Origin of the sequence: Streptomyces sp. NPDC019443 (assembly GCF_044389785.1) — a bacterium.
In the GTDB taxonomy this organism is placed as follows: Bacteria; Actinomycetota; Actinomycetes; order Streptomycetales; family Streptomycetaceae; genus Streptomyces.
The window spans coordinates 1-114,028 of record NZ_JBIRYJ010000018.1 but is presented as its reverse complement, the minus strand read 5'-3'; the positions used below and the strand labels follow the sequence as shown (position 1 = coordinate 114,028).

Here is a 114,028-nt window from a genome sequence, read left to right as displayed (position 1 = left end):
AGAACCGGCGACATGGGAACCGGCGGCACGAGAACCGGCGGCACGAGGGCCCAAGGCGCTGGAGGGCCCCGCGCCCAGCAGCCGCAGATGCTCCGCCACGAGCCCGGCGCCCGGCCCCGGCGGCCCCGACGTGTGCGTCCGCAGTCCGTCCAGCGGCCGGACCGCTCGCGTGGTGGCCGGTGACGCGGTGCCTGATGCCATGCCTGGTGCCATGCCTCTGCTCTCCCCGAAGTGGTGGGAACCCGGGAGCCCTCGCGCCCGACCAGTTCCGTGTGAGAGGCAGTCGGACAGTCGTTCCCATGGGTTCCCGGAAGGCGGCGGAAAGTGGTGCAGCGTGAGGCGTCGGTGACGGCCGGACTTCCCCCATGCCCGCCCGATGTACGGGAGTTGAGGGACGGAGTCGCCGACTTCGTACGGGACCGGGTCATGCCGCGGGAGCCCGTGCTCGACCTGGGCGGCCCGGACGCCGCCGCCGTGCTGCGCGGGCTCCGGCACGAGGCCAAGGAGCAGGGCCTGTGGGCGCTGCCCCTCCCCGCCGAACTCGGCGGCAAGGGGCTGCCCCTCCTGTCGTACGCGCATATCGCGGAGGCCGAGGGCGCCAGTGACCACGGGCCGGTGGTACTCGGCTCCGCGTCCCTGCTGGACGTGCTGATGCTGCGGCGGCACGGCAGCGCGCGCGTACGCGACCAGTATCTGAAGCGGCTGGTCGAGGGCGAGATCCGCTCCTGCTACGCCATGACCGAACCCGAAACCCCCGGCACCGACCCCTTCCTCACCGAAACCCGCGCCGAGCCCGCGGCGGACGGCACGTGGCGCGTCAGCGGCCGCAAGTGGTTCACCAGCGCTGCCACCGACGCCGACCTGGTCACCGTCCTCGCCCGCACCGACGGTGTGCCGCCGGACCGCGACGGTCTGTCGCTGCTGCTCGTCGGCACGGACTCGCCCGGCTTCCGGGTGGTGCGCGAGCTGCCCGTGCTGGGGGCTGGCGGCCAGTGGGAGATCGCCCTGGACGCGGTGCCCGTGGACGGCGATCATCTGCTCGCCGAACGCGGCAAGGCCCTGGCCATCGCCGGCGAGCGGCTCCAGCTCGGCCGCACCCTGCGCTGTCTGCGCTGGCTCGGCCAGGCAAACCGGGCATTCGACCTGATGCGCGAGCGGGCCATCACCCGCACCCGGTCGGGCCGGTCAGGCGGACCGCTCGGTGACCTGCAGCTCGTCCAGCGCCATATCTTCGAGGCGTTGCTTGCCCTGCGCACCACGCGCCCGCTGGTGTACGAGGCGGTGGCCCACCTCGACGCCGGGCGCGACGCCCATGTGGAGGTGGGCCTGGCGAAGGTCGCGGCGGCCCGCATGCTCCAGCAGGTCGCGGACGCGGCGATCCAGGTGCACGGCGCGGCGGGTCTCGGCCCCGACACGGCGCTGCCCGCGCTGTTCCGTACGGGACGGATGGCGCGGATACTCGACGGCCCGGACGAACTGCACATCACTTCCGTGGCGCGGCGGGTGCTGCGTACGTCCTAGGCGGAGTGGGCGTCGACGAGCCCCGTCAGCACGGCCAGTCCGAACGCGAGAAAGAAACTGCCCCACACCAGCTCGTGCTGTGTGGCGGTGCCACTGCCAAGGTCGTAGCAGCCGTGCCGCAGCGCGCCGTTGGCCGCCAGATGTACGCGTACGAGCTCTTCCAGCACCGCGACGGCATGCTCGCGCTGCCCGAGTTTGAGCAGGGCCACAGCCGTGATGGCGGCGGCGGAGGTGTCGAGGGGTCCGTCGGGACGCTCCTCGGCAGCGAGCGGAACACGTCGCGAAGGCGTCAACTCCCGTGCCACACCGCGAAGATCGGGCACGTCCAGGCACCGCAGTGCGTCCGCCACCGCGAGCAGCAACCAGGCGCGGCCACGGCTCCACCCGGGCGAGCCGAGTCCGAGATGCGCGCGCAGATGGGATTCGGCCGCTTTGGCGTTCACCGACGCGAGCAGTGGCACCATGCCCGGTGCGCCGTCCACGCGCGCCACGCACCGGGGGCCGCCGAAGGCCGATCCCCAAGGAACCAGCCCGAGTTCATGGTCGTACGCATTGAGGCAGGCGCGTGCCGCGCGCTCTTGCAGCGCCACGGCCCCGGGATCGTCCGCGAGGGCGGTGCCGTACCAGAGGATCAGGCCGCGGGTCGCGGTGTCGGCCCCTGCCCAGTCGGCGAGCCGCTTCGTGGTGGCCCGGGCCGCCTCCCGGTCGCGTACGTCATCGGTGTGCCGGGCGCGCAGCCACAGCAGTCCCGCCCAGAATCCGCCGGTCCACGAGCCGCGCCTGGTCGCCGTCCACCGCCCGGTCTCCTGGTCCGCGTACAGCGGGAATCGGTCGCCGACTTCGGTCCGGGTCACGGCGACCCGGTCGAGGACCCTGGCCAGGGCGGGCTCGGCCCAATGCGGCGTATTCAGCGGCGCATTCAGTGGCGTACTCACGCGCGCGCCTCGCGCCGGTCCCGTACGGCCCAGCACACCGCGACCGCACAAGCCCCCGCGAACTCACCCGCTACCAGCACCCACCCGGGCCCGTAGTGCCCTGACTCGGCCAGCAGGCCGAACAGCGGCGGCCCGACCGCGAACCCGGCGAAGAACCCCGCAGAGACCAGCGCCGAGTCCTGCCCCGCCCGCCCGGGCGCCGCCCGCTGCATGACCAGCACCATCGACACCGCGTTGGCGGCGACCGCGAAGACGCCGACGGCGACCGCCGCGACCCACGCCAGCGGGTGCACGAAGGACGCGCCCGCCAGCAGCAGCGCAGCCGCCACCGACCCCGCGGCGAGACCGCCCGGCAGCCACACGGCACGGCGGGGATGCCCGGCCACCTTCGACCAGCCCACGCGGCCCGCGACACCCGCGACACCCAGTACGGCCACGAGCGCACCGGCGGCCGTGGGGCCGAGGCCGAGCCGCTGCGTGCCGTACAGCGCCAGGTAGGTATTGACCGACGCGATCCCGCAGCCCAGCAGGAGTGAGAAGACCGCGAGCCAGGCGATCGCGCCCCGGGGCACCAGCGACGAGCGCGGTCCGGCGGAGACCGGCGGCGCATCGGCGGGCAGTCCGCGCGCCGCCCAGAGGGCCGCCCCCGCCGCCGCAGCGGCTGCCGTCCACACCGCGCCCCGCCAGCCCGCGACCCCGGCCAGCGCGGCGAGCGGCAGTCCGGCGGCGAACGCCCCGAGCTGTACGCCCGACTGCTTCATCCCGGTCACAGAGCCGCGCCGCTGGGGCGGCACCGTGGCCAGGATCGCCTTGTTGGTGGCCGGGTTGGCCAGCGCCTGCGGCAGCCCGCCGAGCGCGACCGCCGCCAGGAGCAGTCCGACGCCGGGCGCCGATCCGATCAGCGCCAGCGCCACGGCGGAGACGAAGAGCAGCGCGACCAGACAGCTGCGCGGCCCCACCCGGTCGACCACCCGGCCGCCGACCGGTGAGAGCACGGCCGCGGCGCCGAAGCCGATGGTCGTCGTCAGACCGAGCACGGTGGGCGATACATCCAGCTCGTCCACCAGCCGTGGGCCCAGCGCCCCGAGCAGGAACAGCTGCATCATCGAGAACGCCATGGCGCAGGTCAGCAGCGCCGTCGTGGCACTCGTCCGACGCCTCGTGCCCGCCGCGGCGCCCACCACTTTCTGCTCTGCCCCCACAGGCACCCTCTCCATCTGTTGCCGCCCCGGGCGGTTCCACCCGGGTGTCCGGGTCCCGCCAGCCGTGCCAGGAGTCGGCCGGACCGCCCCTCAAGTTCCCGCGGATTTCTATGGCTTGAATCACGTGCCCGAACCTCGGGCGGCGCTCGGGAAGTCCCGTATCCCCCCTTGAAGAACTCGCGGCGAATGCAAGGATGAGCCCGCCATGATTGCTGGACGGGGAGTGCGCGCGGTACGGGCTGCTGTGTTCGCGGCCGTCTGCGTGCTGCTCGCCACCATCGGCCACGTACTCATGTCGAAGGCGGGTCTTCCCTGGTGGGCGCCGGTCGCCGGAGTCACGGTGACGGGCGCGGCGGCGTGGTGTCTGGCCGGGCGGGAGTACGGCCTGCTCCCGGTTGTGGCCTTCGCCCTGGTCGCCCAGAGCGCACTGCACACCGCGTTCTCCTTGTCCCAGACGGCAGTTGAGCCCGCGCAGCCCGTGCACCACCACCATGCCGGGTCCGCAATGCAGTCCATGGCATCCATGGCACCGACCAGCCACGACATGAGCGACATGTCGTCGACCGGAATGCTCGCCGCCCATCTGCTGGCCGCGCTGCTGAGCGGCCTCTGGCTCGCGTACGGCGAGCGGGCGGCGTTCCGGATCCTGCGCGCCGTCGCCGGGTGGCTCGTCGCACCGCTGTGTCTGCCGGTCCGCGTCCCCGCGATGCCGCACCGGCCACGCGTCCGCCCGCGCCGGAACCGTGCCACGCGTACGCCCCGGCAGCGGCTGCTCGTTCACGTCCTCACTTCTCGGGGTCCGCCCGCCGGGACCGCTGTCGTCTGACAGCCGGCTTCCCGATGCCGCCATGGGGTCAGCCCCCGGCGCTCGGGCATCGGCCGCGCCCTTCGCGTGCGGCCGTACGACTCACCGGGCCCGCAGACATGCCGGTCCGGATCCCGGATTCCCGAGAAGGACACCAGGCGATGAACGCTGCCCTCACCTCGACCATGCCGCGATGTACGACCGGTCACGACGACGCGATCACCGCGTGGGCGCTCGCCGCACGCGGCGGTGACCCCCTGGCGGTTGAGCGTTTCGTGCGCGCGCTGCACCGCGACGTACGTCGGTACGTCGCCTACCTCAGCGCGGACCCGCAAGCCGCCGACGATCTGACCCAGGACACCTTCCTCAGGGCGCTGGGCAGCCTGCACCGTTTCGAAGGCCGCTCGTCGGCCCGCACCTGGCTGCTCTCCATAGCCCGCCGCGCGGTGATCGACAGCCTCCGCTACACCGCCGCGCGCCCCCGGCTCGCGGACACGGACGACTGGCAGTCGGCCGCCGAGCGCGCCCAGTCCCGGAATCTGCCGGGCTTCGACGACGGCGTCGCTCTGGCCGAACTCCTGGCGACCCTCCCGGACGAGCGACGGGAGGCGTTCGTCCTCACACAGCTGCTGGGACTGCCGTACGCCGAAGCAGCCCTGGTCAGCGGCTGTCCGGTGGGCACCGTCCGCTCCCGGGTGGCGCGGGCGCGCAGCTCCCTGATCGGACTGCTGCACGACGCCGAGCACCCCACTTGGCAGCCGCCCGCCTGAGGCGGTGTCACCCCGCCGCGTCGAGCCTTACCCGCTGGTCCGCGGTCAGCTCCAGGCTCCACCGGCCGACTGCGCTCTGTACCCGCACGGTCACACAAGCGCCGGTAATTCACCCGAATGGACGCGTCCGCGTGGTCGTGCGGGAGGCTCCCGCTCACGCTCGGAGTCATCCCGACCAAGGAGCTCTCATGGCACAGCAGGCATCGACCTCGTCCGGCACCACCCGGTCCCCCGCGCCCGCTCCCGGCCAGGCATGGGCGGCCGGCGGCACCATGTTCGCCGGAGTCCTGCTCCTCGTGGACGGCATCCTCGGCATCCTCAACGGCATCGCGGGCATAGCCGCGGACGACGTCTACAGGCGTATCGGCAGCTACGTCTTCGAGTGGGACCTGACCGCCTGGGGCTGGATCCACCTGATCATCGGCGCGATCGCGGCCGTCACCGGCGTTGGCATCCTCAGGAACGCGGGCTGGGCCCGCGCAGTGGGTGTGGCGCTGGCGGGCCTCATCATCATCATGAACTTCATCTGGCTGCCGTACCTGCCTCTCTGGGGGCTCATCGGCATCGCGATCGGCGTCTTCGTGATCTGGGCGCTGTGCGCGGACCGGCACGCGAGTTCCCCGCGCGTGGAGTAGGCACGGACCTCTGCCGGCGGGCCCCCGTCGGCAGGGGGAGGCCCGGACCGCGATGCGGTCCGGGCCTCCCCTATGAGCGTCGGTATGAGCGTCAGGCGAGCCGGCCGCCGCCGCTGCGGTGCGGCCGCCGCTCTCCGCTGCGTACGGCCTGATGCCACGACTCTGGGCCGCACCCCGCCATACGCCCAAGACTTGCTTTCTACCGCGGCCATAACCCTTGATCATGGCGGGCTCTCGGGTGCGGCCGGGCCCGGCTGGTGCCGCGCGGGCGGCGGAGGCGTCGGCGTGTGGCGGGATCTTGCGGCAGCCCGTCAGCGGATGGGACGCCGCCCGGCGCGCCGGGACCACCGCACGGCAGTGAACGCCACATCGGCCACCAGGAGCACGATGCCGATGATCAACAGATAGCCCAGGCCCTCTGCTGCCACACCGATGATTCCCAGTACGACGGCCACCAGGACGAGAAGCAGGAAGAGCACCATCACCCGAACACCTCCTCTGTGCTGAGCTGAGCTGTGCTGGTTGTACTGAGCACGGGCGGTCAGCGCCGCGCGAGTTGCCGTTCGCCGTTGGCGCCCTGCCGGTAGGGCAGGCCGTAGTGCTTGAAGATCGACTCCTCCTGCTCGGCGGGCAGTACGTCGTCCGTGCCGATCGAAGGGGCCTTCCTCACCAGCCCCTTGGCGTAGGCGACCCTGATGTAGCCGGGCCCGAGGATTGCCTCGTCGAGGGGTACGAAGACCAGACGCTGGCGGCTGAGTAGCCCGGCCCGGACGGTGGCCATGGCCGGTTCGTCGGTGGTGGTGTCCACGTAGATCGCTTCGAGCACGCCGATCTTGTGCCCCTTCGGGTCGACGACATCGTGATTGCGCCACTCGCGGATGTCGGCTGCCTGGATCATGCACTCTCCTTCCTGAGCGTGCACCGGTCGGATGTCCCTCCGAGCTTGCCCCGAAGGCGAGTACGGCGTCTGCCGTGGTGTCGGCCCGAACAACGGCCCCGGCGTATACACGCCGGGGCCGCCCTTCCGGGCGGTTGCACGTGAGAGTGCACCAACCCAGAGTCAAGCCTACTGCCCCTAGTGCATCATTTCCGTATTTGTCCTGCCGTAGCCGCTCAATCGAGGATGGCGAGATGATCGGCGTCGCCGCCGCGCCATTCGATGATGAGGATGGTCGCGTCGTCGGTGGTGATGCCGCCTCGTTCCAGTTTCAGCGCGTGGGACAGCGCGCGCACTACCGTCCGCACCGGACCGTGGTCACGGACGACGCGGTTGGTGAACTCGATGAGCTGTTCCTCACCGAACTGTTCCCCGCCGGCTTGGTGCTCCTCGACCAGGCCGTCGGTGAAGCACAGCACCCGGTCCCCGAGTTCCAGCATCCGCTCGCTGACTTGCGGCCGCTCACCGCCGAAGCCGACCGGCAACGTGGTCGGGCTCTCCAGCCGGTCCACCACGGCGCGGTCGCGGATCAGCAGTGGGGCCGGGTGGCCGGCGTTGACCCATTGCAGATGGCCCGTGGCGATGTTCAGGCACATCATCTGCGCGGTGACGAAGTGGTCCGGCCCGAACTGCTCGTTGATGGCTCTGTCCATGAACTCGTACACCTGGGACAGATCGGTGTTGGCGCGTCGGGTGTGGCGATAGGCACCGATGGCGACGGTCGCCATGGTCGCGGCGCCCAGAGAGTGGCCCATCGCGTCGATCATGGCCACGTGCAGGATGTCGCCGTTGAGGGCGTAGTCGAAGCTGTCGCCGGCCACGTCGTAGGCGGGTTCCAGAATTCCGGCCACCTCGACCTGTGGGACGGTCATCGACAGCGGGGGCAGCAGTGACCACTGGATCTCGGCGGCCACGTTCATCGGGGCGCGGCGGCGGGCCTGGAAGAACTCGTCCGTGTAGGCGTCCTTGGTGACGATCATGTCGGCGACCAGACCGGCGAGTCTGCGCAGCAGCCGCCGGTCGTCGTCGTCGACGCTGTCCAGGGTGACGACCATGACCCCGATCTGGGCACTGCCGTCCAGCAGCGGCAGATACATCCGCACATTGCCGTCCTGTGGCACCTCGACGGTTGTGCGGTTCAGGAATGCCGTGCCGGCGGGGGAGTCCTCGATCGGTTCGGGGTCACCGACCGTCAGCCGTCGGCCCGGCAGCGGCACCAGGAGCATTTGCTCGTAGTCCTGCAGGAGGATGGAGAGGTCCCGGCCACCGATCCTGGCCACCTCTTCGGCGACGAGCGGGGCGATCAGCTGTGGCGGCATCTCGTGAGCCCGGTCCAGCAGCACACCCAGCAACCGCTCACCGAATCCCTCGGATCGGTCCACCTCGATCTTGCTCGGCTCTCGCTCACCCTCCATCGTCTTTGCCTGTATCCCTTCGTCCCGCTGGTCGGGGGCCTACTGGCGGCTGTCTACAGCCTGACACCGCCAAACCGGCCCAATGCGCCCATTGCGCCAAAGGCGGCATGTCACACCCGATCAGGCACGTACTCCGGTAGAAACCGGTGCCGGAAGCCTGCCGAAATTCCTTCTTTTGCGACAGCGCACCGTCGGGCGTTTTCCGCGTGGCAGAGTCATTTTCTCTTTGCTGTCCACGGGAGTGGGGCGGCATATGTCCCAGGGGGGCCTCACGGCTAAATGCCGTTTTCGGTTCACCTGTACATCGATAAGCAGAAGATTCGGACATCTCGCGCCATCTCGCCTCACTGGGTATCCGTCGAACCGTAAATGCAGATATACCCAGCCGGGGTCGTGTCCAGGGCTTTTCCGTGAGTGTTGACCAGTAGATTCCATGCGATGGGGTTCGTCACCGACTGGCGTTCGAAACTGCACTTCAGGGGCATGTTGTGGTGACGAAGTGTGTACCCGGAAAAGACCGGACAGTAAGTTGCCGGGCGGTCCGTTGGCGTGATTGCATCTGCGGGGTGCGGAAGTCTGATTATCGGTGCCCGGTTTCGGGCGCCAGGCGACCGTTCACCCGGCCTTTGCTTTGCCGTAAACCCGGCCGGCGCCACTTCAGGAACCCCAGAGCATTGAAAGGAAGGGAAAGTCATGCGTAAGGACTTCACCCCTCAGGTCGAGACCGGCGAGATTTCCGACAGCGAGCTGGACAACATTTCCGGTGGTATCGCCAGCGCCGGTGCCGATGTTGCCGGCCGCGGCGCCTCCGTGAGCGTCGGCGACGTCGTCGGGACTGCCCAGTCCCTCGCTCCCGCCCTGCCCGTTTCGCAGCTCTCCAGCCTCGTCACGGTGCAGACCGCCGGCATCTGACAGCGGCTTTTGCGACAAGGTGTTATGGCCGGGAGTATTACTCGACCCACCGGTGCATCTAAATACCAATAGGGTTGGCCAGGACCCCGGAACCTCCAGTTCCGGGGTCCATGCATTTTCCGGAGGGGTTTTATGCGCGGATGCGAGGGGGAAGGCACGACGGGTATTGCAGAAGTGCCGGCGTGCATCGTCGGGCACGCGCGTCACCCGAACGTCTGCGAGCCCACGGCGGCGAGCAGCTCCAGGGCCTGGTGGTCGGGTGTGCCCGGCGCGGCGGTGTAGACGACCAGGCGCGGCGTCGAACCCGCGGCCTCCAGCACATCGCAGTCGAGCGTCAGCCGCCCGGCCTCGGGATGCTCAACCGTCTTGATCTGCGAGGTGCTCGCGGCGACGTCAGTGCGCGCCCACAGTTCCGCGAAACGCGGGCTGACCGAACGCAGTTCGTCGACGAGCCCGAGCAGGCACGGATCGCCGGGGAACCGTCCGACGCTCGCGCGCAGGTCGGCGACGGCGTACGTCTCGAAGGCCGCGGATTGCGTCCCTCGCGGGTGATCCGTACGCCCCCCCGGGGAAGTACCGGCGCAGGACGTCCGATTGTCCCGCGGCGCGTGTGTGCCGCCCCCGCGGTTCGCTTCACCCGGTCCTGCCGCGCGACTCGTCTCGCCTTCATCGGGGACGGCCCCGCGCCCACACGCCTCACCTGGGCGAACGGGACGGGCTGCCGCTGCCTCGTCTCAACTCGTCCACGGCGCTTTCCCGTCCGGGAGTGTGGGTGTGTCAGGCCGGCCACCTGCCGGTCGAACGCACCGAGACGGGAGACCTGGCATGCCCCGACGACCACTGAGCCGTCGCGAGCGACTGACCCTGATGGGAATCATCCTGGGCAGCCTCGTTTCCGCCATCGCGGGAGCGGCCACCAGCGAGGCCTTGAGGATGCTCCTGCCGTGAGCAGGCGAACTCGAAACGCCTTGGCACACGCCGTGACGCGCCCCCCGCTCCGGTACAGCAACGAAGGCGCGGACGACGAATGCCCTGCGCCCTTGGCAATCCGTCACCTTGTGTGTGGCGTCGGTTCCGATACGCAAGGATGCTTCGATGACCGGTCACAGGAGTAGTCCGCGGCAGGGCAGCCAGCGGTGCATCCCGCAGCCCCGGGCCGTGACCCCGGCGGCGCTGCGTGACTTGAAGGACTACGTGTACCAGCTCTATGTGGAGGCCGGGACACCGCCCGTGCAGCACATAGCGAGTGAGATCGAGAACGACGACACGTTCCGCGGCAGCCCTTCGAAGGCGACGGTCCACCGGATCATCGGCTCAGAGGAACTGCTGGCGGGACAGGAAGACGTCGTCTCCGTTGCCGTGCTGCTGGCACGCGAGGCGGGCAGGGACGCAAGCGAGGTGGAGATCCGGGTCAAGAGCATGTGGGTCGCCGCCCGGCTCGCACAGCCTCTGGGCACCCCGGTGAAGGACCTCGATCCGTTCGCCCTGGAGGTACACCGGGCCATCACCGTGCCCGGTCAGGAGTCGCTGCCCACGCTGCCCCGCTACGTCGAGCGGGATCACGATTTCGCGCTGAGCGAGGTCGTGGACCGGGCGGCAGGTGGCGAGAGCCTCCTTGTCACGTTGGTCGGGGAGTCCTCGACGGGGAAGACCCGGGCCTGCTGGGAGGCGTTACGCCGACTCCCTGAAGGATGGCGTGTGTGGCACCCCTACGATCCGACGCGCCCCGATGCCGCGCTTGTTCACATCGCGGAAGCCGGCCCACGAACCGTGATCTGGCTCAATGAAGCGCAGCACTACCTCCTCGCCCCGGACGCGAAGGCCGCCGAACGCATCACCGCTGGACTGCGCACGGCTCTCGGTGACCGACGGCGCAGCCCTCTGCTGGTCCTCGCCACCATCTGGCCGCGATTCTGGGACCCTCTGACGGTTCCCTCCGCCACGGGCTTCGACGACCGGTTCGAACAGCAGCGCAAACTCCTCACAGGGGTCGGCCGGTACATCCTGGTGCCCAAGGCGTTCACCGACAGCGACATGTGCCAGGCACGTCGGGAGGCGGGCGGCGACCCACGACTGGCAAGTGCCCTGGCCGGCGCCACCGATGGGGAGATCACACAGTTCCTCGCCGGCGTCCCGAGGCTCATGACCCGCTATCGTTGCGCGCCCCCCGGCGCGGCGGCGCTGATCCATGCGGCCATGGACTACCGACGACTCGGACATGGCCCCGCGATGCCCCATGCGCTCCTCGCCGAGGCTGCCGAGGGCTACCTCACGGACCATGAACTCGGCTGCCTCGGAGACGACTGGTTGGATGAGGCTCTGGCGTACTGCGCGACGCCGTGCCACGGGGTTCCGGGGCCGCTGACACGGATTCCCCGCAGGAGCAACGATGTCGGCGGGACGGCGTACCGGCTCGCCGACTATCTGGAACAGCAGGGCCGCGTGGAGCGTCGGCTGCTGTGCCCGGGGGCCTCCTTCTGGGAGGCAGCCGCCCGTCACTGCCACGGCAACGAGGACCGCGCCACGCTGGCGCAGGCGGCGGAGGTCCGGGGGCGGCTGCGTGCTGCCGTGGGTCTCTACGAGGTGGCTCTCGAGGACGGGAACACCGACGTGCAGCCCGACCTGGCCCGGCTCCGCGAAGGCGCGGGAGACATCGCCAAGGCAAAGGAGCTCTACGAGGCCGCCTTGAAGGCCGATCGCCAGGCGCGATGGGAGCTCGTCCGGCTGCGGGAGATCACAGGGGAGGTGGGGGAAGCCGAGGAATTGGCCAACGCGGCCGCCAACCAGGGCGACACCACCCCCCTGACGCGGCTGGCTCGGCTGCGGCAGGAGTCCGGCGACGAGGAGAGTGCGGAGCGCCTGATGCGCGCCGCCGCTGCCATAGGGGAGATCAAGACGTTCGCTGAGCTGGCCCGGTCCAGGGAAGGTGCGGGAAACCAAGAAGGAGCGGAGGAACTTGCCTTCACGGCTCTGACTCGAGCGGGCAGTACGTACGCCCTGTCGGAACTGGTGCGCATGCGGGAGAAGTCCGGCGACGGTGAGGGTGCCGAGCGCCTGGTGCAGGCTGCCGTGGCGCGGGGCAAGGTCCGCCCGGCGGTCAGGCTGGCCCGGATGAGGCAGCGGGCCGGCGACAGCGAGAGTGCGGAACGCCTTCTGGACCTCGCTGCCGGTTCAGGCAGCAGGTTCGCCCTGACCGAGCGGGCTCGCCTGCGGAGGAGGGCGGGAGACAGCAACGGGGCGGAACGACTGCTTCGTTCGGCTGTGCACCAGGGCAGCACGATTGCCCTGACCGAGCTGGCTCGCCTGCGGGAGAAGGCGGGCGACGCGGAGGGAGCGCTGCGTCTGTACCGTGCCGCGGCCGATAAGGGCAGCACCGATGCGCTGGCCGCCCTGGCTCTGCTGCGGGAGGAGGCGGGGGCCGGCGAGGAGGCTGAACGCATGGCCTGCAGCGCCGCTGATGCGGGCAGTACCTTCGCCCTGCTCGAGTTGGTGTGGCTGCGGGAGAAGACTCGTGACCGCCACGGTGCCGAGCGCCTGGCGGACACCGCTCAGCGTGCGGGCAACACAGGAGCGCTCGTACTGCTCGCCCGGTTGCGTGAAGAGGCCGGGGACAAGAAGGGCGCCGAACATCTCGTGCTCCGTGCGGCTCTTGCCGGCCACAGCCTCGCGCTCAATGAGTTCGTTCTACGTAGAGAGGCGAGCGGCGACTGTGAAGGGGCCGAACGCCTGGCCTCGGCAGGAGGCAGTCGGGTGCTGGCCGAACTGGCCCAACTACGGGAGGTGGCCGGAAGGACTCAGGACGCGGAGCGTCTGTACCGCCTCGCGGCCGACCAGGGGGAGACCCGGGTGCTGGGGGAGCTGGCCCGTCTGAAGGAAGAGGCCGAGGACCACGAGGCGGCGGACGAGTTCGCCCGGAGGGCGGCGCATGCCGGTGACGTGGAGGCGTTCTCCGCTCTCGCCCAACTGCGCGCCGGAAGAGGAAAGTTCCAGGACGCCGACCGTCTTTACCGTGCCGCTGCTGATGCGGGATACGGCGAAGCGCTGACCCGGCTGGCGGAGCTGCGCAGGCGGTGGGACCCCGATTGGGAGAACCTGTTGCGATACGGCCTCACCGCCGACGGCGACACGTCGGAGCCCTGGTGATTCACGCGCGCTCTGAGCTTGGGAATCACAGGCGACTCAACGCCGATCCGGCGCGGTTGTGGCACGTCCTCGTTCGTCAACGGCGGCCCGGCCGGGGCCGCGAACCCACGCGCCCTGGCATGGCCAGTTCGGCCCGTAGCGCGTCTTCCAGTGCTGAAAGACCATCCTCCACGCCCTGGAGCGGCCATTCGTCCGTCGTTGGGGTGCCCTCGAAGATCACGGGCTGGACCCGAAGCAGGGCACTGTGCACCTCACTCACAGCGGAACGAACCTCGTCGCCAGATATCAGGGACGCCTCGACGATCCACTTGTAAGCGGCGGACCGATTGTCGAACAGCTTCCCGTCATCCTCGTCCTTCATGATGGAGGCAAGAGAGTCATGCCAGCCGTAGAGCCTGATCAAGAGGTCCCTGTACAGGCCCTTCTTGTCATCCAGCCAGCGCACCTGTTCTGCATGTGCTCGTTGCTCTTGCTGGATACGTACCTGTCCGCGCTGAGCAAGCCATGCGCCCGCAAAGCCGGTGACAGCCCCCACCGTTGTGCCCGCAAGTCCGACGAGTGCAGCTTCCATGACTGCTTCCTAGCAGAAAACTGCCTCAGCGAGCAGAAGAAGATCAAGGTCGGTGGAGTCTCAATGACTCAAGTGACCTACCGGGCTGGGTTACTGGGGCGCCTTGACTGCACGTCAGAGCGATCTGACCACCGCCTTAGAACTTGTAACACGATCTTGCTGGCATGCAGCGGCTGGTCGGGGGCGCTGTTGAGTAAGTTGCCGCTGCCGGTGCCAAGGTCGTTCACAGGCTTCGCCGGAGTCATGCCGGGATGAAGCGCGGCCACCAGGGTGGGACGTTGCCCGGGCAGAACGGGGCGGGGTAGGAGTCCGGCATGCCGAGCCATGTGACAAGGAACCAGGTGAACCACAAGGTGAAGATGAGCCCTGCAGTCAGGGCTGTCCTGCGATGACGTCTTCCGAGGGCGCTGTGCAGGATCACCCACGGAACCGCAGCCGCGATCCATATGAGAGGCGCAAGAAACAGCAAAGTCATGCCGTTGGCAGCTGCGGTGCTACCGATGTCACAAGCAGCCCATGCCCTCCCAATCGCAGCAGTGGACACCACCGCGGTCAGCCCACCGAAGAGGACACCCCTGCCAGTACCTCTGAACCAGCGGCTCGGAGGACTCGACGGCTCTGCTCCCACGATCATCTCCCCCGCGTCGCCGTAGACGCGGAGAGTACCAATGTTCTGAAGCAGCCCGCTGGAGCTGTGACCTGCCCTGACACCGGTCAGTCGTTCCTGGGCTTCCGAAGGCGTCGCCAGCAGATGAGGCTGCAGGCGAGAGAGACGAAGGCGTCGTGGAGTTCGGTGCGGAACTCCCATCGGACGGCGAGGCGTTTGAAGTGGTGGAGCAGGGCGAAAGTCTGCTCCACCACGTAGCGGAGCTTGCCGATGCCCTTGATGTTCGGTGACCCCTTGCCGGAGATGACCGGCAGGATCCTTCGGCGAAGCAGCTCGTCGCGGTGGGCGTTGGAGTCGTAGCCCTTGTCGCCGAGCAAGGCTTCGGGCCTGCGGCGGGGTCGGCCGGGGCGGCCCGCGATCGACGGGATCCCGTCGACCAGGGCGAGGGTCTGGGTCACGTCGTTGACGTTGGCCGCGGTTGTGATGACTTTGAGCGGGGTGCCGCGTCCGTCGCAGATCAGGTGGTGTTTGCTGCCCGTTTTCCGCCGGTCGACCGGCGACGGACCGGTGTCGGCGCCCCCTTTTTCGCGCGGATGTGGGAGCCGTCCACGCACGCACGTGACCAGTCGAGTTCGCCGGCCGCGTTCAGTTCCGCGAGCAGGACCCGGTGCAGCCGGTCGAAGACTCCCGCCCTCTGCCACCGGTCCAGGCGGCGCCAGCATGTCATCGCCGTTCACCTGCGTACTCTCCGGGCTGCCGAAGCACTCGGCGAGGCGCTCTGGACGCCTGCGAACGCCCATGGCCGTGGGTGAATGAGACGGAAACTGAGACGGCTACGCTGCTCGGGCTGTGTCAGCCCGTACCGCAGGACTTCCATGTGAAGGCCTCTGCAGTCCGAGTAGCTAGCAACCCGGACCGCCACGATTCCGTGATGTCGGTCCAGTTTCGGAGCTCAGCGCTGAGGGCACCGTGCTCTGCCGCTTGGTCGTAGAACAGTCTGAACGTGTAGACCCTGCCCTGGTCAGAGACGACTTGGCCGTCTTCGTGATCGGGGCCTCCCTGCAAGAGCTCGACCATGACCGTTTCATTGGGGTCAAGCCCTTGGACCTTCAGTAGCTCCCGCAAGCGAATCCAAAGGTCATACGAACTGGTCCGTAGTAGCTCGGTGTACTGGACGACGATGCTTGACACCATGACCTCATGATCGGTCTTCCAGTCGGTGGTGGGTAGCAGCACGGCCGCAGGTCAGCAGACTTTCAACCAGTCCAGCCTTGAACGATCTTGAAAACCGTCGGGGCAGCGATGTCACCGTGGGTTCAAATCCCACACCCACCGCAGGTGAACGGCCCTTGAGCAGATAACTCAGTCGAGGGCCGTTCTCATGAGCGTTGTCCGCCAGCGACCGCCGTTCCCCGCTGTTTCCCGGCCGAACGGGCACGGGAAGGGCACAGCTACCTTCTTGATCCGTAGCTCTAGCCGGATCGGTCAGCGACGTTCATACAGATCGCTTCGAGGCCGCACAGGGACGCTACCGGGCGGGGGAGGCTGCTGCAGTTGCGGTACTGCGCTGCTGCGGCGGCGTGCTCAGTGCAGTCGCTCCGCCTGGTCGCCCTCGTAGGGCCCCGAGACTGCCCGACGATGTCGCATCCCCGTGGCTGGCACGATCCACCTGGAGGGGGCGGATGTGGACGTTGTGGAACTGATGGGGTGGCTAGCCGAGCGAGGGTGCTCGGTGGTCTTCAAGGCTGACGGTGAGAGATCACGGGGGCATCGCTGGATGGTGATCGTCTCCGGAGGTGTCTTGGGCGCGGAATCGTTCTTCAGGTCAGATGAGGCGTCCGCCGACGCATGCCTTGAGGCAATTCTCGCGCACTTGGAAATCATGGGGATTTCGCCGTTCGCCTGAGGCCTGGGCTTGGGAAGCTGCGGAACTTGAGGGCTGTTAGGCGCTGACCTGTTAGGACGGCCGAGGCGTGGCCTCATCGGGTGGAGCTGCTTTCACCGTGACTCCCCGTTCGATCTGGTGCGGTTGTGGTGCGCGCTTCGGATCGCCGCGCACGCCAGCATCTGATCAATTGACATTGATACATCAATCTGGCTTGATGTATCCTCGACATATGGGATCCCGCCCCTGGGACGCGACCGTCGCGCCGCCCGAGTTCGTCCGGCTGGCCGCGCATCCGCTGCGCTGGCGGCTGCTGGCGGAACTCGCCGACGGTGACTATCGGGTCCGTGAACTGGTGGAACGTGTCGGGGAGCCGCAGAACCTGGTCTCGTATCACCTGCGGCTGCTGCGCGACGGCGGTCTGGTCACGGCCAGGCGCAGCAGCTTCGATGGCCGGGACAGCTACTACCGCCTGGACTTGGAGCATTGCGCTGAGGCGCTGGCCGCCAGCGGTGCCGCCCTGCACCCGGCGTTGTGCCAGGACCCCTCACCGCCGCGTCGTCCGATCACCCGGCCGCGAGCCCGCCGTGTTGCGGTGCTCTTCGTCTGCACCGGCAACAGCGCCCGCTCGCCGATCGCTGAAGCCCTGCTGCGCCACCACACCGCCGGCCGCGTAACTGCGGCCAGTGCCGGCACCAGCCCCAAGCCGCAGGTGCACCCGCATGCCGTCCGGGTGCTGCGCGAGTCGTTCGGCATCGACCTCTCCGGTCGGCGTACCCAGCACGTGGACGACCTGGCCGGCCGCCGCTTCGACCACGTGATCACCTTGTGCGACAAGGCTCGCGAGGTCTGCCCGGAGTTCGGCCCGCGGCGGGTTCACTGGAGCATGGCCGACCCGGGCCTGGCCGGTGACACCGGCCAGGCCCGCTACGCGGCCTTTCAGCAAGCGGCGGCAGACATAGACACCCGTATCAGGCACCTGATGCCGGTCCTGAACACCCCCGAGACCGTTGCGAGGTTCGAGCCATGACCACTCACGACGAATACGTCAGCGTCCGCTACCTCGTCGATGACGTGCAGGCCGCCACCGACTTCTACACCACCCACCTCGGGTTCACGCTGCACTCCAGCGCCGCCCCTGCCTTCGCCGATGTGGTCCGTGGCCGGCTGCGGCTGCTGCTGTCGGGCCCTGCAAGCTCGGGCGCCCGGGCCACCCCGAAGGAGGCTGCCGTCGCGGGCGGCAATCGCATCCACCTCACCTACGACGACCTCGATGCCGAGATCGCTCGGCTGCGCAGCGCCGGTCTCTCCTTCCTCAGTGAGGTCGTCGCCGGTCCCGGAGGACGCCAGATCCTGCTGGCCGACCCGGCAGGCAACCTCATCGAACTGTTCCAACCCGCCCGCCGGCCCACCACGCCGACCAGCCCTGACGAGGCTCGACGCTGACCGCCTCCTACACCCGTAGCACCGCGGCGGGTTGCGGGCCTGCGGCCCTCGCGGTGCGCGGTGCCGCGTCGCGGGGGCCCATCAGTTCACGTGGTGGTACGACGGCGACCCCCAGGTGGTCGCTGCCTGGCTGCCCACCTAGCGCGCCCGCATCGCCACCTTCGCCACACAGCACCCGCGCTGCAAGACCGCGGTGGACGCGCTGATCGCGATCGACCGCTCCAAGCCGGTGGCCATAACCCATGGCTGTACCCGTACGGCAGGAACGAGTTCCTCCGACTGGCCCCATGAGGAAGACCGGTTCAGGAGATCGGATTACTCAATGACCAAGTTAAGCGCCGCCGCGTGTGCCCTGGAGCCCCAGTTTGGAAGATCGCGTAACCGCCCGGCTGAGCTGCGGGGACTCTGACCTGGGGCAGAACGGCTGCATCGCTCCGGTTCCCCATGGTTCCCCGCTCGGGCCCGACTGATCGGGCACGCACGGGGCACGACGGTTCAACGCTTCTGCGCTCTGTAGTGCTTGAGAAGTTCGATCAGACCGTCTCAACGCCCGGTCGGTCCGCCGCTATTGCGGCTACCTCAGACCGCTCGGGGCTGCTGCTGTTCGCTGCCGTTGATGTCAGCCATGGATGTCACCATCCCGTGATTGCGTCTCTTGCGGCACCCACGCGCCTTGGCCTTTCGCTCGACGGACTCGCGTTGATGGGGATCTGTGAAGCCGGCCAGACCTGCTCGTCGCCACACTCCTTCCGGGGTTCAAGAGACTGAGGAGCCCGAGCGAGCGCGGAGCAGGTATGGAGAGGGCAGAGCCTCTGCAACAGGCGACCTGCACTGATCCGGCCCCTTACCGTGTTCAGGCTGGGGTGGTTGGCAATTGCTTGTGCGGAGCAGTGTGGTCAGCCGGTGGTTGCCTCAGGGAGAGGATGATCAGCAGAGCGAAAGCGGTGAGGGCGGTGAGCGTGCGCAGGTTGTTGAACTGCTCCCAGCGCCGCAGGATCTCCGCATGATCGACCGGGGCGGAGGTGAGCGCCCATTCCTTGATTCGGCCGTTGATCGGCACATTACCGAGCCGGGTTATCAGGAAGGACGTGAGAGTCAGCAGACCTGCCGTACCTGCGATCAGCCGGGCGCGGCCGCGTGTCAGGGTGGCGAGAGTCAGGGAGCTCAGCGTCGACGCGGCCATTGCCGCCTGCATGGTGATGCCGTTCATCTTCATCAGTTCGGCGTGGAATGACAGCCGCATGTCGAGCGGTACGGCATTGAAGGTGGGGACGAGGTTGGCCGCGCCGTAACCGAATGCGCCGGCGAGGAGGCCGGTGGCAAGCAGGGCGAGTCCTTGGAGGAGTCGGATGCGCATGTTCGTTGGCTCCAGTTCATGGGGGCTTATGAGGCTTCGTCCGGTCGACGTCCTGAGCGGTGGCGGTGGTGCTGGAGGACCAGAGCCAGGCCTGTGGCGCATCACGGTCACCGGCAGTCGTCAGGTTTCCGCGGGGGCGCCGCCTGCACAGCAACGAAGCGATCTCTCAGTTCGCCGTGGAGGCGCCCCGGGGGGAGCTTCCGGCCGTATGCGAGCAGGAGGAGATCCTGTGCGGCGCCGGACAGGGGCGTTCCGGTCCCGAAGGACCAGCCGAGGTCGGTGGCACGGAGTTCGATGCCGCGCAGGTCGGCTCCGAAGAACTTGAGGGTCCTGGCGTTGATGCTCTCCAAGAGGATGCGCAAGCGGTCTTCGGGAACCCGGCGGTCGAGGTTCAGCGCGACCGTGATGTCCAGCCCGTGGATGACGTCGTGGCCCAAGGCAGCCTCGATTCCGCCGACCGGCGGCCTCCAGGGGTGGCTGGCGTTGTCACGAAGCAATGCGGCGAGTTCACGCGTGGAATAGGTGGCTGCGTCCTTGTGGGCGCACCGATCGGTCATCCGATGGAGGTTGCCCCGCGCTCTGACGAGTTCCCGCGCCATTTTGGGGAGCGAGTACCGGAACCCCATCGTCATGTGGGCCGCGACTTCCCGTACCCGCCAGCCCGCGCACAGGGTCGGCGCGTCCCATTCCTCGGCCGACAGGCCGTCCAGCAGGGCGGCCAGCTCCTGGCGTTCAGCCGCGATCGCGGCTCTGATGTCCGTCGCCGGCCTGCGGTGCGTCTTGTTCCCCATGGCCTCAAGGGTCTCGGCAGCCCTGCCATAAGTCCAAGACTCTGTATTTCTTGCAGCTAGAATGATCAGTTATGGACATTCGGCGGCTGCGGTACTTCGTCACTGTGGTGGAGGAAGCCAACTTCACCCGTGCGGCCGCCCGCTTGCACCTGGCGCAGCCCGGGGTGAGCGCCCAGGTCCGGCAGCTCGAAAGGGAACTCGGACAGCCGCTGTTGGACCGCTCCGGCGGATCGGTGACCCTGACGGAGGTGGGCGAGGCAGTACTGCCGTACGCGCGGGCTGCGCTCGCCGCGGTCGAATCGGTACGTCAGACCGTGGAGGAGTTCACCGGGCTGCTCCGTGGCCATGTCAACATCGGCTTCGTCTCGGGCGCCGTCGCCCACGAATTCGACTTGGCTTCCCTTCTGGCGAGCTTCCACGATGACCACCCCCAGGTGGAAATCGGCCTGACCGAGGACACATCGGAGCGGATGCTCGCCGCACTGAATCGCGGGGAGCTCGACATCGCCCTAATCGGACTCACGGCTGAAGAACCCCCACCGGGCATCTCGCTCCAGGTCGTGATCGACGAACCCCTTGTCGTCGCCGTCGCCCCGGGCGACCCTGTGCTCACGCACGTCGGTCGCACGAGCATTCCGTTGGCCGAGCTCCGTGACCGCCCGCTGATCAGCCTGCCACGTGGCACAGGTCTGCGCGCGGTACTCGACCGTGCTTGTGCACAGGCCGGGTTCCAGCCCCGCATTGCTTTCGAGGCAGCTGCACCGCAGTTCCTCGCACAGCTCGCCGTCCGCGGTCTCGGCGTGGCGGTCGTTCCGCCCCTGCCGACCGACGTGGCGTCAGCCCTCGGGCTGCGGACCCTGGAGATCACGGGGCCGCAGCTGCGGGGCCGCATCGCTCTGGCCTGGCGGACGGACGGTCCCTCCAGCCCCGCAGCCACAGCCTTCTTGGACCTGCTTCGTGTAGCCCTCACCGTGCCAGGAAGCGACTGACCATTTGAGCCGAACGGCGGGCAACAACAGGCGCGTTCTCCGCTCGGCCAGTACGTGGCGGCCACCTCGGCGGACCTGGCGAGGCCAACTGGTCAGCACCAGCGGCCAGGCGTCAAGCTCCGAGCCGCCCAGCGCGGTGGTGTTCGTGGGACAGCGCCCCGGGCGGCCCGCTCTGGGAAGTGGCCGACTCTTGGGCTGCCCCCTCCACACTGGATCTGCCCGAAGCCCAGGCGCTGTTCTGATGGGGAGACCCACTGAGCAGGTCTGGGGGCCACCCCGAGTACAGGGGGGCCGTTTTCAGGGAGCGCCATCAGCGTCTGCGCGTGCCGATAGCGTGCAGCCATTCCGGGGACTAGGTGTATTGACCTGGAGCGTTGTTCACGCGGGTGATCGGTGGCTGGCCTGCGAGTGCGGTGTGGCTGCGGTGGTGGTTGTAGGTGTGCAGGAAGTCTGCCAGGGCTTCGGTGCGTTCGGCGTGTGGTGTAGGGCCGGACGTAGGCCCATTCGTCGAGCAGGGTGCGGTTGAAGCGTTCGACCTTGCCGTTCGTTTGTGGCCGGTAGGGGCTGGTGAGTTTGCCGGTCGCGCCGAGGTCGGCAAGGGCTTGTTGCCAGGCGAAGCTCTTGCGGTAGGGCCAGGCGTTGTCGGTCAGGACCCGCTCGACGCGGTCGATGCCCGCGGTGGAGAAGAAGTGTGCGGCCCTGCGGAGGAAGGCCGCGCAGGTGGCGGCCTTCTCGTCCGCGTGGATCTGGCTGTAGGCGAGGCGGCTGTGGTCGTCGACGGCGGAGTGGATGGAGTCGAAGCCGGTGGTCCGGACAACGACGAAGGGCCCCACCGCGAACGGTGGGGCCCTTCGACATCGTGCCCGGTGAGGCACTGGCGGAGGATACGAGATTCGAACTCGTGAGGGGTTGCCCCCAACACGCTTTCCAAGCGTGCGCCCTAGGCCACTAGGCGAATCCTCCGCGGCAAACAATACAAGACGCTGAGGAGTGCTAGCGAACTCGTTCCCACCCCCTGCCATCAGGTACCCTGTGCGGAGCCCCTCACGTGGCGCTATCTGACTGAACTCCCCCAGGGCCGGAAGGCAGCAAGGGTAGGTCGGCTCTGGCGGGTGCGTGAGGGGCGCTTGCGTTTGCGGACGGCGGCGCTGCCGGCGGACGCTGCAGGGCCCGGTCGGACACCGGCCCGGCCCCGCTCGGCAGGGGCAGACATCGGCGGGCGGCGTCGCTTGTCAGTAGGCCCCGATAACCTCGTAGGCGTGTCGTCCCTTGCGCTGTACCGCCGCTATCGCCCCGAGTCGTTCGCCGAGGTCATCGGGCAGGAGCATGTCACTGACCCGCTGCAGCAGGCCCTGCGGAACAACCGGGTCAATCACGCGTACCTGTTCAGCGGGCCGCGCGGATGCGGAAAGACGACCAGCGCGCGCATCCTCGCCCGCTGTCTGAACTGCGAGCAGGGGCCCACGCCGACGCCGTGCGGCGAGTGCCAGTCCTGCCGCGACCTCGCCAGGAACGGGCCGGGGTCGATCGACGTCATCGAGATCGACGCTGCTTCGCACGGTGGCGTGGACGATGCGCGTGATCTTCGGGAGAAGGCCTTCTTCGGGCCGGCGAGCAGCCGGTACAAGATCTACATCATCGACGAGGCGCACATGGTCACCCCGCAGGGCTTCAACGCTCTGCTGAAGGTGGTCGAGGAGCCGCCGGAGCACCTCAAGTTCATCTTCGCGACGACCGAGCCGGAGAAGGTCATCGGCACGATCCGGTCGCGTACGCACCACTATCCGTTCCGGCTGGTGCCCCCCGGGACGCTGCGTGAGTACCTGGGCGAGGTGTGCGGCAAGGAGAACATCCCGGTCGCGGACGGCGTGCTGCCGCTCGTCGTACGGGCGGGCGCGGGGTCCGTGCGTGACTCCATGTCCGTCATGGACCAGCTGCTGGCCGGCGCGACCGAGGAAGGTGTGACGTACGCCATGGCCACCGCCCTCCTCGGGTACACGGACGGCTCGTTGCTCGACTCGGTCGTGGACGCCTTCGCGGCGGGCGACGGGGCCGCGGCCTTCGAGGTCGTGGACCGGGTGATCGAGGGCGGCAACGACCCGCGGCGCTTCGTCGCCGACCTGCTGGAGCGGCTGCGGGACCTGGTGATCCTGGCCGCCGTGCCGGACGCGGCGGACAAGGGACTCATCGACGCCCCGGCCGACGTGGTCGAGCGGATGCAGGCGCAGGCGTCCGTCCTCGGGGCCGCGGAGCTGAGCCGGGCCGCGGACCTGGTCAATACCGGGCTGACGGAAATGCGTGGCGCCACCTCGCCGAGGCTGCAGCTGGAGCTGATCTGCGCGCGGGTACTGCTGCCCGCCGCCTTCGACGACGAGAGGTCGGTACAGGCGAGGCTGGACCGGCTGGAGCGAGGGGCGACGTTCTCGACCGGGGGTCCGGGGCCAGCGATGGGGTACGTCCCCGGGCCCGAGGCCCAGGCCCACGCGCCCGTGCCGCACGCACCGTCCGTACCAACCGCACCGCCCGCACCGTCCGCGCCGCAGGGCGGCGGGCCGGCCGTCGCACGTTCGGCTGCCCAGGCACCCGCGCCCGCCTCCACGCCTACGCCCGCGCCGGCGCAGGCCCCCGCACCCGAGCCCGTCGCTCCCCCAGCAGAGCAGCCGCCCGCCGGACAGCGCCCCGGAGCATGGCCCGCCGCGGCCGCAACGGGTTCCGAGGCCGGGCGGCGTCCCGGCGGCTGGCCCACGGCGTCGAGCCCTGGTCAGGGCGGCGGCCGCCCCTCCGCGGCCCAGCCCGCTCCTCCCGCCCCGACCGCCTCAGCCCCAGCACCGGCACCCGCCCCCACCCCCGCCGCGCCCAGTGCGGGCCCGGCCCAGGGCACCGTACAGGTGCGGAACATGTGGCCGGACATCCTGGAGGCCGTGAAGAACCGCCGCCGCTTCACCTGGATCCTGCTCAGTCAGAACGCGCAGGTTGCAGGCTTCGACGGAACCACCCTCCAGCTCGGCTTCATCAATGCCGGCGCCCGCGACAACTTCACGAGCAGCGGCAGCGAGGAAGTGCTGAAGCAGGCACTCGCCGAGCAGTTCAACGTGCAGTGGAAGGTCGAGGCGATCATCGATCCCTCGGGCGGCGTGGGCGGCCCCGGCGGCGGCACGCAGCCCCCGTCCGGCGGCGGTGGCTACGGCGGTGGTGGCGGAGGCGGCTACGGCGGAGGCCGGCCCTCGTCGGCCCCGGCCCCGCAGGCCCCAGCACCAGCGCCCCGCCCCGCCCCGGCAGCCCCCCAGGCACCTCAAAGCTCACAGTCCTCCCCGGCGTCCTCGTCCGCTCCGGCCCCACAGGCCTCCGTCCCCGAGCCCTCGCGCGCCGACCCCGCGCGCACCCCGCACACTCCCCACACCCCGCCCCCGGTCGCCCCCGAGGACGACGTGCCGGAAGAGGACGACCCCGACCTCGTCGACTCCGCACTCTCCGGCCACGACCTGATCGTGCGCGAGCTCGGCGCCACGGTCGTGGAGGAATATACGAACGAGTAGGGGAGGCCGCCTCGGAGGCCCGTACAGGTCAGCCACTCCCGGGCGGTTAGGCTGGCTGCCGTGAAGGTCCTCGTCATCGGCGGCGGCGCCCGCGAACACGCCCTGTGCCGCTCTCTCTCCCTCGACCCCGACGTCACCGCTCTGCACTGCGCGCCCGGAAACGCCGGCATCGGCGAGGTCGCCCAGCTGCACCCGGTCGACGCGCTGGACGGCGCGGCCGTGGCGCGGCTCGCCACCGAGCTGGCGGCCGAACTCGTCGTCGTCGGCCCCGAGGCGCCGCTCGTCGCCGGGGTCGCCGACGCCGTACGGGCCGCGGGCATCCCCTGCTTCGGCCCCTCCCGCGAGGCTGCCGAGCTGGAAGGCTCCAAGGCCTTCGCCAAGGAAGTGATGGCGGCGGCCGAAGTGCCCACCGCCCGCAGCTATGTCTGTACGACGCCCGAGGAGATCGACGAGGCCCTCGACGCCTTCGGCGCTCCGTACGTCGTCAAGGACGACGGCCTCGCCGCCGGCAAGGGCGTCGTCGTCACCGACGACCTCGCCGCCGCCCGCGAGCACGCGCTGGCCTGCGAACGCGTGGTCATCGAGGAGTTCCTCGACGGCCCCGAGGTCTCCCTCTTCGCCATCACCGACGGCCAGACCGTCCTCCCCCTTACGCCCGCCCAGGACTTCAAGCGCGCACTCGACGGCGACGCGGGCCCCAACACCGGCGGCATGGGCGCGTACTCCCCCCTCCCGTGGGCCGACCCCAAGATGGTCGACGAGGTCATGGCGACCGTCCTCCAGCCCACCGTCGACGAACTGCACCGCCGCGGCACGCCCTTCTCCGGGCTGCTGTACGCGGGCCTCGCGATCACAAGTCGCGGCGTACGGGTCATCGAGTTCAACGCCCGTTTCGGCGACCCGGAGACCCAGGTGGTCCTGGCCCGTCTGCAGACCCCGCTCGCGGGCCTGCTGCTCCACGCCGCCCAGGGCACCCTCGACCTCGAGCCGCCGCTGCGGTGGCGTGATGACGCCGCCGTGACCGTGGTCATCGCCTCGCACAACTACCCGGACACCCCGCGCACCGGCGACCCGATCGAGGGCCTGGACGAGGTCGCGGCCAAGGATGCGCCCCATGCGTACGTCCTGCATGCCGGGACAAGGCGGGACGGCGACGCGATTTTGAGCACCGGCGGGCGGGTACTCTCGGTCACCGCGACCGGAAGAGACCTGACGCAGGCGCGTGAGCGCGCGTACAAGGCCGTGGCCCGGATCCGGCTGGACGGTTCCCAGCACCGTACGGACATCGCGCGCAAGGCCGCCGGGGAGTGAACCCCTAGCGCCTGAGAACCGTCATCACCTTTGACCAAAGCCATTCCATCGAGTGACGGCTGAGCCATCCGGATGACGCCCGTCGGAGCCCCAACTAGGGTGCGGCGCAGGCGTTCCGGCACTTGGCCCACCGGCATTGCGATGTCAGTGACGGGTGCCACAGTGGGGGAGTGAGCAACACCGTCGCAGGGCAGAGGGGGTGAGGTCCGGCCGTGTCCGGTACCGGTATCGGTGAGTCGATGGGCGCGCAGGCAGCGCGCTCCCGAGCTCTCGCCGTGCTGCGCATCCGCAGTAGGGCAGTGGCCGTGGCGCTGCTGCCCGCGGCCGTGGCCGTCGTGCTCCTCGTCGGCGGTGCCACGGGGCGTATGGAGGGCCGGAGTTGGGACGCCGCGCGCTTGGCCGTGACGGTCTTCGCGGTGGTCGTGCTGCTGCTCGCCGCGGCGGTCGCGGCCGTGATCGTACGAGCGAGCCCGGCGCTCAGCCCGACCGTCGGGCTCTCGGAGCGGGCGGCCCCCGATCTGTACCGGCTGGTGCGGGATCTGGCCGAGCGCCTCGAGGTGCCCGCGCCGTCGGCGCTGGCGCTCACCCCGGACTGCGACAGCTGGCTCGAGGACCGTTCCCACCCGGCCCATGCGATACGAAGCGGGCGCCGGCGTCGGACCGCCGAGGCGCCCGTGCTGGTGATCGGCTCGCCCTTCCTGTGGTGGATGCGGGTCGCCGAGCTGCGGGCGGTGCTGGCGCCGGTCGTCGCCGGGACCTCTCCCTCCGCGCACCCCGACATAGCCGCGGCCCGCCGTTTCGTACGAGGCCTGGACGCGGCGGTCGCCGTCGCGGCCGACCCCGGTCTGGGGCCGATAGGCAAGGTGGCGCTCGGCTTCGTCGGCCGGATAACCCGACTGCTGCTGCGCAGCTGCCAAGTGCAGGCAGCCGAGATGGAGCGGGGTGTCGCGGCCGCCGCGTCCGAGCGTGCACAGGCTGTGGATTACGGCCTGCGGATCGTCGCCCAGGAGCAGGTCGGCCTCGCCTACGCAGGCTGGGACCGGCTGCTGACCCGGGTCGCGCTGCCCGCCTGGCGCATGGGCCGCTGGCCGTCCCGGCTCGACGCGGGCGTCGTCTCCGCGCTGACCGAACTCTCCCGCCGCGACCGACTGGCCGAGGGCTTCGCCTCCCGGCTGGGCGAGCGGCCCGCCTGTGACCTGCTGGAAGAGCCAGGCGCGGTCGACGAGGCCGCGTCCCTGCTGGCCGCCCGCCTCTTCCACGGCGGCCCGGCCGAGGCGGGCCCCGACTGGTCCCCGGTCGACTGGCAGCAGTACCCGGAAGAGGTTGTCGACCGGAAGTGGCGTACGGAAGCGGCCCGTCTCCACCGGGTGCTCGACGACCTGGGCGTGCCGCCGTCGGCCGGCCCGAACGGCCCGACGCTCGCCCGGGTGATGGACCATCTGTCCGGCCGGGGCACCCAGACCGCCCACAGTGGTGAGGCCGCCAAGACCGCCCACACCGCCGACACAGGCGACACCGGCGGCACCGCCCACACCGCCGAGGCCGGCGACACCCTGGCGGCCGGGATCAGCGCGGAGGTCGCCCGCGAGGAGGCCGTGCGCGAGGAGGAAGCGGCGGCTCCGCCGGTGCCCAAGAGCCCGGCCGACGCCCTGAACGGCTGGGGCGCGGACCCGCTTCCCCTCTTCCCCTTGCAGCCGCCCCGTACCGGCCGCGAGCTGCTCGCCGACCATGTCACCGCGATGGTCTGCTGCGCCGCCGTCGACACGGCGGGCGCGGCCCCCGGCCTCGACTGGCTCGACGGTCCGGCCCTGCTGATCAACGGCGAACGCCGCGCGGATCTGGCCGCCCGGGTCCTGAGCCTGACCGAGGACGGTGACGCGGCGCCGCTCCGCACCTGGCTCTCCGCCCTCGGCGTCCGCCCGGAAAAGCCGGTCCGCCTGGTCTGACCCCGCCACCCCGGGGCGCCTCCAAGGCCACCCCACCCCTGGAACCCTGCGTTCCGTTCACGCCAATTCGCGACGAACGGTGACGGAGTGAGTGCGTTATGTGATGTGCTGGAGACCGGCGCTGAACAGTCGGCGCATCGCAGTTGTCCCAGGGCATCGAGGGAGGGCGCAGCATGGGGGCAGATCAGATCCGGCGATGGGAATCGGGCGCCCTCGCCCACGCCGTCACAGACCCTTTCGGTCAGGGCCCCCTGCCCTGGCTCCGCGGCAGCGAGCACTACTTCGACGACACCGGCCAGGTCGTCCCCTGGTACGTCGATCCCACACTGGCCGGCGGCCGCTCCGGCGGGCCGCGTACCGCCGATGACGTACGCCGTCAGATCAAGGGCTTCACAGCCACCGGCGCCGTCGCCCCCGGCGAGGCGATCGACTTCCACATCACCGTGGACCCGCCCCAGCAGTTCTCGGTCGACATCTACCGCATCGGCCACTACGCGGGCGACGGCGCTGCCAAGATCACTACCAGCCCCCGCCTGTCCGGCATCGTCCAGCCGGCCCCGCTCACCGCCCAGCGCACGGTCTCCTGCCACCACTGGTGGCTCTCCTGGCGGCTGCAGATTCCTTCCTACTGGTCCATCGGCGCCTACGTCGCCGTGCTCACCACCGCCGACGGCTACCGCTCCCACATCCCCTTCACCGTCCGCGACGACCACCCCGCCGACCTCCTCCTGCTCCTCCCGGACATCACCTGGCAGGCGTACAACCTCTACCCGGAGGACGGCCACACCGGCGCCAGCCTCTACCACGCCTGGGACGAGACGGGCCGGCTGCTCGGCGAGGAGGACGCCGCGATGACGGTGTCCTTCGACCGCCCGTACGCCGGCGCGGGCCTGCCTCTCCACGTCGGCCACGCCTACGACTTCATCCGCTGGGCCGAGCGGTACGGCTACGACCTCGCCTACGCCGACACCCGCGACCTCCACGCCGGCCGCGTCGACCCCACCCGCTACCGCGGACTGGTCTTCCCCGGCCACGACGAGTACTGGTCGGCCCCCATGCGCCGCACCGCCGAACTCGCCCGCGACCACGGCACCTCGCTCGTCTTCCTCTCCGCCAACACCATGTACTGGCAGGTCGAGCTCGGCCCGTCCCCCTCCGGCGTCGACGACCGCCTTCTCACCTGCCGCAAGCGCCGCAGCCCGGGAAAGTCCGCCCTGTGGCGCGAGATCGACCGGGCCGAGCAGCAACTGCTCGGCATCCAGTACGCGGGGAGGGTCCCCGAGCCGCACCCTCTTGTCGTACGGAACGCCGACCACTGGCTCTGGGAGGCGACGGGCGCAGCCGAGGGCGACGAACTCCCCGGCCTGGTCGCGGGCGAGGCCGACCGTTACTTCCCGCGCACCGCGCTCCCCGAGCACCGGGGACGGATCCTGTTGGCCCACTCCCCGTACCAGGACAGCGACGGCGCCGTGCGCCACCAGGAGACATCGCTGTACCGCGCACCCTCCGGCGCCCTGGTCTTCGCGTCCGGCACTTTCGCCTGGTCCCCGGCGCTGGACCGGCCCGGTCATGTCGAGACCCGCGTCCAGCGGGCGACGGCCAACCTCCTCGACCGCATCTGCAAACGCGATTAGGACCGACAGGCGCGAACACGACCGACAGGACCCCCTGACGGGGCCCGCCCTCCCCGCATACGGGAGAATCGAGGCGATTGGCCCGCCCGTCTCCCACCACCGCCTTACTTGTGCCCCTTCGGGGCGCCCCTTTTGTTCAACCACGGGGAGGAACCGTGTCCGGATTCGTCGAAAAGCCCGAGCCGCTTCAGGTGCCGGGCCTGGTACATCTGCACACCGGCAAGGTGCGCGACCTGTACCAGAACGAGGCGGGCGACCTCGTGATGGTCGCCAGCGACCGCATCTCCGCCTACGACTGGGTGCTGCCCACCGAGATCCCCGACAAGGGCCGGGTCCTCACCCAGCTGTCGCTGTGGTGGTTCGAGCGCCTCGAGGACCTCGTCCCCAACCATGTGATCTCCACCGAGCTGCCCGCCGGCGCCCCCGCCGACTGGGCCGGCCGCACCCTCGTCTGCAAGTCCCTGCGCATGGTCCCGGTCGAGTGCGTCGCCCGTGGCTACCTCACCGGCTCGGGCCTCGCCGAGTACAACGAGACCCGTACCGTCTGCGGGCTCGCGCTGCCCGAGGGCCTCTCCGACGGCTCCGAGCTCCCCGCCCCGATCTTCACGCCCGCCACCAAGGCGGCCGTCGGAGACCACGACGAGAACGTCAGTTACGAGGAGGTGGTCCGCCAGGCCGGCGCCGAGACCGCCGCCCAGCTGCGCCAGACCACCCTCGCCGTCTACAGCCGGGCCCGCGACATCGCCCGCGACCGCGGCATCATCCTGGCGGACACCAAGTTCGAGTTCGGCTTCGACGGCGACGACCTCGTGATCGCCGATGAGGTGCTGACCCCGGACTCGTCCCGCTTCTGGCCCGCCGCCTCCTGGCAGCCCGGCCGAGCCCAGCCCTCGTACGACAAGCAGTACGTCCGCGACTGGCTGACCTCGCCCGCCTCCGGCTGGGACCGCAGGAGCGAACAGCCGCCGCCGGCCCTCCCGCAGGAGATCGTCGACGCGACCCGCGCCAAGTACATCGACGCGTACGAGCTGCTGACCGGCACGAGCTGGTCGTAGCCACGAAGGCCGGTCGTAGCCACGAAGGCTGGTCGTAGACACGAAGAAGGCCCCGGTCGTGGTGACCGGGGCCTTCAATCTGAGCGGACGACCAGGTTCGAACTGGCGACCTCAACCTTGGCAAGGTTGCGCTCTACCAACTGAGCTACGTCCGCATGCGCCTTGCGCGGAGACCACTATACCCAACCTCGCTCACGTGCGAGACGCACCGCCGCGTGCCGATTCTCGGCCCCCAGCTTGGAGGCGGCCGATGACAGGTAGTTCCGCACGGTCCCCTGGGACAGCGAGGCCCGCTCCGCGATCTCCGCGATCGGTGCCCCGTCCGCCGCCAGTTCCAGCACTTCCGCTTCGCGGGCGGTCAGCGGCGAGTCCCCCGCGGAGATCGCGTCCGCCGCCAACTCCGGGTCCACATAACGGTTTCCGGCGTGCACGGTACGGATGATCTCCGCCAGCCGCTGGGCGCTGACCGTCTTCGGGACAAAGCCCCGCACGCCCGCAGCCAGCGCTCTCTTCAGGTGCCCGGGCCGCCCGTGACTGGTCACGATCATCGTCCGGCATTCCGGCAGCTCGGCCCGCAGGGATGTGGCCACGCTCACACCGTCCGGGGCGGGCATCCGAAGATCGAGGACTGCGACGTCGGGCCGGTGCGCCCGCGCCATGGCAAGGGCCTCGGTGCCCGAGGCCGCCTCGGCGACCACCACGAGATCGTCCTCGAGCGCGAGCAGCGCGGCCAGTGCGCCGCGGATCAGATGCTCGTCATCGGCGAGCAGTACCCGTACGGTCACACCGCCTCCTCCCTGTCCTGTCCGGTCTGCTGTCCCAGCGGAACGCGGGCCGTCAGACGGAACCGCCCGCCCCCCGCCGGTCCCGCCTCCAGCGTGCCGTCCACGGCGGACAGTCGCTCGCGCAGGCCGGCCAGGCCCGAGCCCGGGGTGCCGGCGGCCGCCTCGGCCGCCCCGTCGTTCTCGACGACCAGCACCACCGTGTCGTCCGCGGTGCGCAGCGATATCGTGCAGCGCCGCGCGTCCCCGTGCCGCAGCACGTTCGTCGTGGCCTCCCGGACCACCCAGCCGAGCGCCGACTGGACGCCGACCGGCAGCTCCGCGTCCCCGGACCGGACCGTGCAGGCGATCCCGGCCGCCGCCAAGACGCCCCACGCACCCTCCAGTTCCACGCTCAGGTCCGCCTCCCGGTAGCCGCGCACCACGTCCCGTACCTCTCGCTGCGACTCCTGGGCGATGCGCTGGACCTCGGTCATCTGGTCGACCGCAGGCCGCCCGCGCCGCGCCAGCTGTACCGCGAGCTCGCTCTTCAGCGCGATCACGGCGAGATTCCGGCCCATCACGTCGTGCAGATCGCGGCCGAAGCGCAGCCGTTCCTCGGCGACGGCGAGCCGCGCCTTTACGTCGCGCGCCTCGCGCAGCTCCCACATCACCGCCAGTACCCACATGGACCACCGGGCCGTGAACGCCATCCAGCCGGTCACGAAGCCGGTCGTCACGACGGCGAACAGCGCCTGAGCGGCGGTGCTGCCGGTCAGCGCAACCAGCCCGCCCACCACGGCCAGCACCGCCAGTTGGATCAGGGCCGTGGTCCGGTTGCGTACGAGCAGACAGTGGACGGTCAGGAACGGCGCCAGCCCTGCCGCCAGCATCGTCGGCAGCAGACCTGTCAGATCGACCGTCGCCGCCAGCGCCACCACGGCGGCCGTCGTCGCGGCCGTCACCCCCGCCGCCCGCGAGACCAGGCTCCGGGGCACCTGCCCCTGCCCCAGATAGGCGTCCATCGCGTGCCGGCCGAGCCGTCCGCAGAGCACCCCCTCCGCGACGGCGAGCAGCGAGGCGCTCATGACCAGCATCAGCTGCCCGTCCTCGTGGACCGGCCGGGCCTGCAGCAGCAAGGTCAGCCCGAGGACCCCCGCCCACACGATCAGATAGACCGTGCCGCGGGTATACAGGTCCACCTTCGCCAGTCCGCTGCGGCCGCTCCAGCCCTTCACCCGCACAGAAACTCCCGAAGTCAGCGGCGGGGCTCCCAGCGGAACCACCGCTGCACAGCAAACACCGAGAGCGCGGTCCAGGCCAGAGCCGTCACCACGGCCCCGACCACGTCATGGGCGTCGGCCCCGCCCAGCCATCCGGCCCGTACGAGCGTCATCACCCCGGTCAGGGGCAGCAGTTCGCAGATCGACGCGAGCTTCTCCGGCATCACCTCCAGGGGTACGAAGGGACCGGAGCCCGCCATCGAGATCACGAACATCGGCATGGTGGTGATCTGTGCGCTCTCCACGGTCTGGGTCACCGCGGACGTCACCGCCGCCAGTGCGGTCAGCAGCACTATCCCCAACACCACACCCAGCACGAGCAGTCCGGGCCGCTCCGGCGCCCCCAGGCGCAGGAGCGCGACCCCCGCCACCACCAGCAGGACGCACTGCGCGAGGGCGAGACCGGCCGCGGGCAGTGCCGTCCCGACGAGGATCTCGCGGTCCGGCACCTCGCCTGTACGCAGCCGCTTGAGCACCAGCTCCTCGCGCCGGGCCACATAGGCCGAGACGAGGTTGAGATGGACGACCAGGATCAGCACCATGCCGATCGCTCCGGTCATCGCCGCCTCGGCGGCGCTCATCCCGGCCTGGTCGGGATCGATCTGGTCCAGCGACGACTTCACCCCCACCACCATCGCCCCGGGCATCAGCAGCGCCACGCAGAGAGCGGTCCGGTTGCGCAGGAGAAGAGTCAGTTCGGCCCGCCCGAGAGCGGTCAGCCGTCCGGCCGTCGCAGTCATGTCACACACCCGCCGTCTGAGTCTGCGCGATATCGAGGAAGGCCTCTTCGAGCGAGGCCGAACGGGCGTCGAGCTCTTCCAGGCGTACGTCCGACTCCTTTGCCCACAGCAGCAGTTCACCGAGGGACTGCTGCAGGTGGTGCGTACGGATCTCGATCCGCCGGCCGGCCGCCGCGGCCCGCAGCGAGAGCGGCAGCCGCTCCGCCGCCACCCACTCGGGCAGTACGAAACGGATGCGGGCAGGCCGCGCCGCCGTCACCTCGGACGGAGTTCCCGTGGTCACGATCCGCCCCCGGTGCATGATCGCCAGCCGGTCGGCGAGCGACTCGGCTTCCTCCAGATAGTGCGTGGTCAGCAGCACGGTGGTGCCTCCGTCCCGCAGCGCACGCACCAACTCCCAGGTGTCGCGGCGCCCCTCCGCGTCAAGACCGGCCGTCGGCTCGTCGAGGAAGAGCACCTCGGGCCGCCCGAGCAGCGCCAGCGCCAGATCCAGCCGCCGCCGCTCACCGCCGGACAGCTGCTTGGCCCGTACACCGGAGCGCTCCGCGAGCCCCACCAGCTTCAGCGCCTCCCCGGTGGGGCGTGCCCCGCTGGTGCACCCCGCCCACATCCGGGTGGTCTCGGCGACCGTCAGGTCGGAGGGAAAGCCGCCCTCCTGGAGCATCACGCCGATCCGGGGCCGGACGGCGGCGCGCTCGCGGAAGGGATCGTGGCCGAGCACCCGAACCCGTCCGTCGTCGGGGGCGGCGAGGCCCTCCAGCAGCTCGACCGTGGAGGTCTTGCCCGCGCCGTTGGTCCCGAGCAGGGCGAAGATCTCGCCGCGCGCCACGGAGAAGGAGATCCCGGTCACTGCCTCGAAGCCACCGGCGTAGGTCCGCCGCAGCCCTTCCGCCTCGATCACGTACTCGTCGCTGGTCATGGCTCAAGGCTTCCGCCGACCAGGAGCGACGGGCAGTGCGTGCTGTCACCGGCCCCGATGACAAATGTCATCGGGGTTCGCACCCGTCCAGCGCATACGACGAAGGCCCCGGTCGAATCGACCAGGGCCTTCTTCTCTGAGCGGACGACGAGATTCGAACTCGCGACCCTCACCTTGGCAAGGTGATGCTCTACCAACTGAGCCACGTCCGCATTGCTGCCGCTCAGCTCTCACTGTGCGGTGCTTCCACCACTCTACCTGATCCACATCAGTGGCCGGTAAAGCGATGCAGAGCGGGTGACAGGAATTGCACACTGCGCCTTCCCCCTGGAAGGGGGATGTTCTACTACTGAACTACACCCGCACGCTGCGTGAGACGGAGCCTTGCGGCCTCGCCCTTCGGCGTGCTCCAGACTCTAGCCGACCGCCAGGGGTGCAGCGCAACTCGGATCCGCTCGTGCCCCTCAACTGGCTTGGCGGAAGGCCTCGTAGACCCGCTTGGGGATTCGGCCGCGGGCCGGCACGTCCATCTTGTTGGACTGCGCCCAGGCCCGAACGGCCGCCGGGGCGGGCTCGAGCGAGGTGTGCCGGTAGGTGACGCGGGACTTGTCACGCTTCCCGGCGTATGTCCGCTTCCGGCCGGCCGCCATGTACGGGGCCAGGGCCTTGCGCAGTTTCTTTGCATTGGAGGGATTGAGGTCGATCTCGTACGACTTCCCGTCCACGGCGAACGCGACCGTTTCCGCCGCTTCTCCGCCGTCGATGTCGTCGGAGAGCGTGACCACTACTCGCTGAGCCACGGATATCGGTCCTTTCCTGCGGTATCACCGGTTTGACATGCTGTTGTGACATGCGGCGATACCGACTTTGCGGATGCTGAGGGGCAATGCTGCTTTCCTCTGTATTCCTTTGTACAGCGACAGGCGACGCATTGTGAAGCCCAGCCAATTACATGCGCGTGTCCGGGGCAATGGGTGGCGGGATATTTTCCCGGGATTTTGGTTGCGCGTTCTCCGGATATCTACCCGCGTAGATTTTTCGGGCGGGTACGCTGAGGGAACCGCCTTCGCAACACACCACCGGGAGTGCCCGTGGCACGCGTCGTAGTCGACGTCATGCTCAAGCCCGAGATCCTCGACCCCCAGGGACAGGCAGTACAGCGTGCACTGCCCCGTCTCGGATTCGACGGAATCGCGGACGTACGTCAGGGAAAGCGCTTCGAGCTGGAGGTGGAGGGGCCGGTCGACGACGCCGCCCTCGCCCGCATCCATGAGATGGCCGAAACGTTCCTCGCCAACACCGTCATCGAGGACTTCGTCGTGAAGGTGGAGTCGTGACCTCTCGTATCGGAGTCGTCACATTCCCCGGCACGCTCGACGACCGGGACAGCCTGCGCGCCGTACGTCTCGCGGGCGCCGAGCCGGTCTCGCTCTGGCACCGCGACAAGGACCTCAAGCAGGTCGACGCCGTGGTTCTCGCCGGGGGTTTCTCCTACGGCGACTATCTGCGGGCCGGAGCCATCTCCCGGTTCTCGCCGGTGATGGAAACGATCATCGACCAGGCGAAGGCCGGTATGCCGGTTCTCGGGATCTGCAACGGCTTCCAGATCCTCACCGAGTCGCATCTGCTGCCGGGCGCCATGCTCCAGAACAACCACCTGCACTTCATCTGCCGTGAGCAGAAGCTGCGGGTGGAGACGAGCGAGACGGCCTGGACCGCGGACTACACCGCCGGCCAGGAGATCTCGGTCCCGCTCAAGAACATGGACGGGCGGTACGTCGCCGACGAGCGCACTCTCGACGAGCTGGAGGCCGAGGGCCGGGTCGCCTTCCGCTATCTGGACTTCAACCCGAACGGTTCGCTGCGCGACATCGCAGGCATCACCAACGCCGCGGGCAATGTCGTCGGCCTGATGCCGCACCCGGAGCACGCCGTCGAGCCCCTGATCGGCACGGGCCGCACCGACGGCCTCGGTTTCTTCACCTCGATCCTCAAGAAGCTGGTCTCCCTGTGAGCGACGCACGCGTGGCCGCCGGGCAGACGAAGAAGCAAGCCGCACCTCTGCGCCGCGTGGGCGGAGATGGGGGCACCACCCAGGCGTCAGCTCTGGGGGAGAACGAAAGGGCCGCAGCATGAGCCTGGATACGGTCAAGCACGCGACCGAGACCCCGGACGTCGAGCAGCCCTGGGCCGAACTCGGTCTCAAGCAGGACGAGTACGAGCGCATCCGCGGGATCCTCGGCCGCCGTCCCACCGGTGCCGAGCTCGCCATGTACTCCGTGATGTGGTCCGAGCACTGCTCGTACAAGAGCAGCAAGGTCCACCTCAGGCAGTTCGGCGAGAAGGTCCCGGAGAACGACGCGATGCTCGTCGGCATCGGCGAGAACGCGGGCGTCGTGGACGTCGGCCAGGGGTACGCGGTCACCTTCAAGGTCGAGTCGCACAACCACCCGTCGTACATCGAGCCCTACCAGGGCGCGGCCACCGGCGTCGGCGGCATCGTCCGCGACATCCTCGCCATGGGCGCCCGCCCGGTCGCGGTCGTCGACCCGCTGCGCTTCGGAGCTGCCGACCACCCCGACACCAAGCGCGTCCTGCCGGGCGTCGTCGCGGGCATCGGCGGCTACGGCAACTGCCTCGGCCTGCCGAACATCGGCGGCGAGGTCGTCTTCGACTCCTGCTACCAGGGCAACCCGCTGGTCAACGCGGGCTGCATCGGCGTGATGAAGCACGAGGACATCCACCTCGCGCAGGCCTCGGGCCCCGGCAACAAGGTCATCCTGTACGGCGCCCGCACGGGCGGCGACGGCATCGGCGGCGTCTCGGTCCTGGCGAGTGAGACGTTCGATTCGACGGGTCCCGCCAAGCGCCCCGCCGTCCAGGTCGGCGACCCCTTCCAGGAGAAGCTCCTCATCGAGTGCACGCTCGAGATCTTCAAGGAGAAGCTGGTCGCGGGCATCCAGGACCTCGGCGGCGCGGGCCTGTCCTGCGCGACGAGCGAGCTGGCGAGCGCCGGCTCCGGCGGTATGCGCGTCGAGCTCGACACCGTCCCGCTGCGTGACGCGAGCCTCTCGCCCGAGGAAATCCTCATGAGCGAGTCGCAGGAGCGCATGTGCGCGATCGTCGAGCCCGACAAGGTCGGGCGCTTCCTGGAGATCTGCGAGAAGTGGGACGTCATCGCCACCGTCATCGGTGAGGTGACCGAGGGCGAGCGTCTGGAGATCTTCTGGCACGGCGAGCAGATCGTCGACGTCCCGCCGCGGACCGTTGCCCACGAGGGCCCGGTGTACGAGCGTCCCTACGCCCGTCCCGAGTGGCAGGACGCGCTCCAGGCCGACGACGCGAACAAGCTTCCCCGGCCTGCGAGCTCCGACGAGCTGCGTGAGCAGGTCCTCGCCCTGGTCTCCTCGCCGAACCAGGCCTCGAAGTCCTGGATCACCGACCAGTACGACCGTTTCGTGCAGGGCAACACCGTGCTTGCCCAGCCCGAGGACGCGGGCATGGTCCGGATCGACGAGGAGTCGAACCTGGGCGTGGCCATGGCGACCGACGGCAATGGCCGGTACGCGAAGCTCGACCCGTACACGGGCGCGCAGCTCGCGCTGGCGGAGGCGTACCGCAATGTCGCCGCGTCCGGAGCCAAGCCGCTCGCCATCTCGGACTGCCTGAACTTCGGCTCGCCCGAGGACCCGGCCGTCATGTGGCAGTTCGCGGAGGCCACGCGCGGTCTCGCGGACGGCTGCCTCCAGCTGGGCACCCCGGTCACGGGCGGCAATGTCTCGCTCTACAACCAGACCGGCGAGACCGCAATCCACCCGACGCCGGTCGTGGCGGTGCTCGGTGTGATCGACGACGTCAACCGCCGTACGCCGATCGCCTTCAAGGAAGAGGGCCAGCTCCTCTACCTGCTGGGCGACACGCGTGAGGAGTTCGGCGGCTCGGCCTGGTCGCAGGTGATCCACGACCACCTCGGCGGACTGCCGCCGGCCGTGGACCTGGACCGCGAGAAGCTGCTCGGCGAGATCCTGATCTCCGCGTCCCGCGACGGCATGATCGACGCGGCGCACGACCTGTCGGACGGCGGTCTGATCCAGGCTGTCGTCGAGTCGTGCCTGCGCGGCGGGACGGGCGCGCGGCTGATCGTGCCCGACGGGCTGGACGCGTTCACGTTCCTGTTCAGCGAGTCGGCGGGGCGCGCGGTCGTCTCGGTGCCGCGCAGCGAGGAGCTCCGCTTCAACGACATGTGCGGGGCGCGGGGGCTGCCGGTGACGCGGATCGGCGTCGTGGACGGCGAAGAGGTCGAGATCCAGGGCGAGTTCAGCATCCCGCTGGGGGAGCTGCGTACGGCGCACGAGGAGACCATTCCCGGTCTGCTGGTCTGACGTCTGCTGCTCAGGCCGTCTGCTGGATCGGCGCACTGCCGGCCGAGCCCCTGCCCCTCTCGGGGTGGGGGCTCAGTCGTTTCCCTCTTGCGCGAGATTACGTAACTACGTAGCTTTAAAACATGGGTCTGGAGGAGCGCGTCGCCGAGCTGGAGCGCCGGTTCGCGGCGCTGGAGAGCGCGGCGCCGGCCGAGACACCGGAGCTGGGCGCCGGCGACTTCTGGGCACTGGAAGGCCTCAAACAGCAGCTCGCCGTGGCCGAAGCGCCGGACGGAGGTGTGCTGTTCACCGGGTCCGTACGACTGCCCACGCAGGAGCGGTACGACTGGCAGTACGGCGCGCTCACGCACGGCCTGCTCGCCGCCGACTGGGAGCAGACCGCGGAGTCCTTCGCGGCGCTCGGCAATGCCGTGCGGCTGCGGCTCCTGCGGGAGATCCTCGGCGGCCGGCGTACGGCTGCCGAACTGACCGAGCTCGAAGGGCTCGGCACGACAGGCCAGATCTATCACCATCTGCGCCAGCTGACCGGTGCGGGCTGGCTGCACACGCCGAGCCGCGGCCGCTACGAGGTGCCGGGCACCCGGGTGGTGCCGCTGCTCGTGGTGCTGACCGCCGCCCGCCCGCACTGACGTCACCGCCAAGGGGGAACGAGTATGTCCGTCCGTAAGCTGTTCATGATCGCCTACCGCTGCTGCATCGTGGCCTTCATCGCCCTGGTCGTCGTCGCGGTTCTCACCGATCTGCCCCTGGCATGGGTCTGGGTGCCGGCGGCACTGGCGATTGCCATCGCCCTCGGGATGAGCCGCAAGGCCCGCGCTGAACAGGCTGGGCGGCCGCCCGCCGTCGAGGTGGACGCGCCGGTGACCGGCCGCTGGTCGGCGCTGAACAGCCCCGCGGACAAGGTCCCGAGCCATGGCACGCACGGCTACGGACAGACGTACGCGATCGACATCGTGGCCGAACCGGAAGGGCCCCCGGAGGCGAAGGACGACTCCCGTCCCACCTCCCGTCCCGCCTTTCGCTGGCTGTGGCCCGTCGTCCGCCGCAGCCGTGACTTCCCGGCCTTCGGGGCCCCGCTGCTCGCGGTGGCCGACGCCACCGTCGTCCGCGCGACCGACGGTCAGCGCGACCATCTGAGCCGCAACTCCCTTCCTGCGCTGGTCTATCTGATGCTCATCGAGGCAGCCGTACGGGAGATGAGCGGCGCCACGCGTGTCACGGGCAACCACATCGTGCTGGACCTCGGGGACGGTACGTACGCGATGTACGCGCACCTCCAGCGCGGCTCGCTCGCCGTCCGCGAAGGCGACCGGGTGCGGGCCGGACAGCAGCTCGCCCGTTGCGGGAACTCCGGCAACTCCACCGAGCCGCATGTCCACTTCCAGTTGATGGACGGGCTGGACCTGGACACGGCGCGGGGCATCCCGTTCCGGTGGCGGGGCATCGGAGTCCCGAGGAACGGCGAGCCGTTCACCGCCGGGGAGCCGGTGCTGCCCGCCTGATGACTTCGGCGGCCGGGCCGACACCGGCTCGTCGTAGGGGGAGTCCATGAATCACTCGCACATACCGCGCTGGCCCGACGATCCGGGCACGCACGTCGCCTTTCCGGACCGCGCCCCGCGGCTGTTCCCGGACCGCGGGAGCCGTCTGCGCAATACGGTCGACCGGCTGCTGTGCGCGGTGGCGGTGGCGGGGATCGGCGGGGCCTGCTGGGGTTTCTGGCTGGAGTACGACGAGAACAGGGACTGGGCGGCAAGCGAGAAGGCGATCGCGGAGGCCTGTGGGGACGTGGTCGATCCGGCCGCGGGCCTGCCGGCGCTCAGCCCGTCCGCCACCGCGCGGGCCGCGCGGGAGAGCGGCGAGGAGGCCGACGACGGGCTCCACGGTCCCGACCCGTGGTGGGCCGCCCTGGACTCCTGGTTCGGGGACGAGGCGAAAATCGTGTACGCGGAGGCCGGCTACAAGTCCCAGCGCCACCTCGCACCCGGCACCGCCGGCGGCTATCCGCGGGCGAACGCCTGGTGGGCCTCGGCCGTCTGCCGGGGCGTACCGGCCGTGCACACGCTGACCGTGGCCGACCACTACGAGAAGGCTGTCCGCAAGCAGTTGGGCGCGCTGCTGCGTGCGTACGTCGACGACGTCACCGAGCGCCGCGGCTGCACGGATGTGAAGTTCCCCAAGCCCGCGGACTTGGCCACGAAGTGACCACGGCCGCTGTCGTACCCAACCCTTAATGTCGGTCCCATGCCACCGGCCAAGAAGCGCACCCGCAGCTACGACCACGCCACCATCCGCGCCGCTGTGCTCGCCCAGTTCGGGCATGTACGGCACGCGGTAAACACCCTCACACCAGAGCAGTTCGCGCTGCCCACACGCCTGGGGGACTGGACCGTGCGCGAACTGACCGCGCACATCGCCCTGGTCGCCGGCCTCGTAGCCCGCTACCTCACCCTGCCCGAGCCGGAGAAGGCGGACGTCGCCCTGCTGGACTGGCCGTTCGCGACGGTCACGGCCGCCGGGCAGGTCGACGAGGACACCAGGGCCTTCGCGGCGGCCTCCGAGCCCGGCGAGCTGTTCGCGCGTACGGCGGCCCGGCTCGAAGAGCTGCTGCCGGCCGCTTCCGAGAACCGGCTGGTGCCGATGCGGTTCGGCGGGATGCGGCTCGGGGACTTCCTGGTCACCCGGACCGTCGAGCTGATCGTCCACACCGACGATCTGAACGCGGCGACCGGGCTGGACATCCCGTACGACCGCAATGCGCTCGCGGCCTGCACGCGCCTGCTCGCCGACGCCCTCGCGGTGAAGGCGCCCGGCGGGTCGGTCGAGGTGCGGGTGCCGCCGTTCGCCGTCGTCCAGTGCGTCGAGGGACCGCGGCACACCCGTGGCACCCCGCCCAATGTCGTCGAGACCGACCCGCTGACCTGGATCCGTCTCGCCACCGGGCGTACAGGATGGGCCGAGGCCGTCGACGCGGCGAAGGCCAGCGCGAGCGGCGAGCGCGCCGACCTTTCGGGCCTGCTCCCGATCCTGGGCTGACGGCGGAGTTCCGGCCGCGGCAACCGGGGGAACGGGGGAACCAGAGCTTCGCCACCCCCGTCCCATCGGTATGCGTAACCAGTTGAGCATTCCTGTCACCGCCCTGGCCCTCCTCGCCCTCGCCGCCTGCGGCACGGAATCGGGTTCCGGATCCGGTGCCGGCGGCGACGGAGACGGATCGGTCACGACCGATCTGCCCCTCACCGGCGTCCACTGGTCCGTCGACAGCGTGACCGTCGACGGCAAGAAGTCCGCGGCCCCGGCCGGCGCGCATGTCGAGATCACCAGCAAGGGCCGCGCCCAGGGCAACTACGGCTGCAATCACTTCGGTGCGGACGTCAAGGTCGCCGGTGACACGATTACCGTGGGCCCGGGTGAGATGACCGAGATGGCCTGCGCCAAGGACATCCAGGGCTTCGAGGACGCGCTGCGGGCGGCCTTCTCCGGCAAGCTCAAGGCCAAGATCGCCGATGAGAAGCTCACGCTGACCACCGCGAAGGGTGACTCCGTCGCCCTCACCTCCGAGCCCCCGGCGCCGCTGGTCGGCACCAAGTGGACCGTGAACTCGCTCCTCTCCGGCGAGACCGCCTCCTCGCTGCCTCCCGGCACGGAGAAGAACGCGCATCTGACCTTCGGCAAGGACGGTTCGGTACGCGGCAGCCTCGGCTGCAACACCTTCACCAGCACCGCGAAGATCTCCGGCTCCACGATCACCTTCGACCGCCTGGCCACGACACGGAAGGTGTGCACGGGTACGGCGATGACGCTGGAGAGCCACCTGCTCAAGGTCCTCGACGGCAAGGTGACGTACAAACTGCACCACCGCGGCCTGTCCCTCACCGCGGCGGACGGCAAGGGACTGGCCGCGACGGCGGCGCCGGCGAAGTGATCAGACGGGGTAAGTGATCAGACGGGGTGATCAGACGGGGTCAGCCCGTCTCAGGGGCGCGTACCTGTCAACGATCGTCCCGCAGTGTGGACGCCCGTCCGGACGCCCCTCCGGGCGCTGACCCGCAGGCCCAGCCCCGATCGAGCCCCCACGGACACCCCCACCCCCACCCCCGTCGACCCCTCCCCCGCATCCCCAATTCGGACCAGTGGTCGATCTCGCCTACACTCGGTGCCGTGCCACGTGGTGACGGACGACTCAACCACGACCTGCTCCCCGGTGAGAAAGGCCCCCAGGACGCTTGCGGCGTCTTCGGTGTCTGGGCTCCGGGCGAAGAGGTCGCGAAGCTCACTTACTTTGGGCTCTACGCCCTCCAACATCGAGGCCAGGAATCCGCGGGAATCGCGGTGAGCAACGGCTCCCAGATCCTCGTATTCAAGGACATGGGCCTGGTTTCCCAGGTCTTCGACGAAACTTCTCTCGGCTCGCTCCAGGGCCACATCGCGGTCGGTCACGCCCGCTACTCGACCACGGGCGCCTCCGTGTGGGAGAACGCACAGCCGACCTTCCGGGCCACCGCCCACGGCTCCATCGCGCTCGGCCACAACGGAAACCTGGTCAACACGGCCCAGCTCGCCGAGATGGTCGCCGCCCTCCCCAAGGAGAACGGCCGGGCCACCCGGGTCGCCGCCACCAACGACACCGATCTGGTCACCGCGCTCCTCGCGGGCCAGGTCGACGACGACGGCAAGCCGCTCACCATAGAAGCGGCCGCGGCCAAGGTGCTCCCGGACGTCAAGGGCGCGTTCTCCCTCGTCTTCATGGACGAGGGCACCCTGTACGCCGCCCGCGACCCGCAGGGCATCCGCCCCCTCGTCCTCGGCCGCCTCGAACGCGGCTGGGTCGTCGCGAGCGAGTCCGCCGCGCTCGACATCTGCGGCGCCAGCTTCGTCCGCGAGATCGAGCCGGGCGAGCTCATCGCCATCGACGAGAACGGCATCCGCACCTCCCGCTTCGCGGAAGCGAAGCCCAAGGGCTGTGTCTTCGAGTACGTCTACCTCGCTCGCCCCGACACCGACATCGCCGGCCGGAACGTCTATCTCTCCCGTGTCGAGATGGGCCGCAGGCTCGCCAAGGAAGCCCCGGTCGACGCGGATCTGGTGATAGCGACGCCGGAGTCCGGCACCCCCGCCGCCATCGGCTACGCCGAAGCCAGCGGAATCCCCTACGGCTCCGGTCTGGTGAAGAACGCCTACGTCGGCCGCACCTTCATCCAGCCCTCCCAGACCATCCGCCAGCTCGGCATCCGCCTCAAGCTGAACCCCCTCAAGGAAGTCATCCGGGGCAAGCGCCTGGTCGTCGTCGACGACTCGATCGTCCGCGGCAACACCCAGCGCGCCCTGGTCAAGATGCTCCGCGAGGCCGGCGCCGCCGAGGTCCACATCCGGATCTCGTCCCCGCCGGTGAAGTGGCCCTGCTTCTTCGGCATCGACTTCGCGACCCGCGCCGAGCTGATCGCCAACGGCATGACGATCGAGGAGATCGGCACCTCGCTGGGCGCCGACTCCCTCTCGTACATCTCTCTCGACGGCATGATCGAGGCGACCACCATCGCCAAGCCGAATCTCTGCCGCGCCTGCTTCGACGGCGAGTACCCGATGGATCTGCCCGATCCCGAGCTGCTCGGCAAGCAGCTTCTGGAGACCGAGCTGGCGGGCGGCGCCGATGCCGCCGACGCGCTCCGTCGCCCGTAACGCCCCCGTTTTACGACACGAAAGTTCTTGGCTATGTCTGCTGAGTCCACCGGTGCCAGCTACGCGTCCGCAGGTGTCGACATCGAGGCGGGTGACCGCGCGGTCGAGCTGATGAAGGAGTGGGTCAAGAAGACGCAGCGCCCCGAGGTCCTCGGCGGCCTCGGCGGCTTCGCCGGTCTCTTCGACGCCTCCGCCCTCAAGCGTTACGAGCGCCCGCTGCTCGCCTCGGCCACGGACGGCGTCGGCACGAAGGTCGACCTCGCCCGCCGGATGGGCGTGTACGACACGATCGGCCACGACCTCGTCGGCATGGTCGTCGACGACCTTGTCGTCTGCGGCGCCGAGCCGCTCTTCATGACCGACTACATCTGCGTCGGCAAGGTCCACCCTGAGCGCGTCGCCGCCATCGTCAAGGGCATCGCCGAGGGCTGTGTGCTGGCCGGCTGCGCGCTGGTCGGCGGCGAGACCGCCGAGCACCCCGGACTGCTCGGTGAGGACGACTTCGACGTCGCCGGCGCCGGTACGGGCGTGGTCGAGGCCGACCGGCTGCTGGGCGCGGATCGTATCCGTACGGGTGACGCGGTCATCGCCATGGCGTCCTCCGGGCTTCACTCCAACGGGTACTCGCTCGTACGGCACGTGCTCTTCGACCGCGCGAACATGGCGCTGGACCAGGAGGTGGAGGAGTTCGGGCGCACCCTCGGCGAGGAACTGCTCGAGCCCACCAAGATCTACTCGCTCGACTGCCTGGCGCTCACCCGGACCACCAAGGTGCACGCTTTCAGCCATATCACCGGCGGCGGTCTTGCCAACAACCTCGCCCGGGTCATTCCGGACAATCTGCATGCGGTCGTCGACCGTTCGACCTGGACCCCCGGCGCGGTCTTCGACCTCGTCGGCAAGGCCGGCCAGGTCGAGCGCCTCGAGCTTGAGAAGACCCTCAACATGGGAGTGGGCATGATCGCCGTCGTCCCCGAGGAGTCGGTGGACGCGGCGCTGACCACGCTCGCGGACCGCGGCGTCGATGCCTGGGTCGCGGGAGAGATCACGGAGCGTGGCGACCGCGCCACGGGCGCGACCCTCACGGGCACGTATTCACATTAGGCACAGTCGCAAGCTGAACAGCACAGAACCCGGTCCGTGGGTGAGCCCCGGACCGGGTCGGTGTGTGCCTAGTGCAACGGTCTAGTGCAACGTCAAGCGCCGCGGCGCTGCGACGACGGACCGGACTCGTCGTCCTCGTCCTCGTCGTCGTTGTACAGATCCGCGTACTGTGCGTACGGGTCGTCTTCCTCGTCGTCGTCCTCGAACGGCTCGCCGTTCGGAGGCTGACTCGAAGTCGAAGCGCCCAGCTCGTTGGCCAGACGCGACAGGTCAGTCCCGCCGCTGTTGTACTTCAGCTGGCGGGCGACCTTTGTCTGCTTGGCCTTGGCCCGGCCGCGCCCCATGGCTCGACCCCCTCGGTGACGGGGCTCGACGGCCCCAGAGTCTTGACACGCGTTCATGATTCGGAACGGGCTCTCCGTGGAGAGACCGGTCCGTAGGGCTTCAACGGTACCTGCTTCCGCGGCCATACGGTACGCCGCCCGCATGACGCGCCACTTCACAGGACCCGCGAGGAGCCCTGTCCTCGCTGGTCAACTGCGATTTTAACCTCTTCTCGGCAGTCGACCCGCCGACCGGGGTGAGTCTTGTCTCCCAGTCGGCGGGCGAGGGCCTGCCAGGTCAATGGCCGCGGGCCTCCGCCATCCGCTGCTCGGCGATCCGGTCCGCCGCCGCGGCCGGCGGAATCCCGTCTTCCTTCGCACGTGCGAATATTGCCAGCGTGGTGTCGAAGATCTTCGCCGCCTTCGCCTTGCAGCGGTCGAAGTCGAAGCCGTGCAGTTCGTCGGCGACCTGGATGACTCCGCCGGCGTTCACCACATAGTCGGGGGCGTAGAGGATCCCGTGGTCCGCGATGTCCTTCTCGACGCCCGGGTGCGCGAGCTGGTTGTTGGCAGCGCCGCACACCACCTTCGCAGTGAGGACGGACACGGAGTCGTCGTTCAGCGCGCCGCCGAGCGCGCACGGGGCGTAGACGTCCAGGCCCTCCGTACGGATCAGGGCGCCCGTGTCCGCCACCGCTGTGACCTGCGGGTGCTTGTCGAGAATCCGGCGTACGGATTCCTCGCGCACATCCGTGATCACGATCTCGGCGCCGTCCTGCAGCAGGTGCTCGACCAGGTGGTGCCCGACCTTGCCGACGCCCGCGATGCCGACCTTGCGGCCGCGCAGCGTCGGGTCGCCCCACAGGTGCTGGGCCGAGGCCCGCATGCCCTGGAAGACGCCGTAGGCCGTGAGGACCGACGAGTCGCCGGCGCCGCCGTTCTCGGGGGAGCGGCCGGTGGCCCAGCGCGTCTCGCGGGCCACGACGTCCATGTCCGCGACGTACGTGCCGACGTCGCAGGCCGTCACATAGCGGCCACCGAGGGAGTCCACGAAGCGGCCGTAGGCGAGCAGCAGCTCTGTTCTCTGACTGGCTTCGATCTTCTCCGAGTCACCGATGATCACGGCCTTGCCGCCGCCGTGGTCAAGACCGGCCATGGCGTTCTTGTACGACATCCCCCGGGACAGGTTCAGCGCGTCCGCGACGGCCTCTTCCTCGGTGGCGTACGGGTAGAAGCGGGTGCCGCCGAGGGCCGGGCCCAGGGCGGTGGAGTGGATGGCGATGACGGCCTTCAGGCCAGAGGCGCGGTCCTGGCACAGCACGACTTGCTCGTGGCCTCCCTGGTCCGATCGGAACAGGGTGTGCAGGACGCCGTCGGTCACATCGGTCACGGTGGTGACTCCCAAGTACGAAGCGGCGGTGGAAGGGCTTCCTTGGGGTCTCCCCGTCGCTTGTGGCAGGGGAAGGGTGGGGAAGCCTTAAGTTTCGGCACGAGAGTAAGTCCTACGCGTGCGTAGATCCGACGCAGTGCTGAGGATCACCCCCTGGCGGAGTACTGGCGTGGAAGGATTCGCGGCATGCCAGCGCTGTCCTCGGTCCTCGTCCCGTACGCGGCCTACCTGCGGGTGTACGAGCCGCTGGCGGCCTTTCCCGAGCCGGAGCGGGGCCACTGGGCCCGCTATGCCCGCCGGGAGCACACCCCCACCGCACAGGACGAACTGCGGCGTTCGCTGGCCGACTTGCTGCCCACCCCGCCGGTCCCGGTGCCGGTCCACGAGAGCGGCGACGCCTTTGTCACGGAGGTGGACGGCGTGGTGTGCGTCTGCCCGTGGCGCACCAGGCTGCGCGGCTGGCTGGCGCTGGAGGAGCTGACGGAGCTGTTGCCCACCGCGCTCCTCGACGCGGTGCTGCCGCCGGTGGTGCGCGGGCAGGCGGCCGCGGACTACGAGCAGTGGCGCGAGCGCAACCCGGACGCGCGGCCCTGGATCCGTACGTCGGTCTGGCAGGTGCCGGTGCGCTGGTTCGCGCTCTTCTCGGACGAAGAGCGCGAGTACGAGCCGGCGGGGCCCGCGGCGCCCGTGCTGCGCTACCGGACGCCGATGGTGCAGGCCAGGCGGCGGGTGGCCCGCGCGTTGAAGACGCTGCGAGAGACGATCGACGGGGGACAGCTGACCGAAGGCCTGGTGGACGTGGGGCGGTGGCTGGAGGAGTTCCATCCGCGCTCCCTGGTCGAGCTCGACTACGGCGGCCTGGTGCACGCTCTTGCGGGACCCCAGCTCGCAGAGGACCGCTCGGCGGCGGATCTGGCCGCGGGGATCGAGGCGCTGCGGGCCGGAGACGGCGAGGCGGCGGGCGAGGCGTACGCCCGTCTGGTGGAGCGCTGGCGGGCTGTGAGGGACCTTCAGTTCGCGAACTGAGCGTTTCTGATGGGCATTGAGGATCACCGAGGCCATCGGTCCAGGACGTAGGTTCCGATCCGGGCCTTTGTCTCAAGCGTGACGGACGGCACTTACTGGGCCCTTGCGCCTATCACCTACCCTCGTGTCAAAATAGGACAAGGAGTCCGGGGAGGACTCCTTCCGTCCAACTAAGGGCGGAAAACTCGGCATTGCACTCTATGGGGGGTCTGGCGACTCCTGATAGCTCTGTGACTGATCGTCACTGCGACGTAACTGTCCGTTATGGCATGGTCCATCGGACTTCCGCCGCTGATGAACACCTCAGAGGGCAATTCCGTCGGTTTGGCCGACGTGGCTGGACGGATGGTGTAGTTGTAGTGCCGAGGACAAGCCGTTCGTCCTATAACCGACTCGACCCGCATCCGCCATTTCGGGCAACGCGGGTCAAGGTGCAGAATTTAGAGGAAAGAACCGAGAAGGTTCGGTTCTCCCGAGGAGGCCGCTCATGACCGCTCGCACCCCTGATGCCGAGCCGCTGCTGACCCCGGCTGAGGTTGCCACGATGTTCCGCGTGGACCCGAAGACGGTCACCCGCTGGGCCAAGGCAGGCAAGCTCACGTCCATCCGCACGCTCGGTGGGCATCGTCGGTATCGCGAGGCAGAGGTCCGCGCACTGCTTGCGGGTATTCCGCAGCAGCGTAGCGAGGCCTGAACACCCCATTGATCGGGCATTTCCGGGACCCCCATCCCGGTAAGCCCACCTATAGCTCCACATGACGGGCGTCTGCCCCAACGGACTTCGTCATCGATCGCGCTGGACTCCGCCGGGTCTAGCGCGATCTTTTTTGTGCCTGGGGAAGGGTGGGGCGCGGCCGGCCCGGGGGGTGGGTGGAGGTGCGCGGAGGTGCTCAGGGGGTGGTGCAATTGCACATATTAAATTGGCTGGTTGTAGGGAGGGGGTAAGTTCACCGGTTCGGGAAACCCGTTCGGTGACTCCCGTCACATTGCACAACCCTTGCCAAAGCCGAGTCTGTCACTCGGTGATGGGGCTTTCGTCCTCGGCGGAGCCGGGTGGGGAAGGTTCCATGGCGAGCCGCTGGAGGCGATGGCATATGGGGCAGTGACGGGTGAGATGCCGGTAGCCGGACGCTGCGGCCTTCAGATGGGCGCGCAACAGCGCCCTGGTCTCGTGCTGCCTCGCTGCGGACGCCGCCATGCACGTCACCTCCGGTGTGTGCCGTCCCCTTAGTGATTGGGTACCGGCGGCAGATGACGCCGTCAAGACGCCCGGATGGGGAAGGCCGGCGCGTGGGAGGGGTGCGGGCACGGCGAAGGCCCGCGTCCTTGACGGATGCGGGCGTTGTGTGGGGCGGGCGGTCCTGACGGGATTTGCTGTGTCTGATTGCGGCTCCGCCGCGGGCGCGGCCTTGGGGGCCGTGTCCACGTACGGCGAAGGCCCGCGTCCTTGACGGATGCGGGCCTTCGTATCACTGCGGTCCTGACGGGATTTGAACCCGCGGCCTCCACCTTGACAGGGTGGCGAGCACTCCAAACTGCTCCACAGGACCAGATTTCGCCGCGCTTCTTGCCGTGCGCTGCGAAGCAAAACTGTACAGCAGCTCAGAGGGTCCGGTCGAACTCACTCAAGGCGACGGACGCATTACGGCGCCGCCGCGTCGATCGCCTTCACGATGCGCTTGTCCGAGACCGGGTACGCCGTCCCCAGCGCGTGCGCGAAGTAGCTCACTCGCAGCTCCTCGATCATCCAGCGGATGTCCAGGACCTCCCGCGGGACCGGGCGGCCCTGTGGCATCTGCTCCAGCAGCCAGGCGTACTCGTCCTGCATCTCGTGGACCTTCTCCATGCGCGTCGTGTCGCGCTGGACGTTCGTCGGCATCTGCTGGAGGCGGCGGTCCACCGCGACCAGATAGCGCATGAGGTCCGGCAGCCGCCTCAGGCCGGTCCTGGTGACGAAGCCGGGCGGCATGAGGGCCGCCAGCTGCTTGCGGACGTCCTGGACACTGGCGACCAGGGCCAGGCTGTTCGTCGCCTTCAGGCGGCGCTCGCAGGCCTGCCAGGCGGCCAGGATCTGCTGGACCTGGTCCACCGTCCGTACCGTCGCGTCGACGAGATCCGCGCGGACCTTGTCGTACAGCTTGCGGAACGACTCCTCGTCCCACGCCGGGCCGCCGTGGTCGGCGATCAGCTTGTCCGCCGCGGCCGAGGCGCAGTCGTCGAAGAGCGCCTGGATCGAGCCGTGCGGATTACGGGACAGGGCCAGCTTCTGCTGGTTGGTGAGCTTGTCCGAGGCGAACTTGGCGGGGTTCACCGGGATGTTGAGCAGGATCAGCTTGCGCGTGCCCTGCCACATCGCCTGCTGCTGCTCGGCCTCGGTGTCGAAGAGGCGTACGGACACGCTCTCACCGGCGTCGACGAGCGCCGGGTACGCCTTGACCGGCTGGCCGGCCCTGCGCGTCTCGAAGACGCGGGACAGCGTGCCGATCGTCCAGTCCGTGAGGCCGGTGCGCTCCAGGGACTGGCCGGCAGGCCCGGACGTGGCGGCCGCGGCGGCCTTCGAGAGTGCCTGGCGCGCCTCCGGCTTGAGCTGGAGCTTCAGGGCCTCCAGGTCCTTGGCCTCCGCGAGCTTCTTGCGCCGCTCGTCGACGATCCGGAACGTGATCTTGAGGTGGTCGGGGACCCGGGACAGATCGAAGTCGTCCGCCGTGACCGGGACGCCGACCATGCGCTGCAGCTCGCGCGCGAGGGTGACGGGCATCGGCTCCTGGAGCGGCACAGCCCGCTCCAGGAAGGCCTTCGCATAGTTCGGGGCGGGGACGTAGTGCCGGCGGATCGGCTTGGGGAGGGAGCGGATCAGCTCCATCACCACCTCCTCGCGCAGCCCCGGGATCTGCCAGTCGAAGCCCTCGCTCGTGACCTGGTTCAGCACCTGGAGCGGGATGTGGACGGTCACACCGTCCGCGTCCGCGCCCGGCTCGAACTGGTAGGTCACCCGGAATTTCAGCCCGCCCTGCCGCCAGGAGTCCGGATAGTCGTCCTTGGTGACCTGCCCGGCCTTCTCGTTGATGAGCATCTCGCGCTCGAAATCGAGGAGTTCGGGCTCGTCCCGGCGCTTGTGCTTCCACCAGGAGTCGAAGTGTGCGCCCGAGACCACGTGTTCGGGCACGCGCTGGTCGTAGAAGTCGAAGAGCGTCTCGTCGTCCACGAGGATGTCGCGGCGCCGCGCCCGGTGCTCCAACTCCTCTACCTCGGTGAGGAGTTTGCGGTTGTCGGCGAAGAACTTGTGGTGTGTACGCCAGTCGCCCTCGACCAGCGCGTTACGGATGAACAGATCGCGGGAGGTCTCGGGGTCGATGCGCCCGTAGTTCACCTTGCGCTGGGCGACGATCGGCACGCCGTACAGCGTGACCCGCTCGTACGCCATCACGGCGGCCGCGTCCTTCTCCCAGTGCGGCTCGCTGTAGGTGCGCTTGATCAGATGCTGCGCGAGCGGCTCGATCCACTCGGGCTCCACCTTGGCGTTGACGCGGGCCCACAGCCGGGACGTCTCGACGAGCTCCGCCGACATGATGAAGCGCGGGGGCTTCTTGAAGAGCGCCGAGCCGGGGAAGACGGCGAACTTGGCGCTGCGGGCGCCCAGATACTCGTTCTTGTCGGTGTCCTTGAGGCCGATGTGCGAGAGCAGGCCCGCCAGCAGCGAGGTGTGGACGGACTGCTCGGGAGCGACCGTGTCCGCCGAGGGCTCCTCGAGATGTAGGCCCATCTGCTTGGCGACCGTACGCAGCTGCGCATAGATGTCCTGCCACTCGCGGATGCGCAGGAAGTTCAGATACTCCTGCTTGCACATGCGGCGGAAGCTGGAGGAACCGCGCTCCTTCTGCTGCTCGCGGATGTAGCGCCAGAGGTTGAGGTACGCGAGGAAGTCGGAGGTCTCGTCCTTGAACCGGGCGTGCTGCTGGTCGGCCTGCGTCTGCTTGTCGGAGGGCCGCTCGCGCGGGTCCTGGATGGAGAGCGCGGCAGCGATCACCATGACTTCGCGTACGCAGCCGTTCTTGTCGGCCTCGATGACCATACGGGCCAGGCGCGGGTCTACCGGGAGCTGGGAGAGCTTGCGGCCGAGCTGCGTGAGCTTCTTCTTGGGATCTTTCTGGGCCGGGTCGAACGCGCCCAGTTCCTGGAGGAGTTGGACGCCGTCGCGGATATTGCGGTGGTCCGGCGGGTCGATGAAGGGGAACTTCTCGATGTCGCCGAGCCCGGCGGCGGTCATCTGGAGGATGACGGAGGCGAGGTTCGTACGCAGGATCTCGGCGTCCGTGAACTCGGGACGGGAGTCGAAGTCGTCCTCGGAGTACAGACGGATGCAGATGCCGTCGGACGTACGGCCGCAGCGGCCCTTCCGCTGGTTGGCGCTGGCCTGGCTGATCCGCTCGATGGGGAGGCGCTGGACCTTGGTGCGGTGGCTGTAGCGGGAGATACGGGCGGTGCCCGGGTCGATCACGTACTTGATGCCGGGGACGGTCAGCGAGGTCTCGGCGACGTTCGTGGCGAGGACGATGCGGCGGCCGGTGTGCGCCTGGAAGACGCGGTGCTGCTCGGCGTGCGAGAGCCGTGCGTAGAGGGGGAGTACCTCTGTGAAGCGGTACTGCTTCTTGTTGAGCGCGTCCGCGGTGTCGCGGATCTCGCGCTCGCCGGAGAGGAAGACGAGGATGTCGCCCTTGCCCTCGCCCTGGAGCTCCTCGACGGCGTCGCAGACGGCGGTGATCTGGTCGCGGTCGCTGTCCTCGCTGTCGTCCTCGAGGAGGGGGCGGTAGCGCACCTCTACGGGGTACGTACGGCCGCTGACCTCGACGATCGGGGCGTCGCCGAAGTGGCGGGAGAAGCGCTCCGGGTCGATCGTGGCGGAGGTGATGATCACCTTGAGGTCGGGGCGTCTGGGCAGCAGCTGGGCGAGATAGCCGAGCAGGAAGTCGATGTTGAGGGAACGCTCGTGGGCCTCGTCGATGATGATCGTGTCGTACGCGCGCAGCTCGCGGTCCGTCTGGATCTCGGCGAGGAGGATGCCGTCCGTCATCAGCTTGACGAAGGTGTCGCCGCCGACCTGGTCCGTGAACCGGACTTTCCAGCCGACAGCCTCGCCGAGGGGCGTGCGGAGCTCTTCCGCGACACGTTCGGCGACGGTGCGGGCGGCGATCCTTCGCGGCTGCGTATGGCCGATCATGCCGCGTACGCCGCGGCCCAGCTCGAGGCAGATCTTCGGGATCTGGGTGGTCTTGCCCGAGCCGGTCTCGCCCGCGACGATCACGACCTGGTGGTCCCGTATCGCCTCGAGGATCTCGTCCCTCCGCTGGCTGACCGGCAGCTGCTCGGGGTACGTGACCCCGGGCACCCGGTCGGCCCGCCGGGCCGTGCGGGCCGCGGACTGCTCGGCCTCGGCGGCGATCTCATTGAGCACCGCCTGCCGCGCCTCGGGCTTACGGATACGGCGGGCGCCTTCGAGACGGCGGCCGAGCCGGTGGGCGTCGCGCAGGGACGCCCCGGCCAGCAGGGTCTGAAGGTCGGCGAAGGAAGTAGACATACGGATCCCAGGATCGCACCCCCGGGAAAGCGCTGGCGAACACATTTCCACCAGCCCTGGACCGGACGGGCCACGCTGGGCGTCGGCGACCTGGGGGTATGGCGAAAGCCCCGATCCGTGGGGGCCGGGGCTTTCGGGTTGTGGCTGGGGCCGGGGTCGAACCGGCGACCTATCGCTTTTCAGGCGATCGCTCGTACCAACTGAGCTACCCAGCCACGCGGCCTTCGACAGCCGCAGCGGTCCTGACGGGATTTGAACCCGCGGCCTCCACCTTGACAGGGTGGCGAGCACTCCAAACTGCTCCACAGGACCAAGCAATGTGCGAGCACAAGTCTCGCACACGGTGATGCGTGCCCCCAACGGGATTCGAACCCGTGCTACCGCCTTGAAAGGGCGGCGTCCTGGGCCACTAGACGATGAGGGCTAAGGGCCCACCTGGGCGCTTCGCAGCGCGTCGGGGACGTGAGAAGCATATGGGATGCGGGGAGCTATCGCCAAAACGGTTTACCGGCGCTGGGAGGGGGTGCCGGAGGGAGCGCTCGGGGACGGGGTCGCCCCGGGGGCGTTCTCGTCCGGGAGGTGGCGGCTGACCTCGGCCGTCGTCAAGCCCAGGCCGCCCAGCGTGATCTCGTCCCACGCCTGCAGCCGTCTGGTCGTACGGTCCAGATAGAGGACCGACGCCCGAACCTTCTCCGGCTTCTTGTTCTGCAGCGCGCGCAGGCCCCCGCCGCCCGTCGAGCCCTCGACCTTCAGGCGCGTGCCCTGTCCGAGTACCTCCGTTTCGCGGTGGTGGACATGGCCCGCCAGGACCAGCGGGACCTCGCCGTCCGTCTCGCGGGCCGCGACCGGGTTGTGGGCGATCGCGATGTCGACGGGCGTGCCCGCGCGGGTCTGGTCGCGCAGGGCGGAGGCGAGGCGGATGCCCGCCATGCGTTCGGCCGGGTCGCCCTGGGCGACGACCGAGCGGTCGGGGGTGAACTGGGGGTCGCCGATGCCCGCGATGCGCAGGCCGGCGACGGTGACGGCCCGGCCGTCGTCCAGGACGTGCACGTTCTTGAGGCGGGAGAGATACGCCTGGGTGGTGCCGGAGTCGTGGTTGCCGCGGACCCAGACGTAGGGCGCGCCGAGGTCGGGGATCGGGTCGAGGAAGCCGTTCTCGGCGGCGGTGCCGTGGTCCATCGTGTCGCCGGAGTCAATGATCACGTCGATTCCGTACTGCTCGACGAGCGAGCCGATGATGTGCCACGACGCCGGGTTGAGGTGGATGTCGGAGACGTGCAGCACCCGCATCGTGCGGGGGTCCGGCTGGTAGGTGGGGAGGGTCGAGGTCGCCTCGTACAGCTTGGTGACATTGGTGACCAGGCGCGCCAACTCCTGCTGGTAGACGTCGAATTCGGTGACGATGGAGCGCGCGTTGCCGACGACCGAGGGGGCGCTGGAGAGCAGTCCGGAGAACTTCGGCTCCAGGACGGACTTCGGGTTCCACGTCGCGTACGCGGAGATGCCGGAGGCGGTCAGGAGGGCCAGCGCGAGGCCGCCCGCGGCGAGTGCCCGGCGTGGGCGGCGGTAGACGGCGAGGCCTAGGGCGGTCGCGCCGGAGACGACGGCGACGCAGGAGCGTACGGCCAGCTCGGTGGTCCCGTCCGTCACGTCGTGGGCGACCTCGTCCTGGAGGCCGGAGAGGCGTTCGGGGTGCTCGACCAGGGCCTGGGAGCGGACCGGGTCGAGCTGGTCGACGTCGACGTCGAGTCGGATGGGTGCGACATGGGAGTCGAGCTCCAGGGCGCCCAGCGGCGAGACGTTGATCTTTGTGCCGCCGGACAGGGACGGGCGCAGGGTCATGCTCGTGTCCATCGGGCCGACCGGCGTACGGACGCTGCCGACGATCAGCAGGCCGAGCCAGGCGCCGAGGAGGACCACGGAAGCAAGGCCCAGCGCGCGGGCCCAGGGGTGCGGGGTGTGGACGAGGGTGCTGGTCGGGCCGGTGTTGCGTGAGCGGTAGTGGTGCTGGAGCCGGGTGAGCGCGGCTCGGATCCGTTCCGGGGCTTCGCGGGCCATTGGTCCCGTATGCCCAGCCCGGCGGGCGGCCATGCCGGGGCGACCGGTCGCACGGCGTACGTGACAATGGCCAGGTGCTGGAGATGACGCGCGAGGAGTTCGAGGAACTGGTCGCCGAAGCCCTGGACAGGATTCCGCCGGAGCTGACGCGGCTTATGGACAACGTCGCGGTGTTCGTCGAGGACGAGCCCACCGCCGACGATCCCGAGCTGCTCGGGCTCTACGAGGGGACTCCGCTCACCGATCGCGGCGAGTGGTACGCGGGCGTGCTGCCGGACCGGATCACCATCTACCGCGGGCCGACGCTGCGGATGTGTGAGACCCGCGAGGACGTGGTCGCGGAGACCGAGATCACCGTGGTGCACGAGATCGCCCATCACTTCGGGATCGACGACGAGCGGCTGCATGCGCTGGGGTACGGGTGACAAGTCCGGGACCGCCGCCGCCGGAGGCGATCGATCCGGATGTCGATCTGCATGTGCCCGCGCAGCGCGCCGAGACCGCGGGCAGCCACAAGTGGCCGGTGCTCGCGGCGATCTCGACGGGCGGCGCGGTGGGGGCGACGGCGCGGTACGCCGCCTTGGTGCTGTGGCCCGCGGCACCGGGCGCGTTCCCATGGGCGACCTTCTGGGTCAATGTGCTGGGCTGCGCGCTGATCGGGGTGCTGATGGTGCTGGTCAGCGAGGGCGGCCGGAGCGCGCATCCGCTCGTGCGGCCGTTCCTCGGAGTCGGGGTGCTCGGCGGGTTCACGACCTTCTCGACATACGCGCTCGACTTCTCCGAGCTCCTCGAGCGTGAGGAGGCGGACACCGCGCTGGCGTATGCGGCCGGGACCGTCGTGGGCGCGATGGCCGCGGTGTGGCTGGCCGCCTCGGCGACCAGGGCGGTCCTGACCAGAGGGGCCGCGCGGTGAACTGGCTGATGGTGGTGGTGGGCGCTGCGGTCGGCGCGCCCCTGCGGTATCTGACGGACCGTGCGGTGCAGGCGCGCCACGACTCGGTGTTCCCGTGGGGGACCTTCGTCGTCAACGCGGCCGGGAGCCTGGTGCTGGGCGCGCTCTCGGGGGCGGCGGTGACCTCGGGGACGTACGCCCTCCTCGGTACGGGTCTGTGCGGGGCGCTCACCACGTACTCGACGTTTTCGTACGAGACGCTGCGGCTGGCCGAGCGCGGGTGGATATTCCTGGCGGCGGCGAATGTGGGCGCGTCGCTGCTGGTGGGGCTCGGATCGGTCTTCATGGGCGCGGAGTTGGCGCGGGGGCTCGTGCCGTAGGGGGAGTACAAGGGCGCGTTCCTTGTGGGGCGCGGGGGCGTGTCCCTTGTGGGGCACAGGGAGTTGGGCAGTGAAACCCGCGTCCTGTGCCCTGGAGGTGCCGCCCGTGCGCCAGCTGTCCGCACCCGGCCGTTTGGCTGTCGCGATCGCCGCTTCGCTGGCGATCGCGGCCTCGGCAGGCTGTATGAGCGTGAGCGACGACGAGGGTGGGAAACCGCCACCCCGTACGGCCACGGACCGGCGTGGGGCGGTGGCAGAGCCGGACGGCGGGCGGGCGGCGCCGGGCGGGCACCGGGCGCGCGGCGAGCACGGCGAGCCGGACAAGGCCGGCAAGGGGGGTGCGGTCGGCAAGGGCGCGTCACCGAGCCCGAGCGGTACCGCGAAGCCCGCGGCGAAGCCCGCGCGGGGCGGGCAGAAGCCGCAGCCGCCGCGGGATCCCCAGCCGACCGGAGGTGGAGCGTCCCCGTCCGAACAGCCGCCGCAGCCGACGCCGTCCGAGCCGCCACCGGTGAGTCCAACGCCACAGCCGAGCGAGCCGTCCGATCCGCCGCCGCCGTCGTCCGCTCCTGAGGTGCACGCGGGGGCAATACAAGGGGCCGACGGGCAGGGGATGTATACGGAACCTGCGGCGTCGCCGCAGGTGGGACCCATGTAACGGGGGTCACTTGGGCCGGGTTTGCCTTTAGTGGGGGAGGGTGCGTATGGTGGTAGATCGTTTGATCCCATTGCCCGGCGCCGACACAGAAGAGCGCCGCGTGGCGCGTACTCTCCCTAGCCGTGGCTGACCGCATTGAGGCGGTCGAATTGCGAATCACGGAGTTTGGGCGCGTGCCGAGACTCCGGAAGGTTTCGCATTTCGCATGTCCACTTTCAGTACTGATCACGCCGTCATGCCCGAGAACGACGAGGCCGTGGCGGCTTCCGCTGCCGAGGCCCTCGACGCCGTCGAGGCTGTCGAGTCCGACGAGGTCCCTGACACCGAGGCCGCTGAGCCGACTGTCACCTTCGCCGACCTTGGCCTGCCCGAGGGCGTCGTCCGCAAGCTCGCGCAGAACGGCGTCACCACGCCCTTCCCGATCCAGGCCGCGACCATCCCGGACGCCCTGGCCGGCAAGGACATCCTGGGCCGCGGCCGCACCGGCTCCGGCAAGACCCTCTCCTTCGGCCTCCCGCTGCTCGCCACCCTGGCCGGCGGCCACACCGACAAGAAGAAGCCCCGCGGCATCATCCTCACCCCGACCCGTGAGCTGGCGATGCAGGTCGCGGACGCTCTCCAGCCGTACGGCGATGTGCTCGGCCTGAAGATGAAGGTCGTCTGTGGCGGTACGTCCATGGGCAACCAGATCTACGCGCTCGAGCGCGGCGTCGACGTACTCGTCGCCACCCCGGGCCGACTGCGCGACATCATCAACCGCGGCGCCTGCTCGCTCGAGAACGTCCAGGTCGCGATCCTCGACGAGGCCGACCAGATGTCCGACCTGGGCTTCCTGCCCGAGGTCACCGAGCTGTTCGACCAGATCCCGGCCGGCGGCCAGCGGATGCTCTTCTCCGCCACCATGGAGAACGAGATCGGGACGCTCGTCCGCCGCTACCTGGTCAACCCGGTCAGCCACGAGGTCGACAGCGCCCAGGGCAACGTCACGACCATGACGCACCACGTGCTCGTCGTGAAGCCGAAGGACAAGGCGCCGGTCACCGCGGCGATCGCCGCCCGCAAGGGCCGCACCATCATCTTCGTACGCACCCAGCTGGGCGCTGACCGCATCGCGGAGCAGCTGTGCGACTCGGGCGTGAAGGCCGACGCGCTGCACGGCGGCATGACGCAGGGTGCCCGTACCCGCGTCCTCGAGGACTTCAAGAAGGGCTACGTCAACGCGCTCGTCGCGACTGACGTCGCCGCCCGCGGTATCCACGTCGACGGCATCGACCTGGTCCTGAACGTGGACCCGGCCGGCGACCACAAGGACTACCTGCACCGTTCGGGCCGTACGGCTCGCGCCGGCCGGTCCGGTGTTGTCGTCTCCCTCTCGCTGCCGCACCAGCGCCGCCAGATCTTCCGTCTGATGGAGGACGCGGGCGTCGACGCCTCGCGCCACATCGTGGCCGGAGCGGGCGCGTTCGACCCGGAGGTCGCCGAGATCACCGGGGCGCGTTCGCTGACCGAGGTCCAGGCCGACTCCGCGAACAACGCCGCCAAGCAGGCGGAGCGCGAGGTCGTCGACCTGACCAAGCAGCTCGAGCGCGTGCAGCGCCGTGCGGCCGAACTCCGCGAGGAGGCCGACCGCCTGGTGGCGCGCGCGGCGCGCGAGCGCGGCGACGACCCGGAGACCGCGGTTGCCGAGGCGACGGCTGTCGCCGAGGCCGAGGTGGAGGCCGCCGCTGCCGCGGCGTCCGTGCCGGAGCAGGCGTCGGAGCGTCGCGAGGAGCGTCGTGACGACCGGGGCAACTTCGAGCGCCGGGGTGGCGACCGGGGTGACCGCGGTGGCTTCCGTCGTGACAACGACCGTCCGTCGGGCGGTTTCCGCCGTGACAATGACCGTCGTGACGGCGACCGTGGTGGCCGTTCGTTCGAGCGTCGTGACGACCGCGGCGGCTTCCGTCGTGACAACGACCGTCCGTCGTCGGGTGGCTTCCGCCGTGACAATGACCGTCGTGACGGCGACCGTGGTGGCCGTTCGTTCGAGCGTCGTGACGACCGCGGCGGCTTCCGTCGTGACAACGACCGTCCGTCGTCCGGTGGCTTCCGCCGCGACGACCGCCCCACGGGTGGCTTCAACCGTGACCGTGACGACCGTGGTGGCCGTTCCTTCGAGCGCCGTGACGACCGCCCCGCGGGCGGCTTCCGCCGCGACGACCGCCCGACCGGCGGCCACCGTGGCAGCGACCGTCCGTTCAACCGCGACCGCCGCGACGACCGCCCCGCGGGCGGCTTCCGCTCCGGTGGCAGCGACCGTCCGTACGGCCGCCGCGACGACCACCGCGGAGGTACCGGTACCGGCACGAACACGGGTTCCTTCGGGCGCCGTGACGACAAGCCGCGCTGGAAGCGCAACGGCTGATCAGATCCGGTCTGACCAGACGGTCTGATCCGACGGTCTGACTGACAGGGCCCGTACGACACTTCGGTGTCGTACGGGCCCTGTTTGCGTCTGTGAGGCGGCTGTTGCTGCTGTTACGATCCGTCCACTCGCGTGGGGGTTCTGCCGGGGGGCAGCTCAACAAGATTCCGGTGCCGGACAGGTGCTTGGCCCTCCCACGCCGTCTTCGCCATCTTCTTGTCCTGGGGAGGGACTGAGTGGCCCATCGTGCCCTCATGCGCGGCGCCGTAGCCGCGACCATTTCGCTTTCTCTCGCAGCCGGGCTCGGTTCTGCGGCCGCGCAAGCCGAGGCCGGCGTTGTCTCCGTAACGCCGGAGGACGCCGTGGAGATCCCGGCCACCTTCACGACACAGAAAGGATCGATGCACCTGGTGGAAACCGGTAACCCGCTCTACGCGGACGGGGCGGGCCGGCTCGGGTTCTTCCACCGCGACAGCGGCACCGGCCACTACTTCTGGACGCGCTACTCGGACGGGCAGTCGTTCTCCGCGAATCCGACCGGAACCGGCTGGGGATCCGCTCGAGGCACCGGCACGGACACCATCGTGTACTTCGGGAACAGGTCGATCCAGCTGCGCGACATGGCTGCCGGGACGACCCGGTTCATAACCGTGCCGCAAGGTTTCGTCTTCGGCGGGGCGTACGGCAACACCATCCTCGCCGTGAAGACCGTGACCGAGGAGTCCGGCGGTACGACCACCACCAAGGCCGTGGAGCCCCAGCTGCTGGACGTGGCCGAGGATGGTGTCGTACGCAGCCGGCCGGTCGAAGGGCTGCCTGAGGGCGCCGAGATGATCTGGCCCGGTGCGTCGGCGGGCGGTGACTCGCAGTCCATCCTGCTCCGGCTGAAGGTGGATGGGATCCCACGGCTGGCGAACATCGATGTCGCGACCGCCCGGATGACCGGCCACACCCAGCTGCTCGACCGGCCCGCCGTACTGCTGTCGCCCCGTCATGTCGCCTGGTACACGGTCGGGACCGGGCAGAGCGAGATCAGGGTGGTTCCCAGGTCCGATCTCGGCGCAGAGCCGACGGTGCTCCCGGCCCCCCTTGGGGCGGACCGCTACAGCTACGAGATCGCCATCGTCGGTGACTGGGTGATCCACTTCAAGGGCCCCGGCCAGCCGGTCATGGCGACGCCCATGAACGGTGGCGAACCGCGCCGGCTGTTGAAGGACAGCGCACTGCGCCTCGCCTCGGCGGAGGACGGCTCCGCCACGATCGTGGGCGGTGCAACGGGCACCGCGGACTGGGGCGCGTACCGCATCACCGAGGGCGCGGACGGCTCGCCCGTCGTGACCCGGGTGGTGGACCTGTCGCCGGTGCCGGCCACGGTCCAGGGCCTGGCAGCGGGCGGGGGCACCCTTTTCCTCGGCGACAACAGCAGCGGCAAGCGCCACGCCTACACACGGGAACTCCGTGTGCAGGGGACGCCCGAATACGGTCAGCGCGGCCCGGTCATGCCACTCGGCGGAGACTGCCTGCCGTCCGCCCCCGACTGCCACCAGCTGTACTCCGACGGCGGGGACATGGTCAGCCTCACCCACAGGGCGGACGGAGATGACCAGATCACGACGCGCTACGGCGGCGTCGTGCCCACTGGCCTGTCCGGCGGGACCATCACGGACGCGGCCGACCACTATGTCGTCTACACCCACAAGGGCACGAACCAGCAGATCGTCTACAACACCCGGGGCGGCACCGAGAAGAAGGTTCTGACGCGCACTCCGGTGGCCTCCGCCCTGTGGGCCGACACGCTGTGGAGTGCGACGGGGGGCTCCGGCACTGGCTCCGGCACCGTGACCGCGTACGACCTGGCGGCCAAGAAGCCCGCAGGCGAGATCGACACCGGCTCGGGCTGCACCCACGAGGAGCTTCAGGCACTCGGCCGCTGGCTGTACTGGTCCTGCGGCACCCGAGCCGGTGTGTACGACCGTACGGCGAAGAAGTCCGTCCCCGTACCGGCCGATGAGGCACTGCTGGGCGACGGCTATCTCGTACGGCACAACAAGTCCGACGGCAAGCTCGAGCTGACCGACTTCTCCTCCGGAACGGCAGTCGACCGCCCGCTGGCCGACTTTCCCGCCACTCAGAGGCCGCAGCGCCGGGTGACCTGGACGGTCGACAAGTCCGGCGGTCATGTCGCGTACGCGGATTCCGCTCAGCGCGTGCATGTGGTGCCGATGGGGGTCGCCACCCAGCCACTCAGCGGGTGGCGCACCTTGTACCGGCACACGGGTTCCGGCCCGTGGGACAGCCACAACCCGTCGGACCTGACCGACACGGGGCTGTTCTCGGTGCGCCTCTCCAAGCCGGTTCGCGACTGGGCCGTGACCCTCGAGGACCCCCGTACCGGGAAGATCGTCAGCACACAGACGGGCGGCGAGGCCCGGCACACCCTCCGCGCCGAATGGAGCGGGCTCTCGGACAGCGGCACCCGGCTGGCGAACGGCCGCTACATCTGGACCGTGACCGCGCGGCCCGCCGACGGCCATGGCGCCTCAGGAGTCTGGAGCGGGACCTTCCAGCAGATGTACGGAACGCCGGCGTGGCGGGACCTCGATGGGCGAGACGCGATCGGCGATCTGATCACCCTCAGCAGGGGCAACCCGGTCATGTCCATCAGGCCGGGCCGGAGCAACGGAACGATCGGCGGATACGAGGGCGGACCCGCCCTCGACGACAGGGCGAAGATCGTCCCGATGGGCGACCTGAACGGGGACCGGTGCAACGACTTCCTGGTCCGCCGGTGGCCGGGACGGCTCTACCTGATGGACGGCGGCTGCACCAGGCATCTGTGGGGAGACGTCCCGGACAAGCTGGTCGGCAGCAGCGGCTGGAACCAGTTCGACGTGATGGTGTCCCCGGGTGACCTCACCGGCGACGGCCGCCCCGACATGCTGGCCCGTCAGACGACCACGGGTGACCTCTTCCTGTACGCGGCCAACGCCTCGGGCGGCGGAGTGCGCGCGGGCGTCCTTATCGGCAAGGGCTGGAAGGGCCTCATGACCGTGGGCGCAGGCGATCTGAACGGTGACGGCAAGGGAGATGTTCTGACGCGCGACGCCTCCGGGGCACTGTGGCGGTACAACGGCACCGGTGGTGGCACCCTCACGAACCGTGTCAAGGTCGGCAGCGGCTGGCAGATCTACAACGCGGTCGTCGGCATCGGTGACCTCAGCGGCGACGGCAGGGCCGATCTGGTGGCTCGTGACACCGTCGGCGTTCTGTGGCGTTACAACGGCACGGGACAGGGCACCTTCACGGCCAGGGTGAAGATCGGGACCGGCTGGCAGAAGTACGCCGAGCTGTTCTGACCGTTCCCGGCGCCTTTACGCCAACGAATGTGCCGACGTGGTGCCTTGGAACGATCGAGTCCTGCCGTGAGCGACTGACACAGGGCCCGTACGGCAGTCGGATGCCGTACGGGCCCTGTCTGCTGCTGTGAGGCGACAGTTGTGCCCCGTCCGCTGCATGCGGCTTGCCCCTCCCACCTGCGGCGGGAGATGCGGAAGCTGTCTTCTGTGCCTGACGGTGCAGCTGTTACGCTCCGGTCACTGGCATGGGGGGTAGCGCCCGGGGGGCTCAACACTTCGTGAGGTCGACCGCGGCACATCGTGCCGCGTCCTCTCCATGCGCCGAATCGCCGTATGGAGACACCCGTGACTCGACACGCTCAGCTCCGGCGGGCCACCGTCCGCCGGATACTCGGCACCGCACTCGTCCCTGTCCTCGGGCTCGGCATCGCCGCTACCGGCGCCCCGGCCGCTTTCGCCGCCCCGGCCTCGGTGGCGGTCACCGCCGTGGCCGCGCTCGACCCCTGGTCCGCCTCCGTCCCGCTGACGGACGGCACGACCATCCAGAGCGTCATCGACCTCAAGACGGCCAAGGACGGAGCCCTCGTCGCCCTCTGGAACCGTCTGCCGGCCGATCGCAGCAAGCGCGAACTCGTCGTGGCGGTGCGCCCGGCCGGCGCTACCGTCTGGGGTGCGCCGCAGGTCCTGGCCACTACCCCCACCGAACGGGGCGACGCGCAACTCGTCACCTCGCCCGACGGCGCCGTCACCGCTGCCTGGCTGGAGCACCCCAACGACGTCCCGCCCGACAGCGCGAGGCCCGGCGGCGTCTTCCGGATGTCCGTGCTCGCGGCGGGTGCCACCGCGTGGTCCGACCCCGCCGAGATCGCGGCCTCCGAAAACATTCGGGGGGCGCGGCTCGCCGGCTCCCCCTCCGGGAGGCTCGTCGCGGTCTGGCGGGAGATCATCACGGGACAGACGGATTGGGGAATCCACACCTCCGTCCGCTCCGCGCCCGGCGCCGCATGGTCGCAGCCGGCCCCGCTGGACCAGGCCCCGGGCAACTCCGCCTACGATCCGCAACTCGTGTACGCGAATGACGGTACGGCGACCGTGGCATTCGGGATGTCGGTCTACGGCGGCTTCGCCGTCAAGGCCGCCGACCTGGTCGCCAACGGCGAAGGCTGGACCAAGCCGGTCACGATCGCCGATCCGGAACACGGGGGCGGCTCGGACCGTGCCCAGCTGAGGCTGGGCCAGGACGGCCGGGCGGTGCTCGTCTGGACGTCGAGCAGCTCCGCGACGGTCGCGCAGCGGCCGGCCGGCAGCCTGACCTGGGGAGCCTCGGAGCCGATGACTGGGGTCGGGCTCAGGGACGTACCCAACGTGACCGTCGGCCCCGAGGGCGACATCACCGTGCTCTGGCCCCACTACGGCGAACTCACCGGATTCCAGGCCCGTACCACCACCCGGTCCGCGGCCACGGGCACATGGTCCGCCGTGAAGACGCTTTCCACCGCGTACGGGCAGGACTACTTGTTCGACCTGACGGTGGGCGCGGACGGAACGCCGCACGCCGTCTGGACGCAGGAGTACCACGGCGACACCCGTCGGCAGGAGCTGCACACCGCCTCCCGCGTGAACGGCGTCTGGACCGCGCCCGTGAAGCTGAGCACCCAGATCGAGGGCAACTCCCTGGGCCAGATCACCGTCGACGCCGGCAACCGCCCCGTCGCGGTGTGGCATCAGGCCACCGGCGAGCCCACCTCCCAGGTGCGCGCCGCCACCACTGCTCCCGCACCTCCCGCGCCCCTGCCCAAGTGGCGCGACTTCAGCGGCGACGGCAGGGGCGACCTGCTCGCTCTCACATCCGGCGGGACGCTGGCCGTGCGCACCGGGACGGGCACCGGAGGACTCGCGACTGGCGTGTCGGCGACCGGCTGGCCGTCGTCTTCGCTCGTCGTCCCGTTCGGCGATCTGTCCGGGGACAAGTGCAACGACCTCCTCGTACGGAGCTCGTCGGGCGCGCTGACGCGGTACGACGGCAGTTGCGGCAAGGCGTTCTCGCCGAGTGGCCCGAAGCTGGCGCTAGGCACCGGCTGGAGCATCTACAACACGCTGACCTCGCCCGGCGATCTGACGGGCGACGGTCGGGCCGACCTGCTGGCGCGTGCACCGGGCGGTGAGCTGTACCTGTACGCGGACAGTGGAGCGGGCAAGCTGAAGGCCCGGGTGAAGATCGGCACGGGCTGGCAGATCTACAACTCGGTCGTGGGCGCCGGAGATCTGAACGGAGACACGTTCGGTGACCTGCTGGCCCGGGACAGCGCCGGAGTGCTGTGGCGCTACAACGGCACGGGCAAGGGCACGCTGAGCGCGCGAGTGAAGGTCGGCTCCGGCTGGCAGATCTACAACTCGGTTTCCGGTGTCGGCGACATCACCGGCGACGGCAAGGCGGATCTGGTTTCCCGGGACGCCGCGGGTGTGCTGTGGCGCTACAACGGCACGGGTACGGGCACCTTCGCCGCCCGCGTGAAGATCGGGCCCGGCTGGCAGACGTACAAGGCGCTGTCCTAGCCTCCCGGGCGAGGGCACTGCGCCTGGCGTGCCCCATCTTGTGACCGGCGACGGGCCGGTGATCCGATACCCGATCGGCTCACCGGTTCCGTCCGGCTATGCTCGGGGGTGTTGTGCCGAGGGCCGTTAGCTCAATTGGCAGAGCAGCGGACTTTTAATCCGTTGGTTGTGGGTTCGAGTCCCACACGGCCTACCTGCGGCAGGGAGGGGTTAACCCCTCTGACCTGCTACTTAGCGCCTCGACTGGCTTCGGCCGGTCGGGGCGCTTCGTCGTTTCCGGCCTCATGCGTGAGCGATGCGTGAGCGGACGGCCCGGCAGCAGCCGCTACGGAGGCGGCGTTACGGGCACGAGGTACCAGCTGGGCGGCGGCTTCTGCTGCGGCTTTGTCGACCTCAGGCAGCAGGCTCGTGTACGTGTCCGACGTCAGGGTGATCGTGGAGTGCCGCAGCGTCTCCTTGATCGTGTGGAGGTCACCACCGCCGTGGGTCAGGGTCGCGGAGACGTGCCGCAGGTCGCGGAGGGTGATGGGCGGAAGATCGGTGCGCGCGAGGATGCGGCGGAAGGTCTCCGAGACCGTCTCCGGATGGAGCCACGAACCGTTCTCCTGCGTGAACACCTTGCCGGTGTCCTGCCAGGCCGTGCCCCACTTTTCCTTTTCCTTGAGCTGGCGCTCGCGGTGTTCGCGGAGGACGGCCACGTTCAGGCTGTCGAGGGCGATGGTGCTGGCGCTGCCGTGGGTCTTTGGCGCGACTCGTATGGATCCCACCACCACGATCTTTTTGGCGGGTGTGATCAGCCCAGCGTTCAGGGCCGCTCGTGTCGGTCTCCCTCGGGATCATCCCGTTCACCGCCCAGCGCACCGTCTGGCCGCTGGAGGTGTTCTACCTCTACGCCCATCACCGGGGCGTCGTGGAAACCCTCACCGCCGAGGTCAACGTCACCCAGCCACGCGAACTCCCCGACTACGGCAAGGCGTTCGGAGAGCTGTCGAAAATGGCCGTCCACGGCGAGCCCGCTCGGGCCCTCATAGCCTCCGCCGTCGACCCTCCGGTGAATCTGCGCAACTCCTCGCAACTTCGTTGAGGTACGCCGCCGCGCTGGAAGACGGACGGGCCCGCGACATCGTCAACGACACTATCCGCCACGCCTGCGCCCTGGCCTAGGGCTCCGGAGGAGACCCGGCCGCCATGCTCCGGCTCCTGTCCAAAGCCGTAACTTTCCTGCTCTGGTACACACAGGCAACGCCCCGGTGAGCTGCCATGCCACGCCAAAGCCGCCGATGAATATGCCGGGCGTAGGTATGGCCCTGTCCCTGCTCAGTGGCGAAGCGCTTCGGCGGGCTGGACACGGGATGCTCGCCAGGCCGGGTACAGGCCCGCGAGGACACCGGTCGCCAGGCCGATCGCTGGGGCAGTGGCCACTGTCCCTGGGTGGACGACAGGTGTCCAGTCTCGTGCCACGGCCACGGCCACGACCACGACAGTACCCAGGCTCGTACCGATCAGACCGCCGAGAGTGCCCAGCGCCCCGGACTCGGCCAGGAACTGAGCCGTGATATGCCGACTCCGAGCCCCCAGGGCACGCCGGAGACCGATCTCACCCGTGCGTTCCAGAACGGCGACGAGAGTGGTGTTGGCGATGCCGACCGCACCGATGACCAGACAGATCGCAGCCAGTAGCAGGAAGAGCTGATTGAGGTCAGAGGTGACGTTCGAGCGCAAGGTCTTGGGGTCGGGCGGCGGGACGGAATTGAGGTACTCGGGGTGGTCGGGGCGCAGTGCGGTGGGGGCGAGCCGGGCAACCTGCTGGGCGGCGCCGATCTCGGTGGAGACGAGCATTTTGGCGCCCGCCGACGGTGGGCCCCAGATCCGCTCGGCCGTGGTGCGCGGGACGATCACGGACAGCAGGAGACCGGGCTCGCGCTCGACGTCGTCGATGATGCCGGTGACGGTGAATGGTTCGTCCCCGATGAAGACCGCCGGGTGCGTCGCCAGCGTGGTGATGCCGAGACGGGCGGCGACGCTGGCGCCGATGACGGCCACGGGCTGCGCCGAATCCGACAGATAGCTGTCGTAGAGGCGTCCCTGCTTCAGATGCGGCACCGCGGCCCGGAGGGCTCCAGGGGAGGCGGCGACGACATCGGCCTCACCCGCGGCGTCGTCGCCGACCGGAGAGGAGCGCACGATGGTGCCACTGCCCAGCCGTACGGTCCAGTAGACACCGGCGTGCTTGACGCCGTTCAGCCTCCCGACCCGCTCGTCGGCGTCGGCGGGGAAGCTCATCCCCGCGAATTCGTTCTGCTGGGCAGCCTTGTCCTCGATGGTCACCTCTGTCGCGGTGAGCAGATTGAAGCGCGAATCGATCTGCGAGGATGCGGTTGCGGTGAGGCCGAGGATCGCCACAAACGTGCCGACGCCCAAGACCGTGCCGAGGGCGGTCAGCGCGGAGCGGGCAAGTCGCTGCAGGATCCCGGCGAGGGATTCGGACAGCAGGTCACGTGGGGCGAAGACGGACGGCTGGATGGCACGGTGGCTACGGCGCCACAGGCGCGGCCTCACGCGGCCACCCTCTCTCGCAGCACCCCGTCATGGATACCAACCATCCGGGAGCCGCGGGCAGCGACCGCGGGATCATGTGTGATCACCAGAACCGTCATACCGGACTCATGCAGCTCCTCCAGCAGCGCCAGGACTGACTCGGCGTTGGCGGAGTCGAGATTCCCGGTGGGCTCATCACACAGCAACAGGGACGGTCGGGCGACCAGTGAGCGAGCGATGGCGACGCGCTGTCGCTCGCCACCGGAGAGCCGCGTGGGCAGCGCGTCGATGCGGTGTCCGAGGCCCACCTGTGTCAGCGCTTCGTGGGCCCGGGGCTTGCGCTCGGCCCTCGGTGTTCCGCTGTAGACCAGGGCGAGCAGAACGTTCTCCAGCGCACTGCGATGCGGCAGCAGATGGAAGGACTGGAAGACGAAGCCGATCCGCCGGCCGCGCAGCGCTGTCCGGTCACCGTCCTTCAGGGCGCCAGTGTCGATCCCGTCGAGGAGGTACGTGCCGGAGGTGGGGGCGTCCAGCAGCCCGGCGATGTTGAGGAACGTCGACTTTCCCGAGCCGGACGGGCCGACGACGGTCACGAACTCGCCTTTGGCGACCGTGAGGTCACACGGCTTGAACGCCTCCACCGGCGGCGGGCCCGGATAGGTCAGCCCCACCTGCCGGAACTCGATCACTGGGGGGTCAGTCACGGGAGTGTCAGTCACCGCGGCCTCGATCACCGGCTTTACGGGGTGGCCGTCGGTGCCCGGCCGGTCCGCGACCGACGGAGCTCCAAGGGCCTTGGGTGCGCATTCCGTCACTGCGCGGTCCGATCTTGTGTACCGGGGTTGACCCCGGTCACCACGTTGTCGCCCTCGGCCAGCTCCCCGTCGGCCACCGGAGTCACCTCCACGAATCCGTCACCCGTGGTCCCCGGCCGCACCTGCACCCGCCGCTGCTTGCCGGTTCCCGACACGACCGTGACGACCGTCTTGCCGTCCGCGCCCGCCGAGATGGCGGTCACGGGTACGACCAATGCCTTCCCGTCCGTCGACGCCGCCTCAATGGTCAACCGCACATCCTGTCCGGCCAGTTCGGTACTCAGCGGCTTGTCCGGCTCGACAATCATGAGGTGGCCGCGCGCGCCACCGGACGAGGCGCCACCCGCGTCGTCCTCCCCGCGGCTCTGACCGTCCTGCTGCGACGACTGCCCGCCGGGCCCACTGTCGACGCTGTCGGCGACGGACAGCACCTTCCCGGACGCTGTGATCCCGCTGGCTTCGGAGAGGATCTCCACTTTTTGGCCGGGCCTCACCATGCCCTTCTGGTGCTCCTGCAAATACCCGTGCACCACGAGCGCACCGGCGGACACGGTCATGACCGACCCGGACACCTCCGTGCCTACGCGAGCCTGCACCGCGTCGACCCTGGCCGGGAAGCCCTCCAGGAACACGACCTCCGAGGAGGGGAGCATCGGCCCGTCCGCGGCCCGCGTTTCGGCGAGGTCTTCGCGCGCCTTGGCGAGGTCCTCCTCGGCACGTTCCACAGCCTTTTGCGCATCGGCTCCACCGCCACCCGCGCTGCGGCCGCCCGTACCGCCGTCGGCGTCGGCGGCTTTCCCGTCCGCGCCTTGAGTTTCCGTGTCGACCGCCGCTTCGGAGCCGGTTGCGGTGTCCAGCGCGTCCCTGGTGTCCTCCAACGCCCGCTCGGCGCTGCTCACGGCCTCCTCCGCGGCGGTAACCGCCGCGCCGCCGTCCGCCTGGGCCGGCAGCGGATCGTACCCAAGAGACGCGTAGAACGCCTTCAGCGCCTTCTTCGTCCCGGGCCCGAACATGCCCGCCGCATCGGATCCCGACCCGTGTCCCATACTTCGGAGTGCCTGCTGCAACTGTTTGACGTCGTTACCCGTCGCGCCAGGCTTGAGGTCCCGGTACACCGGTAGATCGCCTTTCAGGGCGAACACCGGCCGACCGGACACCTCCAGCAACGCCTGTCCCTTCTTGACCGTGTCCCCGACCTTCACCGACATCTTGGTGACGACCGACTTCGCCGCCCCCTCCCTGCCGCCGCCGGTGGGATTGACCTGTACGGACTGACCGGCCGTGACTGCCCCGCGCAGGACCACGGTCTCTTGGAGGACCCGTCGTTCCACTGTGGCGATCAGCACGTCCTCCGGCGGCGGGCCCGCTTCCGCCGCAGCCTGCGCGGGCGACTTGATGACGGAAGACGCGGCCACCCCGGCGCCCGCCAGCACGACCGCACTCGCGGCGACAACGGCCACCCACTTGCGGCGACGGGACAGGCCGGATCGGGTGTCGGGCCGGGTGCCAGAGCCCGAGTCTGGTCGATGGGACGTTGTATCGAGTTCAGGCGCCTCGCCCGGCGGTCGCTGCGACACTGTCCCCAACTCGTCTTTCCCGCGGGACAGAATCTGCGTCTCGTCGTCTGACACGGGTCAGATCTCCAGTTGTTTCAGGTGTAGTAAACGATCTTCAGCAGGCAGTGATCGGAGGGCGGCACGGAGCATGCCTCATCGGTCGGGCCGCGTCCCCTAACCGTCCGCGTGCTCTACACACACCACCGATGCGTGTTTGAAGGCCGGGTCACTCTTCATTTCCCTAGTGAACTCGACCTCTCCGGTCTCCGGGTCGGGATCCGGATAGTCCTTCACGCCCTGCTCGCGCATGCAGTCCGCCATGCGCTGCGCGTCTCGCTTGGCTGCCGCCTCCCTCTCCTCGCGAGCAGGCAGCAGATCGGCGCACTGCTCCTGCGCCTTCTTCTCTGCCTTGGCGTCGTAGTTGTCCTTGTCCACCCGGAGCCGCCCGCCCTCCTTGTCCAGCACCACCCCATGCTTCTCCAGGCAGAGGTAGTACTCCTTCTCCTGCGGGTCCATCGGGGTGGGCGTCTCCGAGGGTGCCTGCCCTGCGCCGGGTCCCTTGGCCGAGTCGGAGGTCGTCCCGGCGCAGCCGACAAGGAAGAGCGAAGCGGCCAACAGCGGTGCTGCGGCGAGCCGTATGTGTTGTGTGGTCATGTCGCATCACTTTCTGTGGATCCCCGGCTTCGTGACCCACGGATCACCCGGGCAGCACCTGACTGCGGGTGAAGCCACACGCCATCGAGGGATTGGGCGGGGCTTCGGCTCAGGAGCGCCGCTCTCACGACTGGGCGCTCAAGCGGCACCATGAAATGGCCGCTCCCGCCATGCTAAGCACGGCAGGCAGTTCACCACACCTGTCCCGAGGGACAGTAGACGCGCAGGCTTTTGACTGTGTTTGATCGTTGTCGATCATCAGCCACCGACAGTCGAAACAGTTTCGAAAGAGAGGCTAGCCAAGACATGCGTCAAAGCACTCACACCATATTTCGTCGCGCTGCCGTCACGGGCCTGTCACTAGTGGCCCTGGGCAGCGCGTCCCTCGCCACGGCCGGCTCCGCGTCCGCCGCCACCCATGACAACGGGGTCATGGAACAGGGCGAGTTCGGGATGTACTACAACTCGTACCAGGGCGGCTGCGTCTTCGACCTTTTCAATGCGGACGGAAACTTCAGCGGCAACTACTTCAAGACCGGCCCTTACAGATCATCCTGCGGTGGAATGGGGGAGAGCACCAACGACAACACCGCCTCGTTCCACAACTGGGATAACTACACATGGCACGTGTTCACTGACTCCTCCGGCGGAGGCGTCCATGGGTGGCTCGACAGCGGCATAAAGGGCAACTTCTCGACGAACTTCAAGAACGAGGTTTCGTCGGCGTACTGGTACAACCCGTACTCCTGACCAGCCTCGTGAGCCTGCCCTTCGGCCACGGGGCGGGTTCGCTCAAACCCTGAGCACACAAGACCGCCGTTCTGCCCGAAAGCGCCGGGCAGAACGGCGGTCACCGCATGGTACCGCGTCCAAAACGGAGTCACGTTGCCCAGCCCCCGCCCCACTTCTCCTCCCGCCGCCGTGATCGCGGGAAGTACCGCCCTACTCGTCACCGCACTCGCACTAGTCGGCTGCTCCGGCTCTGTAGTCAGCAGCGACAACAGCGCCGAACCCGCCGTCACGGCGACGCCCACCATGCTGGACACGGCAGGACTCCGCCTTCCCCTGGAGAGCTACCAACCCACAGCGGAACAACGCGAGAAGCTGCAACGGGCCCAGGACAACCTGATCGACCAGTGCATGCGGCGTTACGGATTCCGCTACCCGGGCCGGCCAGCGGAATTCCTGGGCGGTGGCACCGGGAATGCCCGGCGCTACGGAGTCTCCAGTCCCTCCCAGGCAGCCAAGTATGGCTACGCCAATAGCGTTCGCGCGGCTCCGGAGAGGCCGCCGATGGACGACATGGGCCCCAACGAGAAGCTCGTCCTGCACGGGCGCGATGACCAGGACGCGGCGAAGTGGCCCAATAGTCAGGAAGAAGCCGAGAAGTCGGACGAAGGAACGACCGTGGCCGACGGTCGCAAGGTACCGGCCGGCGGCTGTGTACGCGAGTCAGCCTTGAAACTCTTCACTCCGACCAAGGACACCGTCGACTACATGTTCATTCAGAACCTGACATTCGACGCGTATGGCCGTTCACAGCAGGACTCCCGTGTCGTCAAAGCCATGCGGTCATGGTCCGACTGCATGGCCGACCACGGCTACCGGACCGACGAACCCGTCGGCCCCATGAACGACCTTGGCTTCAAGGAGAGTGAGCATTCGAGCCCCGAGGCCATCACCGCGGCCAAGCAGGACGTCGCCTGCAAGAAGGAGGTGAACCTCGTCGGCATCTGGTCCGCCGTCGAGACCTCCTACCAGAACCGACTGATTGACCAGAACGCCGAGACCCTGAAGAAGGCCGATGAGCAGCTTGATGACCGGCTGCGGCTCGCCGACTCACTCATCAGGTGATACGACCAGCCCAGCCGCGGGATCCTGCCGCTATGATCCATCCGCCCCCCAGGTACAGGCCATCGATCGGCGTGCGATCGTCACCATCCCCGGGGGGAAATATGTCCAGAATCTGCCTGGCCTGCCTTGCTGTCGACATCGACCACGCCGACCCCATGGCTTCCGTCCTGAGAGCGTTCCCCCATCTCGAAGCACTGACCGAGCGTGAGTGCGAGATACTGACCGGCATGGCTGGAGGCGCGTCCGACCGAGACGTAGCCGAGCGGATGCAAATCACTGTCCGTACCGCGAAATGGCACCTCGCCAACATCCGGAAGAAGCTCGGCGGGCTCAACAGGCTGCAGCTCTGCCTTCTTGCTGCCGTCTTTCACCTGCACCGACTCGCCAGCTCGGGCGATGGGCGAAGACCCAGACCGCAGAGCCACGCGTGTGAACGTGTCATCCCGGGCGCTGATGACCAGGAACTTGTCCCATTAACCGGCAACTGGTCGGGTGGCCTGATCAACCCTCTGCAGCAGTCTGGACTGCTGACCTCAAGCCGAAACGGACCCTTGTCAGCTATGGCCGAGAAGGCGTTACTGGCTGCCGGAACTCGGCCGCCGTGGTCTCATCCAGGGGCGTCCGGCCGGTCCATCGCTCTGGCCGACACTGGCTCCGCCGCAAGTCAGGACGCCCCAGCGCATCCCCGAACCCCCGTACGAACATTTGGAAAGCGTGTTAGGGGCAACCTCTCACGAGTCCGAATCTCGTACCCTCCGCCAGTGCCTCACCGGGCATGATGTCGAGGGGCCCCACCGTTCGCGATGGGGCCCCTCGACGTTCTCCGTCTCAGTTGTGGCCTGCAGCCCTAGCCGCCGGGCCGTACCGGGTTCGCTGTCCAGGGCACCTCTCAGGCCGCTTCCAACCTGCTTCGCGCCCCCTTCGGCATCGGGTCGTTCACAGCTCGTCCGGCAGGCCGACGATCCTCCGCCTCGTCCGGGACTTCCCGGGCTGACCTGCACGCGCTGCAGCACCCGGCGCACTTACGCCCCAGGTCTTACCGCAGCCGTGGCGGCACTTCGGCCAGAGGCGACTCTTCCGGGTGCGGATGCGCCCGACTTCCCAAGTCCACATCCTCTGCGAGCCGTTTCCAGCCAGTCAGCGGCTGTCACTCCGCAGGATGCGAGCGGCGCGGGCGTCGAGTTCGGTCCGGAACCGTACGGCGCGTTCGGCTGTTCCAGGCGGTAATGGTGATCGAGGCGGTTCATGCGGTCGGCGGTTTCCAGCTTGATGCGGTGGCAACTGGACATCGTGTTCCATGCTTTGCCAGGACGGGCATGGCGTCCACCATGAGTAGCAGGGCGTGCAGCACGAGGGCCACGAAGCCGGCATACAAGTCCGACCCGGCGACGGCACCCAGATCATGGGCCTGGGTGAGGATGCCGTCGTCGTCGAGGTCGGCCGAGCGTTGTTGGGTCCTGGCGTCGATGCGCCGCTGGAGGGGCGGTCTGATAGCTGTCACCGTGTCTCCTTGGCCGCCAGGTTGTGACCCTTTTCGGCGAGGGCCGCCAGCTCACCCTCGTACTTCTTGAACTTGCCGGTCGTGAGGTAGGACGAGGAGTCCGCGCGGGCGCGCTCGCAGGTCTCGCTCACGTCGGCAATGCAGTTCCACCAGATCCACTTGTCCCGGGCGCACCCGCGCTGTTCGGTGGCCATCTTGGTGTTCAGGGTCTTGTTGATCCGGTCGACCTGGGTCTGGACTGCCTTGGTGCGCGCGGTGTTGCTCTTGATCTGGCCCTTCGGCGTGGCCGGGGAGCCGGGCACCTTCAGCTGGTAGCAGCCGCATTCGGGGCGGCCGGTGGTCTTCTTGCCGTCCGGCGGGTTGCCGGAGACGAGCATTCCCCGGTAGCCGGCCACCTTTCCCTCGTTGCCCACCGCGATCTCCTGGCGGATCTCCTTGTCGAAGATCTTGAAGAGGAGCGGCTCGGCGATGAAGAGGCCGAGGAGTACGGAGAGGACGAGGCGGGGCAGCAGGATCCGCAGCGGGCTCTGGGTCGGTATGCCATGGGTGCTGGACACCAGCCAGCTGTCCAGGGTGAGTACCACCCAGAACCAGACCACGGCGACCAGGATCACGGCCACAGGGGGAGAGTTCATCGCGGAACGTGGCCAGCGCCAGGGCCATCGAAGCGCCGCCGAGCAGGGCGGTGTTGACATCGGCCCCACGTGGACGGAGGAGGGCCGCCGTGGCGGGCTGGCGAACACATGAGCGCCAGCCACCTCTCGGCGGAGGTCGCTCGCCGAGCGTTGGGCAAGTGAGCACGCTGATCCCCGCACTCATCCACCCCGCAAGGGAACTGCCGGAGACCGCGAGGCTAGCGGTACGATTCGGCAGCAGGTACCTTGTTGCGCATGGTACTGCCGGGTGGAGCACGTTCTGGAGTGAGTCAACTCCGGCGGGGAGTCCTGCAATTCTGCGTCTTGGCGCTGCTGCGTGACGGCGAAAGGTATGCCTTTGAACTGGTGCGGGAACTGTGTGATGCCCACGGACTCGCGACCAGTGAGGGCACCATCTATCCGCTGCTCTCAAGGCTTCGGAGGGAAGGGTGGGTCAACACGGTCTGGAAGGAGTCCGACTCAGGGCCTCCACGCCGCTACTACACCCTCACCGCGACGGGGCGACAGGCCCTGGCTGAATTCGCCGATGAGTGGGGACCTTTCAAAACCGCCGTTGACAACCTCTTGGACAGTGAGGAGAGCCACGAGTGACCTCAAGTCAAAGTCAGCTCATAGACGAGTACTTGCGCCGCTTCGACAACGCTGCTGTGTTCCTCGCAACTGATCGACGCAAAGAGCTCAGGCAGGAGATCGTCGAACACATCGATGCTGGCATGGAAGAAGCAGACGCCCTACACGCCGAAGCAGTCCGAGCCGTCCTGGAACGGCTCGGACCCCCCGCGGATATCGTGGCTGCTGAGCTGGGCGGCCCGAGGTCGACTGGCTCCACTCCGGTGGTCAAACCAACTGCCCCTGCCGCCGATGCGGCGCATAAGCAGGAGATCGATCGCGAAGGCCAGCTGCCGCAGGCGCGGGACGACGGTGCGGCGCCCCTTGCTTCATCGCCGCCTTCGCGCAGAAGGATGATGCTTCTGATTGGGACAGCAGCGACAGCATTGGTCGCCAGCGTGCTGGCCTTCGGCATCAGCACACGTTACGACGATCCCGGGCGGCCGCCTGCCCTCGAGAAACCGGCCATCACTCCGTCCAACAGCGAAGGACCCGGCAGTACGTCGACAAGCGGGTTGCCAACGGCTGATCGTGCGGAGCCCACCGCGTCGCCCTCCGACGGGCCTTCCGAGGCCCCGGACGATCCCACGGCCTCACCTTCATGACGATCAGCATCCGACGGCAGCCTTGGGTGTCTTCGCCAAGCTGTCGGTCCAGGCCTCCCTTGCGGTCACGCGCCTGATTATGCCCCTCGAACGGGCTATTGCCTGTTCTGGAGCCACAGGGCACGGACTTCGGATCATCCGCCCCCGAGGTCGCCGATGAGATCGACGCCAACGAGATCGACCAGTTCCGCAAGTCGCCGACCCTGCCGACCAAGGTCATCGACGCCGTGCTCGACATCCCGGGGTCATGGAGAAGATGGCCAACCGCGTCGTCGGCGACACCGATCTTGTTGACCTCCTCGCCCAGGCCGCCTACTTGCCGCGCAAGATCGACCAGGACCAGGACCAGGACCAGGACCAGGGCGACGGGGCGAAAAGTCCGACGCCTGACGAACAGACGGAGGTGGCGAAGCGGAAGCGAGAGGGCCGAAGCCCGTGGGCGTGAACGGTCTCGGAGACCGAAAGCGCTGGCTTCGCGAGGCGCTGGACCGCTGCTCGGAGGCATGGCGGGTCAGGGAAGCAGGTGGGAAAGTGCCTCCGGGGTCTTGTCGCATAATGGGCATTCAAACCGCCGGATGCCACGTCGACTCCACTGGTCAGCGTGCCTTCCTGCGTGAGCGATGCGCGAGCGGATGGGGAAGCACACGCCGGTCCTGGACTGGGCCGCAAAAGCGCACGCCTCTGACCAGGCAAGAGTGGACAGCGAAGGATGACCCGGAACCGCCCAGCAGGAGGAAGCGGGGGACTTTTAATCCGTTGGTTGTGGGTTCGAGCCCCACGCGGCCTACCGCTCAGCCCCAGGTCAGAGCGCATCTGATCTGGGACTGGACGCGTTTCAGGGGACATACCGGACGCCTGCTCAGCCGATGCTCAGCCGAAGCGTCAACGATCATGTCTTTGAGGGCGGTCGGACCAGACATCCGGCCCGCCGCCCCGCCACTCGATCAGCTCCGGATCATCGACCACCGTGTCCGTCTCGGGCAGGCCCGCGCGGCGCAGGAACTCCAGCACGTCGAGCAGGTGATACGCGACGCCCACGCGCTCACCGCGGACCGTCACCACCCTGCCGCCATCAGACGACACAGCGTGGATGACCACAGGCGCCTCTTCAGCCATACACCCAGCGTCCATCCGGACCGATCCGCACGCATCCGGACGCCCGCCGCGGGAACATGAAGAAGCCCCCGGCCCGTCCGCGACGGGGGACGCGGACAGACCGGGGCGGTGAGGGGAGCGGGTGCTATCCGCGGGCGCGGACGAGGAGCGTGCCGACCTTCCGACGGCCAGGCGGAGCGGGCAGGACGCGAGCCGACGCCGCGGTGAAGCCGTGGTCGGCCAGAATCTCCATCCACCGCTCGGGCTCGTAGTCCCAGCGCTTCACGACGAGCGGGTCCTCGTCCTCCGACCGGTTGATGTATGACGCCTGGCAGCCGTAGCAGCCCTCAATGGGCGGCCGCTGGGAGAAAGCGAGGACGCCGCCGGGGCGCAGCCGCTTACGGATGACGGGCAACAGCTCGTCCGGGTCGGTGAACCAGAGGGCGCCGAATACGGAGTAGACCGCGTCGAAGTCCTCGGCGGTGTCGGCGAGGAGCTGCACGGCGTCGCCGCGGCGCAGGACCATACCGTCGATGTCAGCCCAGCGCGCCTCCGCGGCCCTCAGCTGCGCGAGGGACACGTCGATGCCGACCGCGCGGGCGCCGAGCGTGGCGCAGTGGGCGAGGTTGCCGCCCTTGCCGCAGCCGAGATCCAGCACAGCGGCGCCCGGGCCGATACCGAGGACCTCCGCGCCCGGTCCGTGGTCGGGGTACTGGGTCCAGTTGAACCAGGTCGTCTCGCCGGCCGCGTTCGTGGGGTGCCGTTCCGGCTTCTGCTGCGAGTAGGTGTCCCACGCCTTGGTGTCCGTCACTGCTGCTCCGTTCGTGGGGCCAGCCGCCCGGCACTCGGGCCGGGCGGCCAGCGTGAAGCTGCTGCTAATTCTTGCCGCCGTTGGGGCTGTCGGTGCACCCCGCGTAGCACTGGTTGCAGTCGCCCATCTTCGCCGCCGCGGGCCACAAATCGGCGTCGATCGCGAATCCTGCCTCGGAGATGGCCGCGAGGGTACGCTCACGCGCCGCCGCGGGGCCGCCCTCGACCTGCTCGCCGTCCACGGTCGGGACGTGGTGGATGAACCGCCCGGCGACCCGCTCGCAGAACACGGCGTAGTCGACGGTGTGGAGGATCCAGGTGTGCCAGCCGATGTCTACGAGCTTGCTCGGGGACAGTTCCAGGTCGGGGCGCTGGGCGCCTGCGGCGAGGAACGCGGCGGTCTGCGCGATGATGCGCTGCGCGGTGGTGTGGTCGATCTCGGGGTGGTCCTTGACGATGCGGGCGCTGAGGCGCTCCGTCATCTCGGGGCCGACGAGCTCGGCCGCGTCGGTGGTGCCCACGGGACGGTCTAACGCGATGGTCATGCTTCCTCCTGTGTGGACGTTGCCCTCGGGTGAGGGGCAGCCCCGTCCGCACCGGGTCAGGGGTGCACCGGTGCGGACGGGAGTCAGTGGGCCGCTCTGAAGGGCGGCCGCGGGCACTTCCTATGGACGTGCATCGTCGGCCCGGCACCAGAGGTGGCGAACTTGTCGATCACCTCGTAGTCCTCGCCGGGCATGATGGTCCGGTGGTACCGGGCGCAGGTCACGAGGCGCTCCCCTCGGGGTGGCGCTTGCAGGCGCGGGGGAACCAGCGGGTGACCCAGTCGCCTCGGCGTAGCCGTTGCGGGCCGAGGTCGACGACTGAGCCTGCGACGAGGGTGATGCCGCAGAACACGCAGTCCATACCGCGCTGCTGGCGCTGAGTCAGCGTCCCGATTGCCGGGAGGGCCGGCGTCATGCCGAGCTCCTCGCCGTCGCGGCTTCCCGCTCGGCGGGCAGGCGTGTGTCGAGCGCCTTCACGCGGCGGGTGTCGGCGCAGGACGAGTGCGCGCGGCGGGCCCAGCCGCCGCCGCTCTTGCTGTGGACGATCGCCACCAGGCGGTCAGCGCCGGGCAGCCCGCAGTAGGTGCAGTTCATCGACAGCGCCCCTCGGTCGCAGTGACTGGCCTGTCACCGACCGTAGGAACGCTGCCGAGAAAGCCCGAGGAAATTGCTCAGGATTTCTCCAACTGCCGGACGGATTACGTCCTATGGGGCTGGTGCGTCCATCGCTGCGTGCAGCAGCTGGCGTGCATCGGCGTCGTACCGCGCCATGGTGGCGAGCCGATCGAAGACGGCTCGGTACAGGGCCAGCTCCTCAGGCTGCGTGAGACGCATCTCCGCGGCGAACGTCTCGACCATGACGATCCGGTCGTCGAAGAGCCAGAACCCGTGCAGCGGGCTGACGGGCAGACGCACCCCGAACGGGACGATGCCCAGCCGGACCGAGGGGAGTGATGTGGCGCTCATCAGGCGGTCGATCTGGCCAGCCATGTCGCCGCGCGGTGCCGTGCCGTACCGCAACACCGCCTCGGTGATGACGAAGTGGAAGCGGCGGCCTGGCTGGTACAGGGCGTTCTGTCGCTCCATGCGGGCCTGCACGCCGGCGTCGATGTCGTTGACGATGCCGTACAGGTCGACGACCTCGGCGAGGCGGCAGCGCGCGTACTCGGGTGTTTGCAGCAGGCCGGGCACCCACGTGTTCTCGAAGGCGCGGATGGTGCGGGTGGTGGCGTCGACCTCGGCGAGGGCCTGCTGGCGCAGCTTCGTGCCGTCCCGCAACTGGCGTCGCCATTCCGCGTACTGGGTCTCGAGGTTGCGCAGCGCCGCGGTCAGCGCGAGGGCCGCGTCCGGAGCGCCGCAGGCGCGGGCCCATACGGAGATGTCCACCTCGGACGGCGTCTGCTTGCCGAGCTCAATCTTGCTGACCTTGCTGGCTGGCCAGCCCAACGCCTCCGCGAGCTCTTTGCCGTTGAGTGATGCGTCACGGCGGAGTTCACGGAGGCGCTGACCGAGCGCTTCACGCGCTTCGTGGATCTTTGTCACCGGGTGATGGTCCGCCCGGCGACGTAGGCGGCATACGGGATGGCGTGGTGCCAGGCCGTGTCACGCAGGTAGCTGTGCCTGACCACCCCGGCAGGGTCCTCGATCATCTCGGTACCGAGGGGGACGCCATCCTCAGTGAAGTGCATACGGCCCAGCCGACGGGAATCGAAGAGCCAGTAGTCATAGCCCGGTAGGCCGAGCTTGTCCGCCTGGTCCTGCGACAGGTACCGGATGTCCTCGCCGACCTGGACGTTGAACTGGCACAGCCACAGCTCGAACTCGAGGTAGTCGGTCAGGACGTCCGGGACGACCCGGACGCGCTCGATCCGCTTGCCTTGCTCGATGCCACGACGCATGGTGTCGAGCCACGGCTGGAACCAGTCGGTGCCGGGGTTCTCGCCGCGCCGGTGGCGGGCGAAAGGCTCCAGCTCCTCCTCGACGGTGTAGAGCGTGCGGGTCTCCAGCCGCCACGCGGTGTGCTCGAAGTCCTCGAAGAGGCGGCCGAACGCCTCGCCCGTGATCAGGTCGGGCACGTCACTCCTTGGTGCGAATCGGGTGAGGAGTTCGCGGGGGATCTCGACGAACGTCTCGCCGTCGAGGACGTCCCGCAGTTGGCCGAGGGCCTCCTCGTCGGTGACCTTGTAGCCCTGGACGACGATGGTGCCGCGGTCGGTCTCGTACAGCGTCGGGCAGTTGCCGCCGCCCGAGGTGGTGCCGATAAAGCGTAGCTTCATGGCGCTTCCCCTCTCACTGACATTTCTCGAAATTGCAGCACCGGCAACAGGAAGTACTCGAGTACCCCCTGAAGTTCTCGGACGCGGCGATCAACTGGGAGCACGCGTACTACGAACGGTTGTGCGGGGCGTACTCGACATCGACTTTCCGCGCATGGATTTCCTCGTCTGCGAGCTCTTCGATGAGGGCTCGCACTTTCACATGGCCTATCACTCGGCCCCAGGTCAGAGACTCTCTGGCTTGGGGTGATCTTGTTTCCGGGGGTGCCGGGGTCGACTGCTTGCCCGATCGGCAAACGATCAAGACATGAAAAGCGCCCCGGCCTGTCCGCGACGGGGGACGCAGACAGGCCGGGGCAGTTGGAGAGGGCTAGGCGGTGGCTGGCGCGCTACCGGAGAGGCGGCCCTTCGGCGTGGCTCCCCCCGCAGTTCTCGCAAGAGACGACGACCAGGCTCTGATAGATCAGCGGGACCGCCTGCCGACTCCGGCACTCCCGGCACGGGTGTGGCGGAACTGCTCGATGCACCTTTGTGCCTGAACCACCTGGCTCGCGTCCATGGTCAGACAGCCGCGGCGATCTCCAGAGCGGCCGCCAGCTCCTCCTCGCTCGCCCGGAGGTGGTCGAATTCGCCCGCGAGCACTCCGTCGAAGAACTTGCTGATCTCCACACGGCTCATGAACAGGACCGGACCGTCCGTGTCCTTGTCGTCGGAGATGGCCACCATGCGGGTGCCGTCCGGGATGCGGTCGTGCGGATGGTCCTTGGCGTCCGGCGCAGCGGCCAGAATCACGCAGTCCTTCACGATCGGGTCGAGGTCGGTCCGCCCTGCCTTGTGCCAGTCCAGCCCGGGGGCGTTCGCATTCTCGAAAGCGACCGTTCCGCGGCCATTGCTGAGTGTGCCCATGAGTGGTGTCCTCTCTCGTGGATGTGCGCTGTCCGTGCAACCCGCCCCGGCCGGGGTTTCCTGGCCGGAGTCATCCGGTCGGGGCGGGCGTCAGTGGGGTGTACGCAGCCGGCCGCGCGCATTCTCAGCGGGCTCGTCGCTCTCACCTTCGGCGGTCTCGCAGTGCCCGCCGGCCTGCCCGATGCGGCGGCGCATGACGGCACTGTGTGAGGCGTCACGGGAGAGGTGGTCCCAGTCGTCGACGAGGCACACGATGGGTCCAGTGGCCGCGTCTGCCGGAGACCCTGCCGTAGTACTTGACGTTGGGCTGGTGGGCGAACGGAGTGACGGTCAGCGTCGAGGTTCCCGTCGACGTATACCGGGGTGCCGTAGACCAACTCCGGCTGGTGTTACGGCGCTTCCGGGCGCCCCTCGCGAAGTCCCTCGGGGATCTGCTGCTCGAACCAGACGACCTTGCCGGTGCTCAGCCTCCTCGCTCCCCAGCGCCGCGCGAGCTGATCGACCAGGAACAGGCCGCGGCCGCCCTCGTCACCCGGCTCCGCGTGCCGCATCCTGGGCACTTGCGGCGAGTCGTCGGCCACCTCGCAGCGGAGCACGTCGGTGCGCAGCAGCCGCAGCGCGACGGGCCGGGAGGCGAAGCGTACGGCGTTCGTCACGACCTCGCTGACCAGGAGTTCCGTCGAATCGAGCATGGAGTCCAGGCCCCAGCGGTGCAGTGCCCTGCGGGTCAGCCGGCGTGCCCGCCCCGCGGTCAGCGGATGAGGTTCCAGGAACCAGTACGCGACGCTGTCCGGAGGGAAGCCGTCGAACCGGGCGGTGAGCAGTGCGATGTCGTCGTCCCGGTCGCCCGGGCCCAAGGTGTCCAGCACCTGGTCGCACAACAGTTCCAGTGGTGCGGATACGAGCTTTTGGGCTGCGGCTTGGAGGCGGGCGCGCAGCGACTCAATCCCTGTCCACACGTCTGTGCCGCGGGACTCGACGAGGCCGTCCGTGTAGAGCAACAGGGTCGCTCCGGTGGGCGCGGGCATCTCCACGGATTCGAACGCGACGCCGCCGACACCGATCGGCGCGCCCGGCGGGACGCGCAGCACCTCCCCGCGACCGTCCGGGTGCAGGAGCACCGCGGGCGGATGGCCGGCGTTGGCCACCAGCAGTCGGTGCGATATCGGGTCGTAGACCGCGTAGAGGCAGGTCGCTATGTGCTCGCTGCCGAGGCGCTGGGCCTGCTCGTCGAGGTGGTGCAGGACCTCGTCCGGGGGCAGGTCGAGCCCGGCGAGGGTCTGCACGATGGTGCGCAGCTGGCCCATGATCGCGGCCGATGTCATGGAATGGCCCATGACGTCGCCGACGATCAGCGCGACGCGATTGCCGGGGAGGGGTATCGCGTCGTACCAGTCGCCGCCGACCTGGGCGGTCTCCGAGGCGGGCAGGTACCTGCTGGCCAGCCGGACGCCGGTGGGCTCGGGCAGCGACGACGGAAGCATGGTGCGTTGCAGCGTGTCCGTGACGGAGGCCTCGTGTCCGTACATCACTGCCTTCTGGACGCCGAGAGCGGTGTGCGTCGCGAGCTGGGAGGCGACGAGCAGGTCGTCACCGGTGAAGGCGGGCCGGTCGGGCCGGCGCAGGAGGACGACGGTGCCCAGGACGCGGTGGCGGCCGTGCAACGGGGCGATAATCAGCCTCCGGCCCGGCGGCAGCGTCCCCGGGTCACTCGCTGTCGGCCCCAGCAACTGGGCCACCGCGGGCGCGAGCTCCGGCTTGTCGCCGAACGCCGGCCGCCCGGCCCACAGCAGCTGCGTGAGCTCGGCGACATCCGGGCAGGTGAGAAGGCTGCCCAGCAGGGGCATCCGGGACCAGTCGGCGTCCCGGGCCTCCGGCGCGACGTCGATGCTGTGCAGCTTCAGCGCGACGGGCGTGGCCGACTTCTCGTCCCCGACCGGCAGCGGATCGTGCAGATGGATGACTATTGCGTCGGCGAACGCGGGGACGGCTGCCCGGCGCAGTTCCAGGAGCGTCTCGTCCAGGTCCATCCCGCGGGCGATCTGCCGGGTCGCCACGTCGAGGTATCGAAGCCGGTCCGTCTGTGGCCCGGCATCGTGTATCGCCGCGTCCCGGGAATGTTCCACTTCGGGACTTTCGGCGCGCGACGCGGTTCGCCCCGTGTCGCGGGCCGGGGCGAGCGGCCCCCACTCCGGCCGCCCGGACGCGTCCCCGGCGCGGCCACGGCGCGGCGGGGGCGGCCCGGGTGTCCGGGTGACCCGCGGGTCCATGGGCGCGGTACCCCCCACCTGACCCAGGGGACCGCCCGGCCGGGCGGCCTCGGCGGACGGCCCGGCTGGGCCTTCATCGGGGATACAGTGCTCCGTCACGCGTTTCGTCCCGTTCGGAGGGTCGGCGCCGCGGACCGCGGCAGAGGGATGGCGCGTCTCAGCCGCGTCGCCTGCAGCAGAGGAAGAGCTGCTCCTCGGGCGGCACGTCGGTGATCGCCGGGGCGTAGGTGTAGGAGGACTCCTTGATGATCTCGAAGCCGCCCTCCCCCATGACCCTGTGCAGGTCCTCACGTAGGTAGCCGGACACCCGGATGGTGTTTCCGAGGAAGGGGATCGAGAAGTCGTCCACATCGGCCTCCACCATCGACATGATGAACAGCCCGCCGGGAACCAGCAGCTCGTGGACAGTCCGCAGCGCGAGGGGGATCTCGGCGCGCGGGAGCATCAGCAGGGAGAAGAAGGCCGCGACCGCGTCGAAGCGGCCCAGGTCCGCCGGGCCACCGGGCCGCAGGTCTGCGATGTCCAGCTGGTGGAATGTCGCGCCGGGGACGTACTGCCGGGCGAGTGTCACCATCCCGTCGGACAGGTCGACGCCCACAACCTCGAACCCCGCGTCCGCCATCTGGCGCGCGGTCGGGACGCCGGTGCCGCAGCCCAAGTCCAGCACCCGGGATCCGGTAGGCAGGGACGCGGCCAGCCATTCACCGGCGGAGAGCTGGCCCTCCTTGTGCGGGAAGGCCTCGTCGTAGCGGTCGCCTATGGCGTCGAAGGCCTCGGCCTGGCCCCTGCGGTCGAGCCGAATGCTCTCGTAGCCGGTCCCGCTGTCCCCATTGATCACGAAAGTACCCTTCCGTAAGTCATTTTGAAGTATCCCATAATCGCATTGCCCGTCCACGGCCGTCGATCACGAACAAGCACGAACAGGCACGATCAGGCTCGTGTACGTGTACGTGTCCGAGGCGAGCGTGAGCGTGATCGCGGAGTGGAGCAGGGTCTCGTTGATCGTGTGGAGATCACCACCGCCGCCGTGGGGCAAGGGGCGAGGGCCCCGGCGACGTGCCGCCGGAACTCCCGCGCCCGCCGCCGCCGTGCAACCCCTGACCGCAACTGAGAAAACGGCAACGCCTTGGCGTCCCGTCGACCATGCCGTGCGAGATGCAGCGCCTGCGCGGGCGGGCCCCATGACGCCAACCAGGAGCGCCGCCATGGCCTCGGGGGTTCTGGTGCGCATGATCCGCCAGGATGTTGCGTCATGAGGGGGACATCAACGGGCACACGCCGTGGACAAGTCCTTCGGTTGTGCTGCCCCATGACCCTGGGTATGCAGCCGACGACTGATGTTCGAGCCGGGGAGGGGCATGGCTGTCTGGGACGCCATTCAAGCAGTGAGCGGCGCATTGAGCGCCGTGGTCGTGATTGTTGCCTGCATGTACGCCGCCGGGCAGGTGCGTGAAGCGAAGCACACACGCGCGATTCATTCGCTGGTGACCATTCATCAGGAATACCAAGCGCCGCCGCTGAGGAAGGTGCGAAGGCGTATCCGTATGGGGGAGTTAGAGGTCTCCGCCCTGGGCGATGAGGACAGGGAGGCTCTTGAGGATCTCTTGCAGAAGCTGGAGCTTGTGTCGTTTCTGGTGAGCCGGGGGCTGGTTGAGTTAGAGGACGTAGTCGCTCTGTTTCCCAGTATTCCGGCGATCGTGTCGAAGGTTCGGCCGTACATCGACCAGCGCAGGCTCACCGAGGCCGCCTATGCCGGGAACGCGATGGACTTGGCGGCCAGGTATCCCTGACACGGCGAAGGCCCCATGCCCATCGCCGAGTTGGAGGTGGCGAATGGGGTTCCCCCCGTTGGGCGTCATTGCCAGGGGCCGCTGTGTGTGAGTGATGCGTGAGCCTCATGCACGAGCGTCTCATGCATATGCCTCCATATGCCTCCATATGCCTCAAGCGAGCCTCACGCGTGTGCGGACGGCCCCGGTCACGAGCGGGCCGAGTTGGCGCCGGTGTCGATGAGGATCTGTTCGGCCTCGGTGGTGTTGTGTGCCTCGACCGCTCTGGCCATCGCGGCGCGCGCCGCATCGGGTGTTGCCTGCGGCGGCACCACCAGCAGTGAGAAGTGATCCCCGTCGCCTCGGGTGATGAGGACGGTGTCGTCACCCACGGGGAACGAGTCGATGTGCACGACCCGGTCGTCGATGGTCAGGCGCGTCGGGAGTCCCTCCCAGGCGCTCGCATCCAGTCCGACGCGGGTGACGGGGCCGAGGTGTTCGGTCAACGCGGAGACAAGGCTGGGCAGCTCGGCGTCGATCCTGCGGGAATGCGGCCACCACGCGCCGTCCAGCGTCCCCTCCCGGGCCCGGGTCGTTTCCAGCCGCAAGAGAGCTGTGCCGGGTTTCACGGCGTGGTAAATGGCGTCCGGCAGGAGCTTGCCAAGGTCGGGGGTGTCGGAGTCGCCCATTGCGTGTCCGCCCGTCCGAGACTCCTGTGTCTGCCGGTCGTCAGATGGGATGGCGGTGTCGGCGTGGCTGCGCGCCAGGGAAGTCTCCTTGGCTCAACCGTACCCCCGGGGAGCGGGCGCAGCCTCTGGCCCGAGCCCCGGCGCGGTGCTGAGAATCCGGAGGAAATGCCTGGTCGCACGCATGTTTGTGGCCCCTGGACCGGAGTACATTGAAGAGACCGGGGGTATTTCGCGCATCTGCTCCCATGCGGGTGCCGTTCTCGGCGAGCAGAAACACCGGGCCGTTTTGCGACGGCCCGGGGGCGGGTCCGCATCATGACCGTGACCATCGACCGCACGACAGTCTCCGGGCGGGTTTCCTCGCCGGAGGCCCGCTTGTCCCTGACGTCGGCGGGCTCGGTTCCGGGTCTGCTGGACGGCGCCTGGTGGCCTCGCTCCCGCGACCTCTCCCGCGAACTCCCTGCCCTGACGGACGCGCTGGACGGACTCTGGGGCAGGATCACGCGCGTCACGGTGAATCCGACCTATTGGCCCGTGGTCCCGCGCAAGGTGCCGGTCACCGGGCGCATGCTGCACGTGGGGTGGTTCAGGGACGAGCAGGACCCGCACCAATTGATTCTGCTTTCCTACACCGTCGGCCGCTGGGACCTGTTGGTGATTCCACCGGAAACCGATGCGGCTTCCGCCGCGCGGCTCATGGCCGCCGCAGCCACCCCCGGGAGTTTCCGCACAGCCAGCCGTCTGATGGCCGACGAGGCCATTGCTCGCGGCGCGACGGATGCCCGGAGCCGGGAAGAGGAATGGGAGACCGACGGCGGGGCCGGGTCCGGCGGGGCCGGGTCCTCACCGCTCGGGGTCCCGAGCGGCCTCCAGCGCTGCGCCCAAGGGATGTGAGCAATATGGAGACCATCATCACCGTGGCAGTGGTTCTCGCCGTGATCGCCATGGGAATCTTTCTGATCCATCAGCTGAATGCGCAGCACGACGCACGCATCGCCTCGTTCCACTACGGCGAAGCCATGCAGGGACTGGGCCGCCGCCGGAGGCCGAGGCGCCGTCGGCCGGCCACAGGGCCCGCCGGACCGCCCGAGGCCGGTACCCACGGCGACCAGCACGATGGAGGCCGCGGATGAGCTCCGCGGAAGGAGTGCCTGCCGCCGGGCGCGCCGAAGTCCAGATCGTCGCCGCGTCCCCCGGGGCCGCCCGACAGGTCGCAGAGGTTCTGCGGCGCTGCTTCGCCTCCACCGAACAGCGCAGCTACCCCGCCGGCCGTGACGGTGGCACCAGACTCCACCTCACCGTGGACACCACGCATGCCGCCGAGCCCGCGCAGTCGTGGCTTGCGGCCAGCCGGTCAGCGGGCGACGACCCTGCGCAGGCGGACGACACCTGACGCAGCAGGACTCCTGCACCCACGCCGAGCACGAGAGGACGGCAGGCAGTCATGGCAACACTGCGCGAGCGGAAGACCTATCGGGAGCAGGTGATGAAGGCCCTGTACGAAGCCACCGAGGGCAACCGTCTTCTGGGTGTCACCGGGGCGAAGTTGCGCGACGACCTCGGTGTCCATGAGGAGGACCTGGCTGCGGCGTGCACGTATCTGGTGGGCGAAGGGCTGATCGCCGTCGACTGGGCGACGGGAAATACGCCCTCGATGGTCACGCTGACACATCAAGGAATCCGCGTCATGGAGGCTGAAGAGGAGGAGCAGGGCTGAGGTGACGCCCGCGGACCTGATACGCGGCGCCCCGACAGGGCTCCACCGGTCGGGGCGCCGCGCCGGGCAGGGCCTGCTCCCCGATCAGCCCCGCATGCTCCCGGCGAGTGGTTCCGGCGAGTGGTTCGGACAAGTGGTTCCGAAAAATTCTCGGCGCGATGTCGAGAATCCGTCATCGGCTGCGACGTCCCCTGTGAGAGTTGCCCACCAAGGGTGGCTACGCATCCGAAGGAGCGACGACATGAAGTATCTGGTGATGGTCCAGGGCTCGCAGGCCGACTACGAAGCGATGCGCGGCACGGCGTCCGCCCACAGCCCGGCCTGGAGCGAGAAGGATCTGCAGGCGATGTTCGCCTTCATGGGCGAGGTCAACAACGACCTCTCCGAGTCCGGCGAGCTCGTGGACGGGCAGGGACTGGCCGAGCCGGCCCTGACCCGCCATGTCACCGTGGACAAGGACGGACGGCCTGTGATCACCGACGGTCCGTACGGAGAGACCAAGGAGCTGCTCGCCGGGTACTGGGTGCTCGACTGCGAGAGCCTGGAGCGGGTCACCGAGATTGCCGCGCGCGTCGCGCAGTGCCCCGTTCCCGAAGGAGCCACCGACTACCCCGTGGTCATCCGGCCCATCCAAGACGGCGGAGGCGGTTGTTGAGACGTACGACCGAGGTCGAGGACCTGCTGCGCCTGCACGCGCCGCAGGTCCTCGGTGCGCTGGTACGGCGGTACGGACACTTCGGCCCGGCCGAGGACTCCGTACAGGAGGCGCTGCTCGCCGCCGCGCAGCAGTGGCCTGAGCAGGGACTGCCCGACAATCCGCGCGGCTGGCTGATCAAGGTCGCGTCCCGTCGTCTGACGGAGCAGCTGCGCAGCGAAGAGGCCCGGCGCAGACGCGAGGAGACGGTCGCGGCGCTGACCCCCCGGGACGCGTTCACGGCGCCCGCGCCCGGTGAGAGCCGCGCCCCCTCCGAGGACGACACGCTCACTCTGCTCTTTCTGTGCAGCCACCCCGAACTCACCCCGGCCGCGCAGGTCGCGCTCACGCTGCGGGCCGTCGGCGGTCTGACCACGGCCGAGATCGCCCGCGCGCATATGGTGCCCGAGGCGACTATGGCCCAGCGGATCAGCCGTGCCAAGCAGAAGATCAAGGGCGTGCCCTTTCGGCAGCCGGGGCCCGAAGATCGCGATCGGCGGCTCGCCGTGGTGCTCCAGGTGCTCTACCTGATCTTCAACGAGGGCTACACGGCCACGTCCGGCAGCGATCTGCACCGTGCCGACCTGGCCGGCGAAGCGATCCGGCTGACCCGGGCCGTACGCCGGCTGCTGCCCAAGGAGGGTGCGGTGGCGGGGCTGCTGGCGCTGATGCTGCTCACCGACGCCCGCAGCGCGGCGCGCACCGGCCCGCACGGCGAGCTGATCCCGCTCGACGAGCAGGACCGCACCCGCTGGGACCAGGAGTCGATCGCGGAGGGCACATCCCTGGTGGAGGAGGCCCTGTCCGAGGGGCCGGCCGGGGCCTACCAGCTGCAGGCGGCGATCGCGGCGCTGCACGACGAGGCGGCGCGCGCCGATGACACGGACTGGCCGCAGATCCTCGGCCTGTACGACCTTCTCGTACGCCTCGCTCCCGAGCCGATGGCCGAACTCGGCCGGGCCGTGGCCGTCGCCATGGTGCACGGGCCCGAGGCCGGGCTCGCCGAAGTCGCCAAGCTGGAGGACCGGTTGGCGGGCCACCACCGGCTCGACGCCGTACGCGCGCACCTGCTGGAGAGGGCGGGAGACGTCGAAGGCGCACGCGCCGCCTACCAGTTGGCCGCCCGGCGCACCCTCAGCGTCCCGGAGACGCGCTACCTCCAGATGCGGGCGGCTCGTCTGCTGCCCTGACGCGGTCGGCGCAGCTCGCAGCCGGACCGGCCAACCCCCCCGGCCAGCGGCGGGTTTTGGCACGGCGGGCGCTGTTGCGAAGTGGTGACGGTACGGGGATTGTCCGGCCGATCTTGAGCGGTGAAGATGAGCACATCGCCGCAAGCCGGGACCGCAAAGCACCGAACGGGCCCGAAGAGGCCCTGGAGGGACCCAGAGGGACCCAGAGGGACCCAGGGCCTGCGAGGGACCCAGAGGCCTGCGAGGGACCCAGAGGGACCGAAGAGGACCGGACGGACGGCGATCTCTCATCTCGGTTGACCGCCTGTCGCGGCGCTCTGCCGCGCTGCTCTTTCCTACGGCCAACTGTCGCCCATCCAGCGGTAGTTCGGCCCCTAGTCGATTCCTTGGGGGGAGTCCACCATGTCCGTTCGCCTTGCCGCCGCAGCCGCGATCACCGTCGCCGCCACCGCCGGCGCCACCCTTGTCCCGCTCACCGCCGCCGCCTACGCCACCCCGGTGGCCTCCGGCAAGCCGCTCACCATCGAGCTGGGCGCCCCGGCGCCGGGCGGGCCGCTGACCCGTGGCGGCGCGAGCGAGACCTTCTCCTTCACGGTGAAGAACTCCGCGGACAAGCCGGTGGACTTCCAGCCGTGGCTGGTCGGTGAGACGGACGGCGCGAGCCCCTTCGCGGCCTCGCACCTCGTCTTCGACGTGCAGCCGGTGAACGCCCCGGCGACCGACGAGTTCGTCGGGCAGCAGGGCATCGGCGCGCAGGGCTACTTCCACCCGGCCCAGCAGGGCAGGCACGCCCCCTTCTCCGTGCCGGCCAAGGGCGAGCTGAGCTGGAAGGTGTCCATCGGCCTCGGCAAGAACTACCCGTCCAACAACGGCAACCTGAGGCTCGTCGCCGCAGACCTGGCCGGGAACGCGCAGTACGAGAAGGACGACGGCGTCGCCTTCGAGACCAGCCCGAAGATCAACGCCGCACCCGCCTCCATGTGGCTCAGAACCGACGAGAACGAGCCCATCAAGCCCGGCCTGTGGGGCAACGTCGACCTGTTCCACCAGCTCAAGGGCGAGGGAACCTTCGACACCGATCTGGCGACCACCCTGGAGATCGCTCCGGAGCCCGACGCCGACGGAGAGGTTCCGGAGCTGGTGATCGAGGAGTGGCTCGGCGACGGCAAGCTGGTCAGGGCCCCGAAGGTGCCAGGCCTGGACAGGTGGCAGCTGGCCGACCTCCCCAAGAGTTACTTCACCGAGAAGGGGAAGCTGCACCGCTACATCCTTCGCGTGCGCGTCATCGACTTCAAGGGCATCCAGAAGCCGGTCAAGCTCACGCTGCGGGCGACGACATCGCTGACCGAGGGCAACACGAGGCCGTTCCTGGAGGCCGAGGCCAAGATCACGGTCGCCCCCGAGCGCGGCACCGCCCCGAGCGGCGAGCCGACCACGAACCCCTCCCCGACCGCGTCTGCCTCGCCCTCCCCGACTCCGTCCGCGACTCCGTCCGGGACCCCGTCCGCTTCCGCCACGACCTCGGCGGCGGCCGCAGCGAACGACGCCGTCACCACCACCGGCGCCCTCGCCAGTACTGGCTCTTCCAGCTCCACCCGGTACGCGGCGATCGCCGCCGCGGTCCTGATCGCCGCCGGCGGCGCGCTCACGGCACTCCGCCTGCGCCGCCGCTGAAAAAACAGCGCGCCTTGCCGCTTCGCAGCCGGGCGACACATCCCTCCGGAGGGGCTCCTGAGCCGCTCCGGAGGGCTCGGGAGCGGCTTCAAAGCGGCTTCAATGCGGCTTCAGAGCAGGCGTGCTCGTAAAATGGAGTTGATCTTGCTCCGGATGGCGTAAGGTTGTGTTCACCGACGCGGGGTGGAGCAGCTCGGTAGCTCGCTGGGCTCATAACCCAGAGGTCGCAGGTTCAAATCCTGTCCCCGCTACTGAAGACAGTGGCCCGGCACTCGATGAGAGTGCCGGGCCACTGTCGTATCCCCTCACTCACGCCTTTCGCGCTCACACTCGCGTCGCCCGGTTGGCCGATGGTGAGTCGCCGCCCGGCGCGGCTACGGCCAGCCTGGGAAGGGCGCGGTACCGTCCGCAGCCAGGCGGACGGGCAGGAGATCACAGGTGGCGCACCGACAGCAGGCCGGCGGCTACAGCGCTCCTCGTATCGTCCGTGTGCTGCCCACGCTGATGATCGTCGGCGGTCTTGTCTTCGACTACTTCACCCCGCCCAGATTCACTGCCGTGCCGTTCTTCACGGCCGCCCCGCTGATCGCCGCGCCCTTCTCCTCCTGGATCGCCACGCTGCTGACCGGCATCGCGGCGACCCTGTCCGTGCTCGGTCTGCGCTACTACAACGAGACCGTGTCCGAGGTCACGTCGTTCACCGAGCTGTTCACCGTTCTCACCGTCGCCGGGCTCGCCCTGCTCATCAACCGCCTCGTACGGCTCAGCCGTGAGCGCCTCGCCTCCGCCAGGGTGATCGCCGAGGCCGCCCAGCGCGCCGTGCTGCCCGCCCCCGCTGCCCGGATCGCCGGGCTGCACATCGCCGCGCGGTACGAGGCGGCGGAGGCCGACGCCTTCATCGGCGGCGACCTCTTCGCCGTACAGGACACGCCCTTCGGGGTGCGGCTGGTGGTCGGAGACGTACGGGGCAAGGGGCTGGAGGCGGTCGAAACGGTGGCCGTGATCCTCGGGGCCTTCCGGGAGGCTGCCGAGCAGGAGAGTTCGCTCGAAGGGGTCGCCGCGCGTCTTGAGCGGGCACTGGCGCGCGAGGGCACGCGGCAGGACGAACTGGACGCCGTCGAGGGGTTCACCACCGCCGTGCTCGCCGAGATCCCGCGCGGCGAGGGCGTGGTGCGGGTGGTGAACCGGGGCCACCCGGAACCGCTGGTGCTGTACGCCGACGGGGACGTGGACATCCTGGAGCCGACCCAGGCCGCGCTGCCGCTGGGAATGGGCGAACTGGGGGCGTGGCCGGACCGGTCGGATGCGCATCCGCTGCCCCCCGGGGCCACACTGCTCCTCTACACGGACGGTCTCTCCGAGGCGCGTGATGCGGGCGGCGTCTTCTACGACCCCGGCGAGCGGCTCGCGGGTCGGCTCTTTCCCGGGCCCGAGGAGCTGCTGGACGCGCTCGTCGACGACGTACGACGGCATACGCGCGGCGCGGCCACGGACGACATGGCGCTGCTGGCGGTCGGCCGCCCCGCTCAGGGGCAGCCGGACCGCCGCAGGACCGTGCCGGTCGTCAGAGCCCTTGCAGGATCGGAGCGCCGGAGCGAGTGAAGGCCCATCGCGCGGCCATGGGCCCGACGAAGGACGCGGCCACGGACCCGACGCGTCCGACGCAGGACCCGGCACCGTGCGTAGTCGAAGCGCACCCCTCCGCATAACATTTGAAGCACTGTCAGACGAGGGCTCCGGCCCGAGAGTAGATCAAGTCGCCCGACTCCGGCCGCTTGTGTCCTGGTTGGTCCCCGTCAAAGTCGTTAATGATCAGTCGGAACAGCTTGGAATACGACCCCGGAGTCTATTAACGTTCGATAACGCAGCGCGGTCGTCCCAGTCGTCGCTAGAGACGGCACCGTGCGCACGCGCCGAATCCCGCAAGGGAACCGGGGAACCACCAATTGGGGTGAATCGGGCACCTTTGCCGCTCTTTCCGCGGTCGAGGCGCCCGTAGGAGACCTTCCTGCTCCGAACCCGTCAGCTAACCCGGTAGGCGAGAAGGAAGGAAAGGAGCACGCCTCCGTGGCGTCCAACAAGCCTGCCCCCGAAGCACCCTTCGGAACCCTGGAAACTGACTTCTTCGGCGACGAACCGGCGGAGCGGGCATGGGAGGAATGGAACCCCACCGAGGACTCCGTCCGTCCGGTGCGCGGCCGGCACCGTGTCATGAAGCAGCGCGGCGGGCTCGCCCGCAGCTCCACGGTGCTCGGCGTCGGCGTGATCGCCGCGGTAGGCGCGGGCGGCATGGCAACCGCGCAGAGCAAGCCGCCGGTCTCCATATCGCTCCCCGACTCGATCGCGGACAACCTGCCCGACGCCAAGTCCCTGCCGGGCGTGGGCTCCCTGATGGACGACGCGTCGGACGCCGACGCGGGGAACGTGAACGCGGCCCCGCTCACGGCGATGAGCCTCGCCACGGACTCCGGCGCCGAGGCCGGAACGGACAGCGCGGCCGGCGCCGGTGAGGCGCTGCGCGCCCGCATTCTCCAGCAGGCCGAGCAGCAGCAGGCCGAGGCGGACGCCGAGGCGAAGGCGGCCGCGGAGAAGCTCGCGGCCGAGAAGGCCGCGGCGGAGGCCGCGAAGCAGCAGACCGCGGCGGAGGCCAAGGCCGAGGCCGAGAAGCTCGCGGCCGAGAAGGCTGCGGCGGCCAAGGCGGAGGCCGAGCGGCTGGCCCAGCTCGCAAAGAGCTACGCCCTGCCCACCTCCTCGTACACGATCACCTCCACGTTCGGCGAGTCCGGCTCCATGTGGTCCTCGGGCTACCACACCGGCCTGGACTTCGCGGCCCCGACGGGCACGCCGATCAAGGCGGTGCACAGCGGCACCGTCAAGTCGGCGGGCTGGTCCGGTTCTTACGGCTACCGCACGGTGCTGGAGCTCGAAGACGGCACGGAGGTCTGGTACGCCCACCAGTCCTCGATCTCGGTCAGCGCCGGCCAGAAGGTGACGACGGGCGAGACGATCGGCCGCGTCGGCGCGACGGGCAATGTGACGGGCCCGCACCTGCACCTGGAGGTCCACACGCCTGGCGGGTCGGGGCTCGACCCGATGGCGTGGCTGCGCGGCAAGGGCCTCAGCGTCTGATCGTGCGCCACAGTCCCCGGCAGCTCTGGCGCACACCCCCCGACGCCGGAGCTGCCGGTACAGCGCGTAGACCCGGACAGCGCGTAGAGGTACAGCGCGCAGAACGGAACAGCGCGTAGATCGGAATAGCGCGCGCCACCACGGTCGTTGATCAGCCCATGACTTCTCTCCGGACCCTCGGCTCGTCCGACATCGCCGTCTCCCCGCTCGCCCTCGGCGGCAATGTCTTCGGCTGGACCGCCGACCAGGCGCAGTCCTTCGCCGTGCTCGACGCGTACGCCGCCGTCGGCGGCAACTTCGTCGACACTGCCGACGCCTACTCCTCCTGGGCGCCGGGCCACGTGGGCGGCGAGTCCGAGACCGTCATCGGCAACTGGCTCGCCGCGCGCGGCAACCGTTCCGACGTCGTCGTCGCGACCAAGGTCGGCGCGCACCCCCAGTACCGGGGGCTCTCCGCCACGACTGTCAGGGCCGCGGCCGAGGAATCCCTGAAGCGGCTGCGTACCGACTACATCGACCTGTACTACACGCACTTCGACGACCCGAGCGTCCCCGTCGAGGAGATCATCACCGCCCTCGACCAGCTGGTGCACGACGGCAAGGTCCGTGCCATCGCCGCCTCCAACCTCAGCGCCGAGCGGCTCCAGGCGTCCCTGGACTTCTCGGAGCGCGAGGGGGTTGCCCGTTATGTCGCGCTGCAACCGCAATACAACCTGGTCTCCCGCGACACATACGAGGGCGAGCTGCGGGACACCGCCGCCCGTGCCGGGCTCGCCGCCGTCCCCTACTCCGCGCTCGCCTCCGGCTTCCTCACCGGCAAGTACCGTCCGGGTGTGGCGGTGGACAGCGCACGGGCAGCGGGCGCCGGCAAGCACCTGGAGACCGGGCGGGGCCTGACGGTCCTTGCCGCGCTCGACAAGGTCGCCCGGGCCCGTGGCGCGCAGGTCGCGACCGTCGCGCTCGCCTGGCTGGCCGCGCAGCCGACCGTCGTCGCGCCGATCGCCTCGGCCCGCACGGTCGATCAGCTGCCCGCGCTGACCGCGGTCGCCGAGCTGGAGCTGACGGCCGAGGAACTGGCCGAGCTGACCGCGGCGTCGGACAGCTAGGGCGTGTTTTAGAAGTCCCTCCCCAGAGCTTTGCCTGGGAGGTGCCCCCAGCCCCGCGACGCCTGGCACGCACTCCCCCGGCTACCGCCGGGAGGTGCCCCCACGCGATGTTGTCTCAGTCGCCCAAGTACGTCCAGTACGAGGGTGATCTCTCCCCGACTTCGTCCGGGGGTGCCCCCACCGATACGAGAGACCCACCTGTCAATAACGACCGTCAGTAGACCTAGCCGCGGTACGGGTTGTAGCCGCCGTAGTCGCGGTACGGCGGCGGCGTCCACACCCGGCCCGTCGCCCGTGCGGCGTACGTCAGCGCGGGACCGGCGACGTCCTTGCGCTGCCACAGGTGGTGCAGCAGCTCCTGCTCGCGCTCCGCGAAGTCCGGGCCCGCCGCGCCGCGGTGGGCCCGGTGGCGCAGAAAGGCCAGGGACGTCGCGAACCGCTGGTACTCCGAGACGGCGTGCGCGGCGGCCGGTCCGTGCGCGCGCCGGGCGACGTCGCGGGCCATCGTGCGCGCCCGCATCGAGGAGAGCGCGCGCGGCTCGGCGGCGGTCAGCCAGCCGGCCGCGGCGTACGCGGGCAGCTCGGTGGATATCGTGCGCAGTTCGCGCTGCCGGGTCCAGACCGTCAGCCAGGTCAGCAGCCCGAAGACGGGGACCATGAACGCCCCGTACACGGCGTAGAAGCCCCACGGGCCGAAGAGCGACGACGAGCCGTTCCACAGGGCGTGCATGCCCATGGCGAGGGCGAGGCCGAGCAGCGGCAGCGCGATCCGGCGGATGCGCTGGCGCTGGGCGGCGAGCGCGGCGATCCCGAAGCCGATGCCGGTCAGCACGGTGAAGAGCGGGTGCGCGAACGGCGACATGACGACGCGTACGAAGAAAGTCGCCGCGGTCACCGAGGCGAACCCCGATGTGCCTATCTCCTGGTCCTCGCCGAAGGCGCTGCCCAGGTAGAGGATGTTCTCGGTGAAGGCGAAGCCGGTCGCGGTGAAGCCGGCCACGACCACGCCGTCGACGATCCCGGTGAAGTCCCGTCTGCGGAAGATGAAGATCAGCAGGATCGCCGTGGCCTTCGCGCTCTCCTCGACGATCGGGGCGATCACCGTCGCGCCGAGCGTGTCCGCACTCGCCGGGTCGGCGGTGGCGGTGGCTATCCAGCGGGTCGCGAAGGTGTTCGCGATGATCGCGACGAGGGCGGCGGCGAACGCGCCCCAGGCGAAGGCGAAGAGAAGGTTCTTCCAGGGGCCCGGCTCGACCCGGTCCAGCCAGCGGAAGGCCGCGGCGAGGAGCGGGACGGGAAGGGTCGCGAGGCCGAGACCGACCAGGAAGCCCTGGGTGCCGGTCTGTTCGCGTACGAGCGCGAGAATGACGAGGCCGGAGAGGGCGAGGAGGGTGATCAGCGCTCCCGCCCGTACCGCCCTGCTGCGCCAGAGCTGGGAGGCGCGGCGCGGTTTGTAGCGCCAGCGGGCACGCTCCGGCACGGCGGCGAGCAGCTCGGCGAGGTGCTGCTGCTCGAACGCCGGGACCGCCGGATGCGGTGCGGGGTCCTGCGGGGGCGACTCGGACACCCAATGACCCTAACGAGGGTCACTGACAACTGGCGACGGTGTCTGGGGTGCTACTCACGGTTACGCGGGCCCCAACGGGCGGCGGAACAGCAGGTCGTGAACCTTGTGCCCCTTGTCCAGGCCCTGTCCTTCGAACCGGGTGAGCGGGCGGAAGGCGGGGCGCGGGGCGTAGCCGCCGTCCTCCTGGGTGTTCTCGAAGTCCGCGTGCGCGGAGAGCACCTCGAGCATCTGCTCGGCGTACGGCTCCCAGTCGGTCGCGCAGTGCAGGATCGCGCCGGGCTTCATGCAGGTGGCGGCGAGGGAGAGGAACTCGGGCTGGATCAGCCGTCGCTTGTGGTGCCGCTTCTTGGGCCAGGGGTCGGGGAAGAAGACGCGCAGCCCGTCGAGCGAGCGGGGCGGGAGCATCTCCCGCAGGAGGATGATCGCGTCGCCGTTGGCCACCCGGATGTTGGACAGTCCGTTCCGCTCCGCGAGACCGAGGAGGTTGCCCTGGCCGGGAGTGTGGACGTCGACGGCGAGAATCCCGGTGCCGGGGTCCGCGCCGGCCATCTGTGCGGTGGCCTCGCCCATCCCGAACCCGATCTCCAGGATTACGGGCAGTCCGCCGAACATCTCCTCGAGGTCGAGGACGCGATGCCCGTCGATGTCGAGGCCCCAGACGGGCCACAGCCGCTGAAGCGCATCGCCCTGCCCGGCGGTCACCCGGCTCCGCCGCGGCTGGAAGCTGCGGATACGCCGCTCATGGTGCGACCCGGCGGGATCGGCGACGGGCCCGCCGGGGAAGCGGGGCTCGCGGTTGGCGTGGATGGGGGCCGGGGGGCCGTCGGGGGTGTGGTTTCGGAGCTCAGACACAGTGGGTTAATTCTACGGGGGCGTGGAGGTGGGGTCGGGGCCCGCCGGCGGTCGGCTTTGTCCGCAAACGCCGGACGGCATGCAGACGCCGGACGGCATGAAATCAAGCGTCAAATCAAGCGTCGAGCGACAAGGCCCGCACGGGCTAGCGGCGCGACTGGGCCAGGTTGCCGCCCGTCAGCGCGGTCAGGGCCCTGCGCGCCACCTCGCGGCCGATCGGCAGCGACGCCGTCGCCGCAGGGGACGGCGCGTTCAGCACATGCACCGTCCGGGGGGCCTCGCGGATCAGGAAGTCGTCCACCAGCGTCCCGTCCCGCAGCACCGCCTGCGCCCGCACCCCCGCAGGGGCCGGGCGCAGATCGTCCTCAGTCACCGCCGGGAGCAGCCTCCGCACCGCCGTCGCGAACGCCCGCCTCGACAGCGAGCGGTGCAGCTCCCCCGCTCCGTACCGCCAGTGCCTGCGGGCGATCCGCCACGAACCCGGCCAGGCCAGCGTCTGTGCCATGTCCCGGAGGCGGACCGCCGACCAGCTGTAGCCCTCGCGGGCCAGCGCCGGGACCGCGTTCGGTCCGACGTGGACGCCGCCGTCGATGCCGCGGGTGAGGTGGACCCCGAGGAACGGGAAGGCCGGGTCCGGGACGGGGTAGACCAGGCCCCGGACCAGCTCGGGCCGCGTCAGCTCGTAGTACTCACCCCGGAAGGGGACGATTCGCATCCCCGGATCGTCGCCCGCCAGCAGTGCGACCCGGTCGCACTGCAGCCCCGCGCAGTTGACCAGCACCCGCGCCCTGATCACCGCCCCCGATGCCGTACGCACCGCGACGCCCCAGCTGCGGCGGTCGATCGCGGCGACTTCCTCGCCGTACCGGATGTCCGCGTCGGACGCGGCCCCCAGCTGCGCCGCCACCGCCCCGAAGTCGCACACCCCCGTGGTGCCGACCCGGATCGCCGCGAGGCCCCGCACCTGCGGCTCGTACTCCATGATCTGGGCGGGGCCCAGCTCCCGCACCGGAATGCCGTTCTCCCGGCCGCGCTGGACCAGTGCGTGCAGCCGCGGCAGCTCGTCGCGGCCGGTGGCCACGATCAGCTTTCCGGTGACCTCGTGCTCGATGCCGTACTCCGCGCAGAACTTGACCATCTCGGCCGCCCCGCGCACCGCGAACCGCGCCTTGAGCGACCCCGGCCGGTAATAGATCCCGCTGTGGATCACTCCGCTGTTCCGGCCGGTCTGGTGCCGCGCGGGCCCGGGCTCCTTCTCCAGGACCGTCACCCGGGTGCCGGGAGCCGCGCGCGTGAGCGCATACGCAGTCGACAGGCCGACGATCCCGCCGCCGATCACCAGCACGTCACAGTCGAAACCATGCCCATGGCCATGCCCGTGGCCATGCGCGAAGTCCTGCCCGGACGCCGTCACCGCGTCACCTCCCACCCCGATAGTGCACTGGCCCACTGACAATGCCCTTAAACCAGGTGAGCCGGGTTGCGCGCCATCGGCCAGTAGTCCTACGCCGGAGCCACCAGCAGCGGCCGGGCCCGCTCCCGCAGCTCCACCACCCGCGGCTCGTCGCCGTACGGCTCCAGCCGGTGCAGCAGATCCCGTACGTACTCCGTGGTCCGCGCCGAGGAGATCCGCCCCGCGACCTCCACGGCGCGGGTGCCCGCCGCGCACGCCGCGTCCAGGTTTCCCGACTCCAGTTCGGCGACGGCCGACACCACGAGCCGCAGCCCGTGCGAGCGCACGAACTCCTCCGTGGGCCGCGACAGCGCCTGCTCGGTGAAGCGCCGCACCTGGCGCGGCGCCTTCAGATCGCGGTAGCACTCGGCGGCGTCCGCGGCGAACCTGTCGTACGAGTAGAAGCCCAGCCAGGACGGGTCCGCGTCGCCCTCCCGCGAGCGCTCCAGCCAGCCCTCCGCCGCCTTCAGCGCGGCCCCCGACGCCGGCGCGTCGCTCGCCTTCGCATGCGCCCGCGCCTCCACCAGCCGGAAGAAGCTCATGGTGCGGGCGGTGGCGAGGCCGCGGTTGCGCTCCAGTGCCGCCTGCGCCAGGTCCACGCCCTCGTCCGCGAAGCCGCGGTACGTCGCCTGCAGCGACATCGAGGCCAGGACGTAGCCCCCCAACGGCACGTCGGCCGCCGCGCGGGCCAGCCGCAACGCCTGGATGTAGTACCGCTGCGCCGCCTCCTGCTGACCCGTGTCGAAGGCCATCCACCCGGCCAGCCGGGTCAGTTCGGCGGCTGCGCCGAACAACGCGCGCCCCACTTCGTCCGAATACGACCCGAGGAGCAGCGGCGCCGCGTCCACCCGCAGACACTCCGGCACCATCGACGAACGCCAGTCCCCACCGCCGTACTTGGAGTCCCAGCGCCGCGCGTCCTCCGCCGCCTCCCTGAGCTTGGCCACGTCGCTGTGACCCACGCGGGCGGGGGTGTCCTCCGCCGCGTCCACCGACCGCTCGACCGAGGAGTCGGCGGGGGTTATCAGCCATCGGGACGCGGGCGTCGCGTAAGCGCTCACTGCGAAGGAACCGGCCAGCGACTGCCAGATGCCGCCGCTGCCCGCCCGCCGCCCCGCCAGATCCAGGCGGTACAGCTCGGTGGCCGATTTCACCGCCTCGCCGACATCGCGGGGGAAGGCGAGCCCGACCTCGGGGGCCGGGTCGGCGTCCGCCAGACCGATCTCGTGCAGCGGCACCGGACGGCCCAGTTTGGCGCCGATCGCGGCGGCGATGAGATGAGGCGCGGCGCCCTGCGGCACCATGCCCTTGGACACCCATCTCGCTACGGAGGTCTTGTCGTATCGAAGGGTCAGACCGCGCTGCGCGCCGAGGTCGTTGACCCGCCGGGCGAGGCCGGCGTTGCTGATTCCCGCGAGGGCGAGAACGGTTCCGAGTTTTTCGTTCGGCCCGCGTTGCTCCCTGGACATGAGCCACCCCTCGACACACAGACGGCCGCCGCGTCGCTGCCTGGGCGCACGGCATTCGTGCTGTGTCCTCCGCTGGTGAACAGCTCCGAGCAGCTCTGGGAGTCCCGGCTGCAAAAGCACCTGGCCGAGCCCCTCGGAATATGCACCCGTGCGGAGAACATCAGTAAACCCAGCGTAGTTCGCCGCATCCCGACCGTTAAGAGGCGGTGTTCCGTATGGCGAGATTGTTGTGTGTTGGAGGAGACGGCGGGTGGAGGGCGGGTTGTCGTCGTGCTCCCTGGCGTGCTCCGGGCGTGTGGCCGTGCGCCCGTCCGTGCGCTCTGGCCGGGCCGGTGGGCGAGCGCTTCGATGAGTCCTGCGTGGGTCGGCCCACTGCGTACTGGAACCAGTGGGCTGGGGGACACCGCTGCCTCAATCCCCGCGGGTGGCGGACCGGTCCGGGAGGCGAACAGCGCCTCCCGGACTGCGTGTGCACCGGTGATGGACGGGTCAGCGGCCCGGAGAATGTCCGCAGAATGGCTGAATGCTGACCGTCCTTCGCGTCCCTTTTGCGCCTTTGTGGGCGTCGGCCGTCCTTACGTCGTGTCCTGGATGTGTCCTGGAACGTCGTCAAATCGCCAATGCCAGGGGCGCGTTCACTTTTTGCGCGCGCGACCCGGAGCCCCTCCTGTGCGCCGCCTTCGTGGCAGCATGTTCCCGAAGCGGCATGTTCCCGGACGGCTACGGCCAGGGGCCGGGTTTGTCCACAGCCTGTGGAGGCGGCGATGCGGTGGTTGGTGGGCTGGAGCAGTATCGCCGCGAGCTTCGGCACGGCCGGGGCCGTCGGGGCGTCCGACGAGGGCCGTACCGTCCACCCCGTGGGCGCCCAACTCCTGTGGGGCGACCCGGATCCACTCTGGGCGGTCGGCGACTGGCGACCCGACGAGGTGCGCATAGTCACCGTCGATTCCATCACCAAACTCGCTGTCCTCGGCTGCTGCGCGGCCACTGACGAGGAGCTGCGCGTCGGGCTCTTCGCGGCGCGCGGCGGGGCGCTTAGGCATCTGACCGCGTGGGCCGGCAGCTATACGTGCGTCGTGCAGGTCGGCCGCCGGATCACGATCGTCGGCGATCTCGCCGGGGCGAGACCCGTCTTCTACACGCCGTGGGCGAACGGCACCGCGTACGCGACCGCCGCGCTGCCGCTCGCCGACCTGATCGAAGCACAGCTGGACATCGGACACTTGGCGGCGCTGCTCGCCTGCCCGGAGACGCCGGAGGCGCTGCGCGACTCGACTCCGTACGACGGTGTGAAGCGCATCCCGCCGGGGCACGCGCTGATCCTCCGCGAGGGGTCGAGGGAGATCACCGGATACGAGCCGGTGGCCTCGCTCGCGGTGGCCGGGCCGCAGATCGAGGCGGAGCGCGCGGTGGACGGCGTACGGGACGCGCTGATCGATGCGGTACGGGCCAGGCTCACCGCGCCACGGCACGCGCCCGAGACCCTGCCGCCCGACCCAGGGCCCGTACCGGGGATGGGGCCCGCGGATCGGCGCGCCGCGCGCGGGGGTCCGGCTCCGGGGATCGGCGCGGACCTGTCCGGCGGTAGCGCGTCCGGCACGATCGCGCTGCTGGCGGCGGGGCTGCCGGGACGGCCGGGCATGGTGCTCGGCCATGGCACGGGCGCGGGGGAGCGGCTGCTCGCGGTCACCTTCAACGATCTGGTGACGGGCGGGCGCGAGGCGGAAGAGACAGCCGAACTGGAACGGGCGCGGGCGATCGCGGCGAATCCGCGGCTGCACCATGTGGTGGTCGCGGCCGGGGAGGAGAGCCTGCCGTACGCGGGCCTCGACGGGGCGCTGACCGACGAGCCCGCGCCGTCGCTGGTCACGGCGGAACGTCACCGCAGTCGGCTGGCCGCGGGGAGCGCCGACCACTTCACAGGGGCGGGTGCGCGGCAGGTCCTGGACGCGCATCCGGCGCGGCTGGCGGACTTGCTGCTGGACCGGCGGCGCCGTCATCTGCTGCGCCCGGCCGCGGCGTTGGCGCGCGCCGAGGGCCCCTCGCCGCAGTCGCTGTTCATCCCGCTGACGGTGTACCGGGCGGCGCGGCGGCTGGCCCGTACGCCCTACCGCACCGGCCTGGAGGCGGCGGCGGACCACCTGCTCGAGGCGAACCGGCCCGGCGGCCTGCGGGGCGGCACCGGGCCGCTGGGTGCGTCGCTCGCCGCGCTGACCTGGTCCCGGCCGGGGCCTGCCGCGCGCTGGCTGACGGGTGAGGCGCTTGCTGAAGTATCGGTTCGCCTGACGGGGGCGGCGACGCGCCCGACGTCGGTCCAGCGCCCCGGCGAGGCACGCGCCCGAGCGGCGCTGACCCGCCACGCGTCGGACCAGCGGATCCTGGAACAGGCCGCGGAAATCCGCAGCCAGCGCCTGCATGCGCCCTTTCTGGACAACCAGGTCGTACGGGCCTGCCGCGACCTTCCCGAATCGCTACGGGTCAAGCCGGGCGCCCGCGCGGAAGTCCTCCGCAAGGTCCTCGCGGGCGCGGGCATCCATGACCTGCCCCCCGGCTGGGGCGCGACAACCCACGCATCGTCCACGGCGGCGGCCCGCACGGGCCTGCGCGCCTCGCTCCCCCACCTGATCGCCCTCTTCGACGTCCCGCTGCTCGCGGACGCCGGCCTGGTGGAGGCCCGCGTCATCCGCAAGGCTCTCCGCGCGGCGTCGGAGGGCGAACCGGTTCCGCTGGACGGTCTGGCGGATCTGATCTCGACGGAACTGTGGCTGCGGCGGTTGCTCTCTCGCCGGGGCACGTGCTGGACGGGCACGGCGGCGCCGAGGCAGAGGGCGGTGGCGGGAGGGGTTCCGCCGAGGCCGACGCTGCAATCGGGGTGACGGCTGCGGGGTGATGGCTGTGGGTGACGGCTGCGGGTGGCGGCAGCGAGGCGGCCCGGGAGCCGTGGGGCCCGGGAGCCGTGGGGCCGGGGGCTGGGCTGCAGTCGGGCCCGGTCAGCGGCAGCTGATCCGGGACTGGGCCCAGTCTCCGAGCGCCGCCGAGTCGAGCGCCTTCTGCGGTTCGACGACCAGCCGGATCGTCTTCAGTCCGGCGAGGGACACATGCGCCGGCACGGCCGCGCCCCCACCGCGCATCACCGGGGACCGCCACAGCCGATAGCCGTCGCCGTAGACGGAGAAGCGCATCGCGCCCAGGCCCAGCGTCAGGTCGTCGACCCCGACCAGCGCGTCGTAACTGGCGCACTGCCGGTTGAGGTCGATGGTGACGGAGGACTTGGCGTGCACGGTCACCCCGTGTCCGTACCGCCTGCCGTCGATCGACATCCCCGAGCGCTGCCAGAGCCAGCTGCTCCCACGCAGGCGCACCTCGGGCCGGGTGTGGTCGCCCAACAGGCCGTACTCCAGCCGGTTGACCTGGTACACCCGCAGGGCCGGAGCGGGCGGCGGGGTGGGCTTCGGCGTGGGCTTGGGGGTGGGCGGCGCGGGCGGGGCCGGAGGCTTGGGCTCTGGCTGGGCAGGCGTGGGTCCGGGCGTCGAAGTCGAAGTCGGCGTCGGCTCGGCGGTCGGCGTGGGCGCCGACGCGGCCGTGGAATTCTTCGGCGGCGGGGTCGGCTCCGACGGGTTCGGGTCCGCCGCGGACCGCGCCGGGGGCTCCGGCTTCGATGACGGCGCGGGCTTCTGCGGTACGACGGGTTGCGCGGCCGAGGGCTTCGCCTCGGGCTGCGGCGCGGTCTTGGGGCCGTCGCCCGAGAACGCCCACACCAGCCCGGCGGCCGCCGCGACGGCCACCGCCGCCGCGATACCGGCCTTCGCCGGTGCGCCCAGTCCCTCCGCTGCCGCGGCTCCACCGGCCGCACCCCCGGAGCCGCCCGACGCACCGCCCGCGGCAGCGGCGGCCGCACCGGCCCCCGCGGCCCCGCCGGCCACGACCCCGGCGACCTTGAGGGAGTACCCGGCGGCGAACCAGCCGATGACCGCGACCGGCAGCAGCGCCGGAATCCCGGCGTTGACATGCGCGAGCTCGCGCGCGGCCAGCCGGCACCTGGGGCATTCGTCCAGGTGCTTGCGCAGCCCCCGCTCTGCCCGCATCCGCAGACCCCCGCGGGCATACGCCCCCAGCCGGTCGGCGTACCGGGCGCAGTCGCCGCCGGAGGTGAGCGCGGTGCTCACATGGGCCTGCAGATAGGCCTGCTTGAGGCCTTCGCGGGCCCGGCTGGCCAGCACCGCCGTGGCGTTGGCGGTCAGCCCGAAGAGCGGCGCGACCTCGCTCGGCGACTCCTCCTCGACGGTGGTGTGCCAGAGGACCGCCTGCCAGCGCTCGGGCAGCGAGCGGAAGGCCCGGATGGCCAGCGACTGCTCCGCCTCGTGCATCGCGCGCACATCGGCGCCCAGGTCGAGCGCGACGTCGTTGGCCGCGTCCGAACTGCGGGCGGCTTCCGCGGCGAACACCGCGAAGTCCTCGACCAGTTGCTCCCGCTTTGCCGTTTTCATCCAGGCGGCGGCGACGCGCCGGACGGTCGTGAGGAGATACGCCCGCACCGCCTGTTCGGGCCCCGAGCCCCCGCGTACCGCCTGCAGTGTGCGCGCGAACACCTCGGCCGTCAGATCGTCGGCGGTGTGCGCGTCCCGGCAGCAGGTGCGCGCATAACGGCGGACGGCGACCGAGTGGCGGCGGAACAGCTCCTCGTAGGCGCTGTCGTCGCCGTCCCGCATCCGCTGAATCAACTCGGCGTCGGACGCCGGCAGTTCGCGCGGCGGAGTTACGGAGTCGAGGCTCCCACCCCCGAGGCTCCCGCCCTCGCGCTGCGACGGCACGACATGCTCGTGCGCGCCACCCACCCCGGAACCGGACGCGCAGGACGCACCAGCGGGACCCGAGGCGCCAGGCACCCCGGACGACCCGCCGGGCCCTCGAGGGCCCGGCACCTGCCGAGAGGGCAGCTCGGCCCGCTCAGTGCCGCCCGATCCATCGAGTGACTCGTCCCGACCGTCACCGCTCATCGCGGAAGCCCCCGTAAAGCACCATCAGACCCGAACACCGGCCAAGAGTGCCACAGAGCGGCATGGGTCCATACCCCCTGCCACGTCAACCACTCATCCGGGGAGGCTCCCGGATCCGAGCCACCCCTCACTCGTTCGGGGAAGGCTCAACCAGCCTTGTGTAAAAGTCAGTTGGCGACCAGGCAAGAGCAGAACCGGCGGATCGCTCACTCACCGCAGGCGCACCTCACGCGGATCGCGACCGCAGCCCCTCCAGCAGGATGTCCAGCAGCCGGGCCGAAGCCGCCGCCTGCTGTGCCGCATCCGGCAGCGAAGGCGCGGCCGTGGCTATCACCAGCAGCACGTCCGCCACGGTCACATCGTCGCGCAGCTCACCCGCCGCCCGCGCCCGGTCGACCAGCTGCCCCACGACCTCCAGCAGATCCGCCGCGCCCGTGTCGTCCTGCTCATCGGCCGGCACCGGACGCGGCCCGACCACCCGCAGCCCGGGCTGCGCGCCGACCCGCTGAAGCGGCACCCGCGCCGCGTCCCGTACGCCGGCCGTCGACTCGTCGGCGTCCACGCCCACCCGCAGCACCTGCGGCGGCAGCAGCCGTCCCGCGCCCGAAGCCACCGACGTCCGCAGGAAACGGGAGAGCGCCGACCACGGCTCCTCCTCCTGCCCCAGAGCCGTACGCGCCTGCTCCGTCAGCCGGGAGGTCTCCTCCTCGGCTATACGCCGCACCAGCACGTCCTTGCTCGGGAAGCGGCGGTACACCGTTCCGACGCCGACCCTGGCCCGGCGCGCCACGTCCTCCATCGGCGCGCCGTACCCCAGCTCGCCGAACACCTCGCGAGCAGCCCGCAGTACATGCTCGAGATTGCGCTGTGCGTCCACACGCAGCGGCGCCGAGCGGCTGGCCCCGCCCGATCCCGCCCGTCCGTTCCCGTCGGCCGTCGAACCCTGTGCGACGGCAGCCTGCCAATGCGAATCCTGAATGGTCATACACGTTCCCCCGGTCATGATGTCTCCCCCCGGAGACCTCCCCGCCCAGTCTGCCGAGCGTGCCTTGACCGGACACCCCGACGAGGTACGAACATAGTTGAGCCAGGGTCAATTCAGAAGGGGGTACTTCCGCACAGAGCGCCCCCCGATCGGAGCAAGGGCCGGAAGGTTCCTGTTTAGGCCCCCTCCCACAACCCTCCTCGCAGGGTCTGACCTGCACACCTTCCCCGCCGCCCGGCGGAGCGCCGCCGCAGAGTGGCGTGAAGCCTCCGGTCACACAATTTGCCGAGGCTGTGGACAAACGCCTGAGGTCGTTGCCTCATGGGATGGTGAAGGCTGCTAACTTCCGGGGGACGACCCCCGGCCCCCCGCAGGGCGCGCGCATTCTCGTCGTCGGCGGCGGCTACGTCGGGATGTACACGGCACTGCGTCTCCAGCGGAAACTGAAGCAGGAGCTGGCTCGTGGCGAGGCGGAGATCATGGTGGTCGCGCCCGACCCGTACATGACCTATCAGCCCTTCCTCCCGGAAGCGGCCGCCGGTTCCATCTCCCCGCGTCATGTCGTGGTCCCCCTGCGCCGCGTGCTCAACCAGTGCAAGATCGTCATCGGCGAGGCCAAGGCAGTCGACCACGGCAAGCGCACCGCGACCGTCGCCACCCTCGCCACCCTGGAAGAGGGCACCGGCCCGGTGGAGATCATCTACGACGAACTCGTCATCGCGCCGGGCTCGGTCTCCCGCACCCTCCCGATCCCCGGCCTCGCCGACTACGCCATCGGCTTCAAGACCGTCGAGGAAGCCATCGGCCTGCGCAACCACGTCATCGAGCAGATGGACATCGCCTCCTCCACCCGCGACCCCGCGATCCGTGACGCGGCCCTCACCTTCGTCTTCGTCGGCGGTGGCTACGCGGGCGTGGAGGCACTCGCCGAGCTGGAGGACATGGCCCGCTACACCGCGCGGTACTACCACAACATCAAGCCCGAGGACCTGAAGTGGATCCTCGTCGAGGCCAGCAACCGCATCCTCCCCGAGGTCGGCGAGGAGATGGGCAAGTACGCCATCCGCGAGTTGCGTTCGCGCAATATCGACGTACGCCTCGAAACCCGCCTGGACTCCTGCGAGGACCGTGTCGCCGTACTCAGCGACGGCACCCGCTTCCCGACCCGCACGGTCGTCTGGACCGCGGGCGTCAAGCCGGCGCCGGTCCTCGCCGCCACGGATCTGCCGCTCAATGAGCGCGGCCGGCTCGTCTGCACCGCCAAGCTCGCCGTCGCCGGCGTCGACCACGCCTGGGCAGCAGGCGACGCCGCGGCCGTTCCGGACGTCACCACCGAAGAGCCGGGCAAGGAATGCGCGCCCAACGCCCAGCACGCAGTGCGCCAGACCAAGGTCCTCGCCGAGAACATCACGGCGTCGCTGCGCGGCGAGCCCCTCAAGGAGTACGCCCACAAGTACGTCGGATCGGTCGCCTCCCTCGGCCTCCACAAGGGCGTCGCGCATATCTACGGCCGTAAGCTCAAGGGCTATCCGGCCTGGCTGATGCACCGCGTGTATCACCTCAGCCGCGTCCCCACCTTCAACCGCAAGGCCCGGGTACTCGCCGAGTGGACCTTGTCCGGGCTGTTCAAACGCGAGATCGTCTCCCTCGGCTCGCTGGAACACCCGCGCGCCGAATTCGAACTCGCCGCGGGCGGCAGACGCCCGGGCCACGGACCGGACAGCGCACCGCACCATGGACCCAAACCGGGGCCCAAACCCGGCTCCCAGCCCGGCTCCACGCCCGGACCGAGGCCCGGACCCGAGCCCGGCTCCGACGGCGACCCGCAGGGCGGCTCCAGAGGGAACTGAGGGAACTGGACGACGAGGACTGTCAGTCCGGTCGGTCACACTGGACGTGTGACCATAGGTGGGCTCACACCTGCACAGAGTGACCCTTGGCGACAACCATTGAGGCTAGAAAGTCAGTGAACTTCACGCGTTGGAGCGCAAGGCTCCCGGGGACGCAGCGCCGCGCCGCAGCGCGGAGGACCGACCGTGGGATCTCCCCCGCTCAGCGAGGGGAAGGCTCCGTGCCGGCGGCCCGCGTCGAGTACGAACAGCAGCCGGAGCCCCTGTCCGACGTCCCCGCCCTCGATGACTTCTCCGTGCCCGAGATCCTCGGCCGCCTGCCCGCCCTGGTCGCCGTGGTGTACGGCACCGAGCACCGCGTCGCGTACGTCAACGACGCGTACGCCTCGGCCTTCGGCCACCGCCCGGCCGGCACGGCCGCCGCCGACACCTGCCCCGAGCTCGCCGAACTGGGCCTGCTGCCGCTCATGGACCAGGTGCTGCGCAGCGGCAAGCCCCGCACCGTCAAGTCCCGCAAGGTCCACGGCCAAGGCTCGTACACCGTCACCTGCCTGCCCGCCGAGAGTCCCAAGGAAGGCGGCGGAGTCCTCGTCTTCGCCGCCGACGTCACCGACCACGCCGAGGCCGCCGAACGCCTGCGCGCCAGCGAGCGCCGCCACCGCGAGACCGCTGTCACCCTCCAGAGATCGCTGCTCCCGCAGGAGTTGGAGCAGCCCGACGACCTGCGCATCGCCGCGACATATCAACCGGGCGGCACGGACGCCGCGGTCGGCGGCGACTGGTACGACGTCATCACCCTCGGCGCCGGCCGCACCGCCCTCGTCATCGGCGACGTGATGGGCCGCGGTGTCCGCGCGGCCGCCGTCATGGGCCAGCTCCGCACGGCCGTGCGGGCCTACGCCCGCCTCGACCTCCCGCCGCACGAGGTGCTCCAGCTGCTGGACGGCCTGGCCTCCGAGATCGACGCCAACCAGATCGCCACCTGCGTCTACGCCGTCCACGACCCGAACGAAGGCCGGCTCGTCTACGCGTCGGCGGGTCACCTCCCGATCCTCGTACGGGACGAGGACGGCACGGTCCGCCGCGCGGAGGAACCGACCGGCCCGCCGCTCGGCACCGGCGGCTGGCTCCACACCTCCGGCACCATCGCCCTCCCGCCCGGCTCCAGTGCCGTCCTCTATACGGACGGTCTTGTCGAGCGCCGCGGCGAGGACATCGACGAGGGAGTGGCCGCCCTGGAGCGCGCGCTCCGCGGAGCGACCGGCACGCCGCAGGTCGTCTGCGACCGGCTGATCCGCTCCCTGGGAGTGACCGCGGAGCACGACGACGACGTGGCCGTACTGGTCGTGCAACACCCCACGCGTACGGGTGTATCCGCCGAGCTCTTCCACAACGCCGCCCTGGAGCTGCTCGGCGGCATCGAAGCGGCGCCGCGCGCCCGCGCCTTCGCCTCCGGCGTCCTGGCCTCCTGGCGTTTCTCTCCCGAGCTGCACGATCTGGGGGTGCTGGCCGCCAGCGAACTGGTTGCCAACTCCCTTCAGCACGGCACCCCGCCCATGCGCCTCAGACTCCGCCGCACCGACCGCCGCCTGATCATCGAAGTGACGGACGGCGACGACCACCTGCCGCGCCGCCGCCGCGCGGAAACGGAAGACGAGGCGGGCCGCGGGATTTCCATCGTCGCGACGATCGCCTCGTCCTGGGGGAGCCGCCGCACTCCGGGCGGCGGCAAAGCGGTGTGGTGCGAGTTCGCCCTGCCCGCGTAGTCCTTCCCGCGTGCCTCGTCAGGCAGCGGGCTCCATCTGCTCGGCCGGCTTGTGCGTGGCGACCACCCGCGACCTCGACCCGAGCGAGGGCTGGTCCTGTACGGGAGTGAGCCGCCTGCCCAGCCGCAGCGCCAGCAGGCTGATGCCCAGCGAGAACAGCACGAACGTCACGATGTACGGCCCGTGCAGCGCGGCCCCCATCGGGCCGCCCACGGCCGGACCGACCGCCAGCGCGAGCTGCTTGACCAGGGCGAAAGCGGAGTTGTACTGCCCGACCATCGCCTCCGGCGCCAGATCGGCGACAAGCGGCGCGACGGTCGGCGACAGCATCGCCTCACCGAGGCCGAAGAGCCCGTATGCGGAGACGAACGCGGCGGTCGCCATCGCCTGGCTGCCGTGCCCGAGTCCCGCGTACCCCGCCGCGATCCACGCGACGGCCCAGATCAGCCCGACGACTGCGATCACCCGGCTGCGCCTGCGCCGCTCGACGAACTTCAGCACGACGAACTGCGCGACCACGATCACCGCGGTGTTGGCAGCCAGCGCCGTCCCGAGGGTCGCGGGCTCGATCCCGGCGGCCTCGGTCCCGTACGCGGCGAGCCCCGACTCGAACTGTCCGTAGCAGGCGAAGAAGAGGACAAAGCCCAGCACGCACAGCTGCACCATGGCCCGGTGCCCGAGCAGCGCGCGCATCCCGCCCTTGGCCTTGGCCTCGGCGTTCTCGGGCCGCACCTCCTGCAGCGAGAGGGAACGCGGCAGCCGCACACTGAACGCGATCCCCGCGAGCACCAGGAACATCGCGGCCTCGATGCCGAACAGCAGGAGGAAGCTCCCCGGCCGGCTCTCGTCGACGATGTGCCCGCCGATCAGCCCGCCGATGCCGAGCCCGAGGTTCTGCAGAAAGAACTGCGTGGCGAAGGCGCGGGTACGGGTCGAGGCGTCCGAGCTCCAGACGATCATCGTGGCGAGCGCGGGCTGCATCACGGCCGTGCCGGCCCCGAGCAGCGCGGCCGACAGCACAGCGGCCGGCACACTCCCCGCGAGCCCCATCGACGCCGCGCCGACGGACGCGAGCACGGCAGCCCCCACCAGCACGGGCAGCGGCCCGCGCCGGTCGATGACCCGCCCGGTGAAGGGGAGAGCGACGAGTGCGGCCAACGCGAAGACGGCGAGGACGGCACCGGCCGTCGTCGCGCCCAGGTCCCGCACCTGCGCCACATAGACGTAGAGATACGGAACGGTGAAGCCGAGTCCGAACGCGCTCAGCGCGTTCCCCGCCTGAATCCGGCGCATCGCTGCACCCGTCGCCCTGGTCACACTCACCTGCCTTGAGGTCTTGAAGGACTGAAGTCTGAAGACTTCAATACTAAAGTTAGATCCTCAACAGTACACAGTGAAGGACTTCAACGCCAACGCACCCCGTGCGATACTTCGGCGCATGCCAACCGAGAGCCCCGAGGGCCCCGAGTCGCCCGGCAGTCCCGGCCCCGGCCTGCAGGAACCGAGCCTCGACGAACAGATCGCCGCCTATCAGCGCGAGTTCGGCGACCTGGACCCCCAGGTCGAGAAGGTCGTCTCGGCTCTGGGCCGCCTCAACCGCCGGATGAACGTCGCGTACGGCCGCCAGGTCGCCGAGCTCGGCATCAGCAACGCCGAGTGGGAAGTCCTGAAGAGCCTGGTGCTCGCGGGGGCCCCGTACCGGATGGGCCCGGGCGAACTCGCAAAGCGCCTCGGCCTCACCCCGGCCGCGATGACCCACCGCATCGACCGCATGGCGAACGAGGGCCTGGTCACCCGCGACCGCGACGAGACCAATCGGGTGCGGGTCATCGTGGAGCTGACGGACGAGGGCCGTACGAAGTGGCTCGAGGCGATGCGCATGGCGACGAACTTCGAGGAGGACCTGCTCCAGGACCTCTCGTCGGACGAACGGGCCTTGCTCGGTGAGCTCCTGATCCGCGTCCTGCGTCGCGTGGAACACGCCCAGCCGGACGCCGGCGGCAGGCTCACCGACCTGGACTAGGACGCCGGTGGGGCGGAGTTGACACACCCTGCACCCGTACGTAAGGTTCTTCGAGTTGTCACGGAGCCGGAACGGTTCCGCGGCAGCCACTCCCGCCGCGAATGCGGCACCCAACTCAGCACGATCTCCCAACCGGGATGAATTTCGGCATGCCGTAATTCATTTCGAAGACTGGATTATGAGTCGCCCGGGAAATCCGCTAGAGTTCGGACGTCGGAACGGCCCAACAGTCGGAAAGGCAACCCGAGTTCGACCGGGAATCAGGCCCGAAAGGATCTGATAGAGTCGGAAACGCCGGAAAGCTGAAAGGCTGGAAAGCGAGCCCCTTCTGACGGGGAATCGGACACGAAAGAGTCTGATAGAGTCGGAAACGCAAGACCGAAGGGAAGCGCCCGGAGGGCCCCGTGAAAAGGGTCTGAAGGAAGCGTCCGTTCCTTGAGAACTCAACAGCGTGCCAAAAGTCAACGCCAGATATGTTGATACCCCGTCCATCTTCGGATGGTCGTGGTTCCTTTGAAGTCC

Annotated in this window: 103 protein-coding genes, 10 tRNA genes, 1 other RNA gene, 4 pseudogenes and 1 riboswitch (1 of these 119 cut by a window edge); of the genes and pseudogenes, 60 read left to right on the top strand and 58 right to left on the bottom strand. The window is 69.6% G+C overall.

Translation table 11 applies throughout. The features are described 5' to 3' along the window. Positions 1–201, bottom strand: the start of a protein-coding gene (locus ACH492_RS34810; RefSeq protein ID WP_398992607.1) for a CoA transferase. The gene continues 1,635 nt to the left of window position 1, outside the view; the window shows 201 of its 1,836 coding nt (coding positions 1–201); it begins with the start codon at positions 199–201; the stop codon falls past the left edge of the window. Between the two features lie 126 nt (positions 202–327). Between ACH492_RS34810 and ACH492_RS34805 the strand changes: the two genes are divergently transcribed. After that, positions 328–1,521 carry an acyl-CoA dehydrogenase family protein gene (locus ACH492_RS34805; RefSeq protein WP_398992628.1) on the top strand — a complete coding sequence of 398 codons (1,194 nt, stop codon included), beginning with the start codon at positions 328–330 and terminating at the stop codon, positions 1,519–1,521. Here the strand turns inward: ACH492_RS34805 and ACH492_RS34800 are convergent. Further along, positions 1,518–2,456 (bottom strand): sugar ABC transporter permease, encoded by a 939-nt coding sequence (locus ACH492_RS34800; protein WP_398992605.1) that lies wholly within the window; start codon positions 2,454–2,456, stop codon positions 1,518–1,520. The genes ACH492_RS34805 and ACH492_RS34800 overlap by 4 nt on opposite strands. Continuing rightward, on the bottom strand, positions 2,453–3,673 hold the full coding sequence (locus tag ACH492_RS34795; protein WP_398992603.1) for an MFS transporter: 1,221 nt from the start codon (positions 3,671–3,673) through the stop codon (positions 2,453–2,455). The genes ACH492_RS34800 and ACH492_RS34795 overlap by 4 nt, the downstream gene beginning before the upstream one ends. 190 nt (positions 3,674–3,863) lie before the next feature. Between ACH492_RS34795 and ACH492_RS34790 the strand changes: the two genes are divergently transcribed. The 3 genes from ACH492_RS34790 (at position 3,864) to ACH492_RS34780 (ending at position 5,868) form a co-directional block, all read left to right on the top strand. Continuing rightward, positions 3,864–4,484: a hypothetical protein gene (locus ACH492_RS34790; protein WP_398992601.1), complete on the top strand. Its 621-nt coding sequence runs from the start codon at positions 3,864–3,866 to the stop codon at positions 4,482–4,484. A 140-nt stretch (positions 4,485–4,624) separates the two neighbouring features. Further along, positions 4,625–5,233, top strand: a complete 609-nt coding sequence (locus ACH492_RS34785) for a sigma-70 family RNA polymerase sigma factor (protein WP_398992599.1) — start codon at positions 4,625–4,627, stop codon at positions 5,231–5,233. Between the two features lie 188 nt (positions 5,234–5,421). Then, on the top strand, positions 5,422–5,868 hold the full coding sequence (locus ACH492_RS34780; protein ID WP_398992597.1) for a hypothetical protein: 447 nt from the start codon (positions 5,422–5,424) through the stop codon (positions 5,866–5,868). A 311-nt stretch (positions 5,869–6,179) separates the two neighbouring features. Here ACH492_RS34780 and ACH492_RS34775 read toward each other — a convergent pair whose 3' ends face one another. The 3 genes from ACH492_RS34775 to ACH492_RS34765 form a co-directional block, all read right to left on the bottom strand. Then, positions 6,180–6,353 carry a hypothetical protein gene (locus ACH492_RS34775; protein ID WP_398992634.1) on the bottom strand — a complete coding sequence of 58 codons (174 nt, stop codon included), beginning with the start codon at positions 6,351–6,353 and terminating at the stop codon, positions 6,180–6,182. Between the two features lie 56 nt (positions 6,354–6,409). Further along, positions 6,410–6,766, bottom strand: coding sequence for a PRC-barrel domain-containing protein (locus tag ACH492_RS34770; RefSeq protein WP_398992595.1), 357 nt, complete (start codon positions 6,764–6,766; stop codon positions 6,410–6,412). A gap of 215 nt (positions 6,767–6,981) precedes the next feature. Continuing rightward, on the bottom strand, positions 6,982–8,220 hold the full coding sequence (locus ACH492_RS34765) for a PP2C family protein-serine/threonine phosphatase (protein ID WP_398992593.1): 1,239 nt from the start codon (positions 8,218–8,220) through the stop codon (positions 6,982–6,984). A gap of 693 nt (positions 8,221–8,913) precedes the next feature. On the opposite strand from ACH492_RS34765, the gene ACH492_RS34760 reads away from it, so the two are divergent. Further along, positions 8,914–9,132: a hypothetical protein gene (locus ACH492_RS34760; RefSeq protein ID WP_398992591.1), complete on the top strand. Its 219-nt coding sequence runs from the start codon at positions 8,914–8,916 to the stop codon at positions 9,130–9,132. Between the two features lie 203 nt (positions 9,133–9,335). On the opposite strand, the pseudogene ACH492_RS34755 reads toward ACH492_RS34760, so the two are convergent. Beyond that, positions 9,336–9,722: pseudogene (locus ACH492_RS34755) on the bottom strand (transcriptional regulator); the annotation flags it as partial. A gap of 235 nt (positions 9,723–9,957) precedes the next feature. On the opposite strand from ACH492_RS34755, the gene ACH492_RS34750 reads away from it, so the two are divergent. Both ACH492_RS34750 and ACH492_RS34745 read left to right on the top strand, forming a co-directional pair. Next, the gene (locus tag ACH492_RS34750; RefSeq protein WP_307662467.1) at positions 9,958–10,080 is read left to right on the top strand and encodes a hypothetical protein; all 123 of its coding nucleotides are present in this window, start codon (positions 9,958–9,960) and stop codon (positions 10,078–10,080) included. Positions 10,081–10,227: 147 nt separating this feature from the next. After that, positions 10,228–13,275, top strand: coding sequence for a hypothetical protein (locus ACH492_RS34745; RefSeq protein WP_398992589.1), 3,048 nt, complete (start codon positions 10,228–10,230; stop codon positions 13,273–13,275). 76 nt (positions 13,276–13,351) lie between these two features. On the opposite strand, the gene ACH492_RS34740 is transcribed toward ACH492_RS34745, so the two are convergent. The 4 genes from ACH492_RS34740 to ACH492_RS34725 form a co-directional block, all read right to left on the bottom strand. Further along, entirely contained in the window at positions 13,352–13,846 is a 495-nt protein-coding gene (locus tag ACH492_RS34740; protein ID WP_398992587.1) for a hypothetical protein, read from the bottom strand. Between the two features lie 714 nt (positions 13,847–14,560). Continuing rightward, positions 14,561–15,067: an IS5 family transposase gene (locus tag ACH492_RS34735; RefSeq protein WP_398992585.1), complete on the bottom strand. Its 507-nt coding sequence runs from the start codon at positions 15,065–15,067 to the stop codon at positions 14,561–14,563. Further along, positions 14,971–15,180 (bottom strand): hypothetical protein, encoded by a 210-nt coding sequence (locus ACH492_RS34730; RefSeq protein WP_398992632.1) that lies wholly within the window; start codon positions 15,178–15,180, stop codon positions 14,971–14,973. Before ACH492_RS34730 ends, ACH492_RS34735 begins: the two co-directional genes overlap by 97 nt. Before the next feature lie 125 nt (positions 15,181–15,305). Further along, positions 15,306–15,689 carry a hypothetical protein gene (locus tag ACH492_RS34725; protein ID WP_398992583.1) on the bottom strand — a complete coding sequence of 128 codons (384 nt, stop codon included), beginning with the start codon at positions 15,687–15,689 and terminating at the stop codon, positions 15,306–15,308. Between the two features lie 415 nt (positions 15,690–16,104). Here ACH492_RS34725 and ACH492_RS34720 point away from each other — a divergent pair, with 415 nt between their 5' ends. From ACH492_RS34720 to ACH492_RS34710, 3 genes are all read left to right on the top strand, one after another. Beyond that, on the top strand, positions 16,105–16,359 hold the full coding sequence (locus ACH492_RS34720; RefSeq protein WP_398992581.1) for a hypothetical protein: 255 nt from the start codon (positions 16,105–16,107) through the stop codon (positions 16,357–16,359). Positions 16,360–16,570: 211 nt separating this feature from the next. Continuing rightward, positions 16,571–17,368, top strand: coding sequence for a metalloregulator ArsR/SmtB family transcription factor (locus tag ACH492_RS34715; protein WP_398992579.1), 798 nt, complete (start codon positions 16,571–16,573; stop codon positions 17,366–17,368). After that, positions 17,365–17,784: a VOC family protein gene (locus tag ACH492_RS34710; RefSeq protein WP_398992577.1), complete on the top strand. Its 420-nt coding sequence runs from the start codon at positions 17,365–17,367 to the stop codon at positions 17,782–17,784. The genes ACH492_RS34715 and ACH492_RS34710 overlap by 4 nt, the downstream gene beginning before the upstream one ends. Positions 17,785–18,637: 853 nt before the next feature. Here the strand turns inward: ACH492_RS34710 and ACH492_RS34705 are convergent. Further along, the gene (locus ACH492_RS34705) at positions 18,638–19,141 is read right to left on the bottom strand and encodes an anthrone oxygenase family protein (RefSeq protein WP_398992575.1); all 504 of its coding nucleotides are present in this window, start codon (positions 19,139–19,141) and stop codon (positions 18,638–18,640) included. 107 nt (positions 19,142–19,248) lie between these two features. After that, positions 19,249–19,932, bottom strand: coding sequence for a maleylpyruvate isomerase family mycothiol-dependent enzyme (locus ACH492_RS34700; RefSeq protein WP_398992573.1), 684 nt, complete (start codon positions 19,930–19,932; stop codon positions 19,249–19,251). Between the two features lie 71 nt (positions 19,933–20,003). Here ACH492_RS34700 and ACH492_RS34695 point away from each other — a divergent pair, with 71 nt between their 5' ends. Continuing rightward, on the top strand, positions 20,004–20,921 hold the full coding sequence (locus tag ACH492_RS34695) for a LysR family transcriptional regulator (RefSeq protein WP_398992571.1): 918 nt from the start codon (positions 20,004–20,006) through the stop codon (positions 20,919–20,921). 352 nt (positions 20,922–21,273) lie between these two features. Here ACH492_RS34695 and ACH492_RS34690 read toward each other — a convergent pair. Next, positions 21,274–21,724, bottom strand: a pseudogene (locus ACH492_RS34690) (integrase core domain-containing protein); the annotation flags it as partial. A 72-nt stretch (positions 21,725–21,796) separates the two neighbouring features. Next, a tRNA-Ser gene (locus ACH492_RS34685) sits at positions 21,797–21,884 on the bottom strand. Positions 21,885–21,956: 72 nt separating this feature from the next. On the opposite strand from ACH492_RS34685, the gene ffs reads away from it, so the two are divergent. From ffs to ACH492_RS34655, 6 genes are all read left to right on the top strand, one after another. Then, positions 21,957–22,055: signal recognition particle sRNA small type (gene ffs / locus ACH492_RS34680), an RNA gene on the top strand. A 125-nt stretch (positions 22,056–22,180) separates the two neighbouring features. Beyond that, a complete protein-coding gene (locus tag ACH492_RS34675) occupies positions 22,181–24,457 on the top strand; it encodes a DNA polymerase III subunit gamma and tau (RefSeq protein ID WP_398992569.1) in 2,277 nt (758 codons plus the stop codon). A 60-nt stretch (positions 24,458–24,517) separates the two neighbouring features. Then, entirely contained in the window at positions 24,518–25,768 is a 1,251-nt protein-coding gene (purD, locus tag ACH492_RS34670; RefSeq protein ID WP_398992568.1) for a phosphoribosylamine--glycine ligase, read from the top strand. Positions 25,769–25,980: 212 nt separating this feature from the next. Further along, positions 25,981–27,714 carry a hypothetical protein gene (locus ACH492_RS34665; protein WP_398992566.1) on the top strand — a complete coding sequence of 578 codons (1,734 nt, stop codon included), beginning with the start codon at positions 25,981–25,983 and terminating at the stop codon, positions 27,712–27,714. Positions 27,715–27,887: 173 nt separating this feature from the next. Beyond that, a complete protein-coding gene (locus ACH492_RS34660; protein WP_398992564.1) occupies positions 27,888–29,348 on the top strand; it encodes a N,N-dimethylformamidase beta subunit family domain-containing protein in 1,461 nt (486 codons plus the stop codon). 155 nt (positions 29,349–29,503) lie between these two features. Continuing rightward, a complete protein-coding gene (locus ACH492_RS34655; protein WP_398992562.1) occupies positions 29,504–30,403 on the top strand; it encodes a phosphoribosylaminoimidazolesuccinocarboxamide synthase in 900 nt (299 codons plus the stop codon). 82 nt (positions 30,404–30,485) lie between these two features. On the opposite strand, the gene ACH492_RS34650 is transcribed toward ACH492_RS34655, so the two are convergent. From ACH492_RS34650 to ACH492_RS34615, 8 genes are all read right to left on the bottom strand, one after another. Continuing rightward, positions 30,486–30,558, bottom strand: a tRNA-Gly gene (locus ACH492_RS34650). A gap of 21 nt (positions 30,559–30,579) precedes the next feature. Further along, positions 30,580–31,188, bottom strand: a complete 609-nt coding sequence (locus tag ACH492_RS34645) for a response regulator (protein WP_398992560.1) — start codon at positions 31,186–31,188, stop codon at positions 30,580–30,582. Continuing rightward, the gene (locus ACH492_RS34640) at positions 31,185–32,402 is read right to left on the bottom strand and encodes a sensor histidine kinase (RefSeq protein WP_398992626.1); all 1,218 of its coding nucleotides are present in this window, start codon (positions 32,400–32,402) and stop codon (positions 31,185–31,187) included. The genes ACH492_RS34645 and ACH492_RS34640 overlap by 4 nt, the downstream gene beginning before the upstream one ends. A gap of 20 nt (positions 32,403–32,422) precedes the next feature. Beyond that, a complete protein-coding gene (locus ACH492_RS34635) occupies positions 32,423–33,187 on the bottom strand; it encodes an ABC transporter permease (RefSeq protein WP_398992558.1) in 765 nt (254 codons plus the stop codon). 1 nt (position 33,188) lies between these two features. After that, positions 33,189–34,106, bottom strand: coding sequence for an ABC transporter ATP-binding protein (locus ACH492_RS34630; RefSeq protein ID WP_398992556.1), 918 nt, complete (start codon positions 34,104–34,106; stop codon positions 33,189–33,191). Positions 34,107–34,245: 139 nt separating this feature from the next. Continuing rightward, positions 34,246–34,318, bottom strand: a tRNA-Gly gene (locus ACH492_RS34625). A gap of 80 nt (positions 34,319–34,398) precedes the next feature. After that, positions 34,399–34,470: transfer RNA gene (locus ACH492_RS34620), tRNA-Gly, on the bottom strand. A 100-nt stretch (positions 34,471–34,570) separates the two neighbouring features. Further along, the gene (locus tag ACH492_RS34615) at positions 34,571–34,906 is read right to left on the bottom strand and encodes an Lsr2 family protein (RefSeq protein ID WP_398992554.1); all 336 of its coding nucleotides are present in this window, start codon (positions 34,904–34,906) and stop codon (positions 34,571–34,573) included. Positions 34,907–35,197: 291 nt separating this feature from the next. On the opposite strand from ACH492_RS34615, the gene purS reads away from it, so the two are divergent. From purS to purM, 10 genes are all read left to right on the top strand, one after another. Then, positions 35,198–35,443 (top strand): phosphoribosylformylglycinamidine synthase subunit PurS, encoded by a 246-nt coding sequence (purS, locus tag ACH492_RS34610; RefSeq protein WP_215092426.1) that lies wholly within the window; start codon positions 35,198–35,200, stop codon positions 35,441–35,443. Next, a complete protein-coding gene (purQ, locus tag ACH492_RS34605; RefSeq protein ID WP_307662482.1) occupies positions 35,440–36,120 on the top strand; it encodes a phosphoribosylformylglycinamidine synthase subunit PurQ in 681 nt (226 codons plus the stop codon). The genes purS and purQ overlap by 4 nt, the downstream gene beginning before the upstream one ends. A 118-nt stretch (positions 36,121–36,238) precedes the next feature. After that, entirely contained in the window at positions 36,239–38,488 is a 2,250-nt protein-coding gene (purL, locus tag ACH492_RS34600) for a phosphoribosylformylglycinamidine synthase subunit PurL (RefSeq protein ID WP_398992551.1), read from the top strand. A gap of 122 nt (positions 38,489–38,610) precedes the next feature. Beyond that, positions 38,611–39,117 (top strand): ArsR/SmtB family transcription factor, encoded by a 507-nt coding sequence (locus ACH492_RS34595; protein WP_398992549.1) that lies wholly within the window; start codon positions 38,611–38,613, stop codon positions 39,115–39,117. Positions 39,118–39,141: 24 nt separating this feature from the next. Further along, the gene (locus ACH492_RS34590) at positions 39,142–39,990 is read left to right on the top strand and encodes a M23 family metallopeptidase (protein ID WP_398992547.1); all 849 of its coding nucleotides are present in this window, start codon (positions 39,142–39,144) and stop codon (positions 39,988–39,990) included. A 46-nt stretch (positions 39,991–40,036) separates the two neighbouring features. After that, positions 40,037–40,693 (top strand): hypothetical protein, encoded by a 657-nt coding sequence (locus ACH492_RS34585; protein WP_398992545.1) that lies wholly within the window; start codon positions 40,037–40,039, stop codon positions 40,691–40,693. A 39-nt stretch (positions 40,694–40,732) separates the two neighbouring features. Beyond that, the gene (locus ACH492_RS34580) at positions 40,733–41,524 is read left to right on the top strand and encodes a sterol carrier family protein (protein ID WP_398992544.1); all 792 of its coding nucleotides are present in this window, start codon (positions 40,733–40,735) and stop codon (positions 41,522–41,524) included. 70 nt (positions 41,525–41,594) lie between these two features. After that, complete coding sequence (locus ACH492_RS34575; protein ID WP_398992542.1) at positions 41,595–42,413, top strand: META domain-containing protein; 819 nt, start codon at positions 41,595–41,597, stop codon at positions 42,411–42,413. 236 nt (positions 42,414–42,649) lie between these two features. Then, positions 42,650–44,167: an amidophosphoribosyltransferase gene (purF, locus tag ACH492_RS34570; RefSeq protein WP_398992540.1), complete on the top strand. Its 1,518-nt coding sequence runs from the start codon at positions 42,650–42,652 to the stop codon at positions 44,165–44,167. A gap of 33 nt (positions 44,168–44,200) precedes the next feature. Next, complete coding sequence (gene purM / locus ACH492_RS34565) at positions 44,201–45,271, top strand: phosphoribosylformylglycinamidine cyclo-ligase (RefSeq protein ID WP_398992538.1); 1,071 nt, start codon at positions 44,201–44,203, stop codon at positions 45,269–45,271. Positions 45,272–45,363: 92 nt separating this feature from the next. Here the strand turns inward: purM and ACH492_RS34560 are convergent, their stop codons facing one another. Next, positions 45,364–45,615, bottom strand: coding sequence for a DUF3073 domain-containing protein (locus ACH492_RS34560; RefSeq protein WP_398992536.1), 252 nt, complete (start codon positions 45,613–45,615; stop codon positions 45,364–45,366). Between the two features lie 277 nt (positions 45,616–45,892). Then, complete coding sequence (locus ACH492_RS34555) at positions 45,893–46,984, bottom strand: Leu/Phe/Val dehydrogenase (RefSeq protein WP_398992534.1); 1,092 nt, start codon at positions 46,982–46,984, stop codon at positions 45,893–45,895. Positions 46,985–47,170: 186 nt separating this feature from the next. Between ACH492_RS34555 and ACH492_RS34550 the strand changes: the two genes are divergently transcribed. Beyond that, on the top strand, positions 47,171–48,010 hold the full coding sequence (locus tag ACH492_RS34550) for a hypothetical protein (RefSeq protein WP_398992532.1): 840 nt from the start codon (positions 47,171–47,173) through the stop codon (positions 48,008–48,010). A 487-nt stretch (positions 48,011–48,497) separates the two neighbouring features. Next, positions 48,498–48,704 carry a developmental transcriptional regulator BldC gene (bldC, locus tag ACH492_RS34545; RefSeq protein WP_003949541.1) on the top strand — a complete coding sequence of 69 codons (207 nt, stop codon included), beginning with the start codon at positions 48,498–48,500 and terminating at the stop codon, positions 48,702–48,704. A gap of 321 nt (positions 48,705–49,025) precedes the next feature. On the opposite strand, the gene ACH492_RS34540 is transcribed toward bldC, so the two are convergent. The 7 genes from ACH492_RS34540 to ACH492_RS34510 all read right to left on the bottom strand — a co-directional run bounded on the left by ACH492_RS34540 (position 49,026) and on the right by ACH492_RS34510 (position 55,643). Beyond that, positions 49,026–49,208: a DUF6274 family protein gene (locus ACH492_RS34540; RefSeq protein WP_398992530.1), complete on the bottom strand. Its 183-nt coding sequence runs from the start codon at positions 49,206–49,208 to the stop codon at positions 49,026–49,028. 277 nt (positions 49,209–49,485) lie between these two features. Then, positions 49,486–49,560 (bottom strand) — tRNA-Asp (locus ACH492_RS34535). A gap of 92 nt (positions 49,561–49,652) precedes the next feature. Further along, entirely contained in the window at positions 49,653–53,585 is a 3,933-nt protein-coding gene (gene hrpA / locus ACH492_RS34530; RefSeq protein WP_398992528.1) for an ATP-dependent RNA helicase HrpA, read from the bottom strand. 141 nt (positions 53,586–53,726) lie between these two features. Beyond that, positions 53,727–53,800 (bottom strand) — tRNA-Phe (locus ACH492_RS34525). 22 nt (positions 53,801–53,822) lie between these two features. Further along, positions 53,823–53,897: transfer RNA gene (locus ACH492_RS34520), tRNA-Asp, on the bottom strand. A gap of 39 nt (positions 53,898–53,936) precedes the next feature. Continuing rightward, positions 53,937–54,009, bottom strand: a tRNA-Glu gene (locus tag ACH492_RS34515). An 80-nt stretch (positions 54,010–54,089) separates the two neighbouring features. Then, on the bottom strand, positions 54,090–55,643 hold the full coding sequence (locus tag ACH492_RS34510; protein WP_398992526.1) for a metallophosphoesterase: 1,554 nt from the start codon (positions 55,641–55,643) through the stop codon (positions 54,090–54,092). Positions 55,644–55,717: 74 nt separating this feature from the next. On the opposite strand from ACH492_RS34510, the gene ACH492_RS34505 reads away from it, so the two are divergent. The 8 genes from ACH492_RS34505 (at position 55,718) to ACH492_RS34470 (ending at position 66,079) form a co-directional block, all read left to right on the top strand. Beyond that, positions 55,718–56,068: a metallopeptidase family protein gene (locus ACH492_RS34505; RefSeq protein ID WP_307662497.1), complete on the top strand. Its 351-nt coding sequence runs from the start codon at positions 55,718–55,720 to the stop codon at positions 56,066–56,068. Beyond that, complete coding sequence (crcB, locus tag ACH492_RS34500; RefSeq protein WP_398992524.1) at positions 56,065–56,556, top strand: fluoride efflux transporter CrcB; 492 nt, start codon at positions 56,065–56,067, stop codon at positions 56,554–56,556. The genes ACH492_RS34505 and crcB overlap by 4 nt, the downstream gene beginning before the upstream one ends. After that, positions 56,553–56,915, top strand: a complete 363-nt coding sequence (locus ACH492_RS34495) for a fluoride efflux transporter FluC (protein ID WP_398992522.1) — start codon at positions 56,553–56,555, stop codon at positions 56,913–56,915. The genes crcB and ACH492_RS34495 overlap by 4 nt, the downstream gene beginning before the upstream one ends. A gap of 70 nt (positions 56,916–56,985) precedes the next feature. Further along, complete coding sequence (locus ACH492_RS34490) at positions 56,986–57,570, top strand: hypothetical protein (protein ID WP_398992520.1); 585 nt, start codon at positions 56,986–56,988, stop codon at positions 57,568–57,570. A 205-nt stretch (positions 57,571–57,775) separates the two neighbouring features. Further along, a complete protein-coding gene (locus tag ACH492_RS34485; protein ID WP_398992518.1) occupies positions 57,776–59,974 on the top strand; it encodes a DEAD/DEAH box helicase in 2,199 nt (732 codons plus the stop codon). 254 nt (positions 59,975–60,228) lie between these two features. Continuing rightward, entirely contained in the window at positions 60,229–63,330 is a 3,102-nt protein-coding gene (locus ACH492_RS34480; RefSeq protein ID WP_398992515.1) for an FG-GAP repeat domain-containing protein, read from the top strand. A gap of 345 nt (positions 63,331–63,675) precedes the next feature. Beyond that, positions 63,676–65,886 (top strand): FG-GAP repeat domain-containing protein, encoded by a 2,211-nt coding sequence (locus tag ACH492_RS34475; protein ID WP_398992513.1) that lies wholly within the window; start codon positions 63,676–63,678, stop codon positions 65,884–65,886. 120 nt (positions 65,887–66,006) lie between these two features. Further along, a tRNA-Lys gene (locus ACH492_RS34470) sits at positions 66,007–66,079 on the top strand. A gap of 34 nt (positions 66,080–66,113) precedes the next feature. Here ACH492_RS34470 and ACH492_RS34465 read toward each other — a convergent pair. Beyond that, positions 66,114–66,695 (bottom strand): annotated as a pseudogene (locus ACH492_RS34465) (tyrosine-type recombinase/integrase); the annotation flags it as partial. 2 nt (positions 66,696–66,697) lie between these two features. Between ACH492_RS34465 and ACH492_RS34460 the strand changes: the two are divergent. Continuing rightward, positions 66,698–66,970: pseudogene (locus ACH492_RS34460) on the top strand (Scr1 family TA system antitoxin-like transcriptional regulator); the annotation flags it as partial. Between the two features lie 233 nt (positions 66,971–67,203). Here the strand turns inward: ACH492_RS34460 and ACH492_RS34455 are convergent. The 4 genes from ACH492_RS34455 to ACH492_RS34440 all read right to left on the bottom strand — a co-directional run bounded on the left by ACH492_RS34455 (position 67,204) and on the right by ACH492_RS34440 (position 71,449). Further along, positions 67,204–68,445, bottom strand: coding sequence for an ABC transporter permease (locus ACH492_RS34455; RefSeq protein WP_398992511.1), 1,242 nt, complete (start codon positions 68,443–68,445; stop codon positions 67,204–67,206). Further along, positions 68,442–69,128 (bottom strand): ABC transporter ATP-binding protein, encoded by a 687-nt coding sequence (locus ACH492_RS34450; protein ID WP_398992509.1) that lies wholly within the window; start codon positions 69,126–69,128, stop codon positions 68,442–68,444. The genes ACH492_RS34455 and ACH492_RS34450 overlap by 4 nt, the downstream gene beginning before the upstream one ends. A gap of 107 nt (positions 69,129–69,235) precedes the next feature. After that, positions 69,236–70,699: a peptidoglycan-binding protein gene (locus tag ACH492_RS34445; protein ID WP_398992507.1), complete on the bottom strand. Its 1,464-nt coding sequence runs from the start codon at positions 70,697–70,699 to the stop codon at positions 69,236–69,238. A 270-nt stretch (positions 70,700–70,969) separates the two neighbouring features. Continuing rightward, entirely contained in the window at positions 70,970–71,449 is a 480-nt protein-coding gene (locus ACH492_RS34440) for a hypothetical protein (protein WP_398992505.1), read from the bottom strand. A gap of 363 nt (positions 71,450–71,812) precedes the next feature. Here ACH492_RS34440 and ACH492_RS34435 point away from each other — a divergent pair, with 363 nt between their 5' ends. The 3 genes from ACH492_RS34435 to ACH492_RS34425 all read left to right on the top strand — a co-directional run bounded on the left by ACH492_RS34435 (position 71,813) and on the right by ACH492_RS34425 (position 74,082). After that, positions 71,813–72,199 carry a hypothetical protein gene (locus ACH492_RS34435; protein ID WP_398992503.1) on the top strand — a complete coding sequence of 129 codons (387 nt, stop codon included), beginning with the start codon at positions 71,813–71,815 and terminating at the stop codon, positions 72,197–72,199. Positions 72,200–72,334: 135 nt separating this feature from the next. After that, positions 72,335–73,303 carry a hypothetical protein gene (locus tag ACH492_RS34430; RefSeq protein ID WP_398992501.1) on the top strand — a complete coding sequence of 323 codons (969 nt, stop codon included), beginning with the start codon at positions 72,335–72,337 and terminating at the stop codon, positions 73,301–73,303. 32 nt (positions 73,304–73,335) lie between these two features. Then, positions 73,336–74,082, top strand: a complete 747-nt coding sequence (locus ACH492_RS34425; RefSeq protein WP_398992499.1) for a helix-turn-helix transcriptional regulator — start codon at positions 73,336–73,338, stop codon at positions 74,080–74,082. Positions 74,083–74,546: 464 nt separating this feature from the next. Here the strand turns inward: ACH492_RS34425 and ACH492_RS34420 are convergent, their stop codons facing one another. Both ACH492_RS34420 and ACH492_RS34415 read right to left on the bottom strand, forming a co-directional pair. Beyond that, a complete protein-coding gene (locus ACH492_RS34420; RefSeq protein WP_398992497.1) occupies positions 74,547–74,804 on the bottom strand; it encodes a hypothetical protein in 258 nt (85 codons plus the stop codon). Beyond that, complete coding sequence (locus ACH492_RS34415; RefSeq protein WP_398992496.1) at positions 74,801–75,439, bottom strand: DUF4407 domain-containing protein; 639 nt, start codon at positions 75,437–75,439, stop codon at positions 74,801–74,803. The genes ACH492_RS34420 and ACH492_RS34415 overlap by 4 nt, the downstream gene beginning before the upstream one ends. A gap of 255 nt (positions 75,440–75,694) precedes the next feature. Here ACH492_RS34415 and ACH492_RS34410 point away from each other — a divergent pair, with 255 nt between their 5' ends. From ACH492_RS34410 to ACH492_RS34400, 3 genes are all read left to right on the top strand, one after another. Further along, positions 75,695–76,051, top strand: a complete 357-nt coding sequence (locus ACH492_RS34410) for a PadR family transcriptional regulator (RefSeq protein ID WP_398992494.1) — start codon at positions 75,695–75,697, stop codon at positions 76,049–76,051. Then, the gene (locus ACH492_RS34405; protein ID WP_398992492.1) at positions 76,048–76,674 is read left to right on the top strand and encodes an HAAS signaling domain-containing protein; all 627 of its coding nucleotides are present in this window, start codon (positions 76,048–76,050) and stop codon (positions 76,672–76,674) included. The genes ACH492_RS34410 and ACH492_RS34405 overlap by 4 nt, the downstream gene beginning before the upstream one ends. Positions 76,675–76,921: 247 nt before the next feature. Further along, entirely contained in the window at positions 76,922–77,119 is a 198-nt protein-coding gene (locus ACH492_RS34400; protein ID WP_398992490.1) for a hypothetical protein, read from the top strand. Between the two features lie 437 nt (positions 77,120–77,556). Here the strand turns inward: ACH492_RS34400 and ACH492_RS34395 are convergent, their stop codons facing one another. The 11 genes from ACH492_RS34395 to ACH492_RS34345 all read right to left on the bottom strand — a co-directional run bounded on the left by ACH492_RS34395 (position 77,557) and on the right by ACH492_RS34345 (position 85,414). After that, positions 77,557–77,790 carry a hypothetical protein gene (locus tag ACH492_RS34395; protein ID WP_398992488.1) on the bottom strand — a complete coding sequence of 78 codons (234 nt, stop codon included), beginning with the start codon at positions 77,788–77,790 and terminating at the stop codon, positions 77,557–77,559. A 124-nt stretch (positions 77,791–77,914) separates the two neighbouring features. Then, positions 77,915–78,580, bottom strand: a complete 666-nt coding sequence (locus ACH492_RS34390; RefSeq protein WP_398992486.1) for a class I SAM-dependent methyltransferase — start codon at positions 78,578–78,580, stop codon at positions 77,915–77,917. Between the two features lie 64 nt (positions 78,581–78,644). Beyond that, positions 78,645–79,124, bottom strand: a complete 480-nt coding sequence (locus ACH492_RS34385; RefSeq protein WP_398992484.1) for a glycine-rich domain-containing protein — start codon at positions 79,122–79,124, stop codon at positions 78,645–78,647. A 220-nt stretch (positions 79,125–79,344) separates the two neighbouring features. Continuing rightward, positions 79,345–79,539 carry a hypothetical protein gene (locus tag ACH492_RS34380; protein ID WP_398992482.1) on the bottom strand — a complete coding sequence of 65 codons (195 nt, stop codon included), beginning with the start codon at positions 79,537–79,539 and terminating at the stop codon, positions 79,345–79,347. After that, positions 79,536–79,718 carry a hypothetical protein gene (locus ACH492_RS34375; protein ID WP_398992480.1) on the bottom strand — a complete coding sequence of 61 codons (183 nt, stop codon included), beginning with the start codon at positions 79,716–79,718 and terminating at the stop codon, positions 79,536–79,538. The genes ACH492_RS34380 and ACH492_RS34375 overlap by 4 nt, the downstream gene beginning before the upstream one ends. A gap of 111 nt (positions 79,719–79,829) precedes the next feature. Next, positions 79,830–80,666 (bottom strand): helix-turn-helix domain-containing protein, encoded by an 837-nt coding sequence (locus ACH492_RS34370; RefSeq protein WP_398992478.1) that lies wholly within the window; start codon positions 80,664–80,666, stop codon positions 79,830–79,832. Beyond that, complete coding sequence (locus tag ACH492_RS34365; protein ID WP_398992476.1) at positions 80,663–81,400, bottom strand: DUF6879 family protein; 738 nt, start codon at positions 81,398–81,400, stop codon at positions 80,663–80,665. The genes ACH492_RS34370 and ACH492_RS34365 overlap by 4 nt, the downstream gene beginning before the upstream one ends. Positions 81,401–81,961: 561 nt before the next feature. Further along, complete coding sequence (locus ACH492_RS34360) at positions 81,962–82,306, bottom strand: DUF397 domain-containing protein (RefSeq protein ID WP_398992474.1); 345 nt, start codon at positions 82,304–82,306, stop codon at positions 81,962–81,964. A gap of 90 nt (positions 82,307–82,396) precedes the next feature. Next, the gene (locus tag ACH492_RS34355) at positions 82,397–82,558 is read right to left on the bottom strand and encodes a hypothetical protein (protein ID WP_398992472.1); all 162 of its coding nucleotides are present in this window, start codon (positions 82,556–82,558) and stop codon (positions 82,397–82,399) included. A gap of 137 nt (positions 82,559–82,695) precedes the next feature. Then, the gene (locus ACH492_RS34350) at positions 82,696–84,432 is read right to left on the bottom strand and encodes a SpoIIE family protein phosphatase (protein ID WP_398992470.1); all 1,737 of its coding nucleotides are present in this window, start codon (positions 84,430–84,432) and stop codon (positions 82,696–82,698) included. A 301-nt stretch (positions 84,433–84,733) separates the two neighbouring features. Continuing rightward, complete coding sequence (locus ACH492_RS34345; protein ID WP_398992468.1) at positions 84,734–85,414, bottom strand: class I SAM-dependent methyltransferase; 681 nt, start codon at positions 85,412–85,414, stop codon at positions 84,734–84,736. A 520-nt stretch (positions 85,415–85,934) separates the two neighbouring features. On the opposite strand from ACH492_RS34345, the gene ACH492_RS34340 reads away from it, so the two are divergent. Continuing rightward, positions 85,935–86,366, top strand: a complete 432-nt coding sequence (locus ACH492_RS34340) for a hypothetical protein (RefSeq protein ID WP_398992466.1) — start codon at positions 85,935–85,937, stop codon at positions 86,364–86,366. Between the two features lie 188 nt (positions 86,367–86,554). Here ACH492_RS34340 and ACH492_RS34335 read toward each other — a convergent pair whose 3' ends face one another. Continuing rightward, the gene (locus ACH492_RS34335; RefSeq protein ID WP_398992464.1) at positions 86,555–87,034 is read right to left on the bottom strand and encodes a DUF5994 family protein; all 480 of its coding nucleotides are present in this window, start codon (positions 87,032–87,034) and stop codon (positions 86,555–86,557) included. Positions 87,035–87,349: 315 nt separating this feature from the next. Here ACH492_RS34335 and ACH492_RS34330 point away from each other — a divergent pair, with 315 nt between their 5' ends. The 11 genes from ACH492_RS34330 (at position 87,350) to ACH492_RS34280 (ending at position 96,544) form a co-directional block, all read left to right on the top strand. Further along, positions 87,350–87,928 (top strand): DUF5994 family protein, encoded by a 579-nt coding sequence (locus ACH492_RS34330; protein ID WP_398992462.1) that lies wholly within the window; start codon positions 87,350–87,352, stop codon positions 87,926–87,928. Positions 87,929–87,933: 5 nt separating this feature from the next. After that, a complete protein-coding gene (locus ACH492_RS34325) occupies positions 87,934–88,167 on the top strand; it encodes a hypothetical protein (protein ID WP_398992460.1) in 234 nt (77 codons plus the stop codon). Then, positions 88,164–88,427: a hypothetical protein gene (locus tag ACH492_RS34320; RefSeq protein ID WP_398992458.1), complete on the top strand. Its 264-nt coding sequence runs from the start codon at positions 88,164–88,166 to the stop codon at positions 88,425–88,427. The genes ACH492_RS34325 and ACH492_RS34320 overlap by 4 nt, the downstream gene beginning before the upstream one ends. Before the next feature lie 51 nt (positions 88,428–88,478). Continuing rightward, positions 88,479–88,751: a hypothetical protein gene (locus tag ACH492_RS34315; RefSeq protein WP_398992456.1), complete on the top strand. Its 273-nt coding sequence runs from the start codon at positions 88,479–88,481 to the stop codon at positions 88,749–88,751. A gap of 241 nt (positions 88,752–88,992) precedes the next feature. Beyond that, a complete protein-coding gene (locus tag ACH492_RS34310; RefSeq protein ID WP_398992455.1) occupies positions 88,993–89,406 on the top strand; it encodes a YciI family protein in 414 nt (137 codons plus the stop codon). Then, complete coding sequence (locus ACH492_RS34305) at positions 89,400–90,635, top strand: RNA polymerase sigma factor (RefSeq protein WP_398992453.1); 1,236 nt, start codon at positions 89,400–89,402, stop codon at positions 90,633–90,635. The genes ACH492_RS34310 and ACH492_RS34305 overlap by 7 nt, the downstream gene beginning before the upstream one ends. Positions 90,636–91,037: 402 nt before the next feature. Further along, complete coding sequence (locus tag ACH492_RS34300; protein WP_398992451.1) at positions 91,038–92,309, top strand: hypothetical protein; 1,272 nt, start codon at positions 91,038–91,040, stop codon at positions 92,307–92,309. Positions 92,310–92,486: 177 nt separating this feature from the next. After that, positions 92,487–92,560: transfer RNA gene (locus ACH492_RS34295), tRNA-Met, on the top strand. 187 nt (positions 92,561–92,747) lie between these two features. Beyond that, positions 92,748–93,911 carry a PP2C family protein-serine/threonine phosphatase gene (locus ACH492_RS34290; RefSeq protein ID WP_398992449.1) on the top strand — a complete coding sequence of 388 codons (1,164 nt, stop codon included), beginning with the start codon at positions 92,748–92,750 and terminating at the stop codon, positions 93,909–93,911. 299 nt (positions 93,912–94,210) lie between these two features. Beyond that, positions 94,211–94,365, top strand: a riboswitch (cyclic di-AMP (ydaO/yuaA leader). A gap of 11 nt (positions 94,366–94,376) precedes the next feature. Further along, positions 94,377–95,438 carry a M23 family metallopeptidase gene (locus ACH492_RS34285; RefSeq protein ID WP_398992447.1) on the top strand — a complete coding sequence of 354 codons (1,062 nt, stop codon included), beginning with the start codon at positions 94,377–94,379 and terminating at the stop codon, positions 95,436–95,438. 158 nt (positions 95,439–95,596) lie between these two features. Then, on the top strand, positions 95,597–96,544 hold the full coding sequence (locus ACH492_RS34280; protein WP_398992445.1) for an aldo/keto reductase: 948 nt from the start codon (positions 95,597–95,599) through the stop codon (positions 96,542–96,544). 223 nt (positions 96,545–96,767) lie between these two features. Here the strand turns inward: ACH492_RS34280 and ACH492_RS34275 are convergent, their stop codons facing one another. The 4 genes from ACH492_RS34275 to ACH492_RS34260 form a co-directional block, all read right to left on the bottom strand. Continuing rightward, positions 96,768–98,111 (bottom strand): PrsW family intramembrane metalloprotease, encoded by a 1,344-nt coding sequence (locus ACH492_RS34275; RefSeq protein ID WP_398992443.1) that lies wholly within the window; start codon positions 98,109–98,111, stop codon positions 96,768–96,770. Positions 98,112–98,171: 60 nt separating this feature from the next. Then, a complete protein-coding gene (trmB, locus tag ACH492_RS34270) occupies positions 98,172–98,963 on the bottom strand; it encodes a tRNA (guanosine(46)-N7)-methyltransferase TrmB (protein WP_398992441.1) in 792 nt (263 codons plus the stop codon). Between the two features lie 145 nt (positions 98,964–99,108). Further along, on the bottom strand, positions 99,109–100,377 hold the full coding sequence (gene lhgO, locus ACH492_RS34265) for an L-2-hydroxyglutarate oxidase (protein WP_398992439.1): 1,269 nt from the start codon (positions 100,375–100,377) through the stop codon (positions 99,109–99,111). Between the two features lie 89 nt (positions 100,378–100,466). After that, positions 100,467–101,885 (bottom strand): MFS transporter, encoded by a 1,419-nt coding sequence (locus tag ACH492_RS34260; protein ID WP_356227793.1) that lies wholly within the window; start codon positions 101,883–101,885, stop codon positions 100,467–100,469. A 764-nt stretch (positions 101,886–102,649) separates the two neighbouring features. Here ACH492_RS34260 and ACH492_RS34255 point away from each other — a divergent pair. Continuing rightward, positions 102,650–104,761, top strand: coding sequence for an asparagine synthase-related protein (locus ACH492_RS34255; protein ID WP_398992436.1), 2,112 nt, complete (start codon positions 102,650–102,652; stop codon positions 104,759–104,761). Between the two features lie 114 nt (positions 104,762–104,875). Here ACH492_RS34255 and ACH492_RS34250 read toward each other — a convergent pair whose 3' ends face one another. Both ACH492_RS34250 and ACH492_RS34245 read right to left on the bottom strand, forming a co-directional pair. Beyond that, positions 104,876–106,882: a sigma-70 family RNA polymerase sigma factor gene (locus ACH492_RS34250; protein ID WP_398992434.1), complete on the bottom strand. Its 2,007-nt coding sequence runs from the start codon at positions 106,880–106,882 to the stop codon at positions 104,876–104,878. Between the two features lie 226 nt (positions 106,883–107,108). Then, positions 107,109–107,867, bottom strand: coding sequence for a TetR/AcrR family transcriptional regulator (locus ACH492_RS34245; protein WP_398992433.1), 759 nt, complete (start codon positions 107,865–107,867; stop codon positions 107,109–107,111). Positions 107,868–108,193: 326 nt separating this feature from the next. Here ACH492_RS34245 and ACH492_RS34240 point away from each other — a divergent pair, with 326 nt between their 5' ends. Together ACH492_RS34240 and ACH492_RS34235 are read left to right on the top strand one after the other, a co-directional pair. Continuing rightward, positions 108,194–109,717, top strand: a complete 1,524-nt coding sequence (locus tag ACH492_RS34240) for an NAD(P)/FAD-dependent oxidoreductase (RefSeq protein WP_398992431.1) — start codon at positions 108,194–108,196, stop codon at positions 109,715–109,717. A gap of 116 nt (positions 109,718–109,833) precedes the next feature. After that, positions 109,834–111,483 carry a SpoIIE family protein phosphatase gene (locus ACH492_RS34235; protein ID WP_398992429.1) on the top strand — a complete coding sequence of 550 codons (1,650 nt, stop codon included), beginning with the start codon at positions 109,834–109,836 and terminating at the stop codon, positions 111,481–111,483. A gap of 18 nt (positions 111,484–111,501) precedes the next feature. Here ACH492_RS34235 and ACH492_RS34230 read toward each other — a convergent pair whose 3' ends face one another. Then, entirely contained in the window at positions 111,502–112,776 is a 1,275-nt protein-coding gene (locus ACH492_RS34230; RefSeq protein WP_398992427.1) for an MFS transporter, read from the bottom strand. A gap of 145 nt (positions 112,777–112,921) precedes the next feature. Between ACH492_RS34230 and ACH492_RS34225 the strand changes: the two genes are divergently transcribed. Beyond that, positions 112,922–113,506: a MarR family winged helix-turn-helix transcriptional regulator gene (locus tag ACH492_RS34225; protein ID WP_307662551.1), complete on the top strand. Its 585-nt coding sequence runs from the start codon at positions 112,922–112,924 to the stop codon at positions 113,504–113,506. Positions 113,507–114,028: the final 522 nt, after the last annotated feature.

Coding starts and splice junctions, on each gene's coding strand:
- ACH492_RS34250 (WP_398992434.1), bottom strand. CDS start 106,882: ATGAGCGGTGACGGTCGGGACGAGTCACTCGATGGATCGGGCGGCACT.
- ACH492_RS34315 (WP_398992456.1), top strand. CDS start 88,479: ATGGCAACACTGCGCGAGCGGAAGACCTATCGGGAGCAGGTGATGAAG.
- ACH492_RS34340 (WP_398992466.1), top strand. CDS start 85,935: ATGGCTGTCTGGGACGCCATTCAAGCAGTGAGCGGCGCATTGAGCGCC.
- ACH492_RS34785 (WP_398992599.1), top strand. CDS start 4,625: ATGAACGCTGCCCTCACCTCGACCATGCCGCGATGTACGACCGGTCAC.
- purM (WP_398992538.1), top strand. CDS start 44,201: ATGTCTGCTGAGTCCACCGGTGCCAGCTACGCGTCCGCAGGTGTCGAC.
- ACH492_RS34740 (WP_398992587.1), bottom strand. CDS start 13,846: ATGGAAGCTGCACTCGTCGGACTTGCGGGCACAACGGTGGGGGCTGTC.
- ACH492_RS34410 (WP_398992494.1), top strand. CDS start 75,695: ATGGTACTGCCGGGTGGAGCACGTTCTGGAGTGAGTCAACTCCGGCGG.
- ACH492_RS34440 (WP_398992505.1), bottom strand. CDS start 71,449: ATGACCACACAACACATACGGCTCGCCGCAGCACCGCTGTTGGCCGCT.
- ACH492_RS34770 (WP_398992595.1), bottom strand. CDS start 6,766: ATGATCCAGGCAGCCGACATCCGCGAGTGGCGCAATCACGATGTCGTC.
- ACH492_RS34415 (WP_398992496.1), bottom strand. CDS start 75,439: ATGAACTCTCCCCCTGTGGCCGTGATCCTGGTCGCCGTGGTCTGGTTC.
- ACH492_RS34230 (WP_398992427.1), bottom strand. CDS start 112,776: ATGCGCCGGATTCAGGCGGGGAACGCGCTGAGCGCGTTCGGACTCGGC.
- ACH492_RS34400 (WP_398992490.1), top strand. CDS start 76,922: ATGGAGAAGATGGCCAACCGCGTCGTCGGCGACACCGATCTTGTTGAC.
- ACH492_RS34550 (WP_398992532.1), top strand. CDS start 47,171: ATGCCAGCGCTGTCCTCGGTCCTCGTCCCGTACGCGGCCTACCTGCGG.
- ACH492_RS34715 (WP_398992579.1), top strand. CDS start 16,571: ATGGGATCCCGCCCCTGGGACGCGACCGTCGCGCCGCCCGAGTTCGTC.
- ACH492_RS34300 (WP_398992451.1), top strand. CDS start 91,038: ATGTCCGTTCGCCTTGCCGCCGCAGCCGCGATCACCGTCGCCGCCACC.
- ACH492_RS34335 (WP_398992464.1), bottom strand. CDS start 87,034: ATGGGCGACTCCGACACCCCCGACCTTGGCAAGCTCCTGCCGGACGCC.
- ACH492_RS34580 (WP_398992544.1), top strand. CDS start 40,733: ATGCCACCGGCCAAGAAGCGCACCCGCAGCTACGACCACGCCACCATC.
- ACH492_RS34225 (WP_307662551.1), top strand. CDS start 112,922: ATGCCAACCGAGAGCCCCGAGGGCCCCGAGTCGCCCGGCAGTCCCGGC.
- ACH492_RS34425 (WP_398992499.1), top strand. CDS start 73,336: ATGATCCATCCGCCCCCCAGGTACAGGCCATCGATCGGCGTGCGATCG.
- ACH492_RS34245 (WP_398992433.1), bottom strand. CDS start 107,867: ATGACCATTCAGGATTCGCATTGGCAGGCTGCCGTCGCACAGGGTTCG.
- ACH492_RS34590 (WP_398992547.1), top strand. CDS start 39,142: ATGTCCGTCCGTAAGCTGTTCATGATCGCCTACCGCTGCTGCATCGTG.
- ACH492_RS34780 (WP_398992597.1), top strand. CDS start 5,422: ATGGCACAGCAGGCATCGACCTCGTCCGGCACCACCCGGTCCCCCGCG.
- ACH492_RS34710 (WP_398992577.1), top strand. CDS start 17,365: ATGACCACTCACGACGAATACGTCAGCGTCCGCTACCTCGTCGATGAC.
- purL (WP_398992551.1), top strand. CDS start 36,239: ATGAGCCTGGATACGGTCAAGCACGCGACCGAGACCCCGGACGTCGAG.
- ACH492_RS34795 (WP_398992603.1), bottom strand. CDS start 3,673: ATGGAGAGGGTGCCTGTGGGGGCAGAGCAGAAAGTGGTGGGCGCCGCG.
- ACH492_RS34395 (WP_398992488.1), bottom strand. CDS start 77,790: ATGGCTGAAGAGGCGCCTGTGGTCATCCACGCTGTGTCGTCTGATGGC.
- ACH492_RS34760 (WP_398992591.1), top strand. CDS start 8,914: ATGCGTAAGGACTTCACCCCTCAGGTCGAGACCGGCGAGATTTCCGAC.
- ACH492_RS34560 (WP_398992536.1), bottom strand. CDS start 45,615: ATGGGGCGCGGCCGGGCCAAGGCCAAGCAGACAAAGGTCGCCCGCCAG.
- ACH492_RS34750 (WP_307662467.1), top strand. CDS start 9,958: ATGCCCCGACGACCACTGAGCCGTCGCGAGCGACTGACCCTGATGGGA.
- ACH492_RS34745 (WP_398992589.1), top strand. CDS start 10,228: ATGACCGGTCACAGGAGTAGTCCGCGGCAGGGCAGCCAGCGGTGCATC.
- hrpA (WP_398992528.1), bottom strand. CDS start 53,585: ATGTCTACTTCCTTCGCCGACCTTCAGACCCTGCTGGCCGGGGCGTCC.
- ACH492_RS34585 (WP_398992545.1), top strand. CDS start 40,037: ATGAATCACTCGCACATACCGCGCTGGCCCGACGATCCGGGCACGCAC.
- ACH492_RS34330 (WP_398992462.1), top strand. CDS start 87,350: ATGACCGTGACCATCGACCGCACGACAGTCTCCGGGCGGGTTTCCTCG.
- bldC (WP_003949541.1), top strand. CDS start 48,498: ATGACCGCTCGCACCCCTGATGCCGAGCCGCTGCTGACCCCGGCTGAG.
- ACH492_RS34765 (WP_398992593.1), bottom strand. CDS start 8,220: ATGGAGGGTGAGCGAGAGCCGAGCAAGATCGAGGTGGACCGATCCGAG.
- ACH492_RS34705 (WP_398992575.1), bottom strand. CDS start 19,141: ATGCGCATCCGACTCCTCCAAGGACTCGCCCTGCTTGCCACCGGCCTC.
- ACH492_RS34540 (WP_398992530.1), bottom strand. CDS start 49,208: ATGGCGGCGTCCGCAGCGAGGCAGCACGAGACCAGGGCGCTGTTGCGC.
- ACH492_RS34730 (WP_398992632.1), bottom strand. CDS start 15,180: ATGACATGCTGGCGCCGCCTGGACCGGTGGCAGAGGGCGGGAGTCTTC.
- ACH492_RS34630 (WP_398992556.1), bottom strand. CDS start 34,106: ATGACCAGCGACGAGTACGTGATCGAGGCGGAAGGGCTGCGGCGGACC.
- ACH492_RS34510 (WP_398992526.1), bottom strand. CDS start 55,643: ATGGCCCGCGAAGCCCCGGAACGGATCCGAGCCGCGCTCACCCGGCTC.
- ACH492_RS34695 (WP_398992571.1), top strand. CDS start 20,004: ATGGACATTCGGCGGCTGCGGTACTTCGTCACTGTGGTGGAGGAAGCC.
- ACH492_RS34375 (WP_398992480.1), bottom strand. CDS start 79,718: ATGAACTGCACCTACTGCGGGCTGCCCGGCGCTGACCGCCTGGTGGCG.
- ACH492_RS34260 (WP_356227793.1), bottom strand. CDS start 101,885: ATGTCCAGGGAGCAACGCGGGCCGAACGAAAAACTCGGAACCGTTCTC.
- ACH492_RS34575 (WP_398992542.1), top strand. CDS start 41,595: ATGCGTAACCAGTTGAGCATTCCTGTCACCGCCCTGGCCCTCCTCGCC.
- ACH492_RS34380 (WP_398992482.1), bottom strand. CDS start 79,539: ATGACGCCGGCCCTCCCGGCAATCGGGACGCTGACTCAGCGCCAGCAG.
- ACH492_RS34480 (WP_398992515.1), top strand. CDS start 60,229: ATGCGCGGCGCCGTAGCCGCGACCATTTCGCTTTCTCTCGCAGCCGGG.
- ACH492_RS34255 (WP_398992436.1), top strand. CDS start 102,650: ATGCGGTGGTTGGTGGGCTGGAGCAGTATCGCCGCGAGCTTCGGCACG.
- ACH492_RS34360 (WP_398992474.1), bottom strand. CDS start 82,306: ATGGGCACACTCAGCAATGGCCGCGGAACGGTCGCTTTCGAGAATGCG.
- ACH492_RS34280 (WP_398992445.1), top strand. CDS start 95,597: ATGACTTCTCTCCGGACCCTCGGCTCGTCCGACATCGCCGTCTCCCCG.
- ACH492_RS34700 (WP_398992573.1), bottom strand. CDS start 19,932: ATGGGGAACAAGACGCACCGCAGGCCGGCGACGGACATCAGAGCCGCG.
- ACH492_RS34485 (WP_398992518.1), top strand. CDS start 57,776: ATGTCCACTTTCAGTACTGATCACGCCGTCATGCCCGAGAACGACGAG.
- ACH492_RS34595 (WP_398992549.1), top strand. CDS start 38,611: ATGGGTCTGGAGGAGCGCGTCGCCGAGCTGGAGCGCCGGTTCGCGGCG.
- ACH492_RS34635 (WP_398992558.1), bottom strand. CDS start 33,187: ATGACTGCGACGGCCGGACGGCTGACCGCTCTCGGGCGGGCCGAACTG.
- ACH492_RS34385 (WP_398992484.1), bottom strand. CDS start 79,124: ATGACCATCGCGTTAGACCGTCCCGTGGGCACCACCGACGCGGCCGAG.
- ACH492_RS34320 (WP_398992458.1), top strand. CDS start 88,164: ATGAGCTCCGCGGAAGGAGTGCCTGCCGCCGGGCGCGCCGAAGTCCAG.
- ACH492_RS34240 (WP_398992431.1), top strand. CDS start 108,194: ATGGTGAAGGCTGCTAACTTCCGGGGGACGACCCCCGGCCCCCCGCAG.
- ACH492_RS34365 (WP_398992476.1), bottom strand. CDS start 81,400: ATGAAGCTACGCTTTATCGGCACCACCTCGGGCGGCGGCAACTGCCCG.
- ACH492_RS34325 (WP_398992460.1), top strand. CDS start 87,934: ATGGAGACCATCATCACCGTGGCAGTGGTTCTCGCCGTGATCGCCATG.
- ACH492_RS34790 (WP_398992601.1), top strand. CDS start 3,864: ATGATTGCTGGACGGGGAGTGCGCGCGGTACGGGCTGCTGTGTTCGCG.
- ACH492_RS34660 (WP_398992564.1), top strand. CDS start 27,888: ATGGGGGCAGATCAGATCCGGCGATGGGAATCGGGCGCCCTCGCCCAC.
- ACH492_RS34310 (WP_398992455.1), top strand. CDS start 88,993: ATGAAGTATCTGGTGATGGTCCAGGGCTCGCAGGCCGACTACGAAGCG.